This window comes from Streptomyces sp. NPDC097981, assembly GCF_040302565.1.
In the GTDB taxonomy this organism is placed as follows: Bacteria; Actinomycetota; Actinomycetes; order Streptomycetales; family Streptomycetaceae; genus Streptomyces.
Window position 1 is genome coordinate 1 of the sequence record NZ_JBEORW010000024.1, and the last position, 108,416, is coordinate 108,416.

A 108,416-nucleotide genomic window follows, 5' to 3' on the forward strand; every position below is an offset into this window, starting at 1 on the left:
AACCAGACGATTGCTCAACTTTTTGCCGGCAGCCGTGCGGCGCGCCGCGCCGCAGGCCACGGACACCCCCGTGCGGCGGGGGAGCCGGGTGGCCCGATAGCCTTCGGCTCATGACCGCACCGCTTTTCTCGGGTAGGGGCCGCCGCAGCGTCGCGGCCCTCGGAGCCGTGTCCGCCGGCCTCCTCCTTCTCTCCGCCTGCGACAAGCCGACGCCGCTGGCGACCGTGACGGTCGGCACGCAGTCGGTGTCCACCGAGGCCGCCTGCTCCGACGACAAGGAGCTCTCCATGGACAAGGTCCAGGAGTGCCTCACCGACCTCAAGGGCGCCAAGACCATCGAATACGGCCGCGGGGACACCCTGCGTCTCGGTGTCGAGCCGGAAGTCGTCGAGGACGGCAAGCGGTGGCAGGCGGTCCTGGACGGCCAGCCGATCACCGAGCCCTCCTCCAACACCTACCGCAGCTTCCCCGGCGCCGACCTCTTCGCCACCGGCGGCCAGGGCGAGGCCCCGTCCTCCAAGAAGCTGAACATCGTCCAGGTCGGCGAGGACGGCAAGCCCCTCGCCGTCTGGGCCTACAACGTCAAGCTCAAGTAGTCCCGTACCGACGGTGCGCGCGCTCATCGTGACCGCGGTGGCGGCGGAGGCAGACTCCGTCGCCGCCGGTCTCACCCCTCATCCGGACCCGGTGACACCGGAGCCGCGCGTCCTTCCCTGGGGGTCCCCCCGGACGAAGTCTGGGGGAGGATACCGCACCTCCCGGCGTGATCTGCCCGGCCTCGCCGTCGACGTCCTCGTCGGCGGCGTGGGACCGGCCGCCGCCGCGGCCGCCACGGCCACCGCGCTCGCGCTGGCCGACTACTCCCTCGTCGTCTCCGCCGGCATCGGCGGCGGGTTCCAGCCCGCCGCCCCGGTCGGCTCCCTCGTCGTCGCCGACGCCGTCGTCGCCGCCGACCTCGGGGCCGAGACCCCCGACGGCTTCCTCGACGTACAGGAGCTCGGCTTCGGGCACAGCGTGCACCTGCCGCCGGCCGAGCTCGCCGCCCGCGCCGCCGAGGCCACCGGGGCGCTGCTCGCGCCCGTGCTGACCGTCTCCACCGTCACCGGCACCGCCGCCGGCGCGGCCCGGCTCGCCGCCCGGCATCCGCTCGCCGGGGCCGAGGCCATGGAGGGCTTCGGGGTCGCGGAGGCGGCCGCCGCGCACGGGTTGCCCGTACTGGAGATCCGCGCCGTGTCCAACGCCGTCGGCCCCCGCGACCGCGACGCCTGGCGGATCGGGGAGGCGCTGGCCTCGCTCACCGCCGGATTCCGCGCCCTGGGGCCCGTACTCGTCCATTGGGGAGAGCACCGACATGAGTCGTGACCCGCGTCCCGCGGTCAAGATCGCTTATTCGCCCTGTCCGAACGACACGTTCGTCTTCGACGCCTGGGCCCACGGGCGGGTCCCGGGCGCGCCCGGCCTCGACGTCACCTTCGCCGACATCGACATCACCAACGGCATGGCCGAGCGCGGCGAGCTGGACGTGCTGAAGGTGTCGTACGCGGTGCTGCCCTGGGTGCTGGAGGAGTACGCCCTGCTGCCCTGCGGCGGGGCGCTCGGGCGCGGCTGCGGGCCGCTCGTGCTGACGCGGGAGCCGGATGTGGACCTGGCGGGGAAGACCGTCGCCGTGCCGAGCGAACGCTCCACCGCCTACCTGCTGTTCCGGCTGTGGGCGGCGGACGTGCTGCCGGACGGGGTCGGCAAGGTCGTCGTGCTGCCGTTCCACGAGATCATGCCGGCCGTCCGCGACGGCCGGGTCGACGCCGGACTGGTCATCCACGAGGCCCGGTTCACCTATCAGGACTACGGGCTGCACTGCCTTGCCGACATGGGCGAGCACTGGGAGTCCACGACCGGTCTGCCGATCCCGCTCGGCGCGATCATCGCGAAGCGCTCGCTGGGCTCCGAGACCCTGCACGCGCTGGCCGAGTCGGCCCGTACGTCGGTCCGGATGGCCTGGGACGATCCGGAGGCCTCCCGCCCGTACGTCCGCGCCCACGCGCAGGAGCTGGACCCGGCCGTCGCCGACCAGCACATCGGGCTGTACGTCAACGAGTTCACCTCGGACCTCGGCGACGACGGGTACGCGGCGGTGCGCGGGCTGTTGACGCGGGCCGCGGCGGAGGGTCTGGTACCGGCCATCGCGCCCGGTGCGCTGGCCTTCCCCTAGGCAGCTTTCACGCCGGTACGACGGTGCCCCGGCCCTCTGCGGAGGACCGGGGCACCGTCGTGCGTACGGCTCAGACGTCGAGCTGGTCGGCCACCGCGCGCAGCAGGCCGGCGATCTTCGTGCCGTGCACCTTGTCGGGGTAGCGGCCGCGCTCCAGCATCGGAGTGATGTTCTCCAACAGGGTCGTGAGGTCCTGCACGATCGAGGCCAGCTCGTCGGGCTTGCGGCGCTGCGCGGCCGCGACCGAGGGCGCCGGGTCCAGCACCGTCACTGAAAGCGCCTGGTCACCGCGCTGTCCCGCGACGACTCCGAACTCGACTCGCTGGCCGGGCTTGAGTGCGTCGACCCCGGCCGGGAGCACCGACGAGTGGACGAAGACGTCACCGCCGTCGTCGCGGGAGAGAAAGCCGAAGCCCTTCTCACTGTTGAACCACTTGACCTTGCCGGTAGGCACGTCCGTCCTCTGTCCTTGTGCTCGTCGGGGTCCGGTCGCCGCGCGGCGGCTCCGGATAACAGCGCAGCGGGTCATGGTGACCCGCTGTATCCAGGCTAGTGGGCGATCGACAGGTGACAAGACGTTCCCCGGTCCTTCGCCGGCGCTTCGCTGTCGGCTGCTTCGGCCAGGGAACTACCCTGGTGGGGTGACTGTTACTCCTCGTTCCGACGAAGCCCGGCCCGGCGACGGGCTGGTCCGTGCCGGTGGCATCGTGTTCATCGTGGGGGCCGTCGCGACCCTCGTGACGATCGCCCCGCTGTTCCTGCACATCAAGCCGTTCCCGCCGTCCGCGTGGGCCGTGTGCATGCTGATGGGCGTCGGCTTCGCCATCTCGGCGGCGGGTGTGCTGCGCTCGGCGGCGGCCCAGCGCCGGGCCGCCCGCGCCTCCCAGGCCTGAGCCGGCCTGAGCGGGCCTGAGCGGCCGGGCCCCTGCGGATCAGACCGTCTGCGTGCGGACGTACTCCGCGAGCCACTGCGGCAGCGCGGTGAGGTCCGCCAGCACCACGTCCGCGCCCGCCTCACGCAGTTCCGGCTCCGGGCACGGGCCGGTCGGGACCGCCACCGACAGCGCGCCGGCCGTGCGGGCACCGCGGACGTCGCCGACGTGGTCGCCGACGTAGACCTGCGCCCCGTACTCGCGCAGCGCGCCCGCCTTGGCCTCGGCCCACAGCCAGCCGATGACCGCGTCGGGCTCGATGCCGAGGTGCGCGAGGTGCAGCCGGGCGTTGGGCTCGTGCTTGGCCGTGACGACGATCGCGCGGCCACCGAGTGCCTGGACGGCCTTGACGGCCTCGCGGGCGCCGGGCATCGCGGGCGTCGACTCGATGGCGTAGGTGGGATAGATCTCGCGGTAGCGGTCGACCATGGCGTCGATCTCCGACTCCGGGAACCAGTACGCGAGCTCGTCCGCGAGCGGCGGCCCGAGCCGCGTGACCGCCTCGTCGGCATCGATGAACGTGCCCGTCTCGGCGGAAAGTGCCTGGTAGGCGGCCTTGATACCGGGGCGCGAGTCGATGAGGGTCATGTCGAGGTCGAAGCCGACGGTCAGCTGGGCGGACACGGCGGGCGCGGTGGCGGTCTCGGGGCTCATGCCGGCCATTGTGCCGAGCCGGGGCGGACGCGGGGGAACCCGAGCTTTTCACTCCCGTGAAGCGGAGGCGGATTCCCGCCGGCCGCCGATGACGCCCCGGCCCCGGCGCCGCCTCCCGGTGCCGCCGGGTCCCGGAGGCACCCTCCCGCGGACGGCCGGCCTCGCGGATCGGGTGTCCCAGGGCAGGCAACGCCCGGCAAACATCGCCGGGCGGGCATCGCCAGGCAGGCACCACGGGCAGGCAACGCAGGCAGCACCCGCCCGGCAGGTGACGCGGAGCGGCACCACGGGCGTCGCCGAGTGGGTGTGGGATGGGGGCGGGCAGGCCTAGCGGCGGCGGGAGCGCCAGGCCAGGTACAGGGCCGAGGCGATGGCCGCGGCCCTGGCCAGCCAGGGCCACATGCCCTGGAAGACCCCGCCCAGTCCCTCGTCCGTCAGCGGCTCCCCCCAGCGCCCCTCCAGCCTGCCCCACAGCCACACCACCGCACCCGCGAACACCGCCCCCGGCAGCCCGAAGACGACCCACTTGCGCTCGGCCGGCCCCAGGACCCGCGAGGCGTACGCCAGCAGCCAGCCGCCGACCAGCAGCAGCCAGGACCCGGTGACGGCACCCGCCACGAGCACGACCGCCGCCAGCAGCAGGAACGCGTGCGGTTTCGGGCGCGGGGCGGCCGCCGCCGCGGGCGCCGCCGGATCCGCCGCGGCCCCGGCCGACTTGGCCTGCCGGCGCTCCTTCAGGAACCGTACGAGGCCCCGTACGCCGGACCCGTCCGCCGCGGCCGCGGCGCCGGCCGGAGCGGCCGCGGGCTCCGGCTTCTCCTCCACCGGGTCCTTGAACAGCTCCGGGATCTCCAGCCCGCCCGCGAAGCCCTCCACCTGCGGCCCGGCCCCGTACGACCCCGGCGCGACCCGCCACCAGTCGGGCTCCGCCCCGCCGCCGGAACCGAGTTCATCGAGCCCGGCCAGGTGCGGCGGCGCGGGCGGGGACTGCGCCGGGCGCGGCGGCGGCACCGCCTTGCGGCGCAGCCGGCCGGGCCCGCGCTGGGCCGGCACCGCCGGGGCGGCATCGGGCACCGCGGCCGCCGTAGCCGGGGGCGGGGGCGCGCCGACGCCGTCGAGGACCTCCTCCGGCGTGCCGATCCGCTCCAGGATGCGGCGCACGGCCGCCGGGGTCTCCGGCTCGTACTTGGCGCGCCGCCGGTCGATCTCGTCCCGCAGCCCTGCCACCAGCCGCATCCGGTCCCCGGAGGACAGCTGCCGCCGCTGCGCCAAGTCCCCGACCCGGCTCAGATATTCGTAGACCAGATGGTCGCTCTCGATCCCCATGCCCGGCTCCTCCCGTACCACCCTGTCGAAAGGTAGCGCGTGCGCCCGTGGAGCGGCCGAGGGCACAGCGGATACCGTTGGCCGGATGGGGACCGGCCGACGCGACCATGGAGGCGACCGTGCCTGAGCCAAGCAGCGCTGCGGGAAGCGCCACAGCAAGCAACGCCCCGCGCTCCCTCGCCGAGGCGCTGCGCGCCCGCGACGACGCATCGCTCGCCGCCCTGCTGCACGCGCGCCCGGACCTGCTCGGCCCGGTGCCGGGCGATGTGACGCAGCTGGCCACCCGGGCCGGGACCCGGGCCTCGGTGGTCCGTGCGCTGGACCGGCTCGACCGGTTCGCGCTCCAGACCGCGGAGGCCCTCGCGGTGGCCCCGGACCCGTGCCCGTACCCGGTGCTGGAGTCGCTGCTGGCCGGTGAGCACGGCGGCAGCGGCGCGGACGACGAGGACAACGGCGCCCGCGCCGAACTCCCCCGCGCCCTGGCCACCCTGCGCGACCAGGCCCTGGTCTGGGGCGACGACGAGCGGCTCCGGCTGGTCCGCACCGCCCGCGAGCTGCTCGCGCCGACCGCCGGCCGGCCCTCCCCCACCGGCCTCGGCCCGACCGTCGCCGAGGCCACCGCCGGGATGTCGCCGACCCGCGTCCAGGAGATCGTGGCGGCCGCCGGGCTGCCCGCCACGCACGACCCGGTGTCCGCGGTGACCGCGCTGACCGGCCTGTTCACCGATCCGCAGCGGATGTCGGCGCTGCTGGACGAGGCCCCGGCGGAGGCCCATCAGGTGCTGGGCCGGCTCGTGTGGGGGCCGCCGTACGGGGAGGTCACGCCGAACCCGGCCCCGCCCGTGCGCTGGCTGCGCGACCGCGGTCTGCTGCTGCCCGCGTCGGCGCGGACCGTCGTACTGCCCCGCGAGGTGGCGCTGCACCTGCGCGGCGGACTCGCCCACCGGGTGACCGAGCCGGTGGCGCCGCCGGTGGCCGTGGACCGCGAGCACCGTCCACAGCTTGTGGACGCCAACGCGGCCGGGCAGGCGCTGGCCGCGCTGTCCACCGTCGAGGAGCTGGTGAAGTCCTGGGAGCACGCCGGGCCGCCGGTGCTGCGGGCGGGCGGGCTGTCCGTACGCGACCTGAAGCGGACCGCGGCCACCCTGGACACCACGGAGCCGATGGCCGCGTTCTGGGCCGAACTCGCCTACGCGGCCGGACTGCTGGCCAGCGACGGGGAGGCCGACGAGCGGTACGCGCCGACCCCCGCGTTCGACGACTGGGTCGAACTCCCGCCCGCCGAGCGGTGGTCGGCCCTCGCCGCGGCCTGGCTGCCGGCCACCCGCACCGCCGGCCTGGTCGGCGACCAGGACGCCAAGGGCCGCACCCTGTCCGCGCTGGGCCCCGAACTCGACCGCTCCGCGGCCCCCGAGGTGCGCCGGCGCGTCCTCGAACTCCTCGCCGCCCTGCCCGAGGGCGGCTCGGCCGACCCGGACGCACTCCTCGCCCGGCTCGCCTGGGAGCGCCCCGTACGGGGGACGAGCGCGCTGCGCGCCCGCCTCGCGCAGTGGACGCTGGCCGAGGCAGAGGTGCTGGGCGTCACCGGCCGCGGCGCCCTGTGCGCGCACGGCCGCGCGCTGCTGGAACACCGGGACCCGGCGCCGCTGCTGGCGCCGCTGCTGCCGGAGCCCGTGGACCACGTACTGCTCCAGGCCGACCTGACGGCGGTCGCGCCCGGGCCGCTGCGCCGGGCGCTCGGCGATGTGCTGGCCGTGCTCGCGGACGTGGAGTCCAAGGGCGGGGCGACGGTTTACCGTTTCACGCCCGGCTCCGTACGGCGGGCCCTGGACTCCGGGCGGACCGCCTCCGATCTGCACGCCTTCCTCGCCGAGCACAGCATCACCCCGGTCCCGCAGCCGCTGGCGTACCTGATCGACGACGTGGCCCGGCGCCACGGGCACCTGCGGGTCGGTGCGGCGTCCTCGTACGTGCGCTGCGACGACGACGGCATGCTGAACGAGATCCTGGCCGACCGGCGGTCCGCCGGGCTGGGCCTGCGGCGCCTGGCCCCGACCGTGCTGGCGGCGCAGGCCGAACCGGGCGCCCTGCTCGACGGGCTGCGGGCGCTGGGCTACGCGCCGGCCGCGGAGTCGCTGACCGGCGACGTCGTGGTCGCGCGGGCCGACGCCCGTCGCACCCCGGCGCGTTCGGCGCCGGTGCCGGTGCCGGAAGGCCCGCCGGTGCCGGACGCGACACTGCTGGGGGCGGCCGTACGGGCCATCCGCGCGGGCGACCTGGCGGCGACGGCGGTACGCAAGGAGCCCGCGGACCCGGCGGCCCCGGCCGGGGTCCCGGGCGAACTCCCGCGCACGAGCGCGGCGGAGACCCTGGCCACGGTGCAGGCGGCCGTGCTGACCGGGTCGGCGGTGTGGATCGGGTACGTGAACGCGGACGGCGCGGCGAGCCAGCGGGTCATCGCCCCGGTCCGGGTGGAGGGCGGCTTCGTCACCGGGTACGACCACACGGCGGACGAGGTCCGGACGTACGCGCTGCACCGGATCACGGGGGTGGCCGAGCTGGCGGAGGAGCACCTGTAGCAACTGGGCCGGGTCGGAAATCGGCTGGCCGGGAGCGGTGATCACCCGTCACTCTGACCCCATGTCCGAAACACCGAGCCGGCAGATCCGCGCAGCCCACACCGACACCACGGTCACCGTCTACCAGGCGTACGCGCCCCGGCTGGGCGTGCCCGCGGCGCGGGACGGCCGGTTCCCGCCCGCCTGGAAGCGCGAGCGCATGACGTGGATCAAACCGTCGTTCCTGTGGATGATGTACCGCTGCGGCTGGGCCACCAAGGCCGACCAGGAGACGGTGCTGGCCGTCGAGATCAGCCGCGAGGGCTTCGACCACGCGCTGCGCCACGCCTGCCTCTCCCACTTCGAACGCGGCACGCACGCCGACCGCGAGGCGTGGCAGCAGGCCCTGCGCGACTGTCCCGCCCGCGTCCAGTGGGACCCGGAGCGCGACCTGCACCTGAACCCGCTGGCCCACCGCTCGCTCCAGCTGGGCCTGTCCGGGGCGGCCTCGCGTGCGTACGCCGACGAATGGACGGTCTCCATCCGCGATGTGACCCCGCTGGCCCGGGAGATCCACGGCCTGGTCCGGTCCGGCGACGAGGCCGCCGCGCGGGCCCTGCTGCCCGTGGAGACGCCCTATCCGGCGGGTTCGCTGGAGCACCTGGGCGCGTAGCCGGACCACGCCGCGAAAAGCGGAACGAGACGCCTCGTTTTCCCAGGTCAGAGGGGGTCGAGAGGGTTCCGGTTCCTGTTGCAGAGCGGTGACAGACGGGCGATGGATCAGTGATCCACAGCGTGCGAAGATCAGTTCATCGCAGCAGCGGCCGAGGGAAAACGAACCGGCGCGAGAGCGACACTCCGCACCACCCGGCCCGGCGCTCTGCCGCGGCCACTTCGCTCATCGTCTTCACCCTCGCTGTGCCCTCGCTCGCTTTCTCTTGCCTTCCGCCGGCCGCCGCCGCTCTGCGCCGCTCGCCTGCCCTTCGTGATTCCTTGGGGGGATTCCGCCATGTCCGCTCGCACCGCCACCCGCCGTCACTTCCGCTCCGCGGCCGCCACCGCCGTCATCGCCGCCGTCGCCGGTACCGTCCTGATGCCTCTGTCGGCGTACGCCGCCCCGGCCGCCGACAACCAGCACTCGCTGAAGGTCACGCTGGGCGCCCCGGCACCGAGCGGCCCGCTGACCCGCGGCGGCGCGGCGGAGACCTTCGAGCTGACCGTGACCAACCCCTCGGACAAGCCCTCCTCCTTCCACCCCTGGATCATCGGCGAGGCCGCGGGCGCGAGCCCGATCCAGCGCGCCGACATCGTCTACAAGGTCGAGGCCGTCAGCGCCCCGGCGACGAAGTTCTCCGTCGGCTCCCAGGACGGCGGCTGGCAGGGCCTCTTCCAGCCGGCCGACAAGCCGGCCAGCGAGGGCTTCGAGGTCCCCGCCGGCTCCAAGCTGACCTGGAAGGTCACCATCGGCCTCGCCAAGAGCTACCCGACCAACGACGGCGACTTCAAGATCCGCGCCACCAGCTACAGCGCCGAGGTGGCGGACGGCGGCGACGCCTCCCTGACCTTCAAGGCGGATCCGGCGATCAAGACGGGCACGCTGGAGACCTCCTTCAAGAACATCGGCGACTGCAAGGGCGTCCCGGCGCTCCAGTGCCGGGAGATGGACCTGAGCTACCGGGTCACCGGCGACGGCGCGTTCGACACGGCGCTCCACTCCTGGCTGGACCTGACCTTCGGCTCCGACGTCAAGGTGCCCAATCTCCAGCTGTGGACGCTGGTCGACGGCAAGTGGGAGGGTCTGAGCACCTCCGACCCGTACAACTTCATGCTGCCGACGATCCCGAAGGGATTCAGCGCCGCCTCCGGCGAGCGCGTCCTGCGGCTGCGCGCCTCGTTCGGCCCGAACACGGACTTCAAGAAGGCCACCGACGTCACCCTGCACGCGGGCGTCGGCCTCCCCGAGGGCAACACCTACGAATTCTCCGGCGCCGACGCGAAGTTCCAGCTCGCCCCGCCCACCGCGACCACGTCGCCGTCGCCGACCCCGAGCAAGTCCGCGACCACGCAGCCTTCCACGAGCCCCTCGCCCTCCGCGTCCGCGTCCACGTCCACGTCCACGGTCGCCGTCGGCAACACCAACACCACCGCGAACGGCAGCACCGGCTCCCTCGCTCACACCGGCGCCGACTCCAACACCGGCCTGTACGCCGGCCTGGCCGCCGTCCTCGTCGCCCTCGGCGGGGCCGCCGCCTGGCTCGGCGCCCGCCGCCGCAACAGCGCCGCCCGCGGCTGATCCTGCACGCCCCGCACCACCGAAGGGGCCCGGCACACCACGTGACCAACAGCGTCCGCGGTGTGCGCCGGGCCCCTTCGGCGTTCCGCGCCCGCCTCAGCGGGCCGCGTAGTCGATCCGCTCCGCCTCGAACGGCCACACGTCGGCGAGCCAGCGCGTGACGGCGGCGTACAGGACCGTGTCGAGCGGGGCCCGGTCGGCCCGTACCCAGGAGCTGACGTGCACCCGCCCGGGCGCGTCCTTCCCCGGGTAGATGTAGAGGCACCCGATGACGTCGTCACCGTCCAGGACGCTGTACTTGAATCCTCCCCTCCCTGAAGGGAGGGGAGTCCTCACCCTCCAGGGCTGATCGGGGATTTCTGGCTCACGCTGCCAGATGGGGCAGCGCCCCGTCTGGTCTTACGCGATCAGCACCAGCCGGGTTGAGACCAGCCCGGACCAGCATCACGCGGGCGGAGTTCTTATCCCGGGGGGATACGGCTCCGCACGCGGTGCAGGCGTAGGTTCGTTCTGAGAGAGGTAGTGCGTGCTTGGTTGTCGCTCCGCACTGCGCGCAGTCCATGGTGGTGTGCGCGGGGTGTACCAGGTGCACGGTCCGTCCGTGCTTGCGGCCCATCTCGATCGACACGTATTGCCGTCACTCTCGGCGAGCTGGCGAAGCTACGGGACGTCAGTGGCATCGAGGGGCGCTTCGAGACAGGTCATGTCAGCCTGTCCGTCTTTCGCTTCGACAACGAGATGATCGTGACGCCGAGCCTGGCCCGCAAGGTCGGGCACGACTCACCGATGATGCACCTACGGCGTTGCCAGGCGGACGGCATGTTCGACCGCTTCGCTGCGCATGTCGAGGAACTGTGGGGCCGCGGGCGCGACATCCGCGGTTCCCGCGATGTCAGAGAGGTCGAACGCAATGGCCAGGCGTGACTACGAGGACGACCCGGACGCCCCTGAGGCCAACAGCCTGGTTCCGGCAGCGTCGGCGATCGTCGTGGACGGCGAAGGGCGCGTTCTCCTGCAGCGGCGCACCGACAACGGGATGTGGGCCCTGCCCGGCGGGAAGATGGAGCTCGGCGAGTCCATCGGGCAGTGCGCGGCACGGGAGACGCTGGAGGAGACCGGCCTCACCGTGGAGATCACCGGCATCGTCGGTACGTACTCCAACCCCGGCCACGTCTTCGCCTACGACGACGGCGAGGTCCGCCAGGAGTTCTCCATCTGCCTCCTGGCCCGCCCCACCGGCGGCACCCTCCGCACCTCGGACGAGTCCTTCGAGGTCGCCTGGTTCACCCTGGAGGAGGCGGCGGCACTCCCCATGGTCCCCGGCATCCGCAAGCGCATCAACGACTGGCGCGCGGGCAACGGTCCCGTCGTCCGGTAGGCCGCGACCCCCACACCGGGGCCCTGATACGGCAGACTGGAGGTTTGGCCGTCCGCGTCCGGGCAGCCACCCCACGCAGGAAAGGGACGTTTGTGAACGGGCCTCTCATCGTCCAGAGCGACAAGACACTCCTCCTCGAAGTCGACCACGAGCTCGCCGGTGCCGCGCGCCGGGCCATCGCCCCCTTCGCCGAGCTCGAACGGGCCCCCGAGCACATCCACACGTACCGGATCACCCCGCTCGGCCTGTGGAACGCCCGGGCCGCGGGGCACGACGCCGAGCAGGTCGTCGACGCGCTCGTCGAGTTCTCCCGCTACCCCGTCCCGCACGCGCTGCTCGTCGACGTCGCCGAGACCATGGCGCGCTACGGCCGCCTCACCCTCTCCAAGCACCCCGTCCACGGGCTCGTGCTGACCAGCACCGACCGTCCGGTGCTGGAGGAGATCCTGCGCTCCAAGCGGATCACCCCGCTCGTCGGCGCCCGGCTCGACCCGGACACGGTGGCCGTGCACCCCTCCGAGCGCGGGCAGATCAAGCAGACCCTGCTGAAGCTGGGCTGGCCGGCCGAGGACCTCGCCGGGTACGTCGACGGCGAGGCGCACCCGATCGAGCTGGAAGAGAACGGCTGGGCGCTGCGCCCCTACCAGCAGCAGGCCGTCGAGGGCTTCTGGCACGGCGGCTCGGGCGTGGTCGTGCTGCCCTGCGGCGCCGGCAAGACGCTGGTCGGCGCCGGGGCCATGGCGAAGGCCAAGGCGACCACGCTGATCCTGGTCACGAACACCGTCTCGGCCCGGCAATGGAAGCACGAGCTGGTCAAGCGGACCTCGCTGACGGAGGACGAAATCGGCGAGTACTCCGGAACCCGCAAGGAGATCCGGCCGGTCACCATCGCCACGTACCAGGTCCTGACGACGAAGCGGAAGGGCGTCTACCCGCACCTGGAGCTGTTCGACTCCCGGGACTGGGGCCTGATCCTCTACGACGAGGTGCACCTGCTGCCGGCGCCGGTGTTCAAGTTCACCGCCGACCTCCAGGCCCGTCGGCGGCTCGGCCTGACCGCGACGCTGGTCCGCGAGGACGGCCGCGAGTCCGACGTCTTCTCCCTCATCGGCCCGAAGCGGTTCGACGCGCCGTGGAAGGAGATCGAGGCCCAGGGCTACATCGCCCCGGCGGACTGTGTCGAGGTCCGCGTGAACCTCACCGAGAGCGAGCGGCTGGCGTACGCGACCGCCGAGACGGAGGAGAAGTACCGGTTCTGCGCGACGACGGCGACGAAGCGGAAGGTCACCGAGGCGCTCGTCGCGAAGCACCGGGGCGAGCAGACGCTGGTCATCGGGCAGTACATCGACCAGCTCGACGAGCTCGGCGAGCACCTGGACGCGCCCGTCATCAAGGGCGAGACCTCCAACGCGCAGCGGGAGAAGCTCTTCGACGCCTTCCGCGAGGGCGAGATCAGCGTCCTGGTCGTGTCGAAGGTCGCGAACTTCTCCATCGACCTGCCCGAGGCCACGGTCGCGATCCAGGTGTCCGGCACCTTCGGCTCCCGGCAGGAGGAGGCCCAGCGCCTGGGCCGCGTGCTGCGGCCGAAGGCGGACGGCCACGAGGCGCGGTTCTACTCGGTCGTCGCGCGCGACACGATCGACCAGGACTTCGCGGCACACCGCCAGCGCTTCCTGGCCGAACAGGGCTACGCCTACCGGATCATGGACGCCGACGAGCTCCTGACGAGCGACTGACCGCCGGGCCGGCTCACCTCACAGATCGTGGCCGAGTACGTGGTGTCGCGCGGGCGCCTGCTGCTCGTGGGCTTGAGGATCTTCGGCGACGCGGACATCCTGCTGCCCGAGGGGTGACCTCCGTACCGGAACCGGAACCGGAACCGGGACCAGGACGAGGTCCGGCGCCGGGGCCGGACGGCGGCGGGCGGCCGCCGTCCGGGCCAGGAGGGCGAGGGCGGGGACGGACCAGACCCACAGGTGCGGCCAGTCCGGCAGCAGGGTCCCGCCGGAGGCGGGCAGGTGCCCGGCCCAGAACTCGGCGGAGGCCTGCGGGAGGACCACCAGCCCGAGCAGGGCCGTACCGGCGAAGGCGCCCAGCGCCGTCAGCCCGGCCCGGATCCGGCCGGTCAGCAGCAGGTACGGGATGAACAGCGCCGGGGCCAGGGTGATCCCGGCGGCGGTGCCCAGCGCGAAGCCCTTGCCGAGCGCAGCGCGGGGCCGGTGCAGGTCCCACAGGACCAGGCAGGCGAGCGCCAGGTTGACCTGGCCGGCGAGCAGGCTCTGGAACAGCGGCTCCACCCACAGCCCGGCGATGGCGGCGGCCAGGACGGGCCCGGGCCGGGCCCGCAGTCCCGTGAGGCGGCAGGACAGCAGGACCAGCAGGACCAGCAGGCCGGCGTTGCCGAGGACGAAGACGGCCTTCAGGACGCCGGAGGGCAGCCAGGCGGCGGGCGTGAACAGGATCGCCGCGAACGGCGGGTACGCGGTGGGAGGGCGCCACTCGGCGGCGCGGAAACCGTCGACGAGGTCGTCGGCGGCCGGGATCCGCAACACGATGCAGAGCACCCCGAGCACGAGGAGCGAGCCCGTGGCCAGCACACCGGCCAGGGGCGACGGCAAGGGGCTGGGACGGGCGCTCCGGGTCACGCGCGTGACCCTAGTGGATCACCGGAGGGGCTCCGCTGCTATCCGGCCAGGCCGCTGCCCGGGGTGGACCGGGATGGACGGGGTGGACAGGGATGACGCCCGGTGGCGCGTACGCCGGGGACGGCCCGGATGGCCGTACGTGGCGGTGGTACGGGCGGTGGTACGGGCGGTCAGCGGCGTATGACGCCCGCGTCCTCGCCGTACTCGCCCAGGACGACGACGCTCACCGCGGCCGCCGCGAAGACCTTCGCGGCACGCAGGACGTTGCCCACCAGGTGGCGGGGCGGGGAGTCGGAGGTGGCGGTGGCGCCGCTAGGGCGGCCGCCCCGGATCGGGGTGAAGGTTGCGGTGCTCATACATCCATGGTGCGTTTCCGCCCCGGATTTCACATCGCCCCCGAGATGGAACCGCAGGCCCTCCCGCCTCCTCCTGCAGACCCATGCCGCCCCCTGGTGCCTCTGCCCCAGGTCTGACACTCCCCGGTATGACACCCGTACGGAGGTCCCGCCCCGGCGGGACCTCCGTCCCGGAAAACCCATTCGCGCCCCACCCGCGCACTGACTACAATCTCCGCTCTTGCCGCCTCCCGCCGCCGTATCGGGGAGAGCCGCCGGCCGGACGGAAACCGGCGGGCACAGTTCCGTACCGATCAGCAGCTGGAGGCATTTCCGTGTCCGCGCACGCCCCCGAAGCCGGCCTCGGCACCGGCCCCGGCGCCGGTTCCGCCGCCGCCGACGACGCCACCGACACCAACCCCCTGGACCGCGAGCAGGCCCACCTCACCGCCTCCCGCTCCGCGCTCCGCGCCATGCGCGCGGACGTCGAGGCCCTCGACATCCGCGACGTCACCGCGAACTGGGTCAACGCGATCGTCCTCCAGGCCCAGATCGACGACCGGATCAAGGCCCTCGCCGACCTCGCGCACACCCCCCTCTTCTTCGGCCGCCTCAACTACCTGCACGCACCCGGCGCCGAGCTCGCCGAGGGCGCCGAGGGCGAGCAGTTCTACATCGGCCGCCGCCACGTCCACGACGCCGACGGCGACCCGATGGTGATCGACTGGCGCGCGCCCGTCTCCCAGCCGTTCTACCGGGCCTCCAAGAACGACCCGCAGGACATCGCGCTGCGCCGCCGCTTCGGCTACACGGGCGGCGAGCTCACCGCCTACGAGGACGAGCACCTCTCCGACCCGGCCGAGGGCGCTGCAGTCAGCAAGCTGCTCCAGCAGGAGATCGAGCGGCCGCGCGTCGGCCCCATGCGCGACATCGTGGCGACGATCCAGCCCGAGCAGGACGAGATCGTCCGGTCCGGCCTGTCCGGTTCCGTCTGCGTGCAGGGCGGCCCCGGCACCGGGAAGACGGCGGTCGGCCTGCACCGTGTCGCGTACCTGCTGTACGCCCACCGCGAGCGGCTCGCCCGTACCGGCACGCTCGTCATCGGGCCGAACCGTTCCTTCCTGCACTACATCGAGCAGGTCCTCCCGGCCCTGGGCGAGCTGGAGGTCAAGCAGGCCACCGTCGAGGACCTGGTGACCCGCGACGGCCTGGAGGTCCGCGGCGCCGACGCCGCCGCGACCGCCGTCGTCAAGGGCGACGCCCGGATGGCGCAGGTGCTGCGCCGCGCGGTCCGCTCGCACGTCACCCCGCCCGCCGAGCCGCTGATGGTGGTGCGCGGATCGCGCCGGTGGCGGGTGCCGGCGTACGAGCTGGAGGAGATCGTGGCGGAGCTCCTGGACCGCGACATCCGCTACGGCGCGGCCCGCGACGCGCTGCCGCAGCGGATCGCGCACACCGTGCTCGTACGGATGGAGCAGGCGGGCGAGGCGCCGGACGACCGCGTCCAGGACTCGGTGGCCCGCAACGCGGCCGTGAAGGCCGCGGTCAAGGCGATGTGGCCGGTGGTGGACCCGGCGAAGCTGGTGCTGCGCCTGCTGTCGGACCCGGAGTTCCTGGCGGAGCACGCGGAGGGCGTCCTGTCGGACGACGAGCAGCAGCTCCTGCTGTGGGCCAAGCCGTTCCGGAGCGTGAAGTCGGCGAAGTGGTCGGCGGCGGACCTGGTCCTGATCGACGAGGCGGCCGACCTGGTGGAGCGCACGCACTCGCTGGGCCACGTCGTCCTCGACGAAGCGCAGGACCTGTCCCCGATGCAGTACCGGGCGGTCGGGCGGCGCTGCACGACCGGCTCGGCGACGGTCCTGGGCGACCTCGCGCAGGGCACGACCCCGTGGGCCACGCGCGACTGGAACGAGGCCCTCGCGCACCTGGGCAAGCCGGAGGCGGTGCTGGAGGAGCTGACGGCGGGCTTCCGCGTGCCGCGCGAGGTGATCGCGTACGCCTCACGGCTGCTGCCGTCGATCTCCCCGGGGCTGGCCCCGGTCTCCTCGGTCCGCGAGACCCCGGGTTCGCTGGTCGTCACGGAGACCTCTGACCTCACCGCCTCGGTGATCGAGGCCTGCCGTGCGTCCCTCGGTCACGAGGGCTCGATCGGCCTGATCGCGGCGGACGCACGGATCCCGGAGCTGGCGGAGGCCCTGCGGGCGGCGGGGATGGCGTACCTGTCGCCCGGCAACGAGACGACCGCGCAGGCGCGGCTGACGCTGGTGCCGGCCTCCCTGGCGAAGGGCCTGGAGTACGACTACGTGGTGCTGGACGAGCCTGCCGCGATCGTGGCGGGCGAGCCGGACGAGCGCACCGGCCTGCGGCGCCTGTACGTCTGCCTCACCCGCGCGGTCTCGGGCCTCACGGCCCTCCATGCGACCCCCCTGCCGGCAGCCCTGGCCGGGGCCTGACCCGGGGCCCCTGCCGCCGCGGCCGACGGGCCACGGCGGCGGGCGGCGGGGTCAGGCCGCCAGGCAGCGGGGCCGACGAGCCACGGCCGTACGGCGCGGCCGGGCGCCCGGGGCCGACCGGCCACGGCGGCCGGGGCAGCCGGGCCGACGGGCCGCCGGCGGCGCGGCGGCGCGGCGGCCGGGTCAGGTCAGGTCAGGCCAGGGCGGACCGCCAGGCGGCGACCGCCGACGCGGAGACCGGGCCCGCCCACCCGGAGGGCCGGGCCGCGCCGCCGATGTGGAACGCGTCGATGCCCGCGGCCCGCAGCGCCGGCACGTGGGACAGCGTCAGCCCGCCGCCCACCAGGATCTGCGCGGTGTACCCCGGCTCCCCCTGCCGCGCCGCCTCGGCCAGCAGCACCGGCAGCCCCGCGTCGACCCCGGCCGCCGACCCCGCCGTCAGGTACGTGTCCGGCGCCGAGGACTCCTTCAGCTCCGCGAGCGCCTTGCGCAGCCGGTCCCGGTCCGCGGCCCGGTCGACGGCCCGGTGGAAGGTCCACTTACAGCCGTCCAGCTCGGCCAGGACCGCCTCGATCGCCGTCAGGTCGGGGCTGCCGTCCGGGCTCAGGAACCCGAGGACGAACTCCCGCGCCCCCTCCGCGCGCAGCGCCCGCGCCTCGGCGACCAGCAGGTCCACCTCCTCGGCGGAGCCCGCCGCGAAACCGTCCGTCCTGCGGAGCATCACGCGCAGCGGGATGTCGACCGCGGCCCTGATCGCCGCGAAGGTCTCGCGCGGCGGGGTGAGCCCGTCGGCGGCCATGTCGGTGACCAGTTCAAGTCGGTCCGCCCCACCGGCCCGGGCCGCGACCGCGTCCTCCACGTCGAGGGCGATCACCTCCAGGACTGCACGGTTGCTCATTGGGCCCCACTCCTCCGGAAAAGCTGCTGGTATGCAAAATAGGTCTAGTCCAATATCCAGGGTACGGGCCTCCACCCACCCTCCACCAGCACAATCACGCCACCCCCACAATGTGCGCATGGACCGCATGGACACCGCCCCGCTCCGGGCCCGCTGGCGCGCGACCGCCACGGCCGCCGGCGCCGGCGCAGATCGCGACCCCGACCCGTACGCCGACCGGCTCCTGGCCGCCTGGGCGGAGCCCCAGCGCCGGTACCACACCACCGCACACCTGGCCGACGTACTCGCGCGGATCGACGTACTCGCCCCGCACGCCGCCGACCCCGCCGCCGTCGAGCTCGCCGCCTGGTTCCACGACGCCGTCTACCGCCCCGACCGCTCCGAGAACGAGGAGCGCAGCGCAGCGCTCGCCGAGCGGGCCCTCCCCGAACTCGGCATCGGCGCGGCCCGCACCGCCGAGGTGGCCCGCCTGGTCCGGCTCACCGTCACCCACGACCCCGCCCCCGGCGACACCAACGGCGAGGTGCTCTGCGACGCGGACCTGGCCATGCTCGCGGGCGACCCCGACGCGTACGCGGCGTACGTCGCCGCCGTCCGCGCCGAGTACGGCTTCGTCCCCGAGGACGCCTTCCGCACCGGCCGGGCCGCCGTACTGCGCCAGCTGCTCGGCCTGCCCCGCCTCTTCCGCACGCCGTACGGCAGCACGCACTGGGAGGCCCCGGCCCGCCGCAACCTGGCCGCCGAGCTCGCCGGGCTGACGGCCGCGGAATGAGATCGACTTCGCCCGGGTTCGTACGGGACATGCCCCCGACCCCCGCACGATCCCGCATGCCCGTCGCCGTCTACGTCCTCGGCCTGTCCGTCTTCTCGCTCGGCACCAGCGAGTTCATGCTCTCCGGGCTGCTGCCGCCCATCGCCGAGGACATGGACGTCACCATCCCGCAGGCAGGCCTGCTCATATCGGCCTTCGCGATCGGCATGGTCGTCGGGGCGCCGCTGCTGGCGGTGGCCACCCTGCGGCTCCCGCGCCGCACCACGCTCATCGCACTCATCAGCCTCTTCGGCCTCGGGCAGGTCGCAGGTGCACTGGCCTCCTCGTACGAATTCCTCTTCGCCTCCCGCGTCGTCTCCGCCCTCGCCTGCGCCGGCTTCTGGGCGGTCGGTGCGGCCGTCGCCATCGCGATGGTCGGGAAGGACCAGCGCGCCCGCGCCATGGCCGTCATGATCGGCGGCCTGTCCATCGCCAACGTCCTCGGCGTCCCCGCGGGCGCCTTCCTCGGGGAGCACCTGGGCTGGCGTGCTGCGTTCTGGTCGGTCGGGGCGGCCTCGGCCGTCGCCCTCGCCGGCATCCTGGCGCTGATCCCCGACATCCCGCCGCCCGCCGTACGACCGACCCTGGCACGGGAGCTGCACATCTACCGGGACCGGCAGGTGTGGCTGTCGATCGGCATCACGGCCCTGGCCGCGGGCGGGGTCTTCTGCGCGTTCAGCTACCTGTCACCGCTGCTGACGGAGGTCGCCGGGCTGGATGCGGCCCGGGTGCCGTGGGTGCTGGCACTGTTCGGGGTGGGCGCGCTCATCGGCACGACGGCCGGGGGGCGGGTCGCGGATGCGCACCTGTTCGGGGTGATGCTGTGGGGGATCGCCGCCTCCACGGTCTTCCTCGTCGCGCTGGCCCTGCTGGCGTCGGCGGCCGTTGCGGCGGTGGGGCTGTCGTTCCTGATCGGGGTCTCGACGTTCTTCACGGCGCCGGCGCTCAACGCCCGCATGTTCAACGTGGCGGGTGCGGCCCCGACCCTGGCCGGGGCCACCACGACGGCGGCGTTCAACCTGGGGAACACGGGCGGCCCGTGGCTCGGCGGCGCGGTGATCGACGGCGGTTACGGATTCCCGGCGACTGCCTGGGCGGGCGCGGCCATGACGCTGACCGCGATCGCCCTCGGAGTGGTCGCACTGCGGTTGAGCCGGCGGACGCCGACGACGACGCGGGTGGTGGCCTCCTCGGCACACGCCGTCGACCGGGACACAGCCGTGCAGGATGCGGGCCGCTGAGACTGCCGGACTCCGGCATACCGCCGTGCGACGCCGGCCCTCCGCCGCCGGGCGGTCTACGCCGGGCGGCCCTTCGGGCGGCGCAGACCGGCGCCCGTCAGGCGGCGGAGCAGTTCCTTGCTGCCGACCTCCACCGCGCCCGCCCCCACCGCATCCGCATAGCGGTACGAGGGCACGTCGTAGTGGTCCCGGTCGAACGCCTTCGGCGGGCAGCCGATCGACGCCGCGAAAGCATGCAGTTCCTCGTACGAGACATCGCTGACCAGGTGCGACCACATGCGGCCATGACCCGGCCAGGTCGGCGGGTCGATGTAGAGCGTCACCGGCGGCTCACCGGCCGGCGCCGAAGACGGGGCCCAGGCCGCCGACCGCGGCGACCTTCACTCCGGCCTTGGCGCACACCCAGTGCGGATCGGGTCCCAACTCCGGCTCCACGTCCAGCGCGTGGGGATCGCCGTGCGAGCAGACCGGGCACAACGGCCAGCGCCCGTACTTCTCCAGCAGCGCGTCCTGTACGTCCTGGGCGACGAGTCCGGCAAGGTAGCCGGCCCCCTCCGGCCACTGCTCCACCCACCACCGGCGGTGCGTGACCGAGTCCTCGACGAGGGAGACGACATCGGCCTCGGCGACCTCGCCCGCGACGAGATCGGCGAGGACAAGGGCGCGGGCGGCGTGCAGCGCCTGTTCCAGGGGGGTCGCGTGGTCCATGCGCCCATTGTGAACCCGTACGGGCCAAGTGGCGAAGGTCGTTCCGCACCGGTACCGAATGGCGCCTTGACCCCCACCCCGGCCGAAAATAGATTTCAAAAGATGAGCGATGATCCGAAAGTAACTTTCAGTGCCGACGAGGGCCCTGGAGGGGACGGCGGCTCCTCCGTGCCCCTGCAGGCCCGCGTACGCAGCCTCGGCCCCACCATGACCCGCTCCGTGCAGGCCGTCGCCGAAACCGTCGCCGCCGATCCCGCCGGCTGCTCCCGCCTCACCGTCAGCGCGCTCGCCGCGCGCACCGGCACCAGCGAGGCCACCGTCGTCCGCACCGCCCGCCTCCTCGGCTACCCCGGCTACCGCGACCTGCGCCTCGCCCTCGCCGCGCTCGCCGCGCAGCAGGAGTCCGGCGCGGCCCCCGCCGTCACCGCCGACATAGCCGTCGACGACCCGATCGCCGACGTCGTCGCCAAACTGGCCCACGAGGAGGCCCAGACCCTCGCCGACACCGCCGCCGGACTCGACCTCGCCGCACTCGCCGCCGCCGTCACCGCGCTGGCGACCGCCCGCCGGATCGACATCTACGGCGTCGGCGCCTCCGCCCTCGTCGGCCAGGACCTGGCCCAGAAGCTGCTGCGCATCGGCCTCGTCGCCCACGCCCACAGCGACCCCCACCTGGCCGTCACGGGCGCCGTCCAGCTGCGCCCCGGCGACGCGGCCGTCGCGATCACCCACTCCGGCGCGACGGGCGACGTGATCGACCCCTTCCGTACGGCCTTCGGGCGCGGTGCCACCACCATCGCGCTCACCGGCCGCCCGAACGCCCCCGTCTCCCGTTACGCCGACCTCGTACTGGCCACCTCCGCCGCCCGCGAGACCCGGCTGCGCCCGGCCGCCATGTCCAGCCGGTCCAGCCAACTCCTCGTCGTCGACTGCCTGTTCGTCGCCGTCGCACAGCAGACGTACGAGACCGCCGCGCCCGCGCTCGCCGCCTCGTACGAGGCGCTCGCCCCCCGCCGAACCGCCAGGAGCCCCCGCCCATGACCGCGTCGTACGCCGCCCTCCGCGCCCAGCTCGACACGCTGACCACCGAGGCCTTCCGTCCCGAACTGGCCGAGATCGACCGGCTGTCCACCCTGGAGATCGCCCGCACCATGAACGCGGAGGACGCCACCGTCCCGGCCGCCGTCGCCGCGCAGCTGCCGCACATCGCCGCCGCGATCGACGCGATCGCGGCGCGGATGGCCCGTGGCGGGCGGCTCGTCTACGCGGGCGCCGGCACCGCCGGCCGCATGGGCGTCCTTGACGCCAGCGAGTGCCCGCCCACCTTCAGCACCGACCCGGCGCAGGTCGTCGGCCTGATCGCGGGCGGCCCCGCCGCCATGGTCCGGGCCGTCGAAGGCGCCGAGGACTCCGCCGAGCTGGCCGCCGCGGACCTGGCCGCGCTGGAGCTGACCGCCGAGGACACCGTCATCGGGATCTCCGCCTCGGGCCGCACCCCGTACGCGATCGGCGCCGTCGAGTTCGCCCGTACGCGCGGCGCGCTCACCGTCGGCCTGTCCTGCAACGCCGGGTCGGCGCTCGCCGCGGCCGCCGAGCACGGCATCGAGGTCGTCGTCGGGCCCGAGCTGCTGACCGGGTCCACCCGCCTGAAGGCCGGTACCGCGCAGAAGCTCGTGCTGAACCTCGTCTCGACCATCACCATGATCCGGCTCGGGAAGACGTACGGGAACCTGATGGTCGACCTGCGCGCCTCCAACGAGAAGCTGCGCGCCCGCTCCCGCCGGATCGTGGCCCTGGCCACCGGCGCGCCGGACGAGGAGATCGAGGCCGCGCTCGACGCGACCGGCGGCGAGGTCAAGCAGGCCGTGCTCGTCCTCCTCGGCGGCGTGGACGGCCCGGCCGCGGCCGAGCTGCTCACCGCTTCGCACGGCCACCTCCGCGAGGCCCTCGCCCGTACCCGCCCGCATGGCCGCGCGGCCGCCGCCACCGGCTGATCCCGCGCCTGCTCCCGCGCCCGACCCCGCCGACCTGCTGACTGCCCCGTTCCCCCGACGCAAGGCGATCACCACATGTCCACTGACAAGAACCGCGCCACAGCCGCCGCGATCCTCCCCCTGGTCGGCGGCCCGGACAACATCAGCTCGATCGCGCACTGCATGACCCGCCTGCGCATCGCGCTGCACGACCGCTCGCTGGTCGACGACGCGGCCCTGAGAGCGCTGCCCGCGGTGCTGGGCGTCGTCGAGGACGACACGTACCAGATCGTGCTGGGACCGGGGACCGTCGCCCGGGTCACCCCGGAGTTCGAGGCGCTGGTCGAGCAGGGCCGCAGGGCGGCGCGGCCGGCCCGTGCCGCCGTCGCGGTCACGGCCGGGGAACTCGCCGCCCAGGGAGCCGCGTTGAAGCAGGCGCAGAAGGCCCGCAACAGCACCCCGGTGAAGCTGTTCCTGCGCCGGATCGCGAACATCTTCGTCCCGCTGATCCCGGCGCTGATCGGCTGCGGCATCATCGCCGGCCTCAACGGGGTACTGCTGAACACGGGTCGGCTGCCCGCCGTCGTCCCCGCGCTCGCCGCGATCGCCTCGGGATTCATGTCGCTGATCGCGGTCTTCGTCGGCTACAACACGGCCAAGGAGTTCGGTGGTACGCCGATCCTCGGCGGCGCCGTCGCCGCGATCATCGTCTTCCCGGGCGTCGCGAAGATCGACGCCTTCGGCCGGCACCTGTCCCCCGGGCAGGGCGGCGTACTCGGAGCCCTGGCGGCCGCGTTCCTCGCCGTCCACGTGGAGAGGCTGTGCCGCAGGCGCGTCCCCGAGTCGGTGGACGCGCTGATCACGCCCACCCTCACCGTCCTGGTCTCCGGGCTGGCGACGATTTTCGGCCTGATGTTCCTCGCCGGAGCCGTCTCCACCGCCATCGGATCCTTCGCCACCTGGCTGCTCTCCACCGGCGGCGCCTTCGCCGGGCTGGTTCTGGGCGGCCTGTTCCTGCCGCTCGTGATGCTCGGCCTGCACCAGGCTCTGATCCCCATCCACACCACCCTCATCGAGCAGAGCGGCCACACCTCCCTCCTGCCGATCCTCGCCATGGCGGGCGCGGGCCAGGTCGGCGCGGCGCTCGCGGTCTACTGCCGGCTGCCGCGCAACCGGTCCCTGCGGACGACCATCAGGTCCGCGCTCCCGGCGGGCTTCCTCGGCGTCGGCGAACCGTTGATCTACGGGGTCTCGCTCCCGCTGGGCCGCCCCTTCGTCACCGCCTGCGTGGGCGGCGCGGCGGGCGGGGCGTTCGTCGGACTCTGCAACCATCTGGGGATCGCGTTCGGCGCCACGGCCATCGGCCCGTCGGGGTGGGCGCTGTTCCCGCTGCTGGACGGTTCTTCGGGGCTGGGCACGAACCTGGCGGTCTACGCGGGCGGGCTGCTGGCCGGCTACCTGGTGGGCTTCGCCGCCACCTGGTTCTTCGGGTTCACCCGGCAGATGCTGACCGACCTCAACGCCGATCACGAGCCAATTCCAGCCACCGTCCAACCGGCCACCGAGCCGGCTGTAGCGAAAATCTAGCGGCGTTGGGGAGACTGACTGGTATGCAGCTCCCCGCCGAAGCCGTTGCCGCCACCGCTGTCGTCGAGGTCGTACGCCTCTCCGTGCGCCCCGAGCGCTACGGCGACCCCATGACCGGCGACGTCGTTTCCCGCTGGACCGGCCGCGAAGCCGCCGACTCGCTCGGGCTGATCTCGTCCATGCCGCCCGGTGAGTCGCGCGTCTGCTTCGCGCCGGGCTGGGGACTGCGCGCGTACGACGCCGCCGACCAGCTCCTGTTCGAGCTGATCTTCTGCTTCAGCTGCCACCACGCCTGGCTGTGGGGCCCGGCCGTCCCCTCGGACGCCGCCTTCGACACCATTACGGACAGCACCGTCAAGGCCGAGGCCGAGGCCCTGCTGGCCCACTTCCGGAACGCGGCGTGAGCATCGCCGCGGTGGTCCCGCCCGGCCGGATGGCCGCCGGCCCCCAGCCGGTCCTGGACCTACCGGGCCCGCTCCACCTGCGGCCCTGGACCCCGGACGACGCCCCCGCGCTGGTCGAGTCCTGCCACGACCCGGACATCCGCCACTGGAACCGCCCGGCCCCGCTGTCCCCGGCCGAGGCCGTGGACCGCATCGCCCGCTGGCAGGAGCGCTGGCAAGCCGAGGAGGCCGCGATCTGGGCGGTGGCCCCCGCCGCCGGCGGTCTGCCCGTCGGCCTGATCGGCCTGGCCGACCTCGACCTGGCGGGCGGGAGCGGCGAGTTCCTGTACTGGCTGCTGCCCGCAGGCCGTGGCGGCGGCGTCATGGTTGAGGCCACGACCCGGGTCAGCCAGTGGGCCTTCGAGGAGCTGGGCCTGCACCGCCTGCGCATCACCCACTCCGTGGCCAACCCGGCCTCCTGCCACGTCGCGGTGAAGGCCGGATTCCCCCTGGAGGGCACCATGCGCGGCGCCCTCCTCCACGCGGACGGCTGGCACGACGAACACCTCCACGCCCGCCTGCGCACGGACCCCGTCCCGCCTGCGGCACGGAGTCACGCCCGAACCCCGTGAGGGCGCCGCGACGGGTCAGACCTTCTCGGCCACCAGCCGGCTGTGCTCGGCGGTGAGCAACTCGATGTCCTCCACGTCGGAGGTCAGGATCGTCACGCGCCCCGGCAGCACCAAGGCGGTCGCGCACAGCATCGCGTCGATCGCGTACTTGTGGCCGTGCAGCCCCGCACCCCTCAGCAAGGCGGCTGCAGACTGTGCAACAGCCTGCGTGACGGGCTCCACGCGCAAGCGTGAGAGCGTCCACCTCAGCGCGGCATCGTTCACCTTCGGATGGATGGCCTCGACCAGGACCGCAGCCGACGTCACCACGGGAAGATCCTCGGCGCGGGCCGCCGCGAGCCACTCGTGTACCTCCGCGTCCCGTTGCACGGCCTTCGCGAGACCCTCGCTGTCGAGCACCAGGGCACCGCTCACGCGGCAGCCCCCGCCTCCGGCGCCCGGCCCGTGAGCTTGGCGCGCTTGGCCGCCACGGCCTGCGGGTCGGCCGGCCCGTTGACCTGCTCGAACTCGGCGATCAGCTCGTCCAGGTTGTCCCGCTCGATCTGGCGCTGCGCCGCCCGCTCCAGATAGGCCGAAACCCCTCGCTTGCCGACCCGGTCTCGGATGGCCCGCAAGGTGCCTGCGGTCAGCGATACCGAGATGCCGCTGCTGGGCCCGTCGCCGGGGAGGAAATCGCTGTCATCAGCCATGTCACCACTATGGCATTTGAAATGCCAATCGGCCACGCCCGTCATGGAACCGACCCGGCAGCGGCCCGCAGGAACCCGGCCAGATCCTCCACCGAGTAGCCGAGCTCCAGGCCCCGCTCGGCCGCCATCAGCAGCAGCTGCCCGACGATCTCGGCACCCCAGCCGTCCGCGCCGTCGGACGACCACTCCCACAGCTTCTCGATGCCCAGGTCGGTCATGAGCAGCCCGTGCCCGGCCCGGATCTCGCCGCACAACTCCCCCACCGCGTCCAGCAGCCGCGCGCCGGGCCGCTCGCACCGCAGCCCGAAGGAGCCGTCGAGGTCCTCGGGCACACAGCCTTGCGGCGGCCGTGCCTTGATCGCGTCGTAGCGCGGATCCGCGTAGCCGGGCGCTCGGCCCACCGGGCAGTGGATCAGCGTGAAGCGGTGCCAGCCGGGTGGCGGGAGCGGCTGCGGCCGCCAGGCCTTCAGCCCGAACGCCTCGTGGACGAGGGCCGTCGCCTCGTCCGCCGTCTCGGCCGTCTCCCGCACCCTGCGCTTCCCGTCGTCGCCGACCGCGGTCCACAGCCCACTGGCCTCGTGCAGCTCCACCCGCACCTGGAGCGGCATCCCGTTCCTCCTCCACCCGGGCCCCGCCAGGCCCTTCTCCAACTTCCAGGCCAGCTCGAACTCCCACGCCCGTGCGGCCGCGCGGCACCCCTCCAGGGCGGCCTCGCTCACGCGGGGCGGGCCCGCTCGTGCAGGATGACGGCCAAGCGGAGGGCGGTGGTGAGGTTGCACCGCCCGAGGTCGATCAACGGCAGCCCGTACGTCCCCGCCGCCGAGACCCCGTCCACGTCCAGCGAGGGAAGCGTGACCCCGACGCCCGCGAGGGACTCCCTCAGCTGCCGCACGGCCTCCTCCGCCGCCTGCATCCGCTCCTTGGCCGTGAGCACCATGACATGTCACCTTTCTACCCTGAGTATTCAACTCCCCTACACAGCGTGGCGACACCCCCGCTAGCCTTTCAAGTGGGTCACCCGCAGCAACCGCACCTGTTGGACCGGGAGTTGTCATGCCAGGAAAGCCCCTCGACCCCGCCTCACCCCGCGCCCTCCTCGGCGCCGAACTCCGCGTGGCCCGCGAACGCGCGGGCATGAGCCAGGCCGCACTGGGCGAGAAGCTGTTCGTGAGCGGCTCGTACGTCGGCCAGATGGAGGCGGGCACGCGCCGCATCACCCTCGAACTCACCAAGTCGATAGACGAGATCCTGGGAACGGGCGGCTTCTTCACCCGCAACGCCGGGAAGCAGGGCAAGTCCAAGTACCCCGACCACTTTGTGGAGGCCGCCGAGGCCGAGGCGGAAGCCTTAGCCATCCGGGAGTACGCGCCGCAGATCATCCCGGGCTTGCTCCAGACAGAGGCCTACGCCCGGGCCGTGTTCCGCGCCTATCAGCCGACAGCGCCAACAGCGATCATCGACGAGCTAGTTGCGAACCGGCTGGCCAGGTCGGCGATCCTCGCCAACGAAACAACCCCCTTGTTGTGGTGCGTCCTGGACGAAGCGGTCCTACGCCGCGCCGGAGATGACCCCAAGCTGCTGGCTGAGGCCCTGCGCCACATCGCGAACCTGATCCGCACTAGCCGGATCATCGTTCAGATCCTGCCCTTCAGCGCGGGCTTCCACTCGGGGATGCAGGGCTTCCTCCAACTGATGGCCTTCGACGACGCGCCCCCGCTTGCCTACGTCGAAGGCCCTGGGACGGGCCAACTGTTTGATGATCCGGCCACGGTCGGTCGGCATGCGCTGACCTACGATCTCCTTACGGCCAGTGCACTGTCCCCACGCCAGTCCTTGGCCCTGATCGAGTCGGTGGCGGAGGAGTACGAGCATGACCAGCAGCCCTGAGTACGACCTGTCAGCTGCCTTTTGGCACAAGTCGAGTTACAGCGGAGGCGACGGCGGCAGCTGCCTGGAGATGGCGACCTGGCGGAAGTCCACCCACAGCGGCGGTGACGGGAGCGAGTGCGTCGAGGTCTGTGACGCGCACCCCGACCTCGTCCCCGTCCGGGACTCCAAGATCCCGGACGGCCCCCACCTCGTCTTCGGCGCAGCCGCCTGGGGTGCCTTCCTCACTGCCCTCTGAGGGTCACCCGTTCGGGCGCACCCTGCACATCCGGGCACCAGTGGACCGGAATATGCCAATAGCGTGTGCCGAGCCGTAGCCGAACGGAGTCACACATGGCGCTTCACAAGGTCCGCCACAGGGCGCGCAGGGCACCATGGAGTCGAGGAGGCGACCCCATGTCCGCACGCTCCACCAAGCGTCCCCAGATGACCCTCGATGACTTCGAAGCACTTGAGCGCGGCGCACCCGAAACCGTGACGCTCGAATTCATTGCGGGAAAGCTAGAGGTCAAGCCAGTGCCCGACGGTGACCACGCGGAGATCGCAATGTGGCTGCTTCTGCAGTGCATGCAACGGCGCCCCGATCTGGCGCTCTATCCCGAGCAAGGACTGGCGGTGGAGCAGTATCGCGCCGGCCGCGCGCGGCCCGACGGTTCCCTCGCGCCTCGTGGTTCATTCGCCGGCAAAGGCGAATGGGCAGACCCCTCCGAGGTCCTCATGGTCGTGGAGGTGACCTCCCACGACTCCGACACCGACCTGCGGGACCGTCCCGAGAAGAAGGACGGCTACGCCGCGGCCGGCATCCCCGTCTTCCTCCTGATCGACCGGGACCGGCACACCCTGACCATCTACAGCGAGCCCGAGGGCGGCACGTACCTCCTCGACCCCGCCTTCGCACACGGCACGACCGTCGAGATCCCCGACCCCGTGGGCATCACCCTGGACACCGAGCCCCTGAAGGACTTCGCCACCTGATTTCTCGCAGGGAGTACCGCCCTTCAGGGCGGTAGGGAATGCGTCCTTGGGGCGGAGGCGCGGAGCGCCGGAGTTCTCTGCGTCTCTGTCTTGACGGTCAGACGGGACGGTTCTGCTGTTCGATGTAGCGGCGGACGATTGCGAGGGCGGCGCCGCCGACGGACCCGGCGAAGTACGACCCGGCCCACAGCCGTTGTGCTCGCCAGTAGTGCCGGACCAGTTCGGGGTGCTCCTGGCGGAGCCTTCGGGAGCTGACGCCCTTGAGGGAGTTGACCAGCTTGGAGACGGCGACCTTGGGTGGGAAGTTCACGAGCAGGTGGACGTGGTTCGCCTCGCCGTTGAACTCGACCAGCTCGCATTCGAAGTCCTTGCAGACCGCCCGCATGATCTCTTCCATGCGGGTCAGGTGCGTGTCGGTGAAGACGTTGTGCCGGTACTTGGTCACGAAAACCAAGTGGGTATGCATGAGGAGGGTGCAGTGCCTACCAGTACGAATGTTCTCATGCTCAGCCATAACCCAACGGTAGTAGCATCGCGATCATGCAGCTTCGTTACCAGTACCGCGTCTACCCGACCCCCGGTCAGCGCTCCAGCGCCGCCCGGGTGTTCGGGTGCCGACGCGTGGTCTGGAACGACGCGCTCGCACAGATCAAGCCGGTGAAAGCGGCGAACAAGCTCCTCGGGAACCCGAAGGAGCGCATCGCGCAGGGCCCGTACCAGCGGGTGCCGAAGAACGCCGACCTGGCCAAGACGGCGGTCACCGCCGCAAAGAAGACCGAGCAGCGGGCGTTCCTGTCCGATGCGCCGGTCGGTGTCCTCCAGCAGACCCTCCGGGACCTGGATGCCGCGTGGAAGGCGCATGAGGACTCCAAGTCCGGGCTGCGCAGGGGGCCGAAGGTCCAGCCGCCGCGTTTCAAATCCCGCAAGGACAACCGGCAGTCCGCGCGCTTCACGAAGTCGGACCGCTGGTCGATCACCGAGGACGGCCGGCTGCGCCTGCCGAAGATCGGGGACGTGCGGGTGAAGTGGACCCGCGACCTGCCGTCCGCTCCCACGTCGGTGACGCTGATCAAGGACCGGTCCGGCCGGTACTTCGTCAGCTTCGTCGTGGACACGGACCCGGCCGCCGACATCCTGCCCCCTACCGACGGGGAGCAGGGCATCGACCTCGGGCTGACCCGCTTCGCGGTCCTCTCCGACGGCACGCACATCGCCTCACCGAAGTACCTGCGGCGGGCGGAGAAGAAGCTGAAGAAGCGACAGCGGGAGCTGTCAAGGAAGAAGAAGGGCAGCAACAACCGGGACAGGGCCCGCACCCGGGTCGCTCGCGCTCACGCCTCCGTGGCGGACGCCCGCCGCAACTTCCACCACCAGTGGTCCCACAAGCTGACGAGCGAAAACCAAGCCGTCTTCACAGAGACCCTGAACGTGCGAGGACTGGCACGCACCCGCCTGGCCAAGAGCATCCACGACGCCGGATGGTCCCAGTTCGTCACCATGCTGGAGTACAAAGCCCAACGGCGCGCCCGGTCCTTCGCCAAGGTCGACCGGGCATTCCCCTCGTCCCAGATATGTTCCGCCTGCGGCTTCCGCGACGGACCCAAGCCCCTCGACGTGCGGGCCTGGACCTGCCCGAACTGCGACACCCGGCACGACCGGGACTGGAACGCCGGCCGGAACGTCCTCTACGAAGGCCGCCGCACCCTCGCGGCCTGAACCACATAACCACCCACCCCCGGACCGGGGGCCCGGCGCCGGTAACGGTGACGGTAAACGCCTGCGGAGCGCACGTAGGACCGGGCAGTAGCCCGGCAGCGCGCACAACCCCCACCCCGGTGGGGAAGAACCAGGAACCCACCCGAAGCGGGAGCCCCAACACAACAGGGCCACCCACAGGCGGAGAATCCCCGTGCTTCAGCGCGGGGAGGCGGAGGTCAAGTGAGTCACCAGCCGAACGCCGGTCGCACGTCGAAGATCGGCGGGAGCCGGCCGCCGTCGTCGAGGTTGACGAACGTCCTGCCGTAGAGGGCGAACGATGTGCCCAGCGGGAGGTCGCGCAGGACCGTCGACTCCCCACCGGGCCTGCCCGTGCGCGGGTCGAGGTGCCAGAGGTGGGTGTACGTGCCCTGCGTGACCACCGCGATCCGGTCGTTCCGGCCGACGGCCAGGCCGCGGATCTGCCAGTCGTCCTCGAAGGCCCGCGTCCACAGGTGGCGGCCGTCCTTCAGGGAGTAGGCCGTCAGCAGCTCCCGCTTCTCCCGCTCGGAGACCGCGACGTACAGCACGTCGCCGACGACCAGACGGGCCTCGTCCGCGGGGACGAACGGCGGCTCCGGGACGGTGCGCGGGCGACCCGCCTCGTCGAACAGCATCAGGTGTCCGTCCGCGACGGCGGCCGCCGGGGAGGCCGACACGATGCCCGGGGCCCCGTACCCGTCCGGAAGCGGGGACTGCCAGGAGCGGGATCCGATGCGGGCGTCCAGGGCGGACAGCTCACTGCCCTTGTCGGTCCGCGCCAGAAAAAGAACCCGATCGGGTCCGGCCGCGACCTGCGAGACGACGGTGCCCGCGGGCAGCGGGAAGCGCCACAGCTCTGCGCCCGTGCCCAGGTCGTGGGCGAGCACGGCGTCCGTCGTCGCTGCTACGGCAAGGTTCCCTCCCGCGGACGGTTTGCCCGCGAGTTTCGGGATGTCCTTCGTCCAGCGCTTGTCGCCGGACCCGGTGTTCACCGCCACCAGGCTGTTGCCGCACTCGCTCCCCGCGGTGGTCAGGGTGACGAGGCCGGTCCCGGACGGGGCGTCGTCGCTCATCGCGCACACCGCGCCGCCGTCAGGGGCGCTGAAGCCCCCGCCGTGGCGGCCCTCCCCGTTGAAGGCCGTGACGCCGTCCGCACGGACCCGGATCACGTCCCCCGAGGCAGGGGTTCCGGCCCAGGAGCCGAGCGGCTTCTCCAGGGCCCCGCCGTCCGGGGCCTGGTACGAGAAGAGGTCCATCTGCGGGCCGCGCATCCACGAGAAGCCGAGCCAGCCCGGCCAGAGCGCGACGAGGGCGACGGCGACGGCCGCGGTCCGGCCGAGCGCGGAGCGGTGCCGGCGGCCCCGTACGGCGTACCACCACAGGCCGGCCGCGGCCAGGGCGCCGGCCGCCGTGGACAGCGCCAGGATGCCGAAGCCGCGCGGAGCACTGCCCGTGCCGTACGCGTCGGACGGCGTGTCGTCGGCCAGCTTCGCGCACAGCACCGCGTACAGCACCGCGACGGCGGTGAACGCGCAGGCCGCGGTCACCGCGGTGTAGTGCCGGAGCCGCTGCCCGGGCGACGGTCTCTCGTCCATGATTCCCCCCACGCCGCAGCGTAGCCGCAGACGGCCGGACAACCCGCTGAGTGGCGGTCCCGCGTCGGCGCGAGGCGGGTGGAACCGGGGCTGAACGCGATCGCCCCGGCAGCCACTCCCCCGCGGGTCTAACGGCCCCGGGCCGCGGCGACGAAGGCGCGGATCAGTTCCGGGGACTTGACGCCGCGTTCGCTCTCGACACCGCTGGACACGTCCACGCCCCACGCGCCGGTGGTCTCCACGGCCTCCCGTACGTTCCCCGGGGTGAGCCCGCCGGCCAGCAGCCAGTGGCCGCGCGGGGCGGTGAAGTCCTCGGACGCCCAGTTCCACGGCTTGCCGGAGCCCGGGTCGGGGGCGTCGATCAGCAGCAGGTCCTCCCCGTACTCCCCGCAGCGCTCGACGCGCAGGGCGGTGGCGCGGAGCAGGGTGCGGCCCTCGGCGCGCAGCGCCCCGTAGTGCTCGGGGCCCTCGTCGCCGTGGAGCTGCACTCCCCGTACGCCGCTCTCCTCGGCCAGCCGCCGGACCTCGTCGACCGGCTGCCCGCGGAACACCCCGACCGTGAGCACCCCGTCGGGCACCCCCGCGGCCAGCTCCCGCGCGGTGGCGGCATCGACCGTACGAGGACTCCCGGCGGCAAAGACGAACCCGACGGCGTCGGCCCCGGCGGCCACAGCCACGTCGACGTCGTGCGCGGTCTTCAGGCCGCAGATCTTCACGAAGAGATCGCTCATGCCCCCAGTCAACCAAAGTCACCCGATGGACGGTGATCCGTCCCGACAGCCGGGCATGCACTCCGTCCCGCCACTAGCCTGGAGGCAAGGCTTACCCGACGACGAAGTAAGCAGGCGGAGGACCACGGTGACGATCATGATCGAACGGGCCACCCCCATAGAAGCGCAGGCGTCACCGGCTTTCGAAAGCCTCCTGCGCACCGTCGCGGAGATGGACACGCCGCACGGCTTCAAGGCCGAGCTCATCCGGGGGAAGATCATCGTGTCGCCGTTTTCGAAGCTGCGCTACTCCAGGCGCATGCGCCTCCTGCGCGAGCAGCTCCAGGCGCACGTCCCCGAAGGGCAGTTCGCCGACACCTCGCCCTTCCTGTTCCGGTTCCCGGCAGCGGAGCGCGGCTACGGACCGGACCTGTACGTCGCGGACGAAGCGGCCTTCGAGGAGGACGGGCTGCACGCGGACGCAGCGGCGCTCTCGCTGGTCGGAGAGTTCACGTCCGTCTCCACGAGGGACGCCGACTGGAACGAGAAGCTGGACGTGTACGGCTCGCTCGTTCCCGTCTACTTGGTCATCGACATGCAGGACTCGGAGATCACCTGCTTCTGGGACCCTTCTCCGCATGGATACCGCTCCCGTACGACGGTGTCCTTCGGCAAGCCTCTGCAGATCCCGGAGCCCTTCGACTTCTCCCTCGACACCACCGGCTTCTAGAGGCCCGCGAAACGCCCGAGGGCGGCACCCCCGTACGGGAGTGCCGCCCTCGGTCGAGAACAGCCGATCAGCCTGCGGCCGGAGCCGCGGTCGATCAGAAGTCCATGTCACCGCCCGGCATGCCGCCGCCGGCCGGGGCGCCGGCCTTCTCGGGCTTGTCGGCGATGACGGCCTCGGTCGTCAGGAACAGCGCGGCGATGGACGCGGCGTTCTGCAGCGCGGAGCGCGTGACCTTCGCCGGGTCGATGATGCCCTCGGCGATCATGTCCACGTACTCGCCGGTCGCGGCGTTCAGGCCCCAGCCGACGGTCAGGTTGCGGACCTTCTCCACGACGACGCCACCCTCAAGACCACCGTTGACGGCGATCTGCTTGAGCGGGGCCTCCAGGGCGAGCTTCACGGCGTTGGCGCCGGTCGCCTCGTCACCCGACAGGTCGAGCTTCTCGAAGACCGCGGAGGCCTGGAGCAGGGCCACGCCACCACCGGCGACGATGCCCTCCTCGACGGCCGCCTTCGCGTTGCGGACGGCGTCCTCGATGCGGTGCTTGCGCTCCTTGAGCTCCACCTCGGTCGCGGCGCCGGCCTTGATGACGGCCACGCCGCCGGCCAGCTTCGCGAGGCGCTCCTGGAGCTTCTCGCGGTCGTAGTCCGAGTCGGAGTTCTCGATCTCGGCGCGGATCTGGTTGACGCGACCCTGGACCTGGTCGCTGTCACCGGCACCGTCGACGATCGTGGTCTCGTCCTTGGAGATGACGACCTTGCGGGCGCGGCCCAGCAGGTCGAGACCCGCGTTCTCCAGCTTGAGGCCGACCTCCTCGGAGATGACCGTGCCGCCCGTGAGGATGGCGATGTCGCCGAGCATGGCCTTGCGGCGGTCGCCGAAGCCCGGGGCCTTGACGGCGACGGACTTGAAGGTGCCGCGGATCTTGTTGACGACCAGGGTCGACAGGGCCTCGCCCTCGACGTCCTCGGCGATGATCAGCAGCGGCTTGCCGGACTGCATGACCTTCTCGAGCAGCGGAAGGAGGTCCTTCACGTTGCCGATCTTCGAGTTGACGATCAGGATGTACGGGTCGTCCAGGGACGCCTCCATACGCTCCATGTCGGTGGCGAAGTACGCCGAGATGTAGCCCTTGTCGAAGCGCATGCCCTCGGTGAGCTCCAGCTCCAGACCGAAGGTCTGGGACTCCTCGACGGTGATGACGCCTTCCTTGCCGACCTTGTCCATGGCCTCGGCGATGAGCTCGCCGATCTGGGTGTCGGCGGCGGAGATGGAGGCCGTGGAAGCGATCTGCTCCTTGGTCTCGACATCCTTCGCCTGCTCCAGCAGGGCGCCGGAGACGGCCTCGACGGCCTTCTCGATGCCGCGCTTGAGGGCCATCGGGTTCGCGCCGGCGGCCACGTTGCGCAGGCCCTCGCGGACGAGCGCCTGGGCGAGCACGGTGGCGGTGGTCGTACCGTCGCCCGCGACGTCGTCCGTCTTCTTGGCGACTTCCTTGACCAGCTCGGCGCCGATCTTCTCGTACGGGTCCTCGAGCTCGATCTCCTTGGCGATGGAGACACCATCGTTGGTGATCGTGGGGGCGCCCCACTTCTTCTCAAGGACGACGTTGCGACCCTTGGGGCCAAGGGTGACCTTGACGGCGTCGGCGAGCTGGTTCATCCCGCGCTCGAGACCGCGCCGGGCCTCCTCGTCGAACGCAATGATCTTGGCCATCTGAAGTGGTCCTCCAGGACTGGGGTTCCCCCTGCGCCGCCGGCGCGAGGGGAGGCTTGGATTGCTCCGGACCGCGCCCGCGCCCGCGACGGACGGCCTGCGTGCCCGGCGGTTCCTTCCCGCCGGACCCTGCGGGCCTCACCGACCCGGTCCTGTGTAGTAGCACTCTCACATGGAGAGTGCTAACGCCAATGATTAGCACTCGGCCCCCGAGAGTGCAAGCGGCTTCAGGCAACGCCGGGCGGCTGCCCCGACCGTCGGCCGGACATGCACCGAGGGCCCACATCCCTCCTCAAGGATGTGGACCCTCGTGCGTCATGCGTCGGTGGTCGATCGCGCCGGGACTAGACGGCGAGCTTGACCATGTCCGCCTGCGGACCCTTCTGGCCCTGCGAGATCTCGAACTCGACCCGCTGACCCTCTTCAAGGGTGCGGTACCCGTCCATCTGGATGGCGCTGTAGTGGACGAACACATCCGCACCACCGTCGACCGCGATGAAGCCGTAACCCTTCTCCGCGTTGAACCACTTGACGGTGCCCTGAGCCATGCCTAACTCCCCTATTACTGGCCCTTGCGCAGGACCGCACTTCGCGGTCCCGGGTCAGAACTTGCGCCGGAACGCCTCGACCGGGGCTGAATGTATCTGCACCGCTGCTGTCTGCAACAGGTCAATCCGACGAGAAATCTGGACACGGGGATACATTGAAATAGAGTGAAAAGTTGGCATATTCTCGGGCAACTCGGACCTGGCATATCTCGCCAAAGCCCCATACCGCACACGCACATTGACTCAATGTCAACCATCACGCGACCCGCTCATATGCGGCAGGCAAGAACAGCGGAGGGGACTTCCCCAACCCTACCGCGCCCAACCAAGCAGAATTACCCCCTCCGCTTTTGCCGGAGGGGGTAATTCTGGTGCTTTCGCGTGTCAGCAGCCGCCCGCGACGGCGGGAATGATCGAGACGCCCGCGCCGTCCGGCGTCACCGCGTCCAGACCGCCCTCGAAGCGCACGTCGTCGTCGTTGACGTAGACGTTCACGAAACGGCGCAGCTTGCCCTGGTCGTCCAGGACGCGCGCACCGATGCCCGGGTGGTTCTTCTCCAGGGACTCGATGACCTCGGAGAGCTTCGAGCCCTCGGCGGTGACCTCGGCCTGGCCGCCGGTGTAGGTGCGCAGGATGGTGGGGATGCGGACGTTGACGCTCATGGCGCTACTGCCTTTCCGGGTGTCAGGGGAGATCAGGCCAGGCCGGCGGCGCGGAACGCGTCCAGGCTCGGGCGGATGGTGGCGGTCTGCCCGCTGTCCGCGGCCACCGCCTCCAGGGTCTTGAGGCCGTCGCCGGTGTTGAGGACGACCGTGGTCAGCGCCGGGTCGAGCTGCCCGTTCTCGATGAGCTTCTTCGTCACGCCGACGGTCACGCCGCCCGCGGTCTCGGCGAAGATGCCCTCGGTCTGCGCGAGGATCTTGATGGCCTCGACGACCTGCTCGTCGTTGACGTCCTCGACGTAGCCGCCCGTACGGCGGGCGATGTCCAGGACGTACGGGCCGTCGGCCGGGTTGCCGATGGCGAGCGACTTGGCGATGGTGTTCGGCTTCTGCGGGCGGACCACGTCGTGGCCGGCCTTGAACGCGGTCGAGACCGGGGAGCAGCCCTCGGCCTGGGCGCCGAAGATCTTGTACGGCTTGTCCTCGACCAGGCCGAGCTTGATGAGCTCCTGCAGACCCTTGTCGATCTTCGTCAGCTGCGAGCCGGACGCGATGGGGATGACGAGCTGGTCGGGCAGCTGCCAGCCGAGCTGCTCGCAGATCTCGTACGCGAGGGTCTTGGAACCCTCGCCGTAGTAGGGGCGCAGGTTGACGTTGACGAAGCCCCAGCCCTCGCCCAGCGGGTCGCCGATGAGCTCGGAGCAGAAGCGGTTCACGTCGTCGTAGTTGCCCTCGATGCCGACCAGGTCGCCGCCGTACACACCGGCCATGACGACCTTGCCCTGCTCCAGGTCGTGCGGGATGAACACGCAGGAGCGGAATCCGGCCCGGGCGGCCGCGGCGCCGACGGCGCCGGCCAGGTTGCCGGTGGAGGAGCAGGAGAGGGTCGTGAAGCCGAAGGCGCGGGCGGCCTCGACGGCGATGGCCACGACGCGGTCCTTGAAGGAGTGCGTCGGGTTGCCGGAGTCGTCCTTGACGTACAGCTTGCCGGTGACGCCGAGCTCCTTGGCCAGGTTCCGGGCGTCGACGAGCTTGGTGAAGCCGGGGTTCAGGCTGGGCTTGGAGGCCACGTCGACGGGGACGGGCAGCAGCGGGGCGTAGCGCCAGATGTTGTTCGGGCCGGCCTCGATCGCGGCGCGCAGGGCTTCGGGGTCACCGGTGGGAAGGTCGTAGGCGACTTCCAGCGGACCGAAGCACTCGACGCAGGCGAAGATGGGTCCGAGCTCGAAGCGGGTACCGCACTCACGACAGGAAAGGCCGGTGGCAGGTCCGAGATCGACAGAGGTGGCAACAGTCTGTGCAGCCATGATGGCGAGGCCCTTTCTCCTCATCTTCCCCATGGCGCACTTCGCCATGAGACGGAATTGGCACCTTCCCTAGCCGGGGACCTCGCTGCCGCAAGCGAACGCGAGAACCGACTGGAGGGTTGCCGGGGCTTCAACGGGCCGTGTCCCTCTGCCCCTCTGGATGAGCGGTATGGCACCGGGCCGCGCGCTCTATGGCGCGTCCGGGCGTTTGTACGCGGGGACCCCGGCATGCGGCGGTCCTTCGCGTTGTTCAAGACTGTAACGGAAGGTCCGGGTGGTTGAGACAGCTGTCCGAACCGCGAGATGGATGGCTTTTCGGCCGAAAGCGCCGGGGAGCCACGACCGATCAGGGAGTGCCGAACGTGTTGGAAGAGGTGGAGCGCTGGTTTGCGGACCGCTCCTGGTCCGCGGCTGACCGGCCGCTCGACCGGCTGCTTTCCGCCAAGCGGGCGGCAGGCACCACGGTCAGCGTCGTCCTGCCCGCGCTCGACGAGGAGGAGACGGTCGGCGCCATCGTCGAGGTGATCCGGCGCGATCTGATCGACGGGCTGCCGGTGCCGCTGGTCGACGAACTGGTCGTGGTCGACTCGGGCTCCACCGACCGGACCGCCGAGGTGGCCGCGAAGGCCGGCGCCCGCGTGGTGCACCGCGACGACATCCTGCCGCGGATCCCGGCCCTGCACGGCAAGGGCGAGGTGCTGTGGCGCTCGCTGCTGGTGACCGGAGGCGACATCGTCTGCTTCGTGGACGCGGACCTGCGGGACTTCTCGTCCACCTTCGTGTCCGGGATCGTCGGCCCGCTGCTGACCGAGCCGGACGTGCAGTTCGTCAAGGCGATGTACGACCGCCCCCTCGTGACGGAATTCGATGGGCTCGCCTCCCGCACCCGGTCCGATCCGCTTGCCTTCGGCAAGACCCACGGCCAGGGGGGCCGGGTCACCGAGCTCGTCGCCCGGCCGCTCCTCAACCTGCACTGGCCGCAGCTGGCCGGATTCGTCCAGCCGCTCGGCGGTGAGTACGCGGTGCGCCGCAGCCTGCTGGAACGACTGCCCTTCCCCGTCGGGTACGGCGTCGAGCTGGGCCTGCTGGTGGACGCGCTGCACACCGTCGGGCTGGACGCGCTGGCCCAGGTGGACGTCGGCGTACGGCTCCACCGCCATCAGGACGGCCAGGCCCTGGGCCGGATGGCCGCGGCCATCTACCGGACGGCGCAGCTGCGGCTCTCGCGCGGGCACTCCCCCGGCCACCGCTGGGGGTACCCCCCCGTACGGCCGGAGCTGACGCAGTTCGAGCGCGGGCCGGACGGTTTCGTGCCGCGGACGTACGCGGTGGACACCGAGGAGCGGCCGCCCATGGCCGGGATCAAGGAGTACTCCGGCCGCCGGGTGGCGTGAGGGAACTGACGTTTGGGGGAGCGGGCCCCGGGCTAGGTTCGCCGCATGGCTTCCCAGGTACTCGTTGCAGCGAACCGCGGCCCCCTCTCCTACCTCCTCGCCGACGACGGCACCCTCACCGCCCGGCGCGGCGGGGGCGGTCTCGTCTCCGGCCTCTCGACCGCCCTCGCCCGGCAGCCGGATGCGCTGTGGATCTGCGCGGCGCTGTCGGAGGCGGACCGCGAGGCGGTCCGCCGGGGCGTCTCCGAGCCCGGGGGCACCCCCGGCAGCCGGGGCAGTGTCCGGATGCTGGACATCGATCCCGCCACGTACGACGGCGCGTACAACGGCATCGCGAACTCGGTGCTCTGGTTCACGCACCACCACCTGTACGACATCCCGCGCGAGCCGGTCTTCGACGCGGAGTTCCGGCGGCAGTGGCAGTCCTACGTCGCCTACAACCACGCCTTCGCGCTGGCGCTCGCGGAGGAGGCGGGCGAGGGCGCGGCAGTGCTCGTACAGGACTACCACCTGGCGCTGGTCCCGGGTGAGCTGCGGGAACTGCGGCCGGACCTCAAGATCAGCCACTTCACGCACACCCCGTGGGCTTCGCGCGAGTTCCTGGACATGCTGCCCGACGACATCCGGGCGCAGCTGATGTGGGGCATGCTCGGGGCGGACGTGGTGGGCTTCCACACGTGGGCGTGGGCACACAGCTTCATGGCCGCGGCGCAGCTGGACGACGAGCGGGGCATCGCGGAGCCGAAGACGGAGCCCGGGGTGGGCCCGCAGGACGCGCGGTACATCGAGAAGATGACGACGGGCCCGGTGCAGCACCGGCGGACGGACGTGGCCGTGTTCCCGCTGGGCGTGGACGGGGACGAGCTGCGGGCGCTGGCGCACCGGCCGGAGGTCGACGACAAGCTGGCGGCGCTGCGGACGGAGGTCGACGGCCTGAAGACGATCGTCCGGGTGGACCGGACCGAGCTGTCGAAGAACATCCTGCGGGGACTGCTGGCGTACCGGGAGCTGCTGACCGTGCATCCCGAGTGGCGGGGGCGGGTGGTCCACCTGGCCTCGGCGTATCCCTCCCGGCAGGACCTGGCGGTGTACCGGGCGTACACGGAGTCGGTGCGGGAGCTGGCGGCAAAGATCAACGAGGAGTTCGGCACGGCGGGCTGGCAGCCGGTGCTGGTGTCGGTGAAGGACGACTTCGCGCGGTCGCTGGCGGCGTACCGGCTGGCGGACGTGGCGCTGGTGAACCCGGTGCGGGACGGGATGAACCTGGTGGCGAAGGAGATCCCGGTCGTCTCGGACGCGGGCTGCGTGCTGGTGCTGTCGACCGGCGCGGGCGCGTACGGGGAGCTCCGCGAGGACGCGCTGACGGTGAACCCGTACGACGTCACGGCGACGGCGCAGGCCCTGCACGCGGCGTTGTCGATGCCCGCCGATGAGCGCGCGGAGCGCACGAAGCGGCTGGCCTCGGCGGCCACGGCCCTCCCCCCGGCGGCCTGGTTCACGGCCCAGCTGGCCGCCCTGCGCGACGTCTAGGTGTGCACGGTGGGGCGGTGAGTTGCGCCCCTGAGTCGCTGCGCAGGGTCCCGTCAGCCGCGGACGGCGTCGGCCAGGGCCGACAGGAAGGCGACGACCTCGGCAGGGCCGTTCAGGACGAGGTCGGACCGGGCGGCGAGCTCGGGGACCTCGGCGGAGCCGCTGGCCACCAGCAGCCCCGGCATGCCGTCGGTCCGGAGTTTCTCCACCGCCGCGTACGCCGCGAGGTCGCCGAGGTCGTCCCCCGCGTACACGACGGCCTCGGCCCCCGTCTCCGCGAGGTACTCGGTCAGGGCCATGCCCTTGTCCATGCCCGGCGGCCGCAGCTCCAGCACCGCCCGCCCGGGCTCCACCATCAGCCCGTGGCGCGCCGCCAGCTCGGCCAGCGGCTCGCGCAGCGCGGCGAAGGCCGCGTCCGGGTCCTCGGCGCGCCGGGTGTGCACGGCCAGCGCCCGGCCCTTCTCCTCGATCCAGGTGCCGCGCCAGGCGCCGATGGAGTCCAGGAACCCGGGCAGCTCCGCCCGTACGGCGGCGACCCCGGGGTGCTCGGCCGGCGCGTGCACTATGCCGGTCACGGCGTCCCAGCGCTCGGCCCCGTAGTGGCCGAGGACCACCAGGTGTTCCAGGCCGGGTACCCCGGCGAAGCCCCCGTGGCGGACCGCGACCCCCGCCGGGCGGCCGGTGATCACGGCCACCGAGGCGACCTGCGGGGCCAGGGCGGCCAGGGCCTCGACGGCCCCCTGGTGAGCCCGCGCCTGGTCCGGGTCCGGGACGATGTCGGCGAGGGTGCCGTCGAAGTCGAGCGCGACCACGGAACGGTGGGGCGTGCGGAGGAGGGCTTCGAGTCCCTCACGTCCGGCAGCGGTGACGGGCATCGGCAGGCTGTGCGGATGGCTCCCCATACGGACGACCCTAACGGCCCGGCCGGGCCACGGCTACGGCGCACGGCAGACCCGCGGGCGCCGGTCCGCCTCCGGCCGGTGTCCGGTGCGCCGCCGGTCCTTCAGCGCCGGGCCCGCTGCGCCTCGCGGATGCGGCGGAGCCGGTTGACGGTGCCGGGCGCGTGGGCCAGTGCCCGTGGATCGTCCATCAGCACGTTGAGCAGCTGGTAGTAGCGGACCGGGGTCATCCCCAGCCCCTCCCGTATGGCCCGCTCCTTGGCTCCGGGCCCGGGCCACGTGCGTCCCTCGTACGCGAGCACCGCGGCCTCGGTGGCCGTCAGCCTCCCGTCGTCCGTCATACGGCCAGATTAACGCCGCCCGCCGACAGCCACCGGGCGCCCGCAGCCGAGCGGGCGCCCACGGCCCACCGGGGCGCGCCGCTCAGTGGCTGTCCGCTTTGCGTGCCGACTCCGCGATGCCGTCCAGGACCTTCGCCGGCTGCCCGCCCGGCTGCACGCTCTTGCCGATGTTCTGCTTGACGTCCTCGCTCACCCCGGCCCAGGACTTCTTGCCGACCGGGTAGAGGCGTGCGCTCGGCAGCGCCTGGAGGAACGTCTTCAGCTGCAGGGCCGCAGCGCCCGTACTGGAGTCCATCGCCCGGTAGCCGCTCGTCGTGACCGGCAGCAGGTCGTACTTGTTGGTGAAGGCCGTCACGTTCTTCGCCTCGTACAGGTAGTCCAGGAACTTCCCGGACTCCTTGCGGTGGCCGTTCTTGAAGGCCATGACCCAGTCCGCGACGCCCATCGTCGGGTGCTCGGTGCCGTCGGCGGTCGGCATGGCCACCATGCCGAACTTCACGCCCTTCTGCGCCGCCTGCTTCAGCAGCGTGGGGTGGCCGTTGAGCATGCCGACCTCGCCCCGGGTGAAGGCGTCGAAGGCGGCCTGACGGTCCGTCTTCACCGGTTCCGCCGGCCCGGTCAGCCCCTGGCCGACCATCTTGTCGCGCAGGAACTCGAAGGTCTTGACGTTCTCCGGCGAGTCGATCGCGTACGCCTCCTCGTTGTCGGTGTAGCCGCCACCGCCGGAGAGCATCCACATCATCGATTCGGCCTGCGCCTCCTCGCGGCCCAGCGGCAGCGCGAAGGGGGTCGGCACGCCGGCGGACTTGAGCTTCTTCGCCGCGGCCTCCAGGTCGGCCCAGCTCTTCGGCTGCCAGCCGCCCTTGGCGTCCTTCGCGATGACGCCGGCGTCCGACAGCAGCTTCTCGTTGTAGAAGAGCAGGCGGGTGCTGGCCACGAAGGGCATGCCGTACTGGACCCGCCTGACCTTGCCGGCGTCCGCGAGCGGCGCCAGGAAGTCGGCCTCGGTCTTGACGGAGAGCAGCTCCTCCGCCGTGTACAGCTTTCCGTCGGCCGCGTAGTCGGCGTAGGCGCCGATCTGCGCGATGTCGGGGGCCTTGCCGGCCTTGACCATCGCCGCGACCTTGGCGTCGACCTCGGACCAGGAGTAGACGCTGACCTCGACCTTGACGCCGGGGTGGTCCTTCTCGAAGCCGGCCGCGAGGTCCTTCCAGTAGCCCGTCGAGGAGTTCTGCGGATTGTCCCCGTAGTCGGCCGCCACGACCCGGAGGGTCACCTCGTTGTCCCCGGTGAGGCTCCCCACACTTCCACAGCCGGTCAAGGCCACGGCGGTCAGGCTCAGCGCGGCGCCGGTCGCGGCCAGGCTCAGGTAACGGCCCTTCACAGTTCTCGATCCACCCCTTGTTGTACGTACGATCAACGTAAGGTCTACACCACTTTGGCGGCTCGTCCACATCCGGAACGCAGCGTGTCCGGTTCGCGACCCGACCGAGGTCCCGAATTTGTATGGCAGCTCAACAATCCCCACCAATGGACTAGACCTTTCCCCGCCGAGCACGCGAGACTGTCACCTGTGAAACCCGTGAAACACGTCATCGCCCTCGATGTGGGCGGCACCGGGATGAAGGCCGCCCTCATCGCCAGGGGGCACCACCCAGCGGTGGCCGGGGGAGGAACCCTGCTCCACGAAGCGCGCCGCGCCACCGGCCGCGACCGGGGCCCCGACGCCGTCGTCGAGACGATCCTGGAGTTCGCCGCCGAGCTGTCCGAGCTCGGCCGCGAACGCTTCGGCGTGGCCGCCTCCGCGGCCGGCGTCGCCGTCCCCGGCATCGTCGACGCCGAGAACGGGATCGCCGTCTACGCGGCGAACCTGGGCTGGCGCGACGTACCGATGCGCGAGCTGCTCAGCAGACGGCTCGGCGGCCTCCCGGTGGCCCTGGGCCACGACGTCCGCACGGGCGGACTCGCCGAAGGCCGCATCGGCGCCGGCCGGGGCGCCGACCGCTTCCTGTTCGTCCCCCTCGGCACCGGGATCGCCGGCGCCATCGGCATCGCCGGCCGCATCGAGGCCGGTGCCCACGGCTACGCGGGCGAGATCGGGCACATCGTGGTCCGCCCCGGGGGCCCGGCCTGCGGCTGCGGCCAGTTCGGATGCCTGGAGACCCTCGCCTCCGCGTCCGCCGTCAGCCGCGCCTGGGCGTCCGCCTCCGGCGATCCGGAGGCGGACGCCGCGGACTGCGCCAAGGCCGTCCGGTCCGGCGACCGGCGCGCCCTGGACGTGTGGCTGGCCGCGGTCGGCGCCCTCGCCGACGGCCTGGTCACCGCGATCACCCTGCTGGACCCGCGCACGCTGATCATCGGTGGCGGGCTCGCCGAGGCCGGGGAAACCTTGTTCACACCACTACGGACCGCCGTCGAGGAGCGCGTGACGTTCCAGCGGCTGCCCGACATCGTTCCGGCGGCCCTCGGGGACACCGCCGGATGCCTGGGCGCAGGGCTGCTCGCCTGGGACCTACTCGCCACGGAGGTACCTGCCTGATGTCCGGAAGCGCACACAGCACCGTTCTCTCCGGCGCCAGGGTGGTACTGCCCACCGGGACCGTGGCGGGCGGCCGCGTCATCGTCGACGGCGAGCGCATCGCCGGCAGCGCCGGTGAGGGCGCGCGGATCGTCGACCTGTCCGGGCACTGGCTCGTCCCCGGCTTCGTGGACATGCACAACCACGGCGGAGGCGGCGCCTCCTTCACCTCCGGCACCGCCGAGGAGGTCCTCCGGGGCGTACGGACCCACCGCGAGCACGGCACCACCACGCTCGTCGCCTCCACCGTCACCGGCGACCTGGACGAACTGGCCCGCCGCGCCGGGCTGCTCGCCGAGCTGACCCGGCAGGGCGAGATCGCGGGCATCCACTTCGAGGGACCGTTCATCAACGCCTGCCGCAAGGGCGCCCACAAGGAGGACCTGCTCCGCGACCCCGACCCGGCCGAGGTCCGCAAGCTGATCGACGCCGCACACGGCGCCGCCCGCATGTTCACCCTGGCCACCGAGCTCCCGGGCGGCCTGGACTCCGTACGGCTGCTGGCCGAGCACGGGGTCATCGCCGCGATCGGCCACACCGACTCCACGTACGACCAGACCCGCCAGGCCATCGACGCGGGCGCGACCGTGGCCACCCACCTGTACAACGCGATGCCCGCCATGGAGCACCGCGCCCCCGGCCCGATCGCCGCGCTGCTGGAGGACGAGCGGGTCACCGTCGAGCTGATCAACGACGGCACCCACCTGCACCCGGCGATGCTGGAGCTGGCATTCCACCACGCGGGCGCGCACCGCGTGGCGCTGATCACCGACGCGATGGACGCGGCGGGCTTCGGCGACGGGATCTACCACCTGGGACCGCTGGAGGTCGAGGTCAAGGAGGGCGTGGCCCGCCTCGTCGAGGGCGGTTCGATCGCCGGCTCCACACTGACCCTGGACACCGCCTTCAAGCGGTCGGTGACCTTGGACAAGCTGCCCGTCGAGTCCGTGGTCCAGGCCATCTCCGCCAACCCCGCCAAGCTGCTCGGCCTGTACGACGAGGTCGGCTCGCTGGAGCCGGGCAAGTACGCCGACCTGGTCGTCCTGGACGCCGAGTTCGACCTCAAGGGCGTCATGCGGAGGGGCGAGTGGATCGTGGATCCGCTGGTCTGAGCGGGTAGCGGAGGCAGGCGGGCGGCACCCGGGGCTGGGCTGCCCGCACTCCTGTTTGGCATGATCCCGGCACACACCGAGACCGGGACCTGCCATGATCCTCACCGTGACGCTCAACACCGCACTCGACGTCACCCACCATGTACCGAAGCTGATTCCGCACGCCTCGCACCGGGTCACCACCGTGACCGAGCGGGCCGGCGGCAAGGGCCTCAACGTCGCCCGGGTGCTGGCCGCCCTCGGCCACGAGGTCACCGCGACCGGCTTCGCGGGCGGCCGCACGGGCGCCGTCGTACGCGAACTGCTCGCCGGGTCCCCGCAGGTGACGGACGCACTGATGCCCTGCGCGGGCGCCACCCGGCGCACCCTGGCCGTGGTCGACCGGGCCTCGGGCAACACCACGCAGTTCAACGAGCCGGGCCCGCTGATCAGTTCCGCGGAGTGGGCCGGGTTCCTCTCCCGCTACGAGGCCCTGCTGGCCGGCGCCGGCGCGGTCGCCCTGTGCGGCAGCCTCCCGCCCGGCGTGCCCGTCGGCGCGTACGCCACCCTCGTACGGTCGGCCCGCGCGGCCGGCGTGCCCGTCCTGCTCGACACCAGCGGCGAGGCCCTGCGCCGCGGGGTCGCCGCCCGTCCCGAGATGGTCAAGCCGAACGCCGCCGAACTCGCCGAACTGACCGGCTCCTGCGAGCCGCTCCAGGCCACCCGCGACGCCCGGCGCCGCGGCGCGCAGGCCGTGGTCACCTCACTCGGCCCGGAGGGGCTGGTGGCGGCCACCGCCCAGGGGACCTGGCAGGCGGCCCCGCCCCGCGCCCTGGCGGGCAACCCGACCGGAGCCGGGGACTCCGCGGTAGCAGGGCTGCTGTCGGCCCTGGTGGAGGGCCTGGACTGGCCGGACCGGCTGACCCGCGCGGTCGCCCTGTCGGCGGCCACGGTGACGGCCCCGGTGGCGGGAGAGTTCGACCCCCGCACCTACGAACAGGTACGGGGGTCGGTGAAGGTAACGGCGCATTAGGGCCGCGGCCCGGCCGTAGCCTGGATCAGAGCCTTTCGAGCCAGAGCTGGTCGAGGTTGATCTCGCACTGGTTCCCGGCCTCGCACGAGATCTTGATCGTGTTCGTGCCCTGCTTGAGCGACACCTGCGACCAGGTGTTGGTCCAGCCCTTGTCCCACTCGCCCGGCTTGGCCTGGGAGAAGTTCTTCATGTTGATCGGCCGGGACTGCGCCTCGCCGTTGATGGTCAGCGTGGTGCTGGCGTCCTTGCCCGGCACCCCGTAGACCATCTTCAGCTTGTAGTTGCCCGCCTTGGCCACGTCCACGGTCCATGTCGCCGCCGCACCGGGGGCGTTCAGGCCGCCCACGTACTGGCCGCCCGCGCTCTTCGCGCCCGGCACCGTGCCTTCGAGGTGCGCGCCGCCGGTCAGGGACATGCCGGCGCCCGAGGCGTCCGCCTTGGGCAGCGGGGCCTCCGGGGACTGCGAGGCGCTCGGCTCCGCGGACGGCGAGTTCTGCGGCTGCGCCGACTGCTGCCCGCCCGCGGTGTTGCCCTTGTCGCCCTTGTCCTTGTCCTTGTCGCCGAAGGCCAGGGCGGCACCGATGCCGATCACGACCGCGGCGACCACCGCGACGGCCGCGATGAGCATGCCCTTGCGGCTGGAGCCGCCGCCCGCGCCGTGGCCGCCGTGGCCGCCCGGTGCGGGGATCGTCGTCGTGGTCTGCCCCTGCTGCGGCGGGACCCCGTAGCCGCCCGCCTGGAGCGCTTCCGGGGCCTGGTACTGCGCCTGGTAGGCCGGCGGCTGCTGCTGGGGCGGAACCTGGCCCCGCTGGCCGCCGTACGTCCGTTCGCCGACCGTGCGCACCTGGTTGTACGAGGTACGGGGGACACCGGGCTGCGCGCCGGACTGACCGCCGACCCCCGGGCCGGGGTAGCCGTATCCACCGCCCGACGTGGGCGGGGTGGCTCCGGCGGCCTGGCCGTCCGCGTAGAGATAGCCGAACGGATCGTCGTCCTCGGGCTTGTTCGCCCCACTGTTCTGGCCGTGGTTCGCGGGCGTCGTCATCGCAGGTCACTCCTTTCGACCCACGGGAGCCTACCCCGAACAGGTGCACCCACGGGCGGTTGATCGCCTCAGCCCGCGCGGCGATGCGCCTTGGAACGCGACCTTTTCTCGATGTACATCCGCTGATCGGCCGAGCGCAGCACCTCGTCCGCCGACATGCCGCAGCTGGCCCAGCCGATGCCGAAACTCGCGCCCACACGGACCGCGCGGCCGTCCACCCGGATCGGTGGGATGATCGCGTTGCGCAGCCGGACGGCCAGATCGGCTGCGTCGGCCGCGCCCAGTCCGTCCGCGAGGACGACGAATTCATCACCACCCAGCCGAGCGACGGTGTCACCGTCCCTGACGCCCGTCGTCAGCCGCCGGGCCACCTCGATCAGGACCGCGTCGCCCGTGTGGTGCCCGAACCGGTCGTTGATCGACTTGAATCCGTCGAGGTCGCAGAAGAGCACCGCGAGCCCCTTCGACCCGTCGTCGACGTCGCTCGCGGGCGCCACCGTGTGCACGTGGTGGTCGTACGGGCCCGCGCCCGTGCCGGGCGCACCAGGCGTCCCCGGGGTGCCGGCGAACTCGAAGGGCTCGGGGTAGGTGTCGGGCTGAAAGCCGTGCTCGCCGGCACCACCACCTGTCTGGAGCCCGCCGGCGTGCCCCTCGTAGGCCGCGTCGAGCGCCTCCACGGCGGTGGCGCGGACCGACTGTGGCCTGCGGCACAGCCGCGCGCCGAGGCGGGAGCGCAGCTCGGCGCCGTTGGGGAGGCCGGTCAGCGAGTCGTGGCTGGCCCGGTGGGCGAGCTGGAGCTCGTGGCGCTTGCGCTCCTCGATGTCCTCGACGTGGGTGAGCAGGAAGCGCGGTCCGTCGGCGGCGTCCGCGACGACGGAGTTGCGCAGCGACACCCATACGTACGTACCGTCGCGCCGGCCGAGCCGCAGCTCGGCCCGGCCGCCCTCGGCGGAGGTCCGCAGCAGGGTCCCGATGTCCTCGGGGTGGACCAGGTCGGAGAAGGAGTACCGGCGCAGCACGGAGGCGGGCCGGCCCAGCAGCCGGCACAGCGCGTCGTTGGTCCGCAGCAGCCGCCCGTGCTGGTCCCCGCCCATCTCGGCGATCGCCATGCCGCTGGGCGCGTACTCGAAGGCCTGCCGGAACGACTCCTCGCTCGCGCGCAGCGCCTGCTGTTCACGCTCCAGCCGGACCAGGGCCCGCTGCATGTTCGCGCGCAGCCGTGCGTTGCTGATCGCAATCGCCGCTTGGAAGGCGTACATCTGGAGCGCTTCGCGCCCCCACGCGCCGGGGCGGCGCCCGTTGCGCGGTCTGTCCACCGAAATGACACCCAGAAGTTCCCCGCCGGACGCATACATGGGGGCGTAGAGCCGGTCCTCGGGGTGCCACTCGTCCTCGAAGCGCGGATCGGGGCCGTCCGTGTGCCACTGGGGCACGTCGTCCTCCAGGAGGACCCAGCCCTCGGTGTGCGGGATGAAGCGGAGCCCGTCCCAGCTCTCACCCATCGTCAGACGGCGTTCCCAGGAGGCTCGGGAGCCGACGCGGCCGGTGATCAGCGCTTCCGCGGCGGGATCGCCGGCGAAGGCGGCGACGACGAGATCCCCGTCAGGGCGTACGAGGTTGACACAGGCGAGTTCGTAGCCGAGGCCCACGACGATGCCGTCCACGACGGTCTGCAGGGTGTCCGCCAGGCTCCTGGCCGTATTGAGCTCGGCCACCACCTGATGAAGCTGCCGCAGGGTCGCAAGACGGACGTACGGCTCCGACTCGGTCTCCATTGCTCGCTCTCCCCGAGACCTCGACAGCAACTCCAGGTTTGTCATCGGCGTTTCGTTGCGGTGTCCCGTCCACTGAATCACAGTGAGCTGTGCGCCAGGTACACAGGGTCAACAAATCTTGCCCTCTGTGACTCAAGTCACATGAGATGAATAAAGGTAAGCGATGGCAGGTGCGACACCTGGGAGCGCTCCCCTGCATTCCCGGGAGCAAACGATACGCCCGGGCCCAGGGCGTCCTAGGTCAAGAGGCGGGGACGCGGCTCGGACTCGGGCCCGATGTGCGGCACGGGAGGGCGAGACTAGCGTTCCAGGCGTGCCGAAGACGACTCCTGTACCCATGCCTTTCGCCTCCACCCTTCATCCTGAGGGCGTGAGCAACGACGAGTTCCGGGCCGCGATGTCCCGACTGACTGCGGGCGTGTGCCTGATCACCGCACACGAGAACCCCCTGACGCCGAACGGCCCGCGCGGCGAGGACGTCGGCATGACGGCCACCGCCTTCATGTCCGTCTCCCTGGAGCCGCCGCTGGTCCTGGTGAGCCTGCGCGAGGGCTCCCGGATGGACGACCTGCTGGCGGAGCAGCCGCTGTGGGCGGTCTCGGTCCTCGCCGACGACCAGGTGCAGGTGGCGAGCCGCTTCTCGATGAAGAACCGCATCAGCGACCGCCTGCTCTTCGCCGGCCTCCCCCACGTCCGCGGCGAGGTCTCGGGGGCCCCGCTGCTGACGGGCGCCCTGGCCACCCTCGAATGCCGTACGGAGAACCGCGTCGAGGCGGGCGACCACACCCTGGTCATCGGCCGGGTGCTCACCTCGGCCCTGCCCGCCCCCGACTCCCCGCCGCTGACCTACTTCCGCGGCCGCTACCGCCACCTGACGGGCTGAGCCCCGGCCGGGCGCCGCGGCGGGGGCGGGGTGACCTCCGAGCCCGTAGGCTGAGAGGGGGCTTCCTTCTTCGCCGACGCGCAGAGGAGGCACATCATGCGCAAGCGAACACTGTCCGCGGCTGTTGCCGGACTGCTGGCCGTACCCGCGTTCAGCCCGCTCACCACAGAGGCCCGGGCCGCACCGCCGACGGAAGACGAAATCACCTGCCCGAACCTGGCAGGCGGGGCGGAATGGACGCAGTGCAACCCCGGATTCCCCCTCCAATACGGAGACAACATCTCGGTGACCATCGCCGGCACCTCGGCGGTCAAGATCGCCGATATCGCCCTCTACCAGGAGGACCCTCCTCCCGAGAAGTACATCAACAGCCTCGAATACGTGGGCGACGAATGGGAGTCCCTGTGGACGAGCACCACGAACGGCCGCGTGCTCGTGACCCTGCAGGCCCAGCCGTCCCTCGGCTCCGACATCGGCAAGACGCTCACCGCAACGGTTCGCGTGACCCCCGGCCGCGAGCCGGACAAACCCGCCACGCCCGGCCACCTGAGGGCCACCTCCCCGAGCAGCACTGTGTTCCACTCCGACAAGAAGGCGAAGAAGTTCAACGTCGGCCAGCTGGCCATCGGCCGCGGCCAGCTGAAGATCGTCAAGGTGGAGAAGCCGAAGCACGGAACGGCGACGATCCAGAACGCCAGGAGAGAGCTCGCCTACAAGGCCGACCAGAAGTACTACGGATTCGACAAGATCTTCTACACCGTGAGCAACGGCGGCAGGGAAGCAAAGGGCACGATCACCGTGGAAGTCCTGCCCTGAGACGAACACGAGCCGGGGACGGCAGGATCCCGGCCGATCCGGAAGAAGCCCCCCTCACCGTCCGGCTACCAGTCGCGGCCCGTGCGGCCCCGCTTGGTCTCGCCCCGCGCCTTCTTCTCCCGCAGTCGGCGTTCGTTGATCCCGCGCGGGATCTTCGTGGCGCGGCGCGCCTTGGGCGGCGGGGCGGTGGCCTCCGCGAGCACGGACGCCATCCGGACCAGCGCCATCTCCCGGTTGCGCAGCTGCGACCGGTGCTCGGAGGCCCGTACGGTCAGCACCCCGTCCACCAGCCGGGCGGCGAGCCGCTCCAGCGCCCGTTCCTTCCACACGTCCGGCAGCGCCTTCGTCGCGGCCACGTCGAACAGCAGCTCCACCCGCGAGTCCGAGGTGTTCACGTGCTGCCCGCCCGGCCCGGAGGATCGCGAAAAGCGCCAGGCGAGCTCCGCCTCGGGGAGCACGACCGAACCGCGGATGACATAGGGACCAGGCATGCCCCCTATGATCCCGCCCCGCGCGATGCCCGTCACGCGTATTTCCGCGGCGGAACGGGGAGAGGCAAACGGGGGAAGCGGCGAAGACGGACGCGCAGTGGAACCCGGCGCCCCCCTCTCTGCGTTATGAAGGTCAGCGGTACCTTGGCCACGATCTCGCGGCCAAGCGAGGAGGAAGGACACCAGTCAAAATGGCAGTAAGCCTGTCCAAGGGCGGCAACGTCTCGCTCACCAAGGAGGCCCCCGGCCTCAACGCCGTCACGGTCGGCCTCGGCTGGGACGTCCGTACGACGACCGGTGTCGACTTCGACCTGGACGCCTCCGCCATCGCGGTCAACACGATGGGCAAGGTCGTCTCCGACGGTCACTTCGTCTTCTTCAACAACAAGTCCACCCCGGACCAGACCATCGTCCACACCGGTGACAACCGCACCGGCGAGGGCTCCGGCGACGACGAGTCCATCAACGTCAACCTCGCCGGCCTGTCCGCCGACGTGGACAAGATCGTCTTCCCGGTCTCGATCTACGACGCCGCCGCCCGCAGCCAGAACTTCGGCCAGGTCCGCAACGCGTACATCCGCGTCGTGAACCAGGCCGGCGGCGCCGAGATCGCCCGCTACGACCTCTCCGAGGACGCGGCCACCGAGACCGCCATGGTCTTCGGCGAGCTGTACCGCAGCGGTGCCGAGTGGAAGTTCCGCGCGGTCGGCCAGGGTTACGCCTCCGGCCTCGTCGGCATCGCCCAGGACTTCGGCGTCAACGTCTGACCCCTGGCGTCCGCCGCCACCGCAGCCGAAGTCCCCTCCCGGCCGTCCGGGGAGGGGGCTTCGCCACGGGGTCCCGCCTACTTGGGCCGGCCCTCCCCGTACAGCCAGACGTCCCAGACCTTCTTCAGGTCGTGCCCCGTCTTCCGCTCCGCGTACGCGGTGAAGTCGGCCGTGCTCGCGTTCCCGTCCCGGTGGTCGGCGGCCCAGCCGCGCAGCAGGGCGAAGAACTTCTCGTCGCCCACCTCCTGACGGATCCGCTGCAGGACCATCGCGCCCCGGATGTACACCGGGCTCTCGGAGATGTCCTTGGCGGCGGGCGGGTCGGCGGGCGGGAAGGCGTCCCAGTCGGAGTCGGCCTCCTTGTCCACCGAGGTGTCGCCCGCGAGGAAGGCGTCGAAGTACTGCTGCGCGGTGGTCCCGCCGTGGTCCTCGGACCACAGCCACTCGGCGTAGGTCGCGAAGCCCTCGTTGAGCCACATGTCCTTCCAGGACTTCGGCGACACCGAGTCGCCGAACCACTGGTGGGCCGTCTCGTGCAGCACGAGCTTCTCGTCGGGCGCGCCGGAGAAGACGGGCTTCGTCTGCGTCTCCAGCGCGTACGAGAGGGAGTCGGCCGGCAGCACGATCGCCCCGGCGGTGCCGAAGGGGTACGGGCCGAACCTGCGGCTGCCCCACTCCACGATCTCCGGCAGCCGGGCCAGCGCCGGGGCGCTGGCGGCCGCCTCCCCCGGCGCGACGGCCTCGTAGAGGGCGACCCCGGACGGGGTCCGGCCGGTGGTCACCTCGAACTTCCCGATCGCGGCGGTGGCCAGGTAGCTCGCCATCGGCTCCCGGCTGTGCCAGACGAACTCGGTCCGCCCGTCGGCGGTGTCCGTACGGGAGCCCAACTCTCCGTTGGAGACCGCCTCGTAGCCCTTGGGGACGGTCAGGGTGATGTCGTACGCGGCCTTGTCGCTGGGGTGGTGGTTCCCGGGGAACCAGGCCATCGACCCGACCGGCTCGCCGACCCCGACGGCGCCGTCCGCGGTGGTGATCCAGCCCTCCTTGGAGCCGTCCGCGTCCGTGATGGGCTTGGGCTTGCCCCGGTAGTCGATCTCCGTACGGAAGACCTCGCCCTTCTTGAGGTCCTTGGCCGGCCGCACCGTCAGCTCCCGCCCGGTCCGGTTGTACCGGGCGTCCGCGCCCTGCACGGTGACGCCCTCGACGTCCAGGCCGCTGAGGTCGAGGTTGAAGGAGCTGAGCCCCTGCTCAGCGCGGGCGGTGATGACCGCAGTGCCGTTCAGCTCCCCGTCGGCGGGGTCGTAGTCGAGGTCCAGGCCGTAGTGATCGATCTGATAGCCGCCGTTGCCGGCCTTGGGGAAGTACGGGTCGCGCAGCCCGGACGCGCCCGGCCGCCCCTGCACCGTGCCGGCCGTGCACGCCGTGGTGAGGGCGAGCAGGGCGGCTGCGGCAGGGACGGCGAGGCGGGAGAGCGTACGGAGTTCCACGCGCCGATCCTATGTGGGCACGATGTGGTACTTCGGGCCGTTTCCCACGAGGGCCGGATTTCGCGGGTCCGGGGTTCTGCGCGACCGCCGCTTCCCGGCAGCCGCTCGACTAGTTCTCCAGCGCGTCGACGCCGGCCTTGGCGTACTTCTCGTCCAGGTCGCCGCTCGGGGCGCCGGCCACGCCGATGCCCGCGACCGGGGCGCCCTTGGCCTGCACCGGGGTGCCGCCGCCGAGGAACAGGGTGCCCGGGATGTCCTTCAGGTTCGGGGTCTGGGCGAGGCGGCCCACGAGCACCGAGGTCGGGGCGTTCCAGGACACGGCCGTGAAGGCCTTGCGCTGGGCCGACTCGTAGGACTGCGGGCCCGCGCCGTCGCCGCGCAGGGTCACGATGGTGTTGCCGTTGCGGTCCACGACCGCGACCGTCACCTTCTGGTTCTCCTTCTGCGCGGCCTCCAGCGCGGCCCGGGCGGCGCGGGTGGCGGCGTCGACCGTGAGGTGGGTCGTGGTGGTGAAGTTCTTCTCGTTCGTCTCGCCGTCCTTCTTGGCGACGACGGCCGGCGCGCCCTCGGGCTGCGCGGCGCTGGCGCTGACCGCGCCGAAGGTCCCGGCGCCGAGCGCGACGGCGAGGGCGGTACCGGTGAGAACGCGGGTGCGGGTGTTCATGTCTGCTGCTCCTGAGTACGTCGGCTCGTTCTGCTGCTTCAAGCCTGGAGCCGCACCCGGCACCCACCGGTCCCCGTACCGGCTCGCGACGGCTGCCGCACCGGCTGACCCGGGGGTCAGCCGATCGGTCGATGCGGACCGGGTACGGGTACGGATTGGCTGGTCGGCGCCATCGCGTACGACCAGGGACGATGGAGGAGCCAGACACCGACCCGGGAGCCCGCTGTGAGCCACGAGAGCCACGCACCGCCGCAGACCCCGCGCGCGCCGCAGGCACACCGGACGCGGCAGACGCGGCAGAGGCCGGAGAAGGACGACACGCGGGTCCTGGCGGCCGTCATGCACACGGCGTTCTTCCTGCTCCTCGGCGCCTCCGTGGTCCGCTTCCTGCTGCGCCACCCCGGCTCGCCGAGCACCCCGTGGATCATCGCCCTCAGCATCGCGCTGGCCCTGCTGTACGTGCTCGGCCCCGCGCTCGGGGCCGCGCCCACCCTGCGGCGGCTGCTCTGGCTCGGGCTGGTGGTGGCGGTCTGGGTGGTCCTGGTCGTCCTCGCGCCCAGCTTCGCGTGGTGCGCCGTCCCCCTCTTCTACACCGCCCTGCGCACCCTGCCGCCGCGCGCGGCGATCGTCCTCGTGGCCCTGCTGACGGTGTTCGTGGTGGCGGCCCAGCTCAAGCTCTCCCAGGAGTTCGACCCGAACCTGCTGCTGGCCCCGCCCGCGGTCGCCGCCCTCGCCACCGCCGTCTTCGTCCACATGGAGCGCCAGGCCGAGTCCCAGCGCGCGCTGATCGACGACCTGATCCGCACCCGCCGCGAGCTGGCCGCCACCGAGCGCCGCGAGGGCACCCTCGCCGAGCGGCAGCGGCTGTCGATGGAGATCCACGACACGCTCGCCCAGCACCTTTCCAGCCAGCAGATGCTGCTCCAGGCCGCGGACCGCACCTGGGACAGCGATCCGGCCACCGCCCGCGCGCACGTCCGTACGGCCACCGGCATCGCGGCGCGCGGGCTGGCGGAGGCGCGTCGGCTGGTCCACGACCTGGCCCCGCCGGAGCTCGAAGGGGGCGGCGGCCTCGCGGACGCGCTGCGCGCGCTCGACGCGGGCCCGGACATCGAGGTCCGCTTCCATCTGGAGGGCGTGCCGGCCCCGCTCCCGGACCGCGTCCAGTCGGCGCTGCTGCGGATAGCCCAGGGGGCTCTGGCGAACGTCCGCGAGCACGCGCACGCCCGGACCGCGGCCCTGACCCTGAGCTTCCTGGGGAACCAGGTGGTCCTGGACGTCGCGGACGACGGCGAGGGCTTCACGGAGCCGCGGGGGGCGGCCGGGGACCGCGGGCACGGGCTCCCGGCGATGCGCGCCCGCGTCCGCCAGCTGGGCGGCACGCTGACCCTCGAATCCACCCCCGGCGAGGGCACGGTCCTCTCCGCGGCGATCCCCTTGGAGCCCACCGGATGACGACGACGATCCTGCTGTGCGACGACCACGCGGTGGTCCGGGCCGGCCTGCTGGCGCTGCTGGGCAGCGCGCCGGACATCGAGGTCCTGGGCGAGGCGGGCAGCGGCGAGGAGGCGGTGGCCCTGGCGGCGAAGCTGCGCCCGGACGTGGTGCTGATGGACCTCCAGCTGGGCGAGGGCATCGACGGGGTCGAGGCCACCCGGCGCATCACGGCGGTGACCGACCCCCCGCACGTACTGGTCCTCACGACGTACGACACGGATGCGGACGTCACCCGGGCCATCGGGGCGGGTGCCACGGGCTACCTGCTGAAGGCGGAGCGCCCGGAGGAGCTGTTCTCCGCGATCCACTCGGCGGCGGCGGGCCGCACCACGCTCTCCCCGCCGGTGGCGAGCCGGGTGATGGCCCACATGCGGGGCTCCCGGCCGACGCTGACGGACCGCGAGCTGGACATCCTGGGCCAGCTGGCGCGGGGCCTGGGCAACCGGGACATCGCGCGGGCCCTGTTCATCAGCGAGGCCACGGTGAAGACCCACCTGGGCCGGATCTACGACAAGCTCGGCGTGGACACCCGCGCGGGAGCGGTGTCGGTGGCGAAGGAGCAGCGTCTGCTGCCCTGACGGCGGCGTCTGCGCGTCCGCTGACGGCCCCGCCGCCGACCGCCGGGGTGGGGGCGGCCGCGCACCCGTGACACCATCGGGTACGTGCTCGACATCGGCTACTCCCTCTCCCGGCGCTTCCCCGACCCCCCGCAGACCGACTACCGCAGGGCGGACGTCCACCTCCTGCGCCATGACCTGTTCTGCGGGGACGTCTACCTCGCCGACACCGTCAAGGACCGGGAAGTGTCCACAGCCTGGGGATGGGTGCCCGTACTGGACTTCGCCTGGGCGCTCTGCGACATCGTCGAGCAGCTCGACCAGGACCCGCGCGGCAGCCGCTCCGCCAACCGCCAGTACGCCGAACTCGACTTCACCGAGTCCACTGACCGGATGCTCTTCGAACGCCGCTTCGGGTGGGTCGACATCGAGGCCGACTGGATGCCGTCGGAGGAGGAGCCGCTGACCTTCAGCCACCGCCTGCTGCGCCGCGAAGCCCGCGACTTCCTGCACGACCTGATCGCGGACCTCGTCGACATGCACGACGGCCTCGCCGACAACCCCGTCATCTGGACCCTCCAGTCCCGCTTCCCCCGAGTCCCCGCCTGACCCCTGGCCGGGGATCAACGGGCACCGGCCCCACCGGGTCCGGGCCGCATGACACCCGCGCCACAGGCGCCGGGCCCGCGGGCACCGGAATACAGGGCCCGGCCGCAGCTCCGGCCATCAGCCGGGCCACAGCCGCCGAGCCCGGGGAGCGGGGCTCGGCCCCGCCGGGATCCGGGCCGCCGGCCCGGCGGACCCGCCCCCGGCGGACCCGGGGCACAGGCCGGCGCGGGTTACGACACCACCCGGACTCCCAGCTGCGCCGCCAGCGCCGGGGCCAGGTCGAAGAGTTGGGCCGGGCTGATCACCGCGCCGGCCAGGGCGTCCACCCCGCGCGCGATGTCCAGCTCCGCGGCACCCCGCAGATCCACGTCCGCCATCCGACCCCCGGTGAAATCGGCCCCCCGCAGCGCACATCCGCGGAACTCCACCCGCTCCAGCACCGCGCCCGCGAAGTCCGCCTCCACCAGCACGCACCCGTCGAAGACCACGTCCTTGAGCTTCGCCTTCCGCAGGTTCAAGTAATCGATCTTCCCCCCGCGGACCACCACCCGCTCCAGCACCGCCCCGTGCAACTGCACACCGCCCAGGCGTGCCTCCACCAGCTCCACGTCCCGCAGCAGCGCCCCGGACAGGTCCGTCCCCACCCCCCGGACCCCCTCCAGCACCGAGTCCAGGATCCGCGCCTTCGCCAGCCCCGCCTCGTCCAGCGCGCACCGCCGCAGCGCGCAGTCCATGAACCGGGCCCCGATGCCCTCCTGCCCCGCCAGGTCCAGGTCCGCGAACTCCAGCCCGTCGTAGTCCCCGTCCGGCTCCAGCCCGCCGCCCTCCCACGCCCTCAACTCCGGAAGCCGAACCTCCGGCCGCCGAGCCGCCTTCACCGTCTCCTGCTGTCCCTTGCGCGCCATCCCCCCATCGTCCCCCGCCCCACTGACAACGCCCGCCGGACCGTTCCGCGCGCGCAAGCGCACGACCGCGTCCTGGAGACCCGCGTCACCACCGGCAAGGCCGTCCTCGAACCCTGACCGGCACCCGCCCGCCGGGAATATCGGATGACAGCGGCCCGTATCCCCCCGTACCGTCCCCCGACGTGGACCCGCTCACCGAACAACAGATCCGTTCGTCCTTCGTGAACTGCACCAAGGGCGAGGCAGCCCGCCTGAAGCTGCCCCTGGACTTCAGCGAACTCCCCTGGGAAGCACTCGACTTCCTCGGCTGGGTGGACCCCGGCGCCCCGCTCCGCGCCCACCTCGTACGCCGGGACACCGACGGAACCCCCGTCGGCATCACCCTCCGCGTCCCCGGCACGAGCCGCACCAGCGCCCTCAAGTCCAGCGTCTGCCAGATCTGCCTCACCGGCCACGCCGCCTCCGGCGTCTCCCTCCTCGTCGCCCCCCTCGCCGGGGCCCGCGGCCGCGAGGGCAACACCGTCGGCATCTACGTCTGCGCCGACCTCGCCTGCTCCCTCTACCTCCGGGGCAAGCGGCAGCCGAAGCTCCGCGCCGGCCGCTACGAGGAGACCCTCACCCTCGCCGAGAAGATCGACCGAGCCCGCACCAACCTCGACGCCTTCACCGCCAGGATCACCGGCTGACGGCGTCCGCACCGCCGGCCCGGCGCAGCGGCCTCAGCCCTGCGCCGAGCCCAGCCGCGCCAGCGCCTCGTCCGTCAGCCGGTACACCGACCACTCGTCCTGCGGCCGCGCGCCCAAGGCCTCGTAGAACGCGATCGTCGGCTCGTTCCACTTCAGCACGGCCCATTCGAGCCGCTCGTAACCGCGCTCCACACAGATCCGCGCCAGCTCCGCCAGCAGCGCCTTCCCGTACCCGCCGCCGCGCACGCCCGGCCGTACGTACAGGTCCTCCAGGTGGATCCCGTGCACCCCGCGCCACGTCGAGAAGTTCAGGAACCAGAGCGAGAACCCGACGGCCTCCCCGTCCTCCGTCTCCGCGATGTGCGCGAACGCCGCCGGCCGCACCCCGAACAGCGCCTCCCGCAACTGCTCCTGCGCGGCCCGCGCCTCGTGCGGCACCTTCTCGTACTCCGCCAGCTCGCGGATCATGGCGTGGATGACGGGAACGTCTTCGACAACAGCGCTACGGATCATGCCGGCAGCCTAAGCGCGGCACACGAAACCCCCACCGGCACCCTACGGACGCCACCACCCCGGCCGCATCAGCCAAAAGGCCGCCTCTCGCGCCCCAAAACCCGGCACCCGGTACCTGGACACCCTTCCGGAACCCCGTGTACCAACTCCCCCATGACGATCAACGGCGGCATCTCCTTCTGGTACGCGACGGACACAGCCCCTCCGCAGCCCGGCGCCACCCAGCCACCCCGCGCCCCTCTCACCGGCCACGCCACGGCAGACGTCGTCATCGTCGGCGGCGGCTACACCGGTCTGTGGACCGCCTACTACCTCAAGTCCGCCGCCCCCGACCTCCGCGTCACCGTCCTGGAGCAGAAGTTCTGCGGCTACGGGGCCTCCGGCCGCAACGGCGGCTGGCTCTACAACGGCATCGCCGGACGCGACCGCTACGCCGCACTCCACGGCCACCAGGCCGCACTCCGCCTCCAGCAGGCCATGAACGACACCGTCACCGAAGTCATCGACGTGGCCGCCAAGGAGGACATCCACGCCGACATCCACCGCGGCGGCGTCCTCGAAGTCGCCCGCACCCCCGCCCAGCTCAGCCGCCTCAAGGCCTTCCACTCCGCCGAACTCGCCTTCGGCGAGACCGACCGCGAGCTCTACGACGCCACCGACACCCGCGCCCGCATCGACATCGCCGACGCCGTCGGCTCCAGCTGGACCCCGCACGGCGCCCGCATCCACCCCCTCAAGCTGGTGAAGGGCCTGGCCGCCGCCTGCGAACGCCTCGGCGTGGTCATCCACGAATCCACCCCCGTCACCGAGATCGCCCCCCGACGGGCCGTCACCCCGTACGGCACGGTCCGCGCCCCGTACGTCCTGCGCTGCACGGAGGGCTTCACCGCGGCCCTCAAGGGCCAGAAGCGGTCCTGGCTCCCGATGAACTCGTCGATGATCGCGACGGCCCCGCTGCCGCCCGAGGTGTGGTCCCGCCTGGGCTGGTCGGACGCCTGCACCCTCGGCGACATGGCCCACGCCTACATGTACGCCCAGCGCACCGCGGACGACCGCATCGCGATCGGCGGCCGCGGCGTCCCGTACCGCTTCGGCTCGCGCACGGACACCGACGGCACCACCCAGCAGTCCACGATCGACTCCCTCACCCGCCTCCTGACCTCCTTCTTCCCGATCCTCACGGGAGTGGAGATCACCCACGCCTGGTCGGGCGTCCTCGGCGTCCCCCGCGACTGGTGCGCCACGGTCACCCTGGACCGCACGACGGGCCTCGGCTGGGCCGGCGGTTACGTCGGCTCCGGAGTCGCCACCTCCAACCTCGCGGCCCGCACCCTGCGCGACCTGGTCCTGGGCGAGTCGACGGACCTGACCACCCTCCCCTGGGTCAACCACCGCGTCCGCCGCTGGGAGCCTGAGCCCTTCCGCTGGCTCGGCGTCCAGGCCCTCTACGCGGCCTACCGCGAGGCGGACCGCCACGAATCCGCGACCCGCGCTCCGACGACAACCCCCTTGGCCCGCCTGGCGAACCGCATCTCGGGCCGCCACTGACGCCCCGGCACACACGGAAGGCCCCGGACCACAAGGGCCCGGGGCCTTCCGCCTCCGTACGAATCCCCTCAGCCAGAAGCCTCTGACCTGGGATGGAGCCCCCTGTCGGATTCGAACCGACGACCTACGCATTACAAGTGCGTTGCTCTGGCCGGACTGAGCTAAGGAGGCACATGTGACACTGCGCAGCGCACAGAATCGCCTTCACTTTACACAGCGACCAGACTTCACCGCGAAGAACTTTCCGGGCTGCGCAACCCCTCCCGAGGACGCGGATCAGTTCGCGGACGTCGCGGGGACGCTGCATGCCGGTCATGCCCGTCATCCAGGCGTCCGGGTCCGGCAGATCGAACAGAGTCCGAAGTCACGCAGGTGGGAGTGCTGACAGGAAGGGGATCCGGGGGGTAGCGTCGGGCGGAAGTCCTGATTACTGGACTAGACCTTCCACTCGGATCGTCCGGCACGTTCCTGCCGGTTGAAGGGATTCATCACCATGGCTTCTGTCACTTTCGACAAGGCGACCCGGCTGTACCCCGGCGGCGACAAGCCCGCCGTCGACGAGCTTGAGCTGCACATCGAGGACGGCGAGTTCCTCGTCCTCGTCGGGCCCTCGGGCTGCGGAAAGTCCACCTCGCTGCGCATGCTGGCCGGGCTGGAGGACGTCAACGGCGGCGCCATCCGCATCGGCGACCGCGACGTCACGCACCTGCCGCCCAAGGACCGGGACATCGCGATGGTGTTCCAGAACTACGCGCTGTACCCGCACATGACCGTCGCCGACAACATGGGCTTCGCGCTCAAGATCGCCGGCGAGGACAAGGCGACCATCCGCAAGAAGGTCGAGGACGCGGCGAAGATGCTCGACCTCACCCAGTACCTCGACCGCAAGCCGAAGGCGCTCTCGGGCGGTCAGCGCCAGCGCGTCGCCATGGGCCGCGCCATCGTGCGCAAGCCGCAGGTGTTCCTCATGGACGAGCCGCTGTCGAACCTCGACGCCAAGCTCCGCGTGTCCACCCGCACCCAGATCGCCGCGCTCCAGCGCGACCTCGGGATCACCACCGTCTACGTCACCCACGACCAGGTCGAGGCCATGACGATGGGCGACCGGGTGGCGGTCCTCAAGGACGGCCTGCTCCAGCAGGTCGACACCCCGCGCAACATGTACGACCGCCCGGCGAACCTGTTCGTCGCCGGCTTCATCGGCTCCCCGGCCATGAACCTGGTCGAGGTCCCGATCACCGACGGCGGCGTGAAGTTCGGCGACAGCGTGGTCCCGGTGTCCCGCGAGGCGCTGTCCGCCGCCGCGGACGCGGGCGACCGCACCGTCACGGTCGGCGTGCGCCCCGAGCACTTCGACGTCGGCACCGAGGGCGGGCTGACCATCACCGTCAACGTCGTCGAGGAGCTCGGCGCCGACGGCTACGTGTACGGCCGCACCACCGAGGCGGAGGGCGCGCAGGACATCGTGGTGCGCGTGGGCGGCCGCCAGGTGCCGGAGAAGGGCTCGACCCTGCACGTGGCACCGCGGGCGGGCGAGATCCACGTGTTCTCGACGTCGTCGGGTGAGCGGCTCTCCGACTGACGGCAGACACAAGGTACGAGAGGGGTGCTCCCGGCCGGGGGCGCCCCTCTCGGCCATCCCGGGCAGACCGGTCCATTCAGCCCCACCCGTCAACCCCCGATTCGAAAAATCACGTCGAACCATCCCCCGACCGGGTGACTGAATGTCGCCGCATCTTCACCGAGCGCTACTCTCGCCCTCGTGACCCACACTGCCCGCCGTATCGGCCGTTCCCTCGCCCTGGTCCTGCCCGTCGTCCTGGTCCTGTCCGGGACCCTCGCGGTCACCATGGTCCCCTGGGCGGACAACACCCCTTCCCAGATCCTGACCGCCTCCGCCGAGGACGTGTCCGTCCCCGCGAAGCCGCGTGCCGCGCAGGACGTGCTGCGCGACAAGCTGCTGGGTGAACTCCAGCAGGGCGAGACGCCGGGTGACGTCCTGATGCACCTCCAGCAGGAGGTGGACCGGCGGCCGTCGCTGGCCGAGCACTGCGTGGGGATCGCGCGGGCACTGGGACGGGCCGCGGTGGACGTGTACGGCCCGACGAAGGCGCAGTCCTTCGCCCGTCCCGTCTGCGACACGGCGTACGCGACCGGCGTCGCCTCGATGGGCTGACGGCGCCGCCGTACTCCCCCGGGCCGGGGCCTCTACGCTGACGGCCATGACCGACGTACCTCCCGTGTCCCGCTCCTCCGTTTCCGCAGCCGCGTTCCCGGCCTCCCTCGCTCAGGCGCCTGCTCAGGCGGTCGTGCTGGCGGGTGGCCAGGGTTCGCGGCTGCGCCCGTACACGGACGACCGGCCGAAGCCGATGGTCGAGATCCCGGGGACGGGAGTGCCGATCATCGGGCATCAGCTGGCCTGGCTGGCGGCCGAGGGGGTGACGGATGCCGTGGTGTCGTGCGGGCATCTCGCGGGGGTGCTGCAGGAGTGGCTGGCGCAGGCGGATCTGCCGCTGCGGGTGACCACGGTGGTGGAGGAGGAGCCGCTGGGGCGCGGCGGCGGGCTGAAGTACGCGGCCCGGCACCTGCCGCACCCGGACCGGCCCTGGTACGCGACGAACGGGGACATCTGGACGCGGTTCTCGCTGCGCGAGATGGCGGCGTTCCATGCCGAGCGGGGGGCGACGGCGACGCTGGCGCTGGCGCGGCCGCGGATTCCGTGGGGGGTGGTGGAGACCAACGAGTTCGGGCAGGTGCTGGACTTCATCGAGTCGCCGCCGTCGCCGTATCTGATCAATGCGGGCGTCTACGTCTTCGGTCCCGAATTCGCGGCGCTGCTGCCGGACTTGGGTGATCACGAGCGTACGACGTTCCCGCGGCTGGCGCGGGAGCGGCGGCTGGCGGGCTTTCCGCTGCCGCAGGGGGCCTACTGGCGGGCGATCGACACGGCGAAGGACCTGACCGAGGCGGCACGGGAGTTGGCCGCGCAGAGCGGCGCCTGAGGCCGTCGACGGCGGAGAACACGGAAGAACGCAGAGGGCGCAGAGGGGCCCGGCGCGCACACTGCGCGCCGGGCCCCTCTCGTTCTTCCGTTCCGGTCCGTCCCGCCGTCAGCCGAGGAGGCCGCCGACGAGTCCGGGCTTCTTCGACGGCGCGTCCCCGTCGCTGCTGCTGCCGCTGCTGCCCGACGCGGAGGACGGCTGCTTCGCGGCGGACTGCCTGGACGTGCTGCCCGAGCTCTGGCTGCTGCCGGAGCCCGAGCCGGTGCCGGACCCTGAACCGCGGGTCGCGGTGGGCGACTGCGATCCGCTGCCCGCGCTCTCCTTGGTGGTGGAACCGGTGCCGCTGCGCCCGGACTTGGCGGCGGGCGCCGAGGCGCTGGCGGTGGGTTCCGCCGGCTTGGAGGGCTGCTGGGCGGTCGGCTGCTGCGGCCGCTGCGACTGCTGCTGCTTGGCCGGGGCCTGCGGGAGCGGGGAGCCGGGCAGGTAGTTGCTGGGGGGCTGCCCCGGGCCGGGCACGGTGACCACGGTGGTGGAGCGGACGGCGCCGCCGAGGAGCGAGCCCACGAGCAGGGTGAGCCCGCAGACGAGGGTGGCCATGACGGTTCCGCGGCGCAGGACGCGGCGGCGCAGCCGCCAGATCTCGGAGCGCGGTCCGAGGGTCCGCCAGGCCTCGCCGGCGAGGCGCCCGTCGAGGGAGTAGACGGGGGCGCCGGCGATGATCAGCGGGCTCCAGGCGGCCAGGTAGATGATGTCGGGGGCGTCGTAGGCGGGGACGGTCTTCCAGCTCACCGTCATCAGCAGTGCGGCGGACAGCAGAGCGCCGATGCAGGCGGCGAACCGCTGCCACAGGCCCAGGACGGTCAGCACGCCGACGATGACCTGGAGGAAGGCAACGCTGAGCCCGGCCCCGACGGGGTGGGCGAGGGCGAAGTCGCGCAGGGGTTCGGCGAGCGCCCAGGGGTGGAGGGTGCGCAGCCACGTGACCATGGAGCCGCGTTCGCCGCCGTCGAAGTAGACGGGGTCGCACAGCTTGCCCATGCCGGCGTAGATGCAGATGAATCCGAGGAAGACGCGCAGCGGGAGGAGCACGACGCCGAGGTTCATCCGGCGGCCGGGGTAGTACGAGGCCTGCCCGCGGGTGTCGGAGGGGGTCCGGCGGGAGTCGGCGCCGGGTCCGCCGTCGTAGGGGCTGCCGTCGTAGGGGCCCCCGTCGTAGGGGCCGCCGCTGCCCGCGTACGCGGGGGCGTACGGGAGGTCGCGTACGGGGGGCAGCGCGCGGGTCTCGTCCGGGGCTCCGTAGCTGCGCTGGCCGATGACGGTCGGCGTGGCCAGCGTGGCCAGCGCGTCCTCGGCGAAGTCGTGGGCGAGGTCGACGCGGGGGATGGTCTGGGTCGCGCCGCCGTCGCCCTCGTCGTAGCCGTCGTATCCGCGCCCGTGCTCGCGTACGGCCTGGAGGAGTCCGCCCATGGCGGCGGTGTCGCCGGGGGCGGACCTGCCGCTCCAGACGACGGGGGCCCGGCGGCGGCCGACGCCGGCGGCGACCACGGCGCCGCCGAGGACGGGCACGCGGCCGGGGGCATTCACGGGCTTGGAACGCGCGCTCGGGCTCGGTGCGAGCCGCACGCGGAAGCTGGCGTGGTTGACGATGACCTGTGCGGGGTCGCACGGCACCTTGACCATGCTCAGCGCGGGCTGGTCGTCGAACCCTGACGTTCTGGTGTCCACACTCATCTAACCGAGTGATCAGTGGTTAGGACACTGCCTTGACCGGAGCGATGTGTCCGAGACCCGTCAAGATCAAGCCACCCCGCCCGAAACGGGCGGGGTGGCACGCTCACGGGTCACGATCCGTGGGCCATTCGGCAGAGCTCAGGTGCGGGGCGTCGTGGCGCGGCGGCGGGCCGCCTCGTAGAGCACGACGCCCGCGGCGACACCGGCGTTGAGCGATTCGGCGCCGCCCGGCATCGGGATGCGGACGAGGTAGTCGCAGTTCTCGCCGACGAGGCGGCCGAGGCCCTTGCCCTCGGAGCCGACGACGATCACGACCGGGCCGGCGAGCGCCTCCAGGTCCTGGACCTCGTGCGTGCCCTCGGCGGCGAGGCCGACGATGGCGATGCCGGCCTTCTTGTACTCCTGGAGGGCGCGGGTCAGGTTGGTGACGCGCGAGACCGGGGTGCGGGCGGCGGTGCCGGCCGAGGTCTTCCAGGCACCGGCGGTCATGCCGGCGGCGCGGCGCTCGGGGATGACCACGCCGTGGCCGCCGAAGGCGGAGACGGAGCGGACGATCGCGCCGAGGTTGCGGGGGTCGGTGACACCGTCGAGGGCGACGATGAGCGGGTCCTCGCCGTTGTCGTGGGCGGCGTCGGTGAGGTCCTCGGGGTGCGCGTACTCGTACGGCGGGACCTGGAGGACCAGGCCCTGGTGGTTGAGCCCGTTGGTCATCCGGTCGAGCTCGGGGCGCGGGGCTTCCATCAGGTTGATGTTGCCGCGCTCGCCGGCGAGCTGGAGGGCCTCGCGGACGCGCTCGTCGTTGTCGATGAACTGCTGCACGTAGAGGGTGGTGGCGGGGACGCCGTCGCGCAGGGCCTCGAAGACGGAGTTGCGGCCGACGACCATCTCGCTGCTGCCCTTGGGGCCGCCGCGGCGGGGGGCGGGGCGGCGCTTGGCGGCCTGGCGGGCCATGGCGTTGGCGATGCGGTTCGCCTTGTGCTTCTTGCGGTCTTCGGCCTTGGGCGTGGGGCCCTTGCCCTCCAGGCCCTTGCGCCGCTGGCCACCGCTGCCGATCGTCGCGCCCTTCTTGTTGGACGTGCGGCGGTTCCTGCGCTGGCTGTTCCCGGCCATGACCTCTACCTGTTTTCGTTGGTGCTGCGATATGTACGTATGAAGAGTGTGCCGCCCGGAACCCCGAGCGGCACAACATGGCCGGTCAGCGCGGTCCGAGCGTCCAGCGCGGTCCGGCCGGGCTGTCCTCGATGACGAGGCCGGACTGCTGGAGCTGGTCGCGGATGGCGTCGGCGGTCGCCCAGTCCTTGCGGGCCCGGGCGGACTCGCGCTGCTCCAGGACGAGGCGTACGAGGGTGTCGACGGCGCCGTGGAGGTCGTCGCCGCGGTCGGTCTCCTCGGCCCAGTGCGGGTCGAGGGGGTCGAGGCCGAGGACGCCGAGCATGGCCCGCACCTCGGACAGGCGCGCGATGGCCGCGTCCTTGTCGTCGGCGGCGAGGGCGCTGTTGCCCTGCCGGACCGTGGTGTGGACGATGGCGAGCGCCTGCGGGACGCCAAGGTCGTCGTCCATGGCGTCGGCGAAGGCCGGCGGGACCTCCGGGGCCGGGTCGACGGTCTTGCCGGCCTTCTCGACGACGCGCTGGCAGAAGCCCTCGATGCGCGCGAAGGCGGACTCTGCCTCGCGCAGCGCCTCCTCGCTGTACTCGATCATCGAGCGGTAGTGCGGGGTGCCGAGGTAGTAGCGCAGCACGATGGGCCGCCAGGCCTTCACCATCTCGGAGACGAGCACCGAGTTGCCGAGCGACTTGGACATCTTCTCGCCGGACATGGTGACCCAGGCGTTGTGCACCCAGTACCTGGCGAACTCGTCCCCGAAGGCCTTGGCCTGGGCGATCTCGTTCTCGTGGTGCGGGAAGATCAGGTCGAGGCCGCCGCCGTGGACGTCGAAGGCCTCGCCGAGGTACTTGTGCGCCATGGCGGAGCACTCCAGGTGCCAGCCGGGGCGGCCGTGGCCCCACGGGGTCTCCCAGGAGGGCTCGCCGGGCTTGGCGGACTTCCACATCGCGAAGTCACGCGGGTCGCGCTTGCCGGTCTCGCCCTCGCCGGAGGGCTGGAGCAGGTTGTCGAGCTCCTGGTTGGACAGGCTCAGGTAGCCGGGGAAGGAGCGCACGTCGAAGTAGACGTTGCCCTCGGCCTCGTAGGCGTGACCGCGCTCGATGAGGCCGCGCATCATTTCGATCATCTCGGGGACGTGGCCGGTTGCGCGCGGCTCGTACGTCGGCCGCAGGCAGCCGAGGGCGTCGTACCCGGCGTTGAAGGCCTGCTCGTTGCCGTAGCCGATGGACCACCAGGGGCGGCCCTGCTCGGCGGACTTCGCGATGATCTTGTCGTCGATGTCGGTGACGTTGCGGATGAAGGTGACGTCGTAGCCCCGGTACTCGAACCAGCGGCGCATGATGTCGAAGTTGAGGCCCGAGCGGATGTGCCCGATGTGCGGGGCGGCCTGCACGGTCGCACCACAGAGGTAGATCGAGACGCAGCCCGGGACGAGCGGGGTGAAGTCGCGGATCTGCCGGGCGCTGGTGTCGTACAGGCGAATAGTCACGGCATCCAGGGTAGTGGGCCCGTGGCAGTGCCCCGCGACCCTTTACGGGGCGCGGGGGTGCTTTCTTGCCGAAGCGGTGTCCCGGCTAGGCCGGGTTCGTCCGGTACACCAGCGCGGTGGCGATGGCGGCGAGGCCTTCGGCACGGCCGGTGAGGCCGAGGCCGTCGGTGGTGGTGCCCGAGACGGAGACGGGGGCGCCCGCGGCCGCGGCCAGCGCCTTCTGTGCCTCTTCGCGCCGCTTGCCGATCTTCGGGCGTACGCCGATCACCTGGATGGCGATGTTGCCGATCTCGAAGCCCTCGGCGCGGACGATGCGGGCGGCCTCCGTCAGAAGGGTGACGCCGGCGGCGCCGGACCACTCGGGACGGGAGGTGCCGAAGTGTGCGCCGAGGTCACCGACGCCGGCGGCGGAGAAGAGGGCGTCGCAGGCGGCGTGGGCGGCGACGTCGCCGTCGGAGTGCCCGGCGAGGCCGTCCTCGCCCTCCCACAGCAGGCCGGCGCACCACAGTTCGCGGCCGGTCTCGAAGGCGTGCACGTCGGTGCCGATCCCGACGAGCGGGATCAGGGGCGCGGCGGCGGGGGCCGGGGAGCCCGTCCCCGCTCCGGCGGACTCCTCGGAACCTGCGGAGCTAGTACGCATCGGTGGCCCTCCTGCGGGCGAGTACGGCCTCGGCGAGGACCAGGTCGAGCGGACGGGTGACCTTGAAGGCCTCTTCGTGGCCGGGGACCACCATGACGGTGACGCCGAGCCGCTCCACCATTCCGGCGTCGTCCGTGGCGCCCTCGCCGTCGACGGCGATGGTCTCGTGCGCGCGGACGAGGGTGGCGACGTCGAAGCCCTGCGGGGTCTGGACGGCGCGCAGCCGGGCACGCTCGGGGGTGGCTACGACCGGCTCGGCCTCGCCGGGCGCGCCCGGCTCGACCTCCTTGACGGTGTCGGCCAGCGGCAGGGCGGGCACCACGGCGGGCGAGCCGTCGCGTACGGCCAGGGCGACGGAGTCGACGGTGTCCACGGGGACGAGCGGGCGGGCCGCGTCGTGGATGAGGACGGAGGTGATGTCCGCGGGGAGCGCGGCGAGGCCGGCGCGTACGGACTCCTGGCGGGTATCGCCGCCGGGGACGACCAGGATCTCGGTCCGGTCGGGCAGGGCGTGCTCGTCGACGAGCCGGCGCACCTCGGCCGCACCGTCGGAGGGGGCGACGACGACCACGAGGGAGACGGCCCGGGAGCGGGCCATCGCGCGGACGGCGTGGATGAGCATGGGGGTGCCGCCGAGGGCCCGCAGGGCCTTGGGGGCACCCGGGCCGAGGCGTACCCCGCGGCCGGCGGCCGGGATCACCGCGGCGGTGCGGTGGGGGCGCGATTCGTCAGACATCAGTAGCTCCGAGCCAGGTTTGTGACTTCGGCCGACATGGGTATGGCCTGAAGGGTGCCGGGTGCGACGCCCTCGCCCCTTCCGTGACGACCGGTCGAGCAGGCTGTCCGGACCCGGCACGCCGGTGGAAAAAAGGTATGGGTACAGACATGCCGCAGCGCCCGGCAACAGCCCGCTCGTGGAGGAGAGGGCTTGTCATCGGGCACCGCGGCACAACTGTGTGAACGATGTTTCGCGTCAGGACGCGAGAACTTCGTCGAGGAGGGCCTCCGCCTTGTCCTCGTTGGTGTTCTCAGCGAGCGCGAGCTCGCTCACCAGGATCTGGCGCGCCTTCGCGAGCATGCGCTTCTCGCCCGCGGAAAGCCCGCGCTCACGCTCACGACGCCACAGGTCACGCACCACTTCGGCGACCTTGATGACATCGCCAGAAGCGAGCTTCTCCAGATTTGCCTTGTAGCGCCGGGACCAGTTCGTCGGCTCTTCGGCATACGGTGCACGAAGCACCTCGAAGACCCGGTCCAGCCCGTCCTGGCCGACTACGTCGCGAACGCCGACGAACTCCGCATTGTCCGCAGGCACACGAACCGTCAGGTCGCCCTGGGCGACCTTGAGCACCAAGTAGGTCTTGTCCACGCCTTTGATCTGGCGAGTTTCGATGGCCTCGATCAGCGCGGCCCCGTGATGGGGATAGACCACGGTGTCGCCAACCTTGAACGTCATGTGACAGGTACCCCTTCCGTGGCTATCCAGGGTAACACGAGAACTGACTGTTATGAATGGCGTTTTCGCAGGTCAGGGCACATCTCGGGGCTTGACAACAGCGACACGAACGTGCTGCGGAGGGCTTCCGGAGGGGGGTATTCGCAGGTCGGAGGCGCTGTGCGGACCGGGCGAAAGGGCCACGTTACACCTGGGCGGCGACCCCGTCAGTGTGACGTACGTCCCGTTTTGCCGGTTTCGAAGCCGGGAAACCGAACTACTCCGTTCGACTGGCGGCCACCTGTACGGAGCGGTTCCGGCCCAATCCGGAATTGATCACCGGGGACCGTTCGAAGGAATCCCGGAATTGATCACCCGGGGCCCGGTCCGCGATTTGCGGACGGCACGTGATCGGCAGATGAACGGCACGGGAAGTGCCGAGCGGAAGAGCGGACGGAAGAGAGGGCCGAAGCGCGGCCCGGAGCACGGACGGAATGCAAGATCGCGGGACCCGCGCGGGGCGGCCCGGGCGCTGCGGAGGGTCGGGTGCGGGGGCTGGGCGGCCGGTCGGTAACCTAAGCGCGCTGACACACCCTTAGGGCGGCTTTACCTCGGCCGCTCCGAGACTGCCCACCCTTCCGTTCCGTACGTCCAAGGAGTTGCCGCCGCCGTGAGCCGCAGCCTTCGACGCGGCGCCCTCGCCGCCACCGCCATCGCGTTCTCGATCGCCTCGCTGGCCGCTTGCGGTGCGGGCAGCGACGCGCAGACGCTCCAGATCAAGCCGGACAACGCCGCCGCCACCAAGGGCGACATCAAGATCCAGAACGCGCTGGTGATCACCCAGGGCGAGAAGGACAAGAAGGGCGGCCCCGGCGCCGTCTCGGCGACGCTCTTCAACAGCGGTACCAAGGCGCAGACCCTTGACTCGATCACCCTCCCGGGTGGCAAGGCCAAGGTCACGCTGAAGGCCGCCGAGGGCACCGGCAAGGTCACCGTGCCGGCCCACGGCTCCGTGGTCCTGGGCGGCAAGGGCAATGCCTCCGCCGTGATCGACAACGCCGCGGCGGTGGAGAACGGCAACGCGCAGAAGGTCGTCTTCCAGCTGAGCAACACGGGTGACGTGGAGCTTGAGGCCTTCGTCGTCCCGAACACCGGCATGTACGCGGCCTTCGGCCCGACCGAGGCCCCGATCGCCGCCCCCGGCGCCACCCCGTCGGGCAGCCCCTCCGGCACGCCGTCGGGCAGCCCGTCCGGTTCCCCGGCCACGACCCCGTCGGGTGCCGCTTCCACCGGCCCCTCGGGTTCGCCGTCGGGTTCCCCCTCGCCGAGCGCCGGCCACTGAGCCAGGCGCCACCGCGTACGAAAGGGCCCCCTCCGCTGCGGCGGAGGGGGCCCTTTCGTGTACGGCTGCCGCTACGGCGTGCGCGGCGCGGCCTACGGCTCGAACTTGTAGCCCAGGCCGCGGACCGTCACCAGGTAGCGCGGCGCACCCGGATCCGGCTCGATCTTGGCGCGGAGGCGCTTCACGTGCACGTCCAGGGTCTTGGTGTCGCCGACGTAGTCGGCGCCCCAGACCCGGTCGATCAGCTGCATGCGGGTCAGTACGCGGCCCGCGTTGCGCAGCAGCATCTCCAGCAGGTCGAACTCCTTCAGGGGGAGGTCCACCTTGGCTCCGGCGACGGTGACCACGTGGCGGTCGACGTCCATCCGTACGGGTCCGGCCTCCAGCGCGGCCGGGGTGACCTCCTCCGGCTCTCCGCGGCGGCGCAGGACCGCGCGGATGCGGGCGACCAGCTCCCGCGAGGAGAAGGGCTTGGTGACGTAGTCGTCGGCTCCTATCTCCAGCCCGACGACCTTGTCGATCTCGCTGTCCTTGGCCGTCACCATGATGACGGGCACGTTGGAGCGGCCGCGCAGCTGCCGGCAGACCTCCGTGCCGGGCAGGCCGGGGAGCATCAGGTCGAGGAGGACGAGGTCGGCGCCGTTGCGCTCGAACTCGTCGAGCCCGTCGGGCCCGGTCGCGGCGATGGCGACCTCGAAGCCCTCCTTGCGGAGCATGTAGGACAGGGCGTCGCTGAAGGATTCCTCATCCTCGACGACGAGCACTCGGGTCACGGAAGGACCTCCGGGGCAGGAATGGCTGGTTCTGGTCAGGAAGGCGTGGCGTGGCTGGGTGCGGGTGCGGGCTCCGAGGCCGGGGAGACCGCGGACCCCGAAGCCGGAGCGGCTGCTTCCGGCAGGCGCAGGGTGAACGTGGAGCCCTGACCCTCCGAGCTCCAGACGGACACCTCCCCGCCGTGCGAGGCCGCTACGTGCTTCACGATCGCAAGGCCGAGGCCGGTTCCTCCCGTGGCGCGGGAGCGGGCCGGGTCCACGCGGTAGAAGCGCTCGAAGATCCGCTCGCGGTCCTTCTCCGGGATGCCGATGCCCTGGTCGGTCACGGCGATCTCGATCAGGTCTCCCCCGGGTGCCGACACCCTGCGTCCGGCTATGCCGACGCGGGTGCGGGCGGGGCTGTAGTTGACGGCGTTCTCGACCAGGTTTCCGAGGGCTGCCGCGAGCTGTCCGCGGTTGCCCCAGACGCGCAGGTCGGCGGTGCCGCCCGAAGCCATGGTGATCTGCTTCGAGGACGCCGTGTGGCGGCAGCGGTCGATGGCCTCGGCCACGAGCGTGTCCACCCGTACGGGCTCCGCGTCCTCAAGCGGGTCGTCGTTCTGTACCCGGGAGAGGTCGATGAGCTCCTGCACGAGGCTGATCAGGCGGGCGGCCTCGATCTGCATGCGGCCGGCGAAGCGGCTGACCGCCTCGGGGTCGTCCGCGGCGTCCATGACGGCCTCGGACAGCAGGGAGATCGCCCCCACCGGGGTCTTCAGCTCGTGCGAAACGTTCGCGACGAAGTCGCGCCGCACGGCCTCGATGCGGCGGGCCTCGGTGAGGTCCTCGACCAGGAGCAGAACCAGCCGGGAGCCGAGCGGGGCGACGCGCGCCGAGACCGCGAGGGCCTCGCCGCGGCCGGTGCCGCGCCGGGGCAGGTCGAGCTCGACCTGGCGTATCTCCCCGTCGCGGCGGGTGTCGCGGGCCATGTGGAGCATGGGCTCGACGGCCAGCTTGCCGCCGCGGACCAGCCCGAGGGCGTACGCGGCCGAGCTGGCCTTGACCACGGCATCGCCCTCGTCGAGTACGACGGCGGAGGATCGGAGCACGGAGAGGACGGTGTCCACACCGGGCGGGAGCACCGCGTTGATGTCCGGGCGCATGGAGCTCCGGGTGGGGCGGGCCTGGTCGCGCTCGCTCCAGCGGAACGCCAGCATCGCGATCACACCGGTGCAAAGACCGGCGATCGCTGCAGCTGCGGCGACCGCCGCGTTCACGTCCATGCATCCAGGTTAAGCAGGCACAACGGCACTTCCACAGCCGTTCGGGTGGCACCTCGAACAGTCGTCGCCCAGAGTTCACCGTGACGACGGGGCTGATTCACTTGTGATGCCGGAGTCGGACGCGTTTGCGGCCGAACGTGTCAACGTGGGGCATGAGGCCGCCCCGGCCCGGCCCATGGGGCAAGAGGCAGTAGGCAGTAGGCAAGAGAGGGACAATCCATGCGTGACGCGTACCACGAGGAACTGGACTCGATCGGGGAAGGCCTGGTCGAGATGGCACGGCTCGTCGGTTCCGCGATCGGGCGGGCCACGACGTCCATGCTCGACGCCGACCTGAAGCTCGCCGAGAGCGTCATCGCCGCCGACCAGAAGGTCGACGACCTCCAGCACGACCTGGAGGCCCGCGCGATCGCGCTGCTGGCCCGCCAGCAGCCGGTCGCCACCGACCTGCGCATCGTGGTGACCTCGCTGCGCATGTCCGCCGACCTGGAGCGATCGGGCGACCTGGCCCAGCACGTGGCGAAGCTGGCCCGGCTGCGGTTCCCGGACACCGCCGTACCGCGGGACCTGCACGCGACCATCCTGGAGATGGGGCAGCTGGCGCAGCGCCTGATGGCGAAGGCGGCCGAGGTCATCATCACGAAGGACGTCGACCTGGCCCTCCAGCTGGAGCAGGACGACGACGAGATGGACCAGCTGCACCGCACGCTGTTCCAGCACCTGATGGACGACCGCTGGAAGCACGGCATCGAGACGGCGGTCGACGTGACCCTGCTGGGCCGCTACTACGAGCGCTTCGCGGACCACGCGGTGTCGGTGGCCAAGCGCGTCGTCTACCTGGTGACGGGCGAGCACGCGGACGAGCTGCAGGCGCCGACGCAGGTCGAGGGCGTCTGAGCCGTTCTGCCCCAGTGCGCCGTTGACGCGCCGGTGTGGCTGGGCATGAATGAGGGCGAAGGCACCACGACGCCACGCACGCCGCCTGCGAGGAGGATCCATGCCCGATTCCCCCGTCCCCATCACCCCGGACCACGAGCAGCAGCCCCGGCCTGAACCGCTGCGGCTCCCCCTGCTCGCAGCCTGCGGCTGCGGCTCGGGCTGCGGCTGCGGCTGCCAGTCCGGCGCACCGTGCCAGTGCGGCGGCTGATCCCGCCGACCCGGCATACCGTATGTGAAGGGCCCCGTCCGAACCCGTCGGCCGGGGCCCTTCGCGCGGGAGCCGGGCCCGCTCAGGACTTGCGGCGGCTCTTGGCATCGGCCTCCGCCATGGCCTCGGCCTCGGCCTCCTCCAAGGCGATGGCGAAGCCGAGTGCCTGCGCGATGTGCCCCGAGGCCGACATGACGCGGGCCGTGCCCACGACAGGGGCGATCGCGACGAGCACGTCCTGGATCTGCTCGGCGCTCAGGTCGACCTTGGCCGCGGCACCGATGTGGGCGAGGTAGGAGACCGGCGGCGCATCCATGGCCACGAGTGCGGCGATGCGGGTCAGGATGAGCGTGCTGTCGTCCATGCCGCACCGCTCGATCGAATCGAGGGTCATCGCGGCGAGGGTGTCGAGGACCGGCGTGTCGGAGGTCTTGGCCATGTTTCGGACCGCCTATCGGTACGTACGGAGCCCACGCGCGCAACCCGGGACCACCGGCCTCCGCGTGTCGGCGATTGCCCTTCCACCGTAGGGCCGGCCCGGCTCTCGCGCGCGTTGGTCCGTTCGGGGCCCCCGGCTGCGCTCGCGCGGGAGCGCCCCGCGGTGCGTGGCCGCGGGGCGCCTTGTGGGGTTCAGTCGATCCTCTCCCCGTTGTGCGTACCGCCCTTGCAGAGGTTGTCCGTCAGATCTGCCACTCCGCCGCCCTGCTCGCACTGAGAAGGGGTGACGTAGGTCGGGGCACCCTGTGCGGTGGCGGCGGTGGCTGTGGCGGCGCCTGTGAGGCCGAGTCCGGCGAGGGCTGCCGTGGCGATGACGGCGGCGAGGATTCGTCGAATGCGCATTTGGTTTCCCTTTCACGGATTGCCTCGGTTGGGGGCACTAGTCAGCTTGATGTTCACCCATCTGGGTGGCACGTCACGTTGGGCCATTCGGGTGACAGTGATGTCGGGTGCGGGGTCGGTGACGCGACCTGTCGGACAGGCCCCGGCCGGGCAGGAACCCGGGCTTCTCCTGCCCCGGCGCCGCAGGTTGGCGTGGTGGTCCTGAGCCGCCGGTTCGGCGCTGTACCGCCGCTTCATCTCCGCCGCGAGTTCACGGCTGACTACGAAGTGGTTGTCCGAGTTCAGAGGTCCCAGGACGCGAAAATGCCCCCCGCCCGCGCCGTATGCGCAGGTGGGAGGCATGATCGCAAAACTTACTTCTTCTTGCCCTGGTTCTTGACGGCCTCGATGGCGGCCGCCGCGGCGGCCGGGTCGAGGTAGGTGCCGCCCGGGTTGAGGGGCTTGAAGTCGGCGTCGAGCTCGTACGCGAGCGGGATGCCGGTCGGGATGTTCAGGCCCGCGATGTCGGCGTCGGAGATGCCGTCGAGGTGCTTGACCAGGGCGCGCAGGGAGTTGCCGTGCGCGGCGACCAGGACCGTGCGGCCGGCCAGCAGGTCCGGGACGATGCCGTCGTACCAGTACGGCAGCATGCGGACGACGACGTCCTTGAGGCACTCCGTCTTCGGGCGCAGCTCCGGCGGGATGGAGGAGTAGCGCGGGTCCTCGGACTGCGAGAACTCCGTACCGTCCTCAAGGGCCGGCGGCGGGGTGTCGTACGAGCGGCGCCACAGCATGAACTGCTCCTCGCCGAACTCGGCGAGGGTCTGGGCCTTGTCCTTGCCCTGGAGCGCACCGTAGTGCCGCTCGTTCAGGCGCCAGGAGCGGTGCACCGGGATCCAGTGGCGGTCGGCGGACTCAAGCGCCAGCTGCGCGGTGCGGATCGCGCGCTTCTGGAGCGAGGTGTGCACGACGTCGGGGAGCAGGCCGGCGTCCTTGAGCAGCTCACCGCCGCGGACCGCCTCCTTCTCGCCCTTCTCGTTGAGGTTGACGTCCACCCAGCCGGTGAACAGGTTCTTCGCGTTCCATTCGCTCTCGCCGTGGCGGAGGAGGATCAGCTTGTACGGTGCGTCGGCCATGCGTACGAGCGTAGTGGACGCGCGGGGGCGCTTGCGTTCGGTGTCCACGGCCTGGGAACTGCGGCGGAACGGCCTTGGAGCGGGCGTCGATTGACGGTGCGCGTCAATCCGGTGGCCTTCGAAGACCTCTCCCCCGTACGGTGCGGTGAGCAGGAGAGCCACTTACATCGCCGGGGGGATTCCGTATGTCCGTTGCCAGTCTCAGACGGGCGGCGCGCGAGAGCGTGGCCGGCCTCCCCCGCGAGTTCTGGTGGCTGTGGACCAGCACCCTGGTGAACCGGCTCGGGGCCTTCGTCGCCACCTTCATGACCTTGTACCTGACCGTGGACCGGGGCTATTCGGCCTCCTTCGCGGGACTCGTGGTGGCCCTGCACGGGCTCGGCGGGGTGATCTCCTCGCTGGTCGCGGGGGTGATGACCGACCGGCTGGGCCGGCGGCCGACGCTGATGGCGGCCCAGGCCTCGACGGCGTTCTCGGTCGCGCTGCTCGGTTTCATGGAGCATCCGGCGGCGATCGCGGCGGTGGCGCTGCTGGTCGGCATGACCTCGAACGCCTCGCGCCCCGCGGTGCAGGCGATGATGGCCGACATCGTCCGGCCGCAGGACCGGGTCCGGGCCTTCGCGCTGAACTACTGGGCGATCAACCTCGGCTTCGCGGTCTCGTCGACGGTTGCGGGGTTCGTCGCCGAGTACAGCTACCTCGCAGGGTTCCTCGGCGAGGCGGCGCTGACGCTGGTCTGCGCGGTGCTCGTGTACGTGAAGCTGCCGGAGTCGCGACCGGAGCGGACCGCCGCGGAGCAGGCCGCCGCCGCACCGGAGATCGGGCTCGGCGCGGTGCTGCGGGACGGGCGCTTCATGGGCGTGGTCGGGCTGTCGTTCCTGATCTCGCTGATCTTCACGCAGGGGTCGTTCGGACTGCCGCTGGCCATGGGCGCGGGCGGATTCTCCACGGGGGACTACGGCCTGGTCATCGCGGTCAACGGGGTGCTGATCGTGCTGCTGCAGATCCCGGTCACCCGGTTCATCGAGAAGGGCGACCCGCAGAAGCTGCTGGTGGTCTCGGCGCTGCTGGCCGGGTACGGGTTCGGGCTGACGGCCTTCGGCGGGTCGGTGTGGAGCCTGGGGCTGAGCGTCTGCGTGTGGACGCTGGCGGAGATCATCAACTCGCCGACCCAGATGGGCCTGGTCGCCCGGCTCTCCCCACTGCACGGGCGCGGCCGCTACCAGGGCATGTACACGATGTCCTGGTCGGTGGCCGCGCTGGTGGCTCCGCTGATGGCCGGGTTCATGATCGACCGGTGGGGCCCGGGCTGGCTCTGGGCGTCCGTGGCGCTGCTGGGCACCGTGGCGGCGCTGGGCTACTGGCTGCTGATGCGGAACCTGGCGCGGGGCGAGCCGGCGCCGGTGGCCGCGGAACCGGGCGTCGGGCCTGCCGCCGCACCGGACACCACCGCACCGGACACCACCGCCGCGGCTCCGGCCCCGGCTCCCGACCCGGCTCCGTCACCCGCCCCGGCCGCCGTCGACGTCTAGGGCCGGTCCGCCCGCGCCGTACGAGGCTCCCGCGCCCGCGGGGGCCTCTCGGCGTTCAGGCCGGCTTCGTCAGGTGCTTGAAGGCGTCCAGGTTGCGCGTCGGCTCGCCCCGCGAGACGCGCCATTCGTACTCGCGGCGGATCGCGCTCGCGAAGCCCAGCTCCAGCAGGGTGTTGAACGCGCCGTCCGCCGCCTCCAGGACCGTGCCGAGCAGCCGGTCCAGTTCCTCGGGGTTCACCACCGACAGCGGGAGCCGGGCCGCCAGGTAGACGTCGCCGAGGCGGTCGACCGCGTAGGCCATCCCGTACAGCTTGAGGTTGCGCTCCAGCAGCCAGCGGTGGACGCCGGCCTCGTTCTCGTCGGGGTGGCGGATCACGAACGCGTTGACCGACAGCGAGTGCCGGCCGACCCGGATCGAGCAGGTGGTGGACAGCTTGCGCGTGCCGGGGAGCTGGACGACGTACGAGCCGGTCTCGGGGCTCTCCCAGTCGAGTCCGGCCTGGGTCAGCGTGCTCTCGATGATCGCGGCGGTGTCAGCCATGGTGGGAGCGTACGCGACGGCGGTGATCATGCATGGCAGCGGTGTACACGTCCGCCGTGCCGCTCGCCGCGGTGTCCCAGCCGAAGAACTGCGCGTGCCGCGCGGCCTCGGCGCCCATCCGGTCCGCGAGCCCGGGTTCGTCCACGAAGCGCCGCAGCTCCCGCGCATAGTCCACCGGGTCGTGCCCGGGTACGAGGATCCCCGTCACCCCGTCGTTGACGGCGACCGGCAGCCCGCCGACCTCGGCGGCCAGCACCGGCGTACCGGTGGCCTGGGCCTCGATCGCGACGAGCCCGAAGGACTCGTTGTACGAGGGCATGACCAGCACGGACGCGGCCCGGAACCAGTCGGCGAGAGCGTCTTGGCGGACCGGCGGGTGGAAGTGGACGAGGTCGGCGATGCCGAGCGTCGCCGCGAGCTTCTGGAGCCCCTCCGGCTTGGCGAGGCCGCTGCCGCTGGGGCCGCCGACGACGGGGACGAAGAGGCTCCGGCGGAGCGCCGGGTCCCGGTCGACGAGCTCGGCGACGGCGCGCAGCAGGATGTCGGGGGCCTTGAGCGGCTGGATCCGCCCGGCGAAGAGCGGGATGACGGCGTCCTGCGGCAGGCCGAGGCGGGCGCGGGCGGCGGCCCGGCCGTCGCCGACGGTGAACCGTTCCAGGTTCACGCCGGGATGGACGACGGCCACCTTTCCGGGGTCGGCGTCGTAGTGCCGGACGAGCTCCTCTGCCTCTTCGGTGGTGTTCGCGATGAGCCGGTCGGCGGCGGCCACGATCTGGGTCTCGCCGATGACGCGGGCGGCGGGCTCGGGGGTGTCGCCCTCGGCCAGGGCGGCGTTCTTGACCTTGGCCATGGTGTGCATCGCGTGCACGAGGGGGACGCCCCAGCGCTCGGCGGCGAGCCAGCCCACGTGCCCGGAGAGCCAGTAGTGGGAGTGGACGAGGTCGTAGTAGCCGGGCCGGTGGCCGGCCCAGGCCTGCATGACGCCGTGGGTGAAGGCGCACAGCTGGGCCGGGAGCTCCTCCTTGGCGAGGCCTTCGTACGGGCCCGCGTCCACGTGCCGGACGAGGACTCCGGGGGCCAGCTCGACGACGGGCGGGAGGCCGCCCTCGCTGGCGCGGGTGAAGATCTCGACCTCGATGCCGATCGCGGCGAGGCGCTTGGCCAGCTCCACGATGTACACGTTCATGCCGCCGGCGTCGCCGGTGCCGGGCTGGTGCAGCGGTGAGGTGTGCACGCTGAGCATGGCGACGCGGCGCGGCTTGCGGTGGTGGCCGACGGCCGGCAGGCGCAGGCGGGGCGGGTCGTGGCGGGTGCCGCGGGCGGCGGCGATCCGGCCGCCGAGGCGGGACACGTACTGGCTCAAGGGAGCAGTTCCTCTCGCTCGGACGACGGCATGGCGGGGCGGGCAGGGCATGGCGACGGAGCGCACGGGGCGCCCTTCAAGGAGTGCAACCCGAACGGCCGTGTCCCGCATTCCGGGGGGCGATCTTTTTTCTTCGGCGTTTGCTCCGCGGCCTGCCCGCTTGCGCGCTTTTCCTTCGGCGGGGGCGCTCCGCTTACGCTCGGCGCATGTCCTCCCGCGCCACTCCGCCCCCCAGCCGCGCCGGCAGCCCGGGCGGCCGGGCCCGCCCCGTGGGCACGGTGACGCGCGGGACGACGAACCCGAACCGGCTGCGCCGCATGGACCGCTGGATCGCGGCCACGCACGGGGCGGCGCTGCGCCGTGCGGAGGCGCCGGTCGCGGTGGACCTCGGCTACGGGGCCGCGCCGTGGACGGCGGTGGAGCTGCTGGCACGGCTGCGGGAGGCGGCGCCGCGGGTGCGCGTGGTCGGCATCGAGATCGAGCCGGCGCGGGTCGCGGGGGCGAAGCCGTACGAGCGGGAGGGGCTCAGCTTCCGGCACGGGGGGTTCGAGGTTCCGCTGGAGGGCGGGGCCCGGCCGGCGCTGATCCGCGCGGCGAACGTACTGCGCCAGTACGACGAGGAGCAGGTGGCGGCGGTCTGGGAGCGGCTGTGTGCGCGGCTGGCCCCGGACGGGCTGCTCGTCGAGGGCACCTGTGACGAGATCGGGCGGCGCCATGTGTGGGTCGCGCTGGGGCCCGAGGGGGCGCGCACGGTGACGTTCGCGACCCGGCTCGGCTCCCTGGAGCGCCCCTCGGACCTGGCGGAGCGGCTGCCGAAGGCGCTCATCCACCGCAATGTGCCGGGCGAACCGGTGCACGCCTTCCTGCGCGACTTCGACCGGGCGTGGGCGGCGGCGGCCCCGTACGCCTCGTACGGGGCGCGGCAGCGCTGGATCCGGACGGCGCGGGCGCTGGCCGCGGACTGGCCGCTGGCGGACGGCCCGGGGCGGTGGCGGCAGGGGGAACTGACGGTGCGCTGGGAGGCGTTGCGCCCGGCGGGGTGAATGTGGCGCGGCGGGGAACCGGTCGCCGGTGTGGCCCGTTGAGCGTCGGGGACGGGTGTGGGGGACTGGGGCGGAACCGGCAACGGGCGGACAAGATCGTGGGGATGCCCGTGAGGGTGTTGGAATTCACCGACTCGTGGCACCATCCCGAAGGCAGTGCAAAGTTACTGATGAATAGTCAGATGTGATGCCGGTCCGACGGCGGATCCGGCTCGGGGCACCTTGGGGGGGCCATGGGGACCGTGGAGCGTAGGCGGTGGAGGGGTTCGTCCGCTCTCACGCTGCTGTGTGCGACGGCGCTGCTCGCGGTGTCGGGCATGACGGGCGCTGCCCAGGCTGCGCCGCTGCCCGAACCGGGTGCCAAGTCCCTTGAGCAGGTGCGCAAGGAGATCGACGAGCTGTACCACCAGGCGGGCACGGCGACGGACGCGTACAACCTCGCCGACAGCGAGACGAAGGCACAGTCCGCCAAGATCGTCGAGATCGCGAAGCAGGTGGTGGCCGGCCAGGACCGGATCACGGCCCTGAAGAACCGGGCGGGGGCCGCCGCGCGCGCCCAGTACCGCTCGGGCGGGATGCCGGCCGGCGCGCAGCTGGCCCTGAGCGGCAGCCCGAGCCAGTTCCTCGACGGAGCGGACCGGATCCGCCAGGGCGAGAAGGCGACCGCGGACCTCCTGTCCGAAATGAACCGCACCCAGGGCGACTTGCAGCAGTACGCGAAGGACGCGAGCGCGCAGTGGGAGAAGCTGGAAGCCAACCGGGTCAAGCAGGAGACCTCGAAGAAGCAGATCGAGGAGAAGATCAAGGCGGCGGAGTCGCTGGAGAGCAAGCTGGAGGCCGAGGAGAAGGCCCGGCTGATCCAGCTGGAACAGGACGCGCAGTACAAGGCGCAGACGTCGTGGCTGTCGACGGGCGTGCTGAAGGAGATCAACAGCTCGGCGTCGGAGTCAGGGAAGAAGGCGGTCCGGTTCGCCACGGGGCAGATCGGCAAGCCGTACAAGTGGGGCGCCGAGGGCCCGGACTCCTTCGACTGCTCCGGCCTCACCTCGCAGGCCTGGCTCGCGGCGGGCAAGGGCATCCCGCGCACCTCGCAGGAGCAGCTGCGACTGCTGCCGAAGGTCGCGATCAAGGACATGCGGCCGGGTGACCTGATCATCTACTTCGACGACGCGAGCCACGTGGGGATGTACGTGGGCGACGGCGCGATCGTCCACGCCCCCCGCCCGGGCCGCAACATCACCCTGACCGGCGCGGGCTCGATGCCGATCAAGGCAGTGGTCCGCCCCGACGCGTGACCGCGGCGGCGTCTGCCGCTGCCGCCGGTGCCGGCGCCGGCACCGGCACCGGCACCTCGGGAAGCCCCGCCCGGCGGTCACGTCGCGCGGGACCCTGCGTACGCTCGGCGGGCGGGCCGGGAAGGCGCCGGCCGAGGCAACCCCCGGGGGGCTTTCGCGACGTCCCGCCAGACGGGACCGCGACGGCCTCGGCCGTGACGTTTGTCATTCGGCGGTCATCCAGCGAGGCGGATTTTCCCCCGCGATAAGGCATATGACTGCGGCCTTGGCCCGGAACACCATTCCGCTCTCCGGCCACCGACCGCTAGGGTCGGCCGGACGCACCCTCGGGGGGAGGGAAGGAACCGGAGACGATGGCCGTACCCGTACCTCGACAGAGGGACATCCCCGCCACGGAGAGCGCTCAGGCGACTCCGCCTGCAGCCCCGCACGCCTCCCCACCCCAGGCGTCGCTGACCCTGCTCGTGATCGAGGACGACCCCGCAGGCGGGCTCACCGTCCCCGAGATCCTCGACGCCGACCGGCACCGCATCCGGCTCCGCACCGCCCGCAACCTCACCGAGGCCGCGCGCCTGCTCACGCAGGACGTGCACTGCATCCTGCTGGACCTCTCCCTGGACGGGACGGGATCCGCGGCGGGGGCCTCCGGCTCCCGTACCGCGGTCGCCACCGACACCGCCGTCGACCAGCTGGCCATCCTCCGCGAGGTGCTGCGGATCGCGCCCCGCCACGCCGTCCTCGTCCTCACCGCCGAGGCCGACGCCGAGCGCGCCGCCGAGGCCGTCCGGGTCGGCGCGCAGGACTTCCTCTTCCGCGACGAGCTGGACGGCCGCCTCCTCAGCCGGGCGATCCGCTACGCCGTGGAGAGGAAACGGGCGGACATCGCCCAGTACAAGCTTGCAGAATCGAAACTTCGGGCCCAGGAGAACGCCCGCCTCGAACGGGGCCTGCTCCCCAACCCCCTCCTCGAAGGCTCCGACCTCCGCTTCGCGGCCCGCTACCGCCCCGGCCGCAGCCGCGCCCTCCTCGGCGGCGACTTCTACGACACCGTCCGCACCCCCGACGGCACCGTCCACGCCATGATCGGCGACGTCTGCGGCCACGGCCCGGACGAGGCCGCCCTCGGCGTGGAGCTCCGCATCGCCTGGCGCGCCCTGACCCTGGCCGGCCTGTGCGGCGACGAGCTGCTCTCGACCCTCCAGGAGGTCCTGGAGGTGGAGCGCCCCTGCGAGGAGATCTTCGCGACCCTGTGCACGGTGGACATCTCCCCCGACGGCCGCCGCGCGGGCCTCTGCCTGGCCGGCCATCCGGCCCCGCTGATATCCCGGCCGGGCCGCCGCGCGCAGCTCCTCCCGTACGAGAACAGCGGCCCGGCACTCGGCCTGCTGCCGAAGGCCCGCTGGCCCCGCCGCCACGTCGAGCTGGGCGGCACGTGGAGCCTGATGCTCTACACCGACGGCCTGATCGAGGGCCGCATCGGCGAAGGCAGGGAGCGGCTCGGCCAGGACGGGATGGTCGAGATGATCAACCGGCACCTCGACTGCGGCCTGAGCGGCGAGGGCCTGCTGGAAGCCTCCGTCACCGAGGCCCGGCGCCTCAACGGCGGCGAGCTCACGGACGACGTGGCCGTGGTCCTGCTCTCCCGCACGGAGGGCTGAGCCGGACCGCGGGCCGCAGCGGCGCCACGGCCGGAGCACCGGGGCCGCCGGACTGCCGGAGCCGCCTGATTCGCCCGAACCTCCGGGGCGCCGGAACGCCCGAGCGCCCGTCAGCGCCCGCCGTTGTACGGCCCGTACGGCCCGTCGCTGCTGCTGCCACCGCTGCGCCGGCCGCCACCGCCGCCCGAGACCTGCTTGAGGGCCGGGCGCACGTCGACGAGGAACACGATGGTGGCCACGAGGCCGGCGATCTCCAGGAACAGCATCCCCAGGAAGAAGTCCACCACCGCGGTGACCCCGAGGATGACCAGCCAGAACGTCTTGGTCTGCTTGTCGGCGGCGCGGTAGGCGTCCTCGCGTGCCAGCAGCGCGAAAACGAAGGCCACGACGGCGAGTGCCAGCATGGCGAACCCGAGCAACGGGAGCACTCCGTTATCGAACCCGTTCATCAACATCGCCCTGACCGCCTTCTCACGCTTCGCACGCCTGATGCCACCCCTCTCCACGCTACCGGCAGAGGGGCCCTCGCAGAGAACAACGGGCCGGACACCCCGCTGGTGCCCGGCCCGCCGTCATGCCCGTCGTCACGGAATCCGTCCGTGACTCAGCTCTCGTCGCCCGACACTGCGGCGGCCTTCTTCGCGTTGGCCTTGCGCGCCGGGGCGGTCCTCCTGGCGGCGGGCTTCTCCTCGCCCGGGGCGTCGGCCGAGGCGTCGGCGGCCGCCGGCTCCTGCTCCGGGCCCGGCTCGACGGCGACCGCGATGTCGACGATCTCCTCGGAGACCTCGCCCCGCCACGTCCGTACGGTCTGCTCGCCGTGCTCGGCGACCTTGTCGTAGGTCTCCTTGGCGCGCACGGCGTACTCGGCGGCCACGCCGACGCCGCGCAGCGCCAGGTCCTGCGCGGTCTCCCCGAGCTTCTTCGGGTCGATCGCGGTGAACATCTCGGCGAACTTGGCGGTGACCGCCTCCTGCGCCTCCCTGGCCTTCTGCTGCACGATCTTCGGGTCGGTGTTCTTCACGGCCTCGATGCGCACGGGGGCCTCGGCGCGCAGCTGCTCGATGAGCCCGGGCACCTTCTTGGCCTGCTGCACCGCGAGGTCGGCGGTGCCGGCGGCGAAGTAGAGCGGAGTCGGGTCGGTGAGGGTCTTCTTCAGGTCATCGGCGATGGCCATGTGGCTGGTCCTCCCGGATCACAGTTCAGTTCGTAGGGTGCATCTCGTCGTGCGTGCCGGCCGCGTCGGCCGCATCGGCCTCGGCCGCGTTCTCCTTGCGGAACGAGTCGTAGATCTGGAGCAGCACCTGCTTCTGCCGCTCACTGATGGACGGGTCGCCGAGTATGACGGCCCGTGTCTCGACCTCGTCGCGGTCCCGCTCGTCGAGGATCCCGGCCTGCACGTACAGCGTCTCCGCGGAGATCCGCAGCGCCTTGGCCAGTTGCTGGAGGATGTCCGCGCTCGGCTTGCGCAGCCCGCGCTCGATCTGGCTCAGGTACGGATTCGACACCCCCGCCGCGTCGGCCAGCTGCCGCAGCGAAAGCTGGGCCTGCCGCCGCTGCTCGCGGAGGTACTCGCCGAGATTTCCGACGTTGAGCGATGCCATGCCCTGATCCTGCCGGACTCTGCTAACTATTGCAAGCAGCCGCTTGCAAAATCACCCACGGGCGCGCCGTCACCGGCCGAGGGGCTGGGTGATTCGGAGCATGTTGCCGGCCGGGTCGCGGAAGGCGCAGTCACGGACGCCGTAGGGCTGGTCGGCCGGCTCCTGGAGCACCTCGCCGCCCGCGGCCCGGATGTGCTCGAAGGCGGCGTCGCAGTCGTCGGTGGAGAAGATCACGCCGCGCAGCATGCCCTTGGCCAGCAGCTCGGCCATCGCCTGCCGGTCGGCGGGCGCGGCGTTCGGGTTCGCGGCCGGCGGTTCGAGGACGATCTCCACGTCCGGCTGCGAGGGGGCCCCGACGGTCACCCAGCGCATCCCCTCGAACGCCACGTCGTTGCGCACTTCGAGGCCGAGCGCGTCGCGGTAGAAGGTGAGCGCCTTGTCGTGGTCGTCGACCGCGATGAAGCACTGGGACAGCTTGATTTCCATGCATCCGACGCTAAGCGCGGGCGGGACTTTCCGCTTCCCCACCCTCGACCGGTCCGTTCCCGGCGGGTCCGTTCCGGACCGGCCGCGTCAGGATCTTGGCGATGCACGCCGGAATGGCCGCGCCCGGGTCGTGGCTGCGGGCCCGGTACGCGCTCGGGGTCTCGCCGACCAGCTCGGTGAAACGCGAGCTGAACGACCCCAGCGAGGTACAGCCCACCTCGAAGCAGACCTCCGTCACGCTCAGGTCGCCCCGCCGCAGCAGCGCCTTGGCCCGCTCGACACGGCGGGTCATGAGGTAGCTGTACGGGGTCTCCCCGAAGGCGGCCCGGAAGCTGCGGGAGAAGTGCCCCGGCGACATCAGGGCGACGCGCGCCAGCGCCGCGACGTCCAGGGGCTGGGCGTAGTCGCGGTCCATCGTGTCCCGGGCCCGGCGCAGCCGTACGAGATCCTCCAGCATCACCCTGCCAGCGTAAGGCCGACGGGCAGCTCCCCGTGGGCCGTCGGGGAACCGCGCGGGCGGCGACCGGCCCTCAGTCCCGGGCGCGGTGGCGGCGATGGTACGAGACCGTGACCGCCACCAGGAGGGGACCCCAGGCGACGAGGGGGAGGTAGAGGAAGCCCGCGACCGTGGCCCCCAGGGCCGTCATGTCCGGGTGCGGGAGGCTCCACCACAAGGTGAACGGGGTCCACAGGAGGATCAGCCCCACCGCCCCGGCGCCGGCCGCCACCGTGACCGGCCGCGGCGGGACCCGGCGGCCGCCGAAGAACGGGACCCGGGACGGGAGCACCTCGCCCCAGGACCGGACCAGGCCGAGCGTGAGCAGCGCGAGCAGTTCGGTGGCCAGGCTGAGGGCGACCACGTAGACGCGGCCCCAGCCGGGGATGCCGGCGGCCGCGTACCCGGCTTCCGTGTACCCGGCGAGGAAGCCCGCGCCCAGCAGCAGCCGCCAGACGCCGGACGGCAGGGCGAGGAGCGCGGTGACGTGCGCGGCCCGGACGGCCCAGCGGGGCGCGGCCGTTGCGGTGGGTCGGTTCTGCCGAGTCTTCGTCATGGACACCATCGTGTCGGCGGCCCGGTCCCCCGGCATCGGCCCCGCGAACGGCCCCGGCGCCACCCCCGCGAAGGACCCGGGCCGCGCCCCCTCCCCCGTCCGGGGGAGGACCCGTCGGCCCGTCAACTCAGGTGCCGAGCCGCCGTGTTGTCCGTGCGCGAGGTCCGGGAGCGGACGCGGTGGGCTCGCCGGGCCGGCCGGTCCCTCGCCGGGGCCCTCGTGCCCCCCGGCATTCCCCGGGCCGCGCGGGTCAGGCCGCGCGGGTTCCGATCAGGACCGTTGCGTACAGCTCCTCCGAGGTGGCCGCGCGGACCGCGAGGCCCGACGCCGACAGGGCCGAGGCCGTCTGCGGGGACTGGCGGGCGCTCGTCTCGATCAGCAGCCTGCCGCCCGGGGCCAGCCAGGGCAGGGCCCCCGCCGCGACCCGGCGGTGGATGTCCAGGCCGTCCGGGCCGCCGTCCAGGGAGGTCAGCGGCTCGTGGTCGCGGGCCTCCGAGGGGAGCAGCCCGATCTCCTCCGTCGGCACGTACGGAGCGTTCACCACCATGAGGTCCACCCGGCCGCGCAGCGAGTCGGGGAGCGCGGCGTACAGGTCGCCCTCGTGGACCTGCCCGCCGTACGGGGCCACGTTGAGCCGCGCGTACGCCAGCGCCGCCGGGTCGATGTCCGCCGCGTGCAGTTCCACCCGGGGGCCCAGCTGCGCCGCCACCGCCGCGCCCAGCGCGCCGACCCCGCAGCACAGGTCCAGCACCACGGCGTCGGGCCCGGCCAGGGCCACGGCTTCCCCGACAAGGAACTCGGTCCGCCTGCGCGGGACGAACGCCCCCGCGCCCACCCGCATCCGCAGTCCGCAGAACTCGGCCCAGCCGACGACGTGTTCCAGCGGTTCGCCGCCGGCCCGGCGGGCCACCAGGGCCGCCAGGTGCCCGTCGTCCTCGGCGGCAGCCGTCAGCAACTCCGCCTCCTCCTCCGCGAAGACGCAGCCTGCCGCGCGCAGGGTTTCCACAATCGAAGCCACGTGTCCCATTCCTCGGTTTTGCATCAACAGTGCCATGCGGGGGGGTCAGAAGACGTCCGGGCACCACGGGCGGCGGGCGGTGCGGAACACCGCGTCCGCGTGCGCCAGCGCCCCGGGCCGTTCCTCCGCGATCCGCCCGAGCGCGCCGAGGCGCACCGCCGACTCGTCGCCGAGGTACAGGGAGCCCAGCACCGACACGTCGAGGCGCAGGTCCGCCGGCTCCCCGGTGACCGTGCACTCACCCGTGCCCGCGTCGAGCCGGTAGCGGCCGGCGGCAGGCCCGGCCTCGTCCACCACGTCGAGTACGAGGACCCCGGGCACGGCGTACGTCCGCGCGCTCAGCGCCCGTACGACGTCCAGCACGCGCACCCACAGGAAGTCCGAGGCCGTCACGATCCTGGCCGCGCGCGGGTCGGGCAGCAGGTGTGCGACGAGGTCGTCGGGGGCGCGGTGGCCGGTGCGGACCTTCAGCACCCAGTCGATGGAGCACAGGAAGTGCCACAGCGCGCGCTGCGCCTGCGGGGTGACCGCGATCAGGTCCTTGACCTGCACGGTGTTGAGGGGGACCTTCCCGTCAGTCCAGTGGTCGTCGGACGTGTACACGACGAGACCGGCCGGCTCGCCGTCGGCCGTCCGGTACACGGCGTGGAACTTGTCCTGGTACGGGCGGTGGGACATCTCCTCCGCCCCGGTGGCCAGGCTCCACCAGCGCGCGTCCCGGCCGACCGTGCCGGCCGAGACCGCCCGCAGCCGCTCGTGCAGTCCGGGGCCGATCGTCCGCGCCTCGGCCACGTCCACCAGCTCGATCCGCCCACCGTCCGCGGGCCCGGACCAGCGCGGGTCGAGCCCGGTGCGGCTCACGTCGATCTCCCACTCGGCGATCGAGGCGGCGGGCCCGAACCCGTACCGCCCGTAGATCGGGTACTCGGCGGCGATCAGCGTGGCCACGACGTCGCCGCGGGCCTTCGCGGCGGCCAGCTCGGTGGCCATCATCCGGGTCAGCAGTCCCTGGCGGCGGTGCGTGGGCAGCACGGCGACGTTGGTGACGGCGCTCGCGGCCACGGTCGCCCCGCCGGGCACGGTCAGCTCCTGGGCGAAGGAGCGGAAGCTGGCCACGCAGCGGCCCGTGCCGGCGTCGAAGGCTCCCAGGGTGCGCCCCAGGTCGGTGTACTTGGCCCGCTGGGCCACGTCGGACTCGGAGACCCGGTCGGGGCGCAGGAAGCCGGTGTTCACGGCTCGCAGCCACTCGGGGAATTCGGACTCGGCGATCGGCCGGACGTCTGCGCTCATCCGGCCACGCTAACCGCCGCCCGGGCCCGAGTCGCCTGAATTTCCCTGCCGTTCCCGGACCCCGGCCGACGGCTACACCAGCAGGTCGTCCACCTGGGCCTCCCCCTCCCGGTAGCGCCGGGTGATCTCCGCACTGCAGTCGTCCGCCGTGCGCTGGAGCTGCTGCCGGCGCCGCGACACCTGCTGTTCGTACCGCACCAACCGGCCCATCGCGTCGTGCAGTTCACCGTCGGTCCGGGCGTCCAGGTCCGACAGTTCCACGTCGGACAGCATCTCCGCGGCCAGCAGCCGGTACTCCTCGCTGTGCGGGGTGCCGAGCGTGACGTGCCGGGCGGAGGCGCTGCGGCTGGACGGCGCGTCGGCGAGGATCTCCGAGAGCCGGTCGACCACCGGGGGTTCCGGGGGCACCGGGGCCTCCGGGTCGCTGCGCCGGGCCAGTTCGGCGCGCAGGATGTCGATCCGGCCCTGGAGGAGTCTGCGTACGTAGCTCAGGTCGGCCTCGTCGCGCTGTGCGTCGCGGCGGAGCGTGCGCAGTTCCGGCAGCCCGAGGGCGGTGGCGGGCGTGGTCGGCGCCTGCCCGTCGCCCATGCGCTGCACGGGGGGTCTGACCGTTCCTGTCGGAACAGCCGCGGGTGATGCAGGTACGGAGGTACCAGAGATATTCATGTGAACGTGTCCGTCCCCTCGACCGGTGCATGGGGTCTCCCCCGGCCCGTGGGACCGGGGAGAAGCACCGCCTGCGTGCATCGTGCCACTCTCCGTGGTGCAGGTGCAGTCCCACGCCACCCGATCGGCCCCTGTTGGGTGCACGCCTGGTACACAGGTGGTATGCGAGCAGTGGTGCAGAGGGTGGACGGCGCGAGCGTCGTCGTGGCCGGCGAGACCGTCGGCGAGATCGTCGGCGAGGGGCTGTGCGTGCTGGTGGGGGTGACCCACGACGACACCCCGGAGAAGGCGGCGCAGCTGGCGCGCAAGCTCTGGTCCGTGCGGATCCTGGAGGCGGAGAAGTCCTGCAGCGACGTGGATGCGCCGCTGCTGGTGATCTCGCAGTTCACCCTGTACGGAGACGCCCGCAAGGGCCGCCGCCCCACGTGGAACGCGGCGGCGCCGGGCGAGGTCGCCGAACCGCTGGTCGACGAGGTCGTCCGGCAGCTGCGCGGGCTGGGGGCGACGGTGGAGACGGGCCGGTTCGGCGCGGACATGCGGGTCTCGCTCACCAACCACGGCCCGTTCACCATCGTCATCGACGTCTGAAGCGCCGAGCCCCGATCACGGGGCTACGACGACCTCCTGCGCGGCGGCCGTCGTCCCGGCCAGCAGCGGCGCGTCGACCGGCACGTTCCGCTTGACCAGCGCGAGGGCGATCGGGCCCAGCTCGTGGTGGCGGACCGCGGTGGTCACGAAGCCCAGCTGGCGGCCCTCCTCCCCGTCTGCGGCGAGCCGGACCGGGGCGCCGTGCGCCGGGAGGAGCACCTCGGAGCCGTCCAGGTGCAGGAAGACCAGACGGCGCGGGGGCTTGCCGAGGTTGTGGACGCGGGCCACGGTCTCCTGGCCGCGGTAGCAGCCCTTCTGCAGGTGCACGGCGGTGCCGATCCAGCCCAGCTCGTGCGGGATGGTTCGGTGGTCGGTCTCCAGGCCGAGCCGCGGCCGGTGCGCCTCCACCCGCAGGGCCTCGTAGGCGAGCAGCCCGGCGGCCGGGCCGTGCGCGGCGGCGAAGGCCTCCAGCTCACCGCGGGGCAGGAACACGTCGCGGCCGTACGCGGTCTCCCGTACGGCGTGCTCCTCGGCGACCTCGGCGATGGAGCCGGCCGGCAGGTGCACGACGGCGAAGTCGGCGGTCCGGTCGGCGACTTCGACGCGGTAGAAGAACTTCATCGACTCCAGGTAGGCGACCAGCGCCTCCTGGGTGCCGGGCTCCACGTGCGCCCACACGGTCTCGCCGTCGTCGACGAGGTAGAGCGCGTGCTCGATGTGGCCGTTCGCGGAGAGGATCAGCGCCTCGGTCGCCTGCCCGGGCGGGAGTTCCGTGAGGTGCTGGGTGAGCAGCAGGTGCAGCCAGCTCAGCCGCTCCGGTCCGGTGACGGTGACGACTCCGCGGTGCGAGAGGTCCACGAAACCGCGGCCGTCGGCGAGCGCGCGCTGTTCGCCGTACAGCTCTCCGTAGTGGGCGGCGACGCCCTCGTCGCGGCCTTCGGCCGGTACGGCGCCGGGGAGATGGAGCAAGGGGCTGCTGGTCATGCCACCAAGCCTACGACCCGGCCCGGCCCGCTCCTATGCCGGAGCGTCGTGCTGCTTGGCGGCGCACTTCTTGCAGAGTCCGAAGATCGCGAAGTGCTTCATGTCGGTCTCGAAGCCGAAGGTGGCGCGGAGCTTCGCGGTGAACTCGGCGGCGATGTCCACGTCCGCCTCGATCAGCTCGGTGCACTCGCGGCACACCAGGTGGATGTGGTGGTGCCGGTCGGCGAGGTGGTACGTCGGGGCCCCGTGCCCGAGGTGGGCGTGCGAGACCAGTTTCAGCTCCTCCAGGAGCTCCAGCGTGCGGTAGACGGTGGAGATGTTGACCCCGGACGCGGTCTTGCGCACCTGGGCGAGGATCTCGTCCGGGGTGCCGTGCTCCAGGGTGTCGACCGCTTCCAGCACGAGCTGGCGCTGCGGGGTCAGCCGGTATCCGCGCTGCCGCAGGTCGCTCTTCCAGTCAGTGCTTCCGGTGTCTCCGATGGTCCCCACCCGGCCAGTGTAAGTGCGCGAAGGGGAGCGCGGGCCGGCCCGCGCTCCCCTTCTTGCACAGTCTGTGGACGTCCGCTCAGCGGAAGAAAGCGATGCCGTCGTCCGGCATGTCCGGGAGGTTGCGCGCCATCTCGGCGACCTCCTCGGGGGTGACGACCTTCTTGAGCTGGGCCGACATGTACGGGCGCAGCTCGACGTCCGGGGTGGCCTTCTCGCCGACCCACATGAGGTCGCCCTTCACGTAGCCGTAGAGCCGCTTGCCACCGCTGTACGGGCCGGAGGCGGCGGTCCGGGCGACGGCGTCCGTGGCCAGGTCGATCTGGGGCTTCTGGTCGGCGAGCTCGCCGTACCAGACCTCGACGACGCCCTGGTCGCGGACCATGACGATCTCGACCTTGCGGTCCTTGTCGATGCGCCAGTAGCCGGACTCGGACTCCAGCGGCCGCACCTTGTTGCCCTCGGCGTCGAGGACCCAGCTGCGGGAGGTGTACTCCAGGAAGTCCCGGCCGTCGTGGCTGAAGACGACTTCCTGGCCGAAGTTGCACTTCTCCTCACCGGGGAAGTCGAAGACGCCCGCGCCCTCCCAGGTGCCGAGGAGGAAGGCGAGGGGGACGAGGCCCGGGTTCAGGTCGGACGGGATCTGGATCATGAATGGCTGCTCAGGCGATCTGTGGGAGGGGTTCCGGGTCCGGGGCGGCGGCCGATCGGATGATCAGCGCTGGCCCTGGTACAGCTTCTTCACTGCGAGACCGGTGAAGGCGAGCACGCCGACGCAGACCAGGACCAGCAGGGAGGTGAAGAATGCCTCAAGCACGGGGTGCTCCTCGGAGTGATGTGGGCGTGTACGGGGCCGGTCCCCAAGCCTACTGGCCCGGGAACCGGCGCACTCCGTGAGGTAGGCCGCACACGCCTCGCGCGGGTGATCAGCCCAGCAGCTGGCTCTGCAGGACCACCGTCTGGTGGAAGGGGACGGTGGCCACGTCGCCCTTGCGGGTCTGGATGATCACGCCTTGGACGTCACCCGCCTGGATGCGTCCGAGCTTGGTCCGCTCGTCCCCGTTGAGGGGCTTCGGCTCCTGGTACAGGCTGAGGCCGCTGCTGCTGAACGTGCCGGAGTACCCGGCGGGCTGCGGGGACTCCCCGGGGGACTTCAGGTGCCCGCTCGTCAATCCTCGCGACGCCGCTTTCCGTCGAGCTCGTCCCACCACTCGTCGGATTTCGGGTCACCCGAGGGGTCGTCCCACCAGCGGTCGTCCGGACCGCGCCGGTTCGCGATCATTGCGGCGACCGGCGGGATGACCATGGCGACCACGCACAGGGCCACGGCCGCCTCCACCGAGAACAGGCGCACGAAGGACCAGGCGGATACGAAGAGGAAGATGCATCCGCCCATGAGGAGGAAGTAGACGCGGCGCCGCCGGGCGTACATGTCTCCAGGGTAGGGCCGGAGGCGGACGGCGCGAAGGGCCGCACCCCGTTCCAGTGGCGTCCAACCCCCTGGGGTGCGGCCCTCCGGCCGGTTCATCTGCTGCTGCGTGAGCAGCGCGGTCGTCAGACCGCGATCGCCACGTCCGTCACGCCGCCGGCCTCGGCCACGACCACGGCGCGGTCCGCCTGGGCGCCGGGGACCAGCGCGCGCAGGGTCCACGAGCCGGTCGCCGCGTAGAAGCGGAACTGGCCGGTCGCCGAGGTCGGGACCTCGGCGGTGAACTCGCCGGTCGAGTCGAGCAGGCGCACGTACCCGCTGACGGGCTCACCGTCCTTGGTCACCTGACCCTGGATGGCGGTCTCACCGGGCTTGAGCGTGGCGAGGTCGGGCCCGCCGATCTGTGCTCCACACATGTTCTCTGTCCTGTCCTGGAGAGGTCGTACTACGAGGGGCGTCGCGTGCCCGGTCGTGGTCTGGTTACTTGTTGGGGCCGAGCTCGATCGGCACGCCGACCAGGGAGCCGTACTCGGTCCAGGAGCCGTCGTAGTTCCTGACGTTCTCCTGGCCCAGGAGCTCGTGCAGCACGAACCAGGTCAGCGCGGAGCGCTCACCGATGCGGCAGTACGCGATGGTGTCCTTCGACAGATCGACCTGCTCGGCCTCGTAGAGGGCGACCAGCTCTTCGTCGGACTTGAAGGTGCCGTCGTCGTTGGCGTTCTTCGACCACGGGATGTTGCGGGCGCTCGGCACGTGGCCGGGGCGCTGCGACTGCTCCTGCGGGAGGTGCGCCGGGGCGAGCAGCTTGCCGGAGAACTCGTCGGGCGAGCGGACGTCGACCAGGTTCTGGGCGCCGATCGCGGCCACGACGTCGTCGCGGAAGGCGCGGATCGAGGAGTCCTGCGGCTGGGCCTTGTACTGGGTGGCCGGGCGGTTCGGGACCTCGGTGCCGTCGACCAGGTCGCGGGAGTCGAGCTCCCACTTCTTGCGGCCGCCGTCGAGGAGGCGGACGTCCTGGTGGCCGTACAGCTTGAAGTACCAGTAGGCGTAGGACGCGAACCAGTTGTTGTTGCCGCCGTAGAGGACGACGGTGTCGTCGTTGGAGATGCCCTTGGCGGAGAGGAGCTTCTCGAAGCCCTCCTGGTCCACGAAGTCGCGGCGGACCGGGTCCTGGAGGTCCTGCTTCCAGTCGATCCGGACGGCGTTGGTGATGTGGTTCTTGTCGTACGCGGACGTGTCCTCGTCCACCTCGACGATGACGACGTCGGCGTCGTTCAGGTGGGCCTCGACCCAGTCGGCGTCTACGAGGACGTCGCTGCGGCTCATGGTGTTCTCCTCCGGGGCAGTGTGCGGCGGGGCGTGCTGTGCAGGTGCTGCGGGGCGGTCTGCGGGTACTGCGGGTGCGTACCGCTGCGGGCGGTGGCCTCGGGCACTGCGCGGGGAGGCGTCAGTGGGCAGGAGGGGGCGGCTGCGGTGCGGTCACACGGGAAGGACGGTCGTCCGGCTGATGGAGCGGAAGCGCTCACAGGTCACATGGATCGACAGAGCATGGCGGCGACGCGACACAGGTCTACTGCCCGTCGCTTCGTGAGGTCCGCCTGCTGATGCTTCATAGCCATGGATCGTAGGGACGAATCGGCCGCCCTGTCACCGGCGTGTCATATTTCGAGACAGGATCGTCCGAATGTTGGGACGCGCATGCCCCCGGGCGGCTGCCGCACCGCCTCCGGGGGTCTTCGTGCGGCCCGGCCTTCTGCGGATCGGACCGCTCCGTCTCACGATCCGGCCAGCACCACGTTCGAGCCGCTCAGGGTGAGGTGTACGCCGGCCTCGTCCGAGGTCAGCGCGGTCAGCCGGAGCCCGGCCGGCAGGCTGCCGTCGAGCCGCTGGTCGAAGTCGGTCTTCTTGCGGACCACGCCCTCGATGCCGGGGAGCCCCCCGCCCGGCACCTCGTCGGCCCGGACCCGGACCATCTTGCCGCCGCCCGGGGCGTCCACGAGCGTGACGGTCGACACGACACTGGGGGCGAGTTTGCGGCCGAGGAACTCCACTGCCGCCGTCACCTTCACCTTGCCCGGCGCCCCGCCGTACGTGACCGTCACCCCTTTCTCCGAGGCCGCGGTCAGGTCCTGGTACGTGACGAGGGCCGAGCCCTCGGCCCGCTCGGCGGTGCCCCCGCTGTAGTCCCCGTTCAGCTTCACGCCGTGGAAGCTGGCGTCGAGCTGCGAGAGCCGCGCCTTGCGGCCGTCCGAGACCGCCTCGACGCCCTTCAGCTTCACGTCGACCCGGTCGAGGTCGTGGCTCAGCGCCTGGGTCAGGAACGGGAACCCGTGGATGTCCACCTCCGTGTCCCCCGCCAGACCCTCCCGGGCCTGGATGCGCTCGGCCAGCCGGTTCTCGGCATAGTCGACCGCCCAGCGGTCGGCGCCCGCGAACAGCGCCCCCAGCACCACTCCGATGATCACAACGACACGCAGGAACCGCACGCGCCCTCCCCCTGTAGATCGGTACGTGCGTTCTAGTGGACCATGGTCGCCCGTACGGAGGCCGTCAGCGCCACTGTGACTCCCGCCGCCACCCGGCGCGGGCCGGCCGCGGAGGACGACCGGCCCAGGCACACGGCGGACCCCGGCGTCAGCCGACCACCCGCCCGATCAGGTAGACGGCGGGAGCGGCGGCCGCCAGCGGCAGCGCGACACCCGCCGTCATGTGGACGAACTTGGACGGGTAGTCGTACGCGGCCACGCGCAGCCCGATCAGCGCGCACACCCCGGCGGCCAGGCCGAGCAGCGCCCCGCTCGCCCCGACGGAGGTCAGTCCGCCGACCGCGATGCCGGCTCCGGCGGCCGCGGCCAGCGAGACCCCGATGGAGGCCGGGGGCGGCAGCGGCAGCGCGCGGGCGAACACGGCGACCGCGACGGCCACCGCGCCGACGCTGACGGCGGCGGAGTCGGCGGCCAGGTAGCCGGCGCACACGATCGCGAGCGCGGCGGAGGCCACGGAGGCCATGAGGCCGTACATCCGCTCGTCGGGGTCGGCCTGGCTGCGCAGCTGGAGGACCAGCGTGAGCAGTACCCAGGCGCCGAGGGTGCCGATGATCGCGCCGGGGCCGTACGTGTCGTCCACGGCGAGCACGGCGCCGTCGGCGACGAGGGCCCCGAGGAAGGCGAGGGCGATGCCCTGGCGGGCGGGCCACATGCCGTTGAGCCGGAACCAGCCGGCCGCGGTGAGCCCCTGGAGGGCGATCAGCGGCACGAGCAGCGCGAGGTCCCCGACGGCGGCGGCACCGGCCAGCAGCAGCCCGAGGGCGGCGGTCAGCACGGCCGGCTGCGGGCCGGGGTCGATGATCGGCGACCATCCCTCGGCGCGGGCCTGGGCGGGATCGACGGCACGCAGGGTGTTGCCTCCGAGGGTGGGCGGGGAGTACTCCGGCTCCTCGCCCGGGGCGGCGGAGCCGAAGGCGGCGACGGGGGCCGCCGGCTGCGCGGCCGGAGCGGGCGCGGCCGGGGCGGCCGGCTCACCGGCGCCGGGGCCGGGGTACGGCGGGAGGTAGGCCGTCTGCGCGGCGGCGTCGTCCGCCGGGGCGGCGGGCTGGGGCGGCAGGTAGGCCGTCTGCTCGGCGGCGGAGCCCTGGGTCCAGGCGACCCCGGAGCCCCCGCTCGGCGGCCAGTCGGCCGCGGGGGCGGCGGCTGCGGCACGGGCCGCGGCGGCGGGCGCCTCGTCCCGGAACCAGCCCTCCGGAACGGCGGACTGCGGCTGCGGCTGCGCCTCAGCAGCGGCCGGACCGGGGTACGGCGGCAGGTACGCGGTCTCCGCCGCCGCGGCAGCCGGCAGCGCCTCCGCAGCAGCCGGACCCGGATACGGAGGCAGATACGCCGTCTCCGCCGCCGCGCCAGCCGGCTGAGCCTCTGCAGCAGCCGGACCGGGGTACGGAGGCAGGTACGCCGTCTCCGCCGCCGCGGCGGGCGCGGGAACGGCTGCGGCCTGGGACCAGCCCGGGGCCTCGTCCCGGAACCAGCCCTCCGGCGCGGCCGGATGCGGCTCGGCCACGGCCGGACCCGGGTACGGCGGCAGGTACGCGGTCTGCTCGGCTGCGGCGCCGGAGCCGTCCGGCCACGGCACGCCCGCGCCGCCCTGGGACCAGCCCTGGGGGTCGGACTGAACCGGGAGCGGGGCCTGGGCCTGGGAGACGGGGGCCTCGTCCCGGAACCAGCCCTCGGGTGCCACGGGCTGGTCGGGCTGGACCGGCTGGGGTTCCTGGACCGGCTGGTAGCCGGTGTCCCAGGTGTCCGACTGCCAGGTCTGGGTCCCGTACGGGTCCTGCTGGTGCTGCTGGTGCTGCTGTTCCTCGGGAGTGCTCATCGGTTTCCGCTCACCCGCCCGCGAACGGCGGGAGCACCTCGACGGTGCCCCCCTCGGTCAGCGGAACGGCATCGTGCGGGCGCTTGCCCACGGGCTCGTCGTTCACGAGGAAGGAGCAGCGCTGCAGGACACGGGTCAGCTCCCCGGGGTGGCGTTCCCGCACGGCGTCGAGCGCCTCGGCCAGTGTCTGCGCCGAGTACGGCTCCTCCGCCGTCTTGGCCGCGGCCTTGGCCGCCGCCCAGTAGCGGATGGTTCCGGTTGCCACTGCAGCTCCTATCGTCGGCTCTCTACCGTCGGCCTCCATGATGACCCCTCCCGCCTGCTGGTCCGGCGTGCCTCCGCGCGCCCCGCGTGCGCCCGGGCGGTCTGCCGTACGTCCATCCATCCGGCGAAAGCGGGGCATAAGGTGGGCGTAAGGGTGGTAGGAACCACAGAAGAGGTGGAGGTCGAGGCCTCTGCCACGCACCGGCGGGTGGGCTATTCTGCTGGCGAGAGGATCCGGGCAACGTTGCCCCCGGGTCCTTTTGTGCTTTCAGCACGTTGAACGGACCGAGAACAGTGGTGTCCGTCGGGCCTCAGGGCGCGGGGACCGGCGAGGCGCCACACGCACCACGTACGAAGCAGTACCGCGAAAGTCCTCGACGGGACCGAGGAGGAACCGACGTGATGGACCAGCGAACCGTGCAAGAACGCTCCGACCGGGCAGGTGGTCGGGCATGAGCTCCCTCCTGCTGCTGACCAATGCCCTGCAGCCGTCCACCGAGGTGCTGCCCGCCCTCGGCCTGCTGCTGCACAACGTCCGGGTGGCCCCCGCCGAGGGCCCGGCCCTCGTGGACACCCCCGGCGCCGACGTCATCCTCGTCGACGGCCGCCGCGATCTCCCACAGGTGCGCTCACTGTGCCAGCTGCTCCGCTCCACCGGCCCCGGCTGTCCGCTGATCCTCGTCGTCACGGAGGGCGGCCTGGCGGCCGTCACCGCCGACTGGGGCATCGACGACGTCCTCCTCGACACCGCGGGCCCGGCCGAGGTCGAGGCGCGGCTGCGGCTGGCCACCGGCCGCCAGCAGCTGGGCTCCGACGACTCCCCGATGGAGATCCGCAACGGCGACCTGTCGGTCGACGAGGCGACGTACTCGGCGAAGCTGAAGGGCCGGGTCCTCGACCTCACGTTCAAGGAGTTCGAGCTCCTCAAGTACCTCGCGCAGCACCCGGGCCGGGTCTTCACCCGGGCCCAGCTGCTCCAGGAGGTCTGGGGGTACGACTACTTCGGCGGCACCCGGACGGTGGACGTCCACGTACGGCGGCTGCGCGCGAAGCTCGGCCCCGAGCACGAGTCGCTGATCGGTACGGTCCGCAACGTCGGCTACCGCTTCGTCACCCCGGAGAAGGTGGAGCGGGCCGCTGCGGAAGCAGCGGCACAGGCTGCGGCGAAGGCCGCGTCGCAGGCCGCGTCGCAGGCCGCGTCGCAGGCCGCGGCCCAGGCTCCGGAGGCCGTCCCCCGTATGGAGGAACCTCCTGCGATCGTCCAGTCGGCAGGAGGGCCTGCCCAGAGGTAGGTCACCCCGCGTAGACTCCCGGGCGTGGCCAAGGTGACGCGGGATGACGTGGCGCGACTTGCGGGTACTTCTACCGCCGTCGTGAGCTACGTGATCAACAACGGACCCCGGCCGGTTGCCCCGGCCACGCGCGAGCGTGTACTCGCCGCGATCAAGGAGCTGGGCTACCGCCCGGACCGGGTCGCCCAGGCGATGGCGTCGCGGCGCACCGACCTCATAGGCATGATCGTGCCGGACGCGCGCCAGCCGTTCTTCGCGGAGATGGCGCACGCGGTCGAGCAGGCCGCCGCCGAGCGCGGAAAGATGGTCCTGGTCGGGAACTCCGACTACCGGGACGAGCGCGAGGTCCACTACCTGCGGGCCTTCCTCGGGATGCGGGTCTCGGGCCTGATCCTGGTCAGCCAGGGCATGAGCGAGCGCGCCGCCTCGGAGATCGAGGCCTGGGACGCCCGTGTGGTCCTGCTGCACGAGCGGCCGGAGGCCATCGACGACGTCGCGGTCGTCACGGACGACATCGGCGGCGCGCAGCTCGCCACCCGCCACCTGCTGGAGCACGGACACGAGTACGTCGCCTGCATCGGCGGGGTGGAGAACACCCCGTCGGTCGGCGACCCGGTCGCCGACCACGTCGAGGGCTGGCGCCGGGCCATGCAGGAGTCGGGCCGTTCGGTGGAGGGCCGGCTCTTCGAGGCCCCGTACAACCGCTACGACGCGTACCGCGTGGCGCTGGAGGTGCTGTCGGGGCCGGATCGGCCGCCGGCCATCTTCTGCGCCACCGACGACCAGGCGATCGGTGTCCTGCGCGCGGCGCGGGAGCTGCGCATCGACGTGCCGGGCGAGCTGGCGGTGGCCGGCTTCGACGACGTCAAGGAGGCGGCCCTCACGGACCCGCCGCTGACGACGATCGCTTCGGACCGCCCGGCGATGGCCCGCGCGGCCGTGGACCTCGTCCTGGACGACGGCCTGCGGGTGGCCGGCTCGCGCCGCGAACGCCTGAAGCAGTTCCCGTCGGCACTGGTGGTCCGCCGCTCCTGCGGCTGCCTCTGATTCTGTCCTCAAACGCCGCTCGGGCTGCACGTAGCCCGGGCGGGCGGGTTTATATCGGGCATACAAGGTTCTGTCGGGCTTCTCAGGCGGGACTCAGGAAGCTCTCATGATCCGCGGACACAGTCGGAGTCATGACCGAAAGCTTCCGCCGCGAAGGCGAGTATCCGCAGGAGCACCGCCCGACTCCGAGCGCCCGTGAGCAGCCGGCGCAGGCACAGGCCGACGGGGCCTGGCCGCCGCCGCCCGCGCACCCGCCCGCCGCGGCCCCGGGCTGGCACGAGGCACACCGGCCGGCGACGGCCTGGGGCGAGAACGTCCCCCCGGCCTCCGAGGCCCCGGCGGGCCCCGCGCACACGGCCCGCGCGAAGCGGCCGGTCGCGCTGCTCGCCGCCGTGGCGCTGGCCGCCGCCGTCGTCGGGGGCGCCACCGCCGTCGGTGTGGAACAGCTGCTCGGCTCCCAGGACCGCAGCGGCGGCGGCATCAACGGCACCAACGTCTCGCAGTCCAGCAACGGCACCGTCTCCGGAGTGGCCGAGCAGGTCAGCCCCTCCGTCGTACGCATCGACACCACGACCGGGTCCGGTCAGGGCACCGGCTCCGGCATCGTGATCACCGCCGACGGCGAGATCGTCACCAACAACCACGTCGTGGACGGCGCCACCGAGATCCAGGTGACCATGAGCGACGGCAAGAAGTACGCGGCGAAGACCGTCGGCACCGACCCCGACAAGGACCTGGCCCTCATCAAGCTCCAGGGCGCCGGAGGCCTGAGGCCGGCGAAGCTCGGCAATTCCGACGGCCTCAAGGTCGGCGACCAGGTCGTCGCCATCGGCTCCCCCGACCGCCTCACCGGCACGGTCACCAGCGGTATCGTCTCGGCCTTGAACCGCGAGGTCAACGTGCCCAAGTCCGAGCAGCAGGCGCCCCAGCGGCAGCGGAGCGACGGCGGCTGGCCGTTCTCGTACGACGGCCGGCAGTTCAACGGGAACACCGGATCGAACACCACCTCGTACAAGGCCATCCAGACGGACGCCTCCCTCAACCCGGGCAACTCCGGCGGCGCCCTCGTCAACATGAACGGCGAGATCGTGGGCATGCCCTCCGCGATCTACTCCCCCTCCAGCGGCGGCTCCACCGCCGGCAGCGTCGGCCTCGGCTTCGCCATTCCGGTGAACACGATCAAGGCCGACCTCGCCTCCCTCCGCAAGGGCGGCACCGGCAGCAGCGACGACAGCGGCACCGGCAGCCCCACCGACCCCTTCGGCACCTCGTACTAGGCGTCCCGTGCGAGCCTGGTACGACCGACCACGACCCCTGGGGGACCGAAGATGAATCCGGCCGAAGGCGACCCGCAGCGCATCCTCGTCGTGGACGACGAGCCGGCCGTGCGGGAGGCCCTGCGCCGCAGCCTCGCCTTCGAGGGGTACGCCGTACAGACCGCCGTCGACGGGCTCGACGCCCTCGACAAGGCGGCCTCGTACGCCCCCGGCCTGATCGTGCTCGACATCCAGATGCCCCGGATGGACGGCCTGACCGCGGCCCGCCGGCTGCGCGCCGCCGGCAGCACCACCCCGATCCTGATGCTCACCGCCCGCGACACCGTCGGCGACCGCGTCACCGGCCTCGACGCGGGCGCCGACGACTACCTCGTCAAGCCCTTCGAGCTCGACGAGCTCTTCGCCCGCGTCCGCGCCCTGCTGCGCCGCAGCGCGTACGCCGCCCCGCGGCCCGGCGGCGGGGGCGCCGGGGCCGCCGACAGCACGGACGCGCTGGCCTTCGGCGACCTGCGCATGGACCTCGCCACCCGCGAGGTCACCCGGGCCGGGCGCCCGGTGGAACTGACCCGCACCGAGTTCACGCTGCTCGAAATGTTCCTGGCGCACCCGCGCCAGGTGCTGACCCGCGAGCAGATCCTCAAGACCGTCTGGGGCTTCGACTTCGAACCCAGTTCCAACTCTCTGGACGTGTACGTCATGTACCTGCGCCGCAAGACCGAGGCCGGCGGCGAGCCCCGCCTGGTCCACACCGTGCGCGGGGTGGGCTACGTGCTGCGCGCCGCCGGGGCCGGCGACTCCGGTGGTCCCGAGTGAGCCCGGCCGCCAGGTTCCGTGCGCTGCCCCTGCGCTCGCGGCTCGCACTGCTGGTCACGGTCGCGGTGGCGGTCGCCGTCGCGGCCGTCGCCGTCGTCAGCTGGTTCATGGTCCGTACGCAGCTGAAGGGCCAGCTGGACAGCTCGCTGCGCTCCACCAACGCGAGCGCGCAGGCCAACCAGACGCTGCCGCAGCTCGGCTGCCGGGAGCAGGTGCCCGGCGCCATCGTGAACAACCTGAGCGCGCAGGTGCAGATCGTGCTGCCCACGGGCGGGCGGTGCTGGGTGGACGGCAAGAACACCCTCCCGGTGACCGGGTACGACCTTGAGGTCGCCCGGGGCGAGCGCGGGCCCGTGCTGTACGACGGCCACACCACGGACGGCACGCCCGTACGCGTCTACACCCAGCCGGTGAACGTGACCGGGCCGGTGGGCGGCAGCGTCGCCATCTCGGTCGCCAAGCCGCTCGCCGACATCGACAAGCCGCTGTCCACCCTCACCTGGGTGCTGCTCTTCGTCTGCGGGGTCGGTGTCGTCGGCGCCGGCGCGGCCGGCCTGTGGGTGGCCCGTACGGGGCTGCGGCCGGTCGACGAACTCACGGGGGCGGTCGAGCACATCGCCCGCACCGAGGACCTGAGCGTGCGGATCCCGCACGAGGGCGACGACGAGATCGCCCGCCTGTCGCGGTCCTTCAACTCGATGACGGCGGCCCTCGCCTCCTCCCAGGAGCGGCAGGCGCAGCTGATCGCGGACGCCGGCCACGAGCTGCGCACGCCCCTGACCTCGCTGCGGACCAACATCGAGCTGCTGGCGCGCAGCGAGGAGACCGGCCGGGCCATCCCGCCCGAGGACCGCAGGGAGCTGCTGGCCTCGGTCAAGGCGCAGATGACGGAGCTGGCCTCGCTGATCGGGGACCTCCAGGAGCTGTCCCGCCCGGACGCGGCCCCGCCCGCCAGGCTGGAGGTGGTGGCCCTGCACGAGGTCGTGCAGACGGCGCTGTCCCGGGCCAGGCTGCGCGGCCCGGAGCTGGACTTCACGTCCGACCTGGCGCCCTGGTACGTGCGGGGCGAGGCGGCGGCGCTGGAGCGGGCGGTGGTCAACGTGCTGGACAACGCGGTGAAGTTCAGCCCGCCGGGCGGCGTGGTGGAGGTCTCGCTGCGGGCGGGCGAGCTGACCGTACGCGACCACGGCCCCGGTGTCCCGGCCGACGACCTCCCGTACGTCTTCGAGCGGTTCTGGCGGTCCCCGTCGGCGCGGGCCCTGCCGGGCAGCGGGCTCGGCCTGTCGATCGTGGCCCGTACGGCGCAGCGCGCGGGCGGCACCGCCGAGCTGCGGGCCCCGGCGGACGGCGGCCCGGGCACGGAGGCGCTCCTGCGCATCCCGGGCGCTCCGGCCCCGCCGCCGGCCGGCCGGCCGGAGCCGGCCGGGGCGGACGGGTCGTCAGTTGTGCCGGATGAGTGAGGCGACGAGGCCGGAGCGGGTGTTCGGGAAGTCCATGGGGACGATCCCGAGCCCGGTCCGGCCGGCGAGCTCGGACCCGTCGACGAAGGCGTGCACCTGCGGGTTCAGCCGGTCGGAGTTCCAGCGCGGCGGCATGTACGCCGAGGTGCTGGTGTAGTTCACGAAGAGCTTGCCGGGCTGCTGGACGGCCCGGCGGAACTGGTTCTCGATCTTGCCGCGCTTGGCGAACGGCTCGGCGTTCCAGTCGTCCTGGATGTCGAAGACGTTGCCGTCGCCGTAGCGCAGGCCGGGCAGCCCGCCGTTGTCGGCGAGCAGGACCACCTTCCCGCGGGCCTCGCCGAGGGCGGGCAGGGTGTCGGCGATCCGGAACAGCGGGCGCCAGCCCCGGTGGTCGAGGTAGTCGTCGAAGACGGCGCGGAAGGTGGCGTCGCTCTCCTCGGAGTACTCCTGCTTGAGCCGCATCAGCACGGTTTCGGAGGGGTGCGCGGCGAGGAAGTCCGCGCAGGCGACGAGGACGTCGCCGAACATCAGGCCCTGGTAGAAGGAGCCGTGGTGGATCGCGAACGACCCCCCGGTGACTCTGCAGCGGACGTCCAGGAAGCGGATCCCCGCGTCGAGCTGCTCGGCGATCGAGGTGTTCTGGCAGGCGACGAAGAGCCCGCCCTGGCGGGCGCCGGAGTCGTGCGTGCCGGGGATGGTCATGCGCTGCAGGGCCGTGGAATCGCCGAGTCCGGCCATCCAGTCCTGCGTACCGAGTGCGCTGCGGGCGCCGAGCGTGCGCGCGGACGCGGGGGCCGCCGCTCCGAGGCCCAGGGCCGCGCCCGTGCCCGCCGCCATCGTCCCGACCAGGAATGCCCGTCGATCCAGTGCCATGTCCGCCCCTTTGCCGACCCGGTGATGAGACCGGAGTATGGCGTGCGGGACCCGCCTTTACTACCTGTCGGTAGCGCTTACCTTTCGAGCAACTCCGCCATGGTGCGCAGGCCTTGGGCGAGCTCCCGGCCGGTCGGCGCCTGCTCCTGGTCCGTCAGCGTCTGCACCATCACACCGGCCAGCAGCGCGATGTGCACCGACCCGAGGGACCGCACGTCCTCGTCGGCGACGGCGTCCTCGGGGACCCCGAGCAACTGCGCGGTCACCATGCGGCGGGAGCGGCGCTGGCCCTCGGCGAGGGTTGCGAGCAGCTCGGGCGTGGACTGCGCGTGGACGAAGGCCTCGACGGAGGCGATCCAGAGCCAGCGCATGTCGCCGAAGTCCCGGATCTTGCGGTCCCACGTGTCGGCGTACCGCTCCTCGGTGGTGTCCCCCTGGCCGGCGAGGCGGCCGGATCCGGCGGACCACTCGTCCATGGCGGCGAACAGGGCGAGGTTGAGCAGGGCCTCGCGCGAGCCGAAGTGGTAGCCGATCGCGGCCATGCTCACCTTCGACGCCGAGGCGATGTCGCGCACGGTCGTGCGCAGGTACCCCTTCTCCTCCAGGCAGCGGCGCGCTCCGGCCAGCAGGTCCTCGCGATTTCCCATGGCGGGATCGTATCCGCGCCGCGTTTTAGGCAGCCGCCCAAGACATTCGTATTGCGCACTTGCCCAAATCCTGGCAGGCTCATGTCCCGTAGAACACACAGCCGTCACCGCAGGACACACAGGGGAGAGCAGAACCATGCGCCACACGCTGACGATCGACGACCGCACGCTGTCGTACCGGGACTTCGGCGGCCCGGGCCGCCCGCTGCTCGCCCTGCACGGGGGCATGTCCGAAGGCATCGCCTTCGCCGGCCTCGCCGAGGCCCTGGGCGACGCCTGGCGGGTCATCGCCCCCGACCAGCGCGGCCACGGCGACTCCGACCGGGCCGCCGACTACAGCCGCGCCGGTTACGTCTCCGACGCCGTCGCACTGCTCGACCACCTCGGCCTGGACGCCCCCGTCGCCCTCCTCGGCTACTCCCTCGGCGGCCTCAACGCCGTCCACCTGGCCGCCGCCCACCCCGACCGGATCTCGGCGCTCATCGACGCGGAGGGCGCCGTGGAGATCAACCCCACGGGCGGCGCATGGATGGACTTCCTCCGGGCCATGCAGTACACCGCGCCCACCCGGGAGGAACTCCTCGCCGCGGCCGGGCCGGTGGGATCCCAGTTCGTCGCCGAGGCGCTGCGCCCGCTCCCCGACGGGGGCTGGCGGCTGCCGTTCCACCCGCAGGACATGCTCGACTCCGTCGAGGCGTGCCGCGGCGACCACTGGGACGCCTGGCTCGGGAGCGCGTGCCCGGCGCTGCTGATCCACGGCACCCGCAGCACGTCCCTCCCGCAGGAGCAGGCCGACGCGCTGGTCACCCGGCGGCCCGGGACCTCGTACGCACCCGTGAACGGGGACCACTTCATGCCGTTCACGAACCCGGAGGCCTTCTACGAGGCCGTCGGGAAGTTCCTGGCCACCCTCTGACCCCTCCCCCTCCGTCACGGGGGAACGGGGGACCGGAGGAACGCCGAAGGGGCGGCGGGCCGCAAGGCCCACCGCCCCTTCGGGCGTGCTCTACGCAGGTGCTGGGTGCTACTGGACGACCGTGATGCGGTCCGCCGCCGGCGGGGCGATCGGGGCCGCAGCCGTCGACTTGCCCAGGTAGGCGTTGAAGGCCTCCAGGTCGGGCACGCCGACCAGCTTGTTCTTGTAGTCCTTCAGCACGGTGAAGCCGTCACCGCCACCCGCGAGGAACTCGTTCATCGCGACCCGGTAGGTCTTGGCGGGGTCGATCGCCGCACCGTTCAGCTTCACCGAGTCCACGACGATGCGGTCCGCGCCCGTCTTCGTCATGTCCAGGGTGTACGTGAAGCCCTTCGAGACCTGGAGGATCTTCGGGTTCGGGCCGTTGACCGGGCCGCTCACCTGCTGCTGGAGCGCGGTGATCAGCTGCGCACCCGTCAGGTCCACGATGTTCATCAGGTTGTTGAACGGCTGGACCGTGTAGGACTCGCCGTACGTCACGACGCCGTCGCCCTCGTCACCCGCGGCCTTGTAGGCCAGGTCGGCACGGATGCCGCCCGGGTTCATGATGGCCAGCTGCGCGCCGCCCTTGTCCGCCGGGGCCGTGGCCTCCAGCTGCGCGTCGGCGATCAGGTCGCCGAGCGGCTTCTCCGGGGCCTCGGAGCCGCGGCCCGAGATGTCCGCCGAGATGTAGCCCATCGGACGGTTGGCGACCGGGGCGGCCAGCGCCTTCCAGCGGCCGATCAGCTCGGTCATGTCCGGGGCCTTCGGCACGTCCCGGCTGACGACCTTGTTGACCGGCTTCGGCGCGACGGCAGCCGTGCGGACGATGTCCTTGGTCTGGCGGTCGTACGTCAGCGTGGTGTCCGTGAACAGGCGGCCGTAGGAGGCGGCCGAGGTCACCATGCGCGGGTTGCCCGCCGGGTCGGGGATGTTGCACGCGTACGCCTGGTGCGTGTGGCCGGTCACCAGCGCGTCGACCTTCGGGTCCACGTTCTTGGCGATGTCCACGATCGCGCCCGAGATGCCGGCGCCGGCGCCCGGGGTGTTGCAGTCGTAGTTGTACGCGCCGTTCGCAGGCAGGCCGCCCTCGTGGATCAGCGCCACGATCGACTTCACGCCCTGCTTGTCCAGCTCCTTGGCGTACTTGTTGATCGTCTCGACCTCGTCGCCGAACTTGAGGCCCTTGACCCCGTCGGCGGTCACGACCTCCGGAGTGCCCTCCAGGGTGACGCCGATGAAGCCGATCTTCACGTCCCCCTTCTTCCAGATGAAGGTGGGCGACATCAGCGGACGCTGGGTCTTCTCGTCGGTGACGTTCGCGGCGAGGTACTTGAACTCGGAGCCCGTGTACTCCTTGCCGTACTCGAAGCATCCCTCGACCGGGTGGCAGCCGCCGTACGCCATGCGGCGCAGCTCGGTCTTGCCCTCGTCGAACTCGTGGTTGCCGACGCTGGTGACGTCCAGCTTCAGCTTGTTCAGCGCCTCGACGGTGGGCTCGTCGTGGAAGAGACCGGACAGCATCGGGCTGCCGCCGATCATGTCGCCGGCCGCGGCCGTGACGGAGTACTCGTGACCCTTGCGGGCCTCGCGCAGGCCGGTCGCCAGGTACTCGACACCACCGGCCGGTATCGCCTTGGTGGTGCCGTCCGCCTGACGCTCGGTCACGGTGCCGGAGGATCCCTGCGGCGGCTCCAGCGTGCCGTGGAAGTCGTTGAACGACAGCATCTGCACGTCGACGGTGCGGCTCTTGCCCGCACCGCCACCACTCGCGGCACCGGCCGGCAGTGCGGCCGCGACCATCGCTCCGGCCCCGGCCGTGACGGCG

The 108,416-nt window shown here is 72.1% G+C and carries 120 protein-coding genes, 1 tRNA gene and 1 riboswitch (1 of these 122 running past the window's edge); of the genes, 53 read left to right on the forward strand and 68 right to left on the reverse strand.

Translation table 11 applies throughout. From position 1 onward, the window contains the following. The first annotated feature begins 110 nt into the window (after window positions 1-110). Genes ABTY04_RS22785 through ABTY04_RS22795 form a run of 3 tightly spaced genes read left to right on the forward strand, consistent with a single transcriptional unit; the run spans window position 111 to window position 2,209 of the window. Window positions 111-596, forward strand: coding sequence for a DUF2771 domain-containing protein (locus ABTY04_RS22785; protein WP_352215205.1), 486 nt, complete (start codon window positions 111-113; stop codon window positions 594-596). A 13-nt stretch (window positions 597-609) separates the two neighbouring features. Next, window positions 610-1,362, forward strand: coding sequence for a futalosine hydrolase (locus ABTY04_RS22790; RefSeq protein WP_352215206.1), 753 nt, complete (start codon window positions 610-612; stop codon window positions 1,360-1,362). Then, entirely contained in the window at window positions 1,352-2,209 is an 858-nt protein-coding gene (locus ABTY04_RS22795) for a 1,4-dihydroxy-6-naphtoate synthase (RefSeq protein ID WP_352215207.1), read from the forward strand. The genes ABTY04_RS22790 and ABTY04_RS22795 overlap by 11 nt, the downstream gene beginning before the upstream one ends. A gap of 70 nt (window positions 2,210-2,279) precedes the next feature. Here ABTY04_RS22795 and ABTY04_RS22800 read toward each other — a convergent pair whose 3' ends face one another. Continuing rightward, complete coding sequence (locus ABTY04_RS22800) at window positions 2,280-2,663, reverse strand: cold-shock protein (protein ID WP_030012939.1); 384 nt, start codon at window positions 2,661-2,663, stop codon at window positions 2,280-2,282. A gap of 187 nt (window positions 2,664-2,850) precedes the next feature. On the opposite strand from ABTY04_RS22800, the gene ABTY04_RS22805 reads away from it, so the two are divergent. Then, the gene (locus tag ABTY04_RS22805; protein ID WP_352215208.1) at window positions 2,851-3,102 is read left to right on the forward strand and encodes a hypothetical protein; all 252 of its coding nucleotides are present in this window, start codon (window positions 2,851-2,853) and stop codon (window positions 3,100-3,102) included. 39 nt (window positions 3,103-3,141) lie between these two features. On the opposite strand, the gene ABTY04_RS22810 is transcribed toward ABTY04_RS22805, so the two are convergent. After that, window positions 3,142-3,804 carry an HAD family hydrolase gene (locus ABTY04_RS22810; RefSeq protein ID WP_502996698.1) on the reverse strand — a complete coding sequence of 221 codons (663 nt, stop codon included), beginning with the start codon at window positions 3,802-3,804 and terminating at the stop codon, window positions 3,142-3,144. A 318-nt stretch (window positions 3,805-4,122) separates the two neighbouring features. Further along, the gene (locus tag ABTY04_RS22815) at window positions 4,123-5,121 is read right to left on the reverse strand and encodes a hypothetical protein (protein WP_352215210.1); all 999 of its coding nucleotides are present in this window, start codon (window positions 5,119-5,121) and stop codon (window positions 4,123-4,125) included. Between the two features lie 107 nt (window positions 5,122-5,228). Between ABTY04_RS22815 and ABTY04_RS22820 the strand changes: the two genes are divergently transcribed. From ABTY04_RS22820 to ABTY04_RS22830, 3 genes are all read left to right on the forward strand, one after another. After that, the gene (locus ABTY04_RS22820) at window positions 5,229-7,700 is read left to right on the forward strand and encodes a helicase-associated domain-containing protein (protein ID WP_502996699.1); all 2,472 of its coding nucleotides are present in this window, start codon (window positions 5,229-5,231) and stop codon (window positions 7,698-7,700) included. 61 nt (window positions 7,701-7,761) lie between these two features. After that, window positions 7,762-8,352, forward strand: a complete 591-nt coding sequence (locus ABTY04_RS22825; RefSeq protein WP_352215212.1) for a DUF4291 domain-containing protein — start codon at window positions 7,762-7,764, stop codon at window positions 8,350-8,352. 336 nt (window positions 8,353-8,688) lie between these two features. Beyond that, complete coding sequence (locus ABTY04_RS22830; protein WP_352215213.1) at window positions 8,689-9,972, forward strand: LPXTG cell wall anchor domain-containing protein; 1,284 nt, start codon at window positions 8,689-8,691, stop codon at window positions 9,970-9,972. 96 nt (window positions 9,973-10,068) lie between these two features. Here the strand turns inward: ABTY04_RS22830 and ABTY04_RS22835 are convergent, their stop codons facing one another. Both ABTY04_RS22835 and ABTY04_RS22840 read right to left on the reverse strand, forming a co-directional pair. Then, entirely contained in the window at window positions 10,069-10,308 is a 240-nt protein-coding gene (locus ABTY04_RS22835; RefSeq protein ID WP_352215214.1) for a hypothetical protein, read from the reverse strand. Window positions 10,309-10,336: 28 nt separating this feature from the next. Next, on the reverse strand, window positions 10,337-10,588 hold the full coding sequence (locus ABTY04_RS22840; RefSeq protein ID WP_502996701.1) for a zinc ribbon domain-containing protein: 252 nt from the start codon (window positions 10,586-10,588) through the stop codon (window positions 10,337-10,339). A 128-nt stretch (window positions 10,589-10,716) separates the two neighbouring features. Here ABTY04_RS22840 and ABTY04_RS22845 point away from each other — a divergent pair, with 128 nt between their 5' ends. The 3 genes from ABTY04_RS22845 to ABTY04_RS22855 all read left to right on the forward strand — a co-directional run bounded on the left by ABTY04_RS22845 (window position 10,717) and on the right by ABTY04_RS22855 (window position 13,086). Beyond that, window positions 10,717-10,896, forward strand: coding sequence for a hypothetical protein (locus tag ABTY04_RS22845; protein WP_352215215.1), 180 nt, complete (start codon window positions 10,717-10,719; stop codon window positions 10,894-10,896). After that, window positions 10,883-11,350, forward strand: coding sequence for an NUDIX hydrolase (locus ABTY04_RS22850; protein WP_352215216.1), 468 nt, complete (start codon window positions 10,883-10,885; stop codon window positions 11,348-11,350). Before ABTY04_RS22845 ends, ABTY04_RS22850 begins: the two co-directional genes overlap by 14 nt. Window positions 11,351-11,442: 92 nt before the next feature. Beyond that, window positions 11,443-13,086: a DNA repair helicase XPB gene (locus tag ABTY04_RS22855; RefSeq protein ID WP_352215217.1), complete on the forward strand. Its 1,644-nt coding sequence runs from the start codon at window positions 11,443-11,445 to the stop codon at window positions 13,084-13,086. Window positions 13,087-13,104: 18 nt separating this feature from the next. Here ABTY04_RS22855 and ABTY04_RS22860 read toward each other — a convergent pair whose 3' ends face one another. Together ABTY04_RS22860 and ABTY04_RS22865 are read right to left on the reverse strand one after the other, a co-directional pair. Then, complete coding sequence (locus ABTY04_RS22860; RefSeq protein ID WP_352215218.1) at window positions 13,105-13,995, reverse strand: glycosyltransferase family 87 protein; 891 nt, start codon at window positions 13,993-13,995, stop codon at window positions 13,105-13,107. Between the two features lie 170 nt (window positions 13,996-14,165). After that, window positions 14,166-14,351, reverse strand: coding sequence for a hypothetical protein (locus ABTY04_RS22865; RefSeq protein ID WP_352215219.1), 186 nt, complete (start codon window positions 14,349-14,351; stop codon window positions 14,166-14,168). Between the two features lie 452 nt (window positions 14,352-14,803). Here ABTY04_RS22865 and ABTY04_RS22870 point away from each other — a divergent pair, with 452 nt between their 5' ends. Continuing rightward, window positions 14,804-16,783 carry a HelD family protein gene (locus ABTY04_RS22870; RefSeq protein ID WP_352215334.1) on the forward strand — a complete coding sequence of 660 codons (1,980 nt, stop codon included), beginning with the start codon at window positions 14,804-14,806 and terminating at the stop codon, window positions 16,781-16,783. Between the two features lie 193 nt (window positions 16,784-16,976). On the opposite strand, the gene ABTY04_RS22875 is transcribed toward ABTY04_RS22870, so the two are convergent. Beyond that, window positions 16,977-17,681 carry a copper homeostasis protein CutC gene (locus tag ABTY04_RS22875; RefSeq protein WP_352215220.1) on the reverse strand — a complete coding sequence of 235 codons (705 nt, stop codon included), beginning with the start codon at window positions 17,679-17,681 and terminating at the stop codon, window positions 16,977-16,979. A gap of 118 nt (window positions 17,682-17,799) precedes the next feature. On the opposite strand from ABTY04_RS22875, the gene ABTY04_RS22880 reads away from it, so the two are divergent. Then, window positions 17,800-18,453 (forward strand): HD domain-containing protein, encoded by a 654-nt coding sequence (locus tag ABTY04_RS22880; protein WP_352215221.1) that lies wholly within the window; start codon window positions 17,800-17,802, stop codon window positions 18,451-18,453. Window positions 18,454-18,509: 56 nt separating this feature from the next. Beyond that, the gene (locus tag ABTY04_RS22885) at window positions 18,510-19,733 is read left to right on the forward strand and encodes a Cmx/CmrA family chloramphenicol efflux MFS transporter (RefSeq protein WP_352215222.1); all 1,224 of its coding nucleotides are present in this window, start codon (window positions 18,510-18,512) and stop codon (window positions 19,731-19,733) included. A 56-nt stretch (window positions 19,734-19,789) separates the two neighbouring features. Here the strand turns inward: ABTY04_RS22885 and ABTY04_RS22890 are convergent, their stop codons facing one another. Then, the gene (locus ABTY04_RS22890) at window positions 19,790-20,056 is read right to left on the reverse strand and encodes a DUF4031 domain-containing protein (RefSeq protein WP_352215223.1); all 267 of its coding nucleotides are present in this window, start codon (window positions 20,054-20,056) and stop codon (window positions 19,790-19,792) included. Window positions 20,057-20,063: 7 nt separating this feature from the next. Next, a complete protein-coding gene (locus ABTY04_RS22895) occupies window positions 20,064-20,441 on the reverse strand; it encodes a DUF8819 family protein (protein ID WP_327283998.1) in 378 nt (125 codons plus the stop codon). Between the two features lie 102 nt (window positions 20,442-20,543). Between ABTY04_RS22895 and ABTY04_RS22900 the strand changes: the two genes are divergently transcribed. The 5 genes from ABTY04_RS22900 to ABTY04_RS22920 all read left to right on the forward strand — a co-directional run bounded on the left by ABTY04_RS22900 (window position 20,544) and on the right by ABTY04_RS22920 (window position 25,016). Beyond that, window positions 20,544-21,482: a MurR/RpiR family transcriptional regulator gene (locus tag ABTY04_RS22900; RefSeq protein WP_352215224.1), complete on the forward strand. Its 939-nt coding sequence runs from the start codon at window positions 20,544-20,546 to the stop codon at window positions 21,480-21,482. Next, window positions 21,479-22,435, forward strand: a complete 957-nt coding sequence (gene murQ, locus ABTY04_RS22905) for an N-acetylmuramic acid 6-phosphate etherase (protein WP_352215225.1) — start codon at window positions 21,479-21,481, stop codon at window positions 22,433-22,435. The genes ABTY04_RS22900 and murQ overlap by 4 nt, the downstream gene beginning before the upstream one ends. A 75-nt stretch (window positions 22,436-22,510) precedes the next feature. Continuing rightward, window positions 22,511-24,001 (forward strand): PTS transporter subunit EIIC, encoded by a 1,491-nt coding sequence (locus tag ABTY04_RS22910; RefSeq protein WP_352215226.1) that lies wholly within the window; start codon window positions 22,511-22,513, stop codon window positions 23,999-24,001. A gap of 23 nt (window positions 24,002-24,024) precedes the next feature. After that, a complete protein-coding gene (locus tag ABTY04_RS22915) occupies window positions 24,025-24,405 on the forward strand; it encodes a hypothetical protein (protein WP_352215227.1) in 381 nt (126 codons plus the stop codon). A gap of 29 nt (window positions 24,406-24,434) precedes the next feature. Beyond that, window positions 24,435-25,016, forward strand: coding sequence for a GNAT family N-acetyltransferase (locus ABTY04_RS22920; protein ID WP_502996702.1), 582 nt, complete (start codon window positions 24,435-24,437; stop codon window positions 25,014-25,016). A gap of 15 nt (window positions 25,017-25,031) precedes the next feature. Here ABTY04_RS22920 and ABTY04_RS22925 read toward each other — a convergent pair whose 3' ends face one another. From ABTY04_RS22925 to ABTY04_RS22940, 4 genes are read right to left on the reverse strand one after another with little or no spacing between them, the layout of a single operon-like run. Beyond that, window positions 25,032-25,430, reverse strand: a complete 399-nt coding sequence (locus tag ABTY04_RS22925; protein ID WP_352215229.1) for a type II toxin-antitoxin system VapC family toxin — start codon at window positions 25,428-25,430, stop codon at window positions 25,032-25,034. Then, entirely contained in the window at window positions 25,427-25,705 is a 279-nt protein-coding gene (locus tag ABTY04_RS22930; protein ID WP_352215230.1) for a hypothetical protein, read from the reverse strand. The genes ABTY04_RS22925 and ABTY04_RS22930 overlap by 4 nt, the downstream gene beginning before the upstream one ends. 41 nt (window positions 25,706-25,746) lie before the next feature. After that, window positions 25,747-26,424 (reverse strand): hypothetical protein, encoded by a 678-nt coding sequence (locus tag ABTY04_RS22935; RefSeq protein ID WP_352215231.1) that lies wholly within the window; start codon window positions 26,422-26,424, stop codon window positions 25,747-25,749. Continuing rightward, window positions 26,421-26,642, reverse strand: a complete 222-nt coding sequence (locus ABTY04_RS22940; RefSeq protein WP_352215232.1) for a hypothetical protein — start codon at window positions 26,640-26,642, stop codon at window positions 26,421-26,423. The genes ABTY04_RS22935 and ABTY04_RS22940 overlap by 4 nt, the downstream gene beginning before the upstream one ends. A gap of 116 nt (window positions 26,643-26,758) precedes the next feature. On the opposite strand from ABTY04_RS22940, the gene ABTY04_RS22945 reads away from it, so the two are divergent. The 3 genes from ABTY04_RS22945 (at window position 26,759) to ABTY04_RS22955 (ending at window position 28,567) form a co-directional block, all read left to right on the forward strand. Further along, complete coding sequence (locus ABTY04_RS22945) at window positions 26,759-27,592, forward strand: helix-turn-helix domain-containing protein (RefSeq protein WP_352215233.1); 834 nt, start codon at window positions 26,759-26,761, stop codon at window positions 27,590-27,592. Then, on the forward strand, window positions 27,576-27,830 hold the full coding sequence (locus tag ABTY04_RS22950; protein WP_352215234.1) for a DUF397 domain-containing protein: 255 nt from the start codon (window positions 27,576-27,578) through the stop codon (window positions 27,828-27,830). The genes ABTY04_RS22945 and ABTY04_RS22950 overlap by 17 nt, the downstream gene beginning before the upstream one ends. 158 nt (window positions 27,831-27,988) lie before the next feature. Continuing rightward, entirely contained in the window at window positions 27,989-28,567 is a 579-nt protein-coding gene (locus ABTY04_RS22955) for a Uma2 family endonuclease (protein ID WP_352215235.1), read from the forward strand. A 97-nt stretch (window positions 28,568-28,664) separates the two neighbouring features. On the opposite strand, the gene tnpA is transcribed toward ABTY04_RS22955, so the two are convergent. Continuing rightward, window positions 28,665-29,081, reverse strand: coding sequence for an IS200/IS605 family transposase (gene tnpA / locus ABTY04_RS22960; protein ID WP_352215236.1), 417 nt, complete (start codon window positions 29,079-29,081; stop codon window positions 28,665-28,667). A gap of 26 nt (window positions 29,082-29,107) precedes the next feature. On the opposite strand from tnpA, the gene ABTY04_RS22965 reads away from it, so the two are divergent. Continuing rightward, window positions 29,108-30,283 (forward strand): RNA-guided endonuclease InsQ/TnpB family protein, encoded by a 1,176-nt coding sequence (locus ABTY04_RS22965; protein WP_352215237.1) that lies wholly within the window; start codon window positions 29,108-29,110, stop codon window positions 30,281-30,283. A gap of 227 nt (window positions 30,284-30,510) precedes the next feature. Here the strand turns inward: ABTY04_RS22965 and ABTY04_RS22970 are convergent, their stop codons facing one another. Beyond that, a complete protein-coding gene (locus ABTY04_RS22970) occupies window positions 30,511-31,899 on the reverse strand; it encodes an outer membrane protein assembly factor BamB family protein (RefSeq protein ID WP_352215238.1) in 1,389 nt (462 codons plus the stop codon). A 128-nt stretch (window positions 31,900-32,027) separates the two neighbouring features. After that, window positions 32,028-32,630, reverse strand: coding sequence for a phosphoribosylanthranilate isomerase (locus tag ABTY04_RS22975; RefSeq protein ID WP_352215239.1), 603 nt, complete (start codon window positions 32,628-32,630; stop codon window positions 32,028-32,030). A gap of 136 nt (window positions 32,631-32,766) precedes the next feature. Between ABTY04_RS22975 and ABTY04_RS22980 the strand changes: the two genes are divergently transcribed. Then, the gene (locus ABTY04_RS22980) at window positions 32,767-33,339 is read left to right on the forward strand and encodes a Uma2 family endonuclease (protein ID WP_352215335.1); all 573 of its coding nucleotides are present in this window, start codon (window positions 32,767-32,769) and stop codon (window positions 33,337-33,339) included. 94 nt (window positions 33,340-33,433) lie between these two features. Here ABTY04_RS22980 and groL read toward each other — a convergent pair whose 3' ends face one another. The 4 genes from groL to thrC form a co-directional block, all read right to left on the reverse strand. After that, window positions 33,434-35,056, reverse strand: coding sequence for a chaperonin GroEL (gene groL, locus ABTY04_RS22985; protein ID WP_030298711.1), 1,623 nt, complete (start codon window positions 35,054-35,056; stop codon window positions 33,434-33,436). Window positions 35,057-35,400: 344 nt separating this feature from the next. Next, a complete protein-coding gene (locus ABTY04_RS22990; protein WP_005315736.1) occupies window positions 35,401-35,604 on the reverse strand; it encodes a cold-shock protein in 204 nt (67 codons plus the stop codon). A 384-nt stretch (window positions 35,605-35,988) separates the two neighbouring features. After that, window positions 35,989-36,267 carry a MoaD/ThiS family protein gene (locus ABTY04_RS22995; RefSeq protein WP_352215240.1) on the reverse strand — a complete coding sequence of 93 codons (279 nt, stop codon included), beginning with the start codon at window positions 36,265-36,267 and terminating at the stop codon, window positions 35,989-35,991. 32 nt (window positions 36,268-36,299) lie between these two features. Continuing rightward, window positions 36,300-37,574, reverse strand: coding sequence for a threonine synthase (gene thrC, locus ABTY04_RS23000; protein WP_352215241.1), 1,275 nt, complete (start codon window positions 37,572-37,574; stop codon window positions 36,300-36,302). Between the two features lie 17 nt (window positions 37,575-37,591). Next, a riboswitch (SAM riboswitch) is annotated at window positions 37,592-37,741 on the reverse strand. A 195-nt stretch (window positions 37,742-37,936) separates the two neighbouring features. On the opposite strand from thrC, the gene ABTY04_RS23005 reads away from it, so the two are divergent. Together ABTY04_RS23005 and ABTY04_RS23010 are read left to right on the forward strand one after the other, a co-directional pair. Then, window positions 37,937-38,968 (forward strand): glucosyl-3-phosphoglycerate synthase, encoded by a 1,032-nt coding sequence (locus ABTY04_RS23005; protein WP_352215242.1) that lies wholly within the window; start codon window positions 37,937-37,939, stop codon window positions 38,966-38,968. A 45-nt stretch (window positions 38,969-39,013) separates the two neighbouring features. Beyond that, on the forward strand, window positions 39,014-40,498 hold the full coding sequence (locus ABTY04_RS23010) for an alpha,alpha-trehalose-phosphate synthase (UDP-forming) (protein WP_352215243.1): 1,485 nt from the start codon (window positions 39,014-39,016) through the stop codon (window positions 40,496-40,498). Window positions 40,499-40,551: 53 nt separating this feature from the next. Here ABTY04_RS23010 and otsB read toward each other — a convergent pair whose 3' ends face one another. From otsB to ABTY04_RS23025, 3 genes are all read right to left on the reverse strand, one after another. Next, a complete protein-coding gene (otsB, locus tag ABTY04_RS23015; RefSeq protein WP_352215244.1) occupies window positions 40,552-41,400 on the reverse strand; it encodes a trehalose-phosphatase in 849 nt (282 codons plus the stop codon). Window positions 41,401-41,501: 101 nt separating this feature from the next. Next, a complete protein-coding gene (locus tag ABTY04_RS23020) occupies window positions 41,502-41,738 on the reverse strand; it encodes a DUF3263 domain-containing protein (RefSeq protein ID WP_069921326.1) in 237 nt (78 codons plus the stop codon). An 82-nt stretch (window positions 41,739-41,820) separates the two neighbouring features. Then, window positions 41,821-43,122: an extracellular solute-binding protein gene (locus tag ABTY04_RS23025; RefSeq protein WP_352215245.1), complete on the reverse strand. Its 1,302-nt coding sequence runs from the start codon at window positions 43,120-43,122 to the stop codon at window positions 41,821-41,823. 198 nt (window positions 43,123-43,320) lie between these two features. Between ABTY04_RS23025 and ABTY04_RS23030 the strand changes: the two genes are divergently transcribed. From ABTY04_RS23030 to ABTY04_RS23040, 3 genes are all read left to right on the forward strand, one after another. Continuing rightward, on the forward strand, window positions 43,321-44,277 hold the full coding sequence (locus ABTY04_RS23030; RefSeq protein ID WP_352215336.1) for an ROK family protein: 957 nt from the start codon (window positions 43,321-43,323) through the stop codon (window positions 44,275-44,277). Further along, entirely contained in the window at window positions 44,277-45,428 is a 1,152-nt protein-coding gene (gene nagA, locus ABTY04_RS23035; protein ID WP_352215246.1) for an N-acetylglucosamine-6-phosphate deacetylase, read from the forward strand. Before ABTY04_RS23030 ends, nagA begins: the two co-directional genes overlap by 1 nt. Before the next feature lie 94 nt (window positions 45,429-45,522). After that, the gene (locus ABTY04_RS23040; protein WP_352215247.1) at window positions 45,523-46,440 is read left to right on the forward strand and encodes a 1-phosphofructokinase family hexose kinase; all 918 of its coding nucleotides are present in this window, start codon (window positions 45,523-45,525) and stop codon (window positions 46,438-46,440) included. 25 nt (window positions 46,441-46,465) lie between these two features. On the opposite strand, the gene ABTY04_RS23045 is transcribed toward ABTY04_RS23040, so the two are convergent. After that, the gene (locus ABTY04_RS23045; protein ID WP_352215248.1) at window positions 46,466-47,485 is read right to left on the reverse strand and encodes a CBM35 domain-containing protein; all 1,020 of its coding nucleotides are present in this window, start codon (window positions 47,483-47,485) and stop codon (window positions 46,466-46,468) included. Between the two features lie 68 nt (window positions 47,486-47,553). After that, window positions 47,554-49,260, reverse strand: a complete 1,707-nt coding sequence (gene cdgB, locus ABTY04_RS23050; RefSeq protein WP_352215249.1) for a diguanylate cyclase CdgB — start codon at window positions 49,258-49,260, stop codon at window positions 47,554-47,556. A gap of 337 nt (window positions 49,261-49,597) precedes the next feature. Between cdgB and ABTY04_RS23055 the strand changes: the two genes are divergently transcribed. Next, entirely contained in the window at window positions 49,598-50,143 is a 546-nt protein-coding gene (locus ABTY04_RS23055) for a flavin reductase family protein (RefSeq protein WP_352215250.1), read from the forward strand. 96 nt (window positions 50,144-50,239) lie between these two features. Next, window positions 50,240-50,959 carry an Ig-like domain-containing protein gene (locus ABTY04_RS23060; protein WP_352215251.1) on the forward strand — a complete coding sequence of 240 codons (720 nt, stop codon included), beginning with the start codon at window positions 50,240-50,242 and terminating at the stop codon, window positions 50,957-50,959. 65 nt (window positions 50,960-51,024) lie between these two features. Here ABTY04_RS23060 and arfB read toward each other — a convergent pair whose 3' ends face one another. Beyond that, the gene (gene arfB / locus ABTY04_RS23065) at window positions 51,025-51,450 is read right to left on the reverse strand and encodes an alternative ribosome rescue aminoacyl-tRNA hydrolase ArfB (protein WP_352215252.1); all 426 of its coding nucleotides are present in this window, start codon (window positions 51,448-51,450) and stop codon (window positions 51,025-51,027) included. A gap of 191 nt (window positions 51,451-51,641) precedes the next feature. Here arfB and ABTY04_RS23070 point away from each other — a divergent pair, with 191 nt between their 5' ends. Then, window positions 51,642-52,217: a TerD family protein gene (locus ABTY04_RS23070; protein WP_352215253.1), complete on the forward strand. Its 576-nt coding sequence runs from the start codon at window positions 51,642-51,644 to the stop codon at window positions 52,215-52,217. 77 nt (window positions 52,218-52,294) lie between these two features. Here ABTY04_RS23070 and ABTY04_RS23075 read toward each other — a convergent pair whose 3' ends face one another. Together ABTY04_RS23075 and ABTY04_RS23080 are read right to left on the reverse strand one after the other, a co-directional pair. After that, the gene (locus ABTY04_RS23075; RefSeq protein WP_352215254.1) at window positions 52,295-53,704 is read right to left on the reverse strand and encodes a M1 family metallopeptidase; all 1,410 of its coding nucleotides are present in this window, start codon (window positions 53,702-53,704) and stop codon (window positions 52,295-52,297) included. 109 nt (window positions 53,705-53,813) lie between these two features. Next, window positions 53,814-54,368, reverse strand: a complete 555-nt coding sequence (locus tag ABTY04_RS23080; protein WP_352215255.1) for a GlcG/HbpS family heme-binding protein — start codon at window positions 54,366-54,368, stop codon at window positions 53,814-53,816. Between the two features lie 339 nt (window positions 54,369-54,707). Between ABTY04_RS23080 and ABTY04_RS23085 the strand changes: the two genes are divergently transcribed. The 3 genes from ABTY04_RS23085 to ABTY04_RS23095 all read left to right on the forward strand — a co-directional run bounded on the left by ABTY04_RS23085 (window position 54,708) and on the right by ABTY04_RS23095 (window position 57,031). Beyond that, window positions 54,708-55,823 (forward strand): sensor histidine kinase, encoded by a 1,116-nt coding sequence (locus ABTY04_RS23085; RefSeq protein WP_352215337.1) that lies wholly within the window; start codon window positions 54,708-54,710, stop codon window positions 55,821-55,823. Next, window positions 55,820-56,443, forward strand: a complete 624-nt coding sequence (locus tag ABTY04_RS23090; protein ID WP_352215256.1) for a response regulator — start codon at window positions 55,820-55,822, stop codon at window positions 56,441-56,443. Before ABTY04_RS23085 ends, ABTY04_RS23090 begins: the two co-directional genes overlap by 4 nt. An 84-nt stretch (window positions 56,444-56,527) precedes the next feature. After that, the gene (locus ABTY04_RS23095) at window positions 56,528-57,031 is read left to right on the forward strand and encodes a hypothetical protein (protein WP_352215257.1); all 504 of its coding nucleotides are present in this window, start codon (window positions 56,528-56,530) and stop codon (window positions 57,029-57,031) included. A 230-nt stretch (window positions 57,032-57,261) separates the two neighbouring features. Here the strand turns inward: ABTY04_RS23095 and ABTY04_RS23100 are convergent, their stop codons facing one another. Beyond that, a complete protein-coding gene (locus ABTY04_RS23100) occupies window positions 57,262-57,936 on the reverse strand; it encodes a pentapeptide repeat-containing protein (protein ID WP_352215258.1) in 675 nt (224 codons plus the stop codon). A 182-nt stretch (window positions 57,937-58,118) separates the two neighbouring features. Here ABTY04_RS23100 and ABTY04_RS23105 point away from each other — a divergent pair, with 182 nt between their 5' ends. After that, complete coding sequence (locus ABTY04_RS23105) at window positions 58,119-58,622, forward strand: FBP domain-containing protein (protein ID WP_352215259.1); 504 nt, start codon at window positions 58,119-58,121, stop codon at window positions 58,620-58,622. A 33-nt stretch (window positions 58,623-58,655) separates the two neighbouring features. Here ABTY04_RS23105 and ABTY04_RS23110 read toward each other — a convergent pair whose 3' ends face one another. Then, window positions 58,656-59,135: a GNAT family N-acetyltransferase gene (locus tag ABTY04_RS23110; protein ID WP_352215260.1), complete on the reverse strand. Its 480-nt coding sequence runs from the start codon at window positions 59,133-59,135 to the stop codon at window positions 58,656-58,658. 153 nt (window positions 59,136-59,288) lie between these two features. Here ABTY04_RS23110 and ABTY04_RS23115 point away from each other — a divergent pair, with 153 nt between their 5' ends. Continuing rightward, a complete protein-coding gene (locus tag ABTY04_RS23115) occupies window positions 59,289-60,683 on the forward strand; it encodes an NAD(P)/FAD-dependent oxidoreductase (RefSeq protein ID WP_352215261.1) in 1,395 nt (464 codons plus the stop codon). Window positions 60,684-60,776: 93 nt separating this feature from the next. On the opposite strand, the gene ABTY04_RS23120 is transcribed toward ABTY04_RS23115, so the two are convergent. Then, window positions 60,777-60,854, reverse strand: a tRNA-Thr gene (locus ABTY04_RS23120). 322 nt (window positions 60,855-61,176) lie between these two features. Between ABTY04_RS23120 and ABTY04_RS23125 the strand changes: the two genes are divergently transcribed. From ABTY04_RS23125 to ABTY04_RS23135, 3 genes are all read left to right on the forward strand, one after another. Further along, window positions 61,177-62,265: an ABC transporter ATP-binding protein gene (locus tag ABTY04_RS23125; protein WP_352215262.1), complete on the forward strand. Its 1,089-nt coding sequence runs from the start codon at window positions 61,177-61,179 to the stop codon at window positions 62,263-62,265. Between the two features lie 180 nt (window positions 62,266-62,445). Further along, the gene (locus tag ABTY04_RS23130) at window positions 62,446-62,859 is read left to right on the forward strand and encodes a hypothetical protein (protein ID WP_352215263.1); all 414 of its coding nucleotides are present in this window, start codon (window positions 62,446-62,448) and stop codon (window positions 62,857-62,859) included. A 46-nt stretch (window positions 62,860-62,905) separates the two neighbouring features. Then, a complete protein-coding gene (locus ABTY04_RS23135; protein ID WP_352215264.1) occupies window positions 62,906-63,685 on the forward strand; it encodes a nucleotidyltransferase family protein in 780 nt (259 codons plus the stop codon). A gap of 108 nt (window positions 63,686-63,793) precedes the next feature. Here ABTY04_RS23135 and ABTY04_RS23140 read toward each other — a convergent pair whose 3' ends face one another. From ABTY04_RS23140 to ABTY04_RS23165, 6 genes are all read right to left on the reverse strand, one after another. After that, window positions 63,794-65,416: a DoxX family protein gene (locus ABTY04_RS23140; RefSeq protein WP_352215265.1), complete on the reverse strand. Its 1,623-nt coding sequence runs from the start codon at window positions 65,414-65,416 to the stop codon at window positions 63,794-63,796. A 138-nt stretch (window positions 65,417-65,554) separates the two neighbouring features. Continuing rightward, entirely contained in the window at window positions 65,555-66,526 is a 972-nt protein-coding gene (rlmB, locus tag ABTY04_RS23145) for a 23S rRNA (guanosine(2251)-2'-O)-methyltransferase RlmB (protein ID WP_352215266.1), read from the reverse strand. Window positions 66,527-66,611: 85 nt separating this feature from the next. Continuing rightward, window positions 66,612-68,012 carry a cysteine--tRNA ligase gene (cysS, locus tag ABTY04_RS23150; protein ID WP_352215267.1) on the reverse strand — a complete coding sequence of 467 codons (1,401 nt, stop codon included), beginning with the start codon at window positions 68,010-68,012 and terminating at the stop codon, window positions 66,612-66,614. An 85-nt stretch (window positions 68,013-68,097) separates the two neighbouring features. Beyond that, entirely contained in the window at window positions 68,098-68,652 is a 555-nt protein-coding gene (gene ispF, locus ABTY04_RS23155) for a 2-C-methyl-D-erythritol 2,4-cyclodiphosphate synthase (RefSeq protein WP_352215268.1), read from the reverse strand. Beyond that, window positions 68,642-69,388, reverse strand: coding sequence for a 2-C-methyl-D-erythritol 4-phosphate cytidylyltransferase (gene ispD / locus ABTY04_RS23160; RefSeq protein WP_352215269.1), 747 nt, complete (start codon window positions 69,386-69,388; stop codon window positions 68,642-68,644). The genes ispF and ispD overlap by 11 nt, the downstream gene beginning before the upstream one ends. Window positions 69,389-69,625: 237 nt before the next feature. Beyond that, window positions 69,626-70,108 (reverse strand): CarD family transcriptional regulator, encoded by a 483-nt coding sequence (locus ABTY04_RS23165; protein ID WP_003953493.1) that lies wholly within the window; start codon window positions 70,106-70,108, stop codon window positions 69,626-69,628. 649 nt (window positions 70,109-70,757) lie between these two features. Here ABTY04_RS23165 and ABTY04_RS23170 point away from each other — a divergent pair. Next, window positions 70,758-71,429 carry a copper chaperone PCu(A)C domain-containing protein gene (locus ABTY04_RS23170; RefSeq protein ID WP_352215270.1) on the forward strand — a complete coding sequence of 224 codons (672 nt, stop codon included), beginning with the start codon at window positions 70,758-70,760 and terminating at the stop codon, window positions 71,427-71,429. Between the two features lie 92 nt (window positions 71,430-71,521). Here ABTY04_RS23170 and phoP read toward each other — a convergent pair whose 3' ends face one another. Together phoP and phoR are read right to left on the reverse strand one after the other, a co-directional pair. Next, window positions 71,522-72,193, reverse strand: coding sequence for a two-component system response regulator PhoP (phoP, locus tag ABTY04_RS23175; RefSeq protein ID WP_466527820.1), 672 nt, complete (start codon window positions 72,191-72,193; stop codon window positions 71,522-71,524). A gap of 44 nt (window positions 72,194-72,237) precedes the next feature. Then, window positions 72,238-73,464: a two-component system sensor histidine kinase PhoR gene (gene phoR / locus ABTY04_RS23180; RefSeq protein WP_352215271.1), complete on the reverse strand. Its 1,227-nt coding sequence runs from the start codon at window positions 73,462-73,464 to the stop codon at window positions 72,238-72,240. Window positions 73,465-73,683: 219 nt separating this feature from the next. Here phoR and phoU point away from each other — a divergent pair, with 219 nt between their 5' ends. Continuing rightward, the gene (phoU, locus tag ABTY04_RS23185; RefSeq protein ID WP_030858619.1) at window positions 73,684-74,361 is read left to right on the forward strand and encodes a phosphate signaling complex protein PhoU; all 678 of its coding nucleotides are present in this window, start codon (window positions 73,684-73,686) and stop codon (window positions 74,359-74,361) included. Between the two features lie 100 nt (window positions 74,362-74,461). After that, window positions 74,462-74,611, forward strand: a complete 150-nt coding sequence (locus ABTY04_RS23190) for a hypothetical protein (RefSeq protein ID WP_266665998.1) — start codon at window positions 74,462-74,464, stop codon at window positions 74,609-74,611. Window positions 74,612-74,693: 82 nt separating this feature from the next. Here ABTY04_RS23190 and ABTY04_RS23195 read toward each other — a convergent pair whose 3' ends face one another. From ABTY04_RS23195 to ABTY04_RS23205, 3 genes are all read right to left on the reverse strand, one after another. After that, window positions 74,694-75,050 (reverse strand): carboxymuconolactone decarboxylase family protein, encoded by a 357-nt coding sequence (locus ABTY04_RS23195; protein ID WP_352215272.1) that lies wholly within the window; start codon window positions 75,048-75,050, stop codon window positions 74,694-74,696. A 191-nt stretch (window positions 75,051-75,241) separates the two neighbouring features. Beyond that, entirely contained in the window at window positions 75,242-75,451 is a 210-nt protein-coding gene (locus ABTY04_RS23200; RefSeq protein ID WP_352215273.1) for a hypothetical protein, read from the reverse strand. Between the two features lie 353 nt (window positions 75,452-75,804). Continuing rightward, the gene (locus tag ABTY04_RS23205) at window positions 75,805-76,566 is read right to left on the reverse strand and encodes a phosphoglyceromutase (RefSeq protein ID WP_352215274.1); all 762 of its coding nucleotides are present in this window, start codon (window positions 76,564-76,566) and stop codon (window positions 75,805-75,807) included. 185 nt (window positions 76,567-76,751) lie between these two features. Here ABTY04_RS23205 and ABTY04_RS23210 point away from each other — a divergent pair, with 185 nt between their 5' ends. Further along, the gene (locus tag ABTY04_RS23210; RefSeq protein ID WP_352215275.1) at window positions 76,752-78,098 is read left to right on the forward strand and encodes an MDR family MFS transporter; all 1,347 of its coding nucleotides are present in this window, start codon (window positions 76,752-76,754) and stop codon (window positions 78,096-78,098) included. Between the two features lie 55 nt (window positions 78,099-78,153). On the opposite strand, the gene ABTY04_RS23215 is transcribed toward ABTY04_RS23210, so the two are convergent. Together ABTY04_RS23215 and mshA are read right to left on the reverse strand one after the other, a co-directional pair. Further along, complete coding sequence (locus tag ABTY04_RS23215) at window positions 78,154-78,639, reverse strand: type III secretion system chaperone family protein (RefSeq protein ID WP_352215276.1); 486 nt, start codon at window positions 78,637-78,639, stop codon at window positions 78,154-78,156. Continuing rightward, entirely contained in the window at window positions 78,632-80,002 is a 1,371-nt protein-coding gene (gene mshA, locus ABTY04_RS23220) for a D-inositol-3-phosphate glycosyltransferase (RefSeq protein WP_352215277.1), read from the reverse strand. Before mshA ends, ABTY04_RS23215 begins: the two co-directional genes overlap by 8 nt. 206 nt (window positions 80,003-80,208) lie before the next feature. Between mshA and ABTY04_RS23225 the strand changes: the two genes are divergently transcribed. The 3 genes from ABTY04_RS23225 (at window position 80,209) to ABTY04_RS23235 (ending at window position 83,998) form a co-directional block, all read left to right on the forward strand. Further along, window positions 80,209-81,045, forward strand: a complete 837-nt coding sequence (locus ABTY04_RS23225) for a class I SAM-dependent methyltransferase (RefSeq protein ID WP_352215278.1) — start codon at window positions 80,209-80,211, stop codon at window positions 81,043-81,045. A gap of 233 nt (window positions 81,046-81,278) precedes the next feature. Then, window positions 81,279-82,340, forward strand: coding sequence for a C40 family peptidase (locus ABTY04_RS23230; RefSeq protein WP_352215279.1), 1,062 nt, complete (start codon window positions 81,279-81,281; stop codon window positions 82,338-82,340). 353 nt (window positions 82,341-82,693) lie between these two features. Beyond that, the gene (locus ABTY04_RS23235; protein ID WP_352215280.1) at window positions 82,694-83,998 is read left to right on the forward strand and encodes a PP2C family protein-serine/threonine phosphatase; all 1,305 of its coding nucleotides are present in this window, start codon (window positions 82,694-82,696) and stop codon (window positions 83,996-83,998) included. Window positions 83,999-84,108: 110 nt separating this feature from the next. On the opposite strand, the gene ABTY04_RS23240 is transcribed toward ABTY04_RS23235, so the two are convergent. The 9 genes from ABTY04_RS23240 to ABTY04_RS23280 all read right to left on the reverse strand — a co-directional run bounded on the left by ABTY04_RS23240 (window position 84,109) and on the right by ABTY04_RS23280 (window position 90,111). Beyond that, complete coding sequence (locus tag ABTY04_RS23240; protein WP_352215281.1) at window positions 84,109-84,453, reverse strand: DUF2516 family protein; 345 nt, start codon at window positions 84,451-84,453, stop codon at window positions 84,109-84,111. 149 nt (window positions 84,454-84,602) lie between these two features. Continuing rightward, entirely contained in the window at window positions 84,603-85,172 is a 570-nt protein-coding gene (locus tag ABTY04_RS23245) for a hypothetical protein (RefSeq protein ID WP_352215282.1), read from the reverse strand. A 25-nt stretch (window positions 85,173-85,197) separates the two neighbouring features. After that, window positions 85,198-85,599 carry a helix-turn-helix domain-containing protein gene (locus ABTY04_RS23250; RefSeq protein WP_352215283.1) on the reverse strand — a complete coding sequence of 134 codons (402 nt, stop codon included), beginning with the start codon at window positions 85,597-85,599 and terminating at the stop codon, window positions 85,198-85,200. 69 nt (window positions 85,600-85,668) lie between these two features. Continuing rightward, complete coding sequence (locus tag ABTY04_RS23255; protein ID WP_352215284.1) at window positions 85,669-86,085, reverse strand: VOC family protein; 417 nt, start codon at window positions 86,083-86,085, stop codon at window positions 85,669-85,671. Window positions 86,086-86,095: 10 nt separating this feature from the next. Beyond that, window positions 86,096-86,545: a helix-turn-helix transcriptional regulator gene (locus ABTY04_RS23260; RefSeq protein ID WP_352215285.1), complete on the reverse strand. Its 450-nt coding sequence runs from the start codon at window positions 86,543-86,545 to the stop codon at window positions 86,096-86,098. Window positions 86,546-86,615: 70 nt separating this feature from the next. Further along, window positions 86,616-87,137, reverse strand: a complete 522-nt coding sequence (locus ABTY04_RS23265; protein ID WP_352215286.1) for a hypothetical protein — start codon at window positions 87,135-87,137, stop codon at window positions 86,616-86,618. A gap of 250 nt (window positions 87,138-87,387) precedes the next feature. Continuing rightward, entirely contained in the window at window positions 87,388-88,164 is a 777-nt protein-coding gene (locus ABTY04_RS23270) for a putative protein N(5)-glutamine methyltransferase (protein WP_352215287.1), read from the reverse strand. A gap of 36 nt (window positions 88,165-88,200) precedes the next feature. After that, the gene (locus ABTY04_RS23275; RefSeq protein ID WP_352215288.1) at window positions 88,201-89,445 is read right to left on the reverse strand and encodes a GNAT family N-acetyltransferase; all 1,245 of its coding nucleotides are present in this window, start codon (window positions 89,443-89,445) and stop codon (window positions 88,201-88,203) included. Window positions 89,446-89,517: 72 nt separating this feature from the next. Beyond that, complete coding sequence (locus tag ABTY04_RS23280) at window positions 89,518-90,111, reverse strand: RsiG family protein (protein WP_352215289.1); 594 nt, start codon at window positions 90,109-90,111, stop codon at window positions 89,518-89,520. Between the two features lie 162 nt (window positions 90,112-90,273). Between ABTY04_RS23280 and dtd the strand changes: the two genes are divergently transcribed. Further along, window positions 90,274-90,699, forward strand: coding sequence for a D-aminoacyl-tRNA deacylase (dtd, locus tag ABTY04_RS23285; RefSeq protein WP_352215290.1), 426 nt, complete (start codon window positions 90,274-90,276; stop codon window positions 90,697-90,699). Window positions 90,700-90,714: 15 nt separating this feature from the next. Here dtd and ygfZ read toward each other — a convergent pair whose 3' ends face one another. The 11 genes from ygfZ to ABTY04_RS23340 form a co-directional block, all read right to left on the reverse strand. Beyond that, window positions 90,715-91,683, reverse strand: a complete 969-nt coding sequence (gene ygfZ / locus ABTY04_RS23290; RefSeq protein WP_352215291.1) for a CAF17-like 4Fe-4S cluster assembly/insertion protein YgfZ — start codon at window positions 91,681-91,683, stop codon at window positions 90,715-90,717. Window positions 91,684-91,716: 33 nt separating this feature from the next. After that, the gene (locus ABTY04_RS23295; RefSeq protein WP_352215292.1) at window positions 91,717-92,172 is read right to left on the reverse strand and encodes a Fur family transcriptional regulator; all 456 of its coding nucleotides are present in this window, start codon (window positions 92,170-92,172) and stop codon (window positions 91,717-91,719) included. Between the two features lie 76 nt (window positions 92,173-92,248). Next, entirely contained in the window at window positions 92,249-92,821 is a 573-nt protein-coding gene (locus ABTY04_RS23300; RefSeq protein ID WP_352215293.1) for a heme-binding beta-barrel domain-containing protein, read from the reverse strand. Window positions 92,822-93,095: 274 nt separating this feature from the next. After that, complete coding sequence (locus ABTY04_RS23305) at window positions 93,096-93,341, reverse strand: hypothetical protein (RefSeq protein ID WP_352215294.1); 246 nt, start codon at window positions 93,339-93,341, stop codon at window positions 93,096-93,098. Next, on the reverse strand, window positions 93,338-93,601 hold the full coding sequence (locus ABTY04_RS23310) for a DUF3099 domain-containing protein (RefSeq protein ID WP_352215295.1): 264 nt from the start codon (window positions 93,599-93,601) through the stop codon (window positions 93,338-93,340). Before ABTY04_RS23310 ends, ABTY04_RS23305 begins: the two co-directional genes overlap by 4 nt. Window positions 93,602-93,723: 122 nt before the next feature. Beyond that, a complete protein-coding gene (locus tag ABTY04_RS23315; protein ID WP_030030422.1) occupies window positions 93,724-94,014 on the reverse strand; it encodes a DUF1416 domain-containing protein in 291 nt (96 codons plus the stop codon). Between the two features lie 64 nt (window positions 94,015-94,078). After that, a complete protein-coding gene (locus ABTY04_RS23320; protein WP_352215296.1) occupies window positions 94,079-94,924 on the reverse strand; it encodes a sulfurtransferase in 846 nt (281 codons plus the stop codon). Between the two features lie 203 nt (window positions 94,925-95,127). Beyond that, a complete protein-coding gene (locus ABTY04_RS23325) occupies window positions 95,128-95,217 on the reverse strand; it encodes an Ms5788A family Cys-rich leader peptide (RefSeq protein ID WP_350875872.1) in 90 nt (29 codons plus the stop codon). Between the two features lie 156 nt (window positions 95,218-95,373). Further along, entirely contained in the window at window positions 95,374-96,084 is a 711-nt protein-coding gene (locus tag ABTY04_RS23330; RefSeq protein WP_352215297.1) for an LmeA family phospholipid-binding protein, read from the reverse strand. A gap of 148 nt (window positions 96,085-96,232) precedes the next feature. Then, window positions 96,233-97,960, reverse strand: a complete 1,728-nt coding sequence (locus tag ABTY04_RS23335; protein ID WP_502996700.1) for a hypothetical protein — start codon at window positions 97,958-97,960, stop codon at window positions 96,233-96,235. A gap of 10 nt (window positions 97,961-97,970) precedes the next feature. Beyond that, window positions 97,971-98,225 (reverse strand): MoaD/ThiS family protein, encoded by a 255-nt coding sequence (locus ABTY04_RS23340; RefSeq protein WP_054222580.1) that lies wholly within the window; start codon window positions 98,223-98,225, stop codon window positions 97,971-97,973. Window positions 98,226-98,676: 451 nt separating this feature from the next. On the opposite strand from ABTY04_RS23340, the gene ABTY04_RS23345 reads away from it, so the two are divergent. The 5 genes from ABTY04_RS23345 to ABTY04_RS23365 all read left to right on the forward strand — a co-directional run bounded on the left by ABTY04_RS23345 (window position 98,677) and on the right by ABTY04_RS23365 (window position 104,113). After that, the gene (locus ABTY04_RS23345) at window positions 98,677-99,516 is read left to right on the forward strand and encodes a response regulator transcription factor (RefSeq protein WP_352215298.1); all 840 of its coding nucleotides are present in this window, start codon (window positions 98,677-98,679) and stop codon (window positions 99,514-99,516) included. Between the two features lie 24 nt (window positions 99,517-99,540). Continuing rightward, the gene (locus ABTY04_RS23350; RefSeq protein WP_352215299.1) at window positions 99,541-100,563 is read left to right on the forward strand and encodes a LacI family DNA-binding transcriptional regulator; all 1,023 of its coding nucleotides are present in this window, start codon (window positions 99,541-99,543) and stop codon (window positions 100,561-100,563) included. A 131-nt stretch (window positions 100,564-100,694) separates the two neighbouring features. Then, window positions 100,695-101,840 carry a S1C family serine protease gene (locus tag ABTY04_RS23355; protein WP_352215300.1) on the forward strand — a complete coding sequence of 382 codons (1,146 nt, stop codon included), beginning with the start codon at window positions 100,695-100,697 and terminating at the stop codon, window positions 101,838-101,840. A 51-nt stretch (window positions 101,841-101,891) separates the two neighbouring features. Continuing rightward, a complete protein-coding gene (locus ABTY04_RS23360) occupies window positions 101,892-102,653 on the forward strand; it encodes a response regulator transcription factor (RefSeq protein WP_352215301.1) in 762 nt (253 codons plus the stop codon). Then, a complete protein-coding gene (locus ABTY04_RS23365; protein WP_352215302.1) occupies window positions 102,650-104,113 on the forward strand; it encodes a sensor histidine kinase in 1,464 nt (487 codons plus the stop codon). Before ABTY04_RS23360 ends, ABTY04_RS23365 begins: the two co-directional genes overlap by 4 nt. Here the strand turns inward: ABTY04_RS23365 and ABTY04_RS23370 are convergent. Together ABTY04_RS23370 and ABTY04_RS23375 are read right to left on the reverse strand one after the other, a co-directional pair. Then, complete coding sequence (locus ABTY04_RS23370; RefSeq protein ID WP_352215303.1) at window positions 104,093-104,986, reverse strand: phosphatidylinositol-specific phospholipase C; 894 nt, start codon at window positions 104,984-104,986, stop codon at window positions 104,093-104,095. The two genes, ABTY04_RS23365 and ABTY04_RS23370, sit on opposite strands and share 21 nt — an antisense overlap. A gap of 77 nt (window positions 104,987-105,063) precedes the next feature. Further along, window positions 105,064-105,633: a TetR family transcriptional regulator gene (locus ABTY04_RS23375; protein WP_352215304.1), complete on the reverse strand. Its 570-nt coding sequence runs from the start codon at window positions 105,631-105,633 to the stop codon at window positions 105,064-105,066. 136 nt (window positions 105,634-105,769) lie between these two features. Here ABTY04_RS23375 and ABTY04_RS23380 point away from each other — a divergent pair, with 136 nt between their 5' ends. Beyond that, window positions 105,770-106,549, forward strand: a complete 780-nt coding sequence (locus ABTY04_RS23380) for an alpha/beta fold hydrolase (protein WP_352215305.1) — start codon at window positions 105,770-105,772, stop codon at window positions 106,547-106,549. 108 nt (window positions 106,550-106,657) lie between these two features. Here the strand turns inward: ABTY04_RS23380 and ABTY04_RS23385 are convergent, their stop codons facing one another. Continuing rightward, window positions 106,658-108,416, reverse strand: partial view of a bifunctional metallophosphatase/5'-nucleotidase gene (locus tag ABTY04_RS23385; RefSeq protein WP_352215306.1) — the 3' portion only. It continues 56 nt past the right edge of the window; 1,759 of the gene's 1,815 nt are visible here — the last part of the coding sequence; its start codon lies off the right edge, out of view; the stop codon is at window positions 106,658-106,660.

Coding starts and splice junctions, on each gene's coding strand:
- cdgB (WP_352215249.1), bottom strand. CDS start 49,260: ATGGAGACCGAGTCGGAGCCGTACGTCCGTCTTGCGACCCTGCGGCAG.
- ABTY04_RS23205 (WP_352215274.1), bottom strand. CDS start 76,566: ATGGCCGACGCACCGTACAAGCTGATCCTCCTCCGCCACGGCGAGAGC.
- ABTY04_RS22995 (WP_352215240.1), bottom strand. CDS start 36,267: ATGAGCGTCAACGTCCGCATCCCCACCATCCTGCGCACCTACACCGGC.
- ABTY04_RS23225 (WP_352215278.1), top strand. CDS start 80,209: ATGTCCTCCCGCGCCACTCCGCCCCCCAGCCGCGCCGGCAGCCCGGGC.
- ABTY04_RS23055 (WP_352215250.1), top strand. CDS start 49,598: ATGCCTTTCGCCTCCACCCTTCATCCTGAGGGCGTGAGCAACGACGAG.
- dtd (WP_352215290.1), top strand. CDS start 90,274: ATGCGAGCAGTGGTGCAGAGGGTGGACGGCGCGAGCGTCGTCGTGGCC.
- groL (WP_030298711.1), bottom strand. CDS start 35,056: ATGGCCAAGATCATTGCGTTCGACGAGGAGGCCCGGCGCGGTCTCGAG.
- ABTY04_RS23215 (WP_352215276.1), bottom strand. CDS start 78,639: ATGGCTGACACCGCCGCGATCATCGAGAGCACGCTGACCCAGGCCGGA.
- ABTY04_RS23190 (WP_266665998.1), top strand. CDS start 74,462: ATGCCCGATTCCCCCGTCCCCATCACCCCGGACCACGAGCAGCAGCCC.
- ABTY04_RS22895 (WP_327283998.1), bottom strand. CDS start 20,441: ATGGACCACGCGACCCCCCTGGAACAGGCGCTGCACGCCGCCCGCGCC.
- tnpA (WP_352215236.1), bottom strand. CDS start 29,081: ATGGCTGAGCATGAGAACATTCGTACTGGTAGGCACTGCACCCTCCTC.
- rlmB (WP_352215266.1), bottom strand. CDS start 66,526: ATGGCCGGGAACAGCCAGCGCAGGAACCGCCGCACGTCCAACAAGAAG.
- ABTY04_RS23375 (WP_352215304.1), bottom strand. CDS start 105,633: ATGGGAAATCGCGAGGACCTGCTGGCCGGAGCGCGCCGCTGCCTGGAG.
- ABTY04_RS22865 (WP_352215219.1), bottom strand. CDS start 14,351: ATGAGCACCGCAACCTTCACCCCGATCCGGGGCGGCCGCCCTAGCGGC.
- ABTY04_RS23280 (WP_352215289.1), bottom strand. CDS start 90,111: ATGAATATCTCTGGTACCTCCGTACCTGCATCACCCGCGGCTGTTCCG.
- ABTY04_RS23210 (WP_352215275.1), top strand. CDS start 76,752: ATGTCCGTTGCCAGTCTCAGACGGGCGGCGCGCGAGAGCGTGGCCGGC.
- ABTY04_RS23250 (WP_352215283.1), bottom strand. CDS start 85,599: ATGGCATCGCTCAACGTCGGAAATCTCGGCGAGTACCTCCGCGAGCAG.
- ABTY04_RS23265 (WP_352215286.1), bottom strand. CDS start 87,137: ATGACGAAGACTCGGCAGAACCGACCCACCGCAACGGCCGCGCCCCGC.
- ABTY04_RS23115 (WP_352215261.1), top strand. CDS start 59,289: ATGACGATCAACGGCGGCATCTCCTTCTGGTACGCGACGGACACAGCC.
- ABTY04_RS22950 (WP_352215234.1), top strand. CDS start 27,576: ATGACCAGCAGCCCTGAGTACGACCTGTCAGCTGCCTTTTGGCACAAG.
- ABTY04_RS22785 (WP_352215205.1), top strand. CDS start 111: ATGACCGCACCGCTTTTCTCGGGTAGGGGCCGCCGCAGCGTCGCGGCC.
- ABTY04_RS23335 (WP_502996700.1), bottom strand. CDS start 97,960: ATGAGCACTCCCGAGGAACAGCAGCACCAGCAGCACCAGCAGGACCCG.
- ABTY04_RS23125 (WP_352215262.1), top strand. CDS start 61,177: ATGGCTTCTGTCACTTTCGACAAGGCGACCCGGCTGTACCCCGGCGGC.
- ABTY04_RS23360 (WP_352215301.1), top strand. CDS start 101,892: ATGAATCCGGCCGAAGGCGACCCGCAGCGCATCCTCGTCGTGGACGAC.
- murQ (WP_352215225.1), top strand. CDS start 21,479: ATGACCGCGTCGTACGCCGCCCTCCGCGCCCAGCTCGACACGCTGACC.
- ABTY04_RS23110 (WP_352215260.1), bottom strand. CDS start 59,135: ATGATCCGTAGCGCTGTTGTCGAAGACGTTCCCGTCATCCACGCCATG.
- ABTY04_RS22820 (WP_502996699.1), top strand. CDS start 5,229: ATGGAGGCGACCGTGCCTGAGCCAAGCAGCGCTGCGGGAAGCGCCACA.
- phoU (WP_030858619.1), top strand. CDS start 73,684: ATGCGTGACGCGTACCACGAGGAACTGGACTCGATCGGGGAAGGCCTG.
- ABTY04_RS23240 (WP_352215281.1), bottom strand. CDS start 84,453: ATGTTGATGAACGGGTTCGATAACGGAGTGCTCCCGTTGCTCGGGTTC.
- ispF (WP_352215268.1), bottom strand. CDS start 68,652: ATGCGTACTAGCTCCGCAGGTTCCGAGGAGTCCGCCGGAGCGGGGACG.
- ABTY04_RS22930 (WP_352215230.1), bottom strand. CDS start 25,705: ATGGCTGATGACAGCGATTTCCTCCCCGGCGACGGGCCCAGCAGCGGC.
- ABTY04_RS23020 (WP_069921326.1), bottom strand. CDS start 41,738: ATGACGGACGACGGGAGGCTGACGGCCACCGAGGCCGCGGTGCTCGCG.
- ABTY04_RS22885 (WP_352215222.1), top strand. CDS start 18,510: ATGCCCGTCGCCGTCTACGTCCTCGGCCTGTCCGTCTTCTCGCTCGGC.
- ABTY04_RS23045 (WP_352215248.1), bottom strand. CDS start 47,485: ATGACGACGCCCGCGAACCACGGCCAGAACAGTGGGGCGAACAAGCCC.
- ABTY04_RS22910 (WP_352215226.1), top strand. CDS start 22,511: ATGTCCACTGACAAGAACCGCGCCACAGCCGCCGCGATCCTCCCCCTG.
- ABTY04_RS22850 (WP_352215216.1), top strand. CDS start 10,883: ATGGCCAGGCGTGACTACGAGGACGACCCGGACGCCCCTGAGGCCAAC.
- ABTY04_RS22915 (WP_352215227.1), top strand. CDS start 24,025: ATGCAGCTCCCCGCCGAAGCCGTTGCCGCCACCGCTGTCGTCGAGGTC.
- ABTY04_RS23040 (WP_352215247.1), top strand. CDS start 45,523: ATGATCCTCACCGTGACGCTCAACACCGCACTCGACGTCACCCACCAT.
- ABTY04_RS23060 (WP_352215251.1), top strand. CDS start 50,240: ATGCGCAAGCGAACACTGTCCGCGGCTGTTGCCGGACTGCTGGCCGTA.
- ABTY04_RS22940 (WP_352215232.1), bottom strand. CDS start 26,642: ATGGTGCTCACGGCCAAGGAGCGGATGCAGGCGGCGGAGGAGGCCGTG.
- ABTY04_RS22825 (WP_352215212.1), top strand. CDS start 7,762: ATGTCCGAAACACCGAGCCGGCAGATCCGCGCAGCCCACACCGACACC.
- ABTY04_RS23070 (WP_352215253.1), top strand. CDS start 51,642: ATGGCAGTAAGCCTGTCCAAGGGCGGCAACGTCTCGCTCACCAAGGAG.
- ABTY04_RS23310 (WP_352215295.1), bottom strand. CDS start 93,601: ATGTACGCCCGGCGGCGCCGCGTCTACTTCCTCCTCATGGGCGGATGC.
- ygfZ (WP_352215291.1), bottom strand. CDS start 91,683: ATGACCAGCAGCCCCTTGCTCCATCTCCCCGGCGCCGTACCGGCCGAA.
- ABTY04_RS23140 (WP_352215265.1), bottom strand. CDS start 65,416: ATGAGTGTGGACACCAGAACGTCAGGGTTCGACGACCAGCCCGCGCTG.
- ABTY04_RS23315 (WP_030030422.1), bottom strand. CDS start 94,014: ATGTGTGGAGCACAGATCGGCGGGCCCGACCTCGCCACGCTCAAGCCC.
- ABTY04_RS22975 (WP_352215239.1), bottom strand. CDS start 32,630: ATGAGCGATCTCTTCGTGAAGATCTGCGGCCTGAAGACCGCGCACGAC.
- thrC (WP_352215241.1), bottom strand. CDS start 37,574: ATGGCTGCACAGACTGTTGCCACCTCTGTCGATCTCGGACCTGCCACC.
- ABTY04_RS22970 (WP_352215238.1), bottom strand. CDS start 31,899: ATGGACGAGAGACCGTCGCCCGGGCAGCGGCTCCGGCACTACACCGCG.
- ABTY04_RS22810 (WP_502996698.1), bottom strand. CDS start 3,804: ATGGCCGGCATGAGCCCCGAGACCGCCACCGCGCCCGCCGTGTCCGCC.
- otsB (WP_352215244.1), bottom strand. CDS start 41,400: ATGGGGAGCCATCCGCACAGCCTGCCGATGCCCGTCACCGCTGCCGGA.
- ABTY04_RS22870 (WP_352215334.1), top strand. CDS start 14,804: ATGCGCGCGGACGTCGAGGCCCTCGACATCCGCGACGTCACCGCGAAC.
- ABTY04_RS23325 (WP_350875872.1), bottom strand. CDS start 95,217: ATGGCTATGAAGCATCAGCAGGCGGACCTCACGAAGCGACGGGCAGTA.
- ABTY04_RS23090 (WP_352215256.1), top strand. CDS start 55,820: ATGACGACGACGATCCTGCTGTGCGACGACCACGCGGTGGTCCGGGCC.
- ABTY04_RS23100 (WP_352215258.1), bottom strand. CDS start 57,936: ATGGCGCGCAAGGGACAGCAGGAGACGGTGAAGGCGGCTCGGCGGCCG.
- ABTY04_RS23270 (WP_352215287.1), bottom strand. CDS start 88,164: ATGGGACACGTGGCTTCGATTGTGGAAACCCTGCGCGCGGCAGGCTGC.
- ABTY04_RS23165 (WP_003953493.1), bottom strand. CDS start 70,108: ATGACGTTCAAGGTTGGCGACACCGTGGTCTATCCCCATCACGGGGCC.
- ABTY04_RS22830 (WP_352215213.1), top strand. CDS start 8,689: ATGTCCGCTCGCACCGCCACCCGCCGTCACTTCCGCTCCGCGGCCGCC.
- ABTY04_RS22875 (WP_352215220.1), bottom strand. CDS start 17,681: ATGAGCAACCGTGCAGTCCTGGAGGTGATCGCCCTCGACGTGGAGGAC.
- ABTY04_RS23320 (WP_352215296.1), bottom strand. CDS start 94,924: ATGAGCCGCAGCGACGTCCTCGTAGACGCCGACTGGGTCGAGGCCCAC.
- ABTY04_RS23010 (WP_352215243.1), top strand. CDS start 39,014: ATGGCTTCCCAGGTACTCGTTGCAGCGAACCGCGGCCCCCTCTCCTAC.
- phoR (WP_352215271.1), bottom strand. CDS start 73,464: ATGGACGTGAACGCGGCGGTCGCCGCAGCTGCAGCGATCGCCGGTCTT.
- ABTY04_RS22965 (WP_352215237.1), top strand. CDS start 29,108: ATGCAGCTTCGTTACCAGTACCGCGTCTACCCGACCCCCGGTCAGCGC.
- ABTY04_RS22945 (WP_352215233.1), top strand. CDS start 26,759: ATGCCAGGAAAGCCCCTCGACCCCGCCTCACCCCGCGCCCTCCTCGGC.
- arfB (WP_352215252.1), bottom strand. CDS start 51,450: ATGCCTGGTCCCTATGTCATCCGCGGTTCGGTCGTGCTCCCCGAGGCG.
- ABTY04_RS22840 (WP_502996701.1), bottom strand. CDS start 10,588: ATGGGCCGCAAGCACGGACGGACCGTGCACCTGGTACACCCCGCGCAC.
- ABTY04_RS22980 (WP_352215335.1), top strand. CDS start 32,767: ATGATCGAACGGGCCACCCCCATAGAAGCGCAGGCGTCACCGGCTTTC.
- nagA (WP_352215246.1), top strand. CDS start 44,277: ATGTCCGGAAGCGCACACAGCACCGTTCTCTCCGGCGCCAGGGTGGTA.
- ABTY04_RS22815 (WP_352215210.1), bottom strand. CDS start 5,121: ATGGGGATCGAGAGCGACCATCTGGTCTACGAATATCTGAGCCGGGTC.
- ABTY04_RS23235 (WP_352215280.1), top strand. CDS start 82,694: ATGGCCGTACCCGTACCTCGACAGAGGGACATCCCCGCCACGGAGAGC.
- ABTY04_RS22795 (WP_352215207.1), top strand. CDS start 1,352: ATGAGTCGTGACCCGCGTCCCGCGGTCAAGATCGCTTATTCGCCCTGT.
- ABTY04_RS22990 (WP_005315736.1), bottom strand. CDS start 35,604: ATGGCTCAGGGCACCGTCAAGTGGTTCAACGCGGAGAAGGGTTACGGC.
- ABTY04_RS23275 (WP_352215288.1), bottom strand. CDS start 89,445: ATGAGCGCAGACGTCCGGCCGATCGCCGAGTCCGAATTCCCCGAGTGG.
- ispD (WP_352215269.1), bottom strand. CDS start 69,388: ATGTCTGACGAATCGCGCCCCCACCGCACCGCCGCGGTGATCCCGGCC.
- ABTY04_RS23135 (WP_352215264.1), top strand. CDS start 62,906: ATGACCGACGTACCTCCCGTGTCCCGCTCCTCCGTTTCCGCAGCCGCG.
- ABTY04_RS22920 (WP_502996702.1), top strand. CDS start 24,435: ATGGCCGCCGGCCCCCAGCCGGTCCTGGACCTACCGGGCCCGCTCCAC.
- ABTY04_RS22955 (WP_352215235.1), top strand. CDS start 27,989: ATGTCCGCACGCTCCACCAAGCGTCCCCAGATGACCCTCGATGACTTC.
- ABTY04_RS23355 (WP_352215300.1), top strand. CDS start 100,695: ATGACCGAAAGCTTCCGCCGCGAAGGCGAGTATCCGCAGGAGCACCGC.
- ABTY04_RS23255 (WP_352215284.1), bottom strand. CDS start 86,085: ATGGAAATCAAGCTGTCCCAGTGCTTCATCGCGGTCGACGACCACGAC.
- ABTY04_RS23195 (WP_352215272.1), bottom strand. CDS start 75,050: ATGGCCAAGACCTCCGACACGCCGGTCCTCGACACCCTCGCCGCGATG.
- ABTY04_RS23345 (WP_352215298.1), top strand. CDS start 98,677: ATGAGCTCCCTCCTGCTGCTGACCAATGCCCTGCAGCCGTCCACCGAG.
- ABTY04_RS23085 (WP_352215337.1), top strand. CDS start 54,708: ATGCACACGGCGTTCTTCCTGCTCCTCGGCGCCTCCGTGGTCCGCTTC.
- ABTY04_RS22900 (WP_352215224.1), top strand. CDS start 20,544: ATGAGCGATGATCCGAAAGTAACTTTCAGTGCCGACGAGGGCCCTGGA.
- ABTY04_RS22880 (WP_352215221.1), top strand. CDS start 17,800: ATGGACCGCATGGACACCGCCCCGCTCCGGGCCCGCTGGCGCGCGACC.
- ABTY04_RS23300 (WP_352215293.1), bottom strand. CDS start 92,821: ATGATCCAGATCCCGTCCGACCTGAACCCGGGCCTCGTCCCCCTCGCC.
- ABTY04_RS23080 (WP_352215255.1), bottom strand. CDS start 54,368: ATGAACACCCGCACCCGCGTTCTCACCGGTACCGCCCTCGCCGTCGCG.
- ABTY04_RS23380 (WP_352215305.1), top strand. CDS start 105,770: ATGCGCCACACGCTGACGATCGACGACCGCACGCTGTCGTACCGGGAC.
- ABTY04_RS23245 (WP_352215282.1), bottom strand. CDS start 85,172: ATGGCCATCGCCGATGACCTGAAGAAGACCCTCACCGACCCGACTCCG.
- ABTY04_RS23370 (WP_352215303.1), bottom strand. CDS start 104,986: ATGGCACTGGATCGACGGGCATTCCTGGTCGGGACGATGGCGGCGGGC.
- ABTY04_RS23200 (WP_352215273.1), bottom strand. CDS start 75,451: ATGCGCATTCGACGAATCCTCGCCGCCGTCATCGCCACGGCAGCCCTC.
- ABTY04_RS23230 (WP_352215279.1), top strand. CDS start 81,279: ATGGGGACCGTGGAGCGTAGGCGGTGGAGGGGTTCGTCCGCTCTCACG.